The following is a 114064-nucleotide window of genomic DNA, read 5'->3' on the forward strand; positions in this document are numbered from 1 at the left end:
GGTGTCAAGCGGACGAAAAGCATGTCCGCTTGACACCCCCTCAGGCATGCAGCAAGAGCTATGGCGCGACTCGTGATGGGACCCCACCGCCCAGCCCTTATGGAAAGACTGCTCGCCTTCGGCATCGCTTGGGTGGGGTGGCGTTGTGATCGCGTAAAGATCACCCGCTCGTGCTCAGCGGTGTGGTGGGGGTGCGGTTATCTTGCGGGCAGCTGGCGGTCTAGGGGGTTGTTGTGGCTGGTTCGCAGGTTTCCTCGCCCTCTCGGGCTTCGCTTGCTGGTGATGGCGTTCGGCTTGCCGTTATCGTCGGGGCCCTTGGTGTCGTGTTCGGTGATATCGGGACCAGCCCCATTTATACGATCCAGACTGTCTTCAACCCCGCTGATCCTCATCCTGTGCCGGTCAGTGTGGACAACGTCTACGGCGTTGTTTCGTTGATCTTTTGGTCGGTCATGATCGTTGTGACCATCACCTACGTGTTGTTGGCCATGCGGGTCGACAACGATGGTGAGGGCGGGATCATGGCGCTGATCACCTTGTTGCGGCGGTGGAAGGACAAGCAGGGGCGCAAGGCTGCTGCGACTCTTGCTGCGTTGGGGATCTTCGGGGCCGCGTTGTTCTTCGGCGACAGCATGATCACGCCTGCCATCTCTGTGTTGTCCGCTGTTGAGGGGCTCAAGGTGGTCGAGCCTGAGCTCGAGCGGTTCGTCGTGCCGATCACTGCCGTGATCATCGTGGGGTTGTTCCTGGTGCAGCGGCGGGGGAGTGGGGTTGTCGGGCGGTTCTTCGGGCCCGTGATGATCCTGTGGTTCGGGGTCATCGGTGTGGCCGGGGTTGTGGGGATCGCCGGGCATCCGGAGATCCTGAGGGCGTTGTTGCCGACGTATGCCGTCGGGTTTTTGTTCGCGCACTTCGATATTGCGTTCTTCGCCTTGGCTGCTGTGGTGTTGGCGGTTACTGGTGCTGAGGCCCTGTACGCGGACATGGGGCACTTCGGGCGGCCCGCTATTGCTCGTGGGTGGTTGTTCCTCGTGTTTCCGGCCTGTGTGTTGAGCTACATGGGGCAAGGGGCCCTGGTGTTGGAGGATCCGGCCAACGTCAGCGGGCCCTTCTTCTTGCTCGTGCCCGAGTGGGGGCGGTGGCCGATGGTGGTTCTTGCCACTGCGGCCACGGTGATCGCTTCGCAGGCTGTGATCACCGGGGCGTATTCGGTGGCCTCGCAGGCTGCGCAGTTGGGGTACTTGCCTCGGTTGCGGATTGCGCACACGTCCGAGTCGACCATCGGGCAGATCTACGTGCCCTGGATCAACTGGGTGTTGATGATCTCGGTGCTGACGTTGGTGTTCGCGTTCCAGACGTCTGCTGCGCTGGCTTTCGCCTTCGGGATGGCTGTTACCGGGACCATCACGATCACCACGACGTTGTTCCTGTTCATCGCCCGCGTTCGGTTCAAGGCGCCTGTGTGGGCCATTGGGCTCGGGTGTGTCTTTCTGCTCGGCGTGGACCTGTTGTTCTTGGCTGCCAACATGACCAAGTTGTTGCACGGGGCGTGGTTGCCGTTGTTGATCGGGTTGACCGCGTTCACGGTGATGACCACCTGGCAGCGCGGGCGGGCGATCGTGACGAAGGCTCGGCGGGAGGCCGAGGGGTCGTTGCAGGCGTTCGTCGAGGAGCTGCACTCGGAGCGGCTCGTCCGGGTGCCCGGGTGTGCTGTGTTCTTGAACCGGGGCAAGGAGACCGCGCCGCTTGCGATGCGGGCCAACGTCGAGCACAACCACGTGTTGCACGAGCGGGTGGTGATCGTGTCCATCGAGACCGAGCCCGTGCCTCGGGTGGCCGAGGAGAGGCGGGTCGAGGTCGACGAGCTCGGGTACGGCGATGACGGGATCATCTTCGTGCGGGCTCGGTTCGGGTACATGGAGACGCCGGACGTGCCCGCTGCGCTGGCGCTGCTGGATCCTGCTCTCACGGAGGGCGGGCTGGACCTCGAGCAGGCTCGGTACTTCCTGTCGAAGATCGAGTTGCGGCGCGGGCGGTCGCGGACGATGGCCGGGTGGCGCAAGCGGTTGTTCGTGGCCACGTCCTACATCACGGCGGATGCCGCCGAGCACTTCGGATTGCCCCGAGAGCGAACAGTCATCATGGGCGCGCACATCGATGTTTAGGTGGCTGCATGATGGATCGCTACCTGGGGCTTGAGCCTTCTTCCGAGAGTTGTGTCGTGGTGCTGGTGTTCGGGAGTCCCGGTGCGGGCAAGAGCACGCTGGCCGAAGGGGTCGCCCGGCAGCTGCGGTCGCCGATCTTCTCGCTGGACTGGGTGATGGGGGCGCTGGTGCTGGCGCGCGCGATCACCGACGAGAACGCGGTGGAGACGGTCGATCTGCAGCTCACGGCCTTGGTCGCGCGGCACGTCCAGCTGGGGATCGACGTCGTTGTGGACGCCTCTGGGCACACGCGGGAGGAGCGGGCTCGGTGGCGTGAGCTCGTCGAGCGGCTCGGCGGTGTGGTCGTCGGGGTCGAGTGCGTGTGTTCGGACGAGGAGTTGCACCGGTCGCGGGTCGAGGGGCGTGACCGGGGGATTCCTGGTTGGCACGCAACGGTTCCGTGGGTGCACGTGCAGCGCATGCGCTCGTTGTGGGAGCCGTGGGAGGAGGAGCACCTGGTGCTCGACTCCGCCGTCGAGACGCCGGCCGGGTCGGTGAAGAAGGTGCTGGAGGTGGTGCGGGGTCTGCGGTCAACAGGGGAGACCGCAGACCCCGGGATCGTGGTCCGTTAGGCGCTTTCCGCCGCCGCCGCACGGCCTGCCGCGCGTCCGGAGAACAGGCAGCCGCCCAGGAACGTGCCCTCCAGCGCGCGGTAGCCGTGCACGCCGCCGCCACCGAAACCGGCCACCTCGCCCGCGGCGTACAGGCCCCGGATCGGCTGGCCGTTCGAGCCGAGGACCCGGCCCTGCAGGTCGGTCTGCAGGCCGCCCAGCGTCTTGCGGGTCAGGATGTTCATCCTGATCGCGATCAGCGGGCCGGAGCCGGTGTCGAGGAGCTTGTGCAGGCCGGCGGTGCGGGCGAGGCTGTCGCCGCTGTACGCCAGCGAGTTGCGGATGCCCATCACCTGGACGTCCTTGGAGAACGGGTTGTCGACCTGCTGGTCGCGGATGGTGATCTGGCGCCGGAGGTCGTCCAGGTTGATCAGGTTCTGGCCGGTCAGCGCGTTCATCCCGGCGACGAGGTCCGGCAGGTTGTTCTTGATGACGAAGTCGACGCCCTTGTCCATGAACGCCTTCACCGGCGGTGGCGTGCTGTTCAGCAGGCGCATCGCGAGGTAGGCGATGAGGTTCTTGGCGGTGATCTCCGGGTTCTGCTCGGAACCGGAGAGCACGAACTCCTTGTCGATGATCTTCTTGTTGAGCACGAACCACGAGTAGTCGTAGCCGGACTTGCCGATCAGCTCCAGGGTGCCGAGCGTGTCCAGTGACGGGATGCCGGGGTTCGGGAAGCGCTTGCCCCGCGCGTCGAGCCACAGCGACGACGGCGCGGCCAGCACGCGGATGCCGTGGTCCGGCCAGATCGGCGTGTGGTTGATCATGCCCTCGGTGTAGTGCCACATGCGGTCGCGGTTGACCAGGCGGCCGCCGGCGAGCTCGGTGATGGCCAGCATCCTGCCGTCGACGTGCGCGGGGACGCCGGTGACGAGCCGCTGGGGCGCGGGGCCGAGGCGGGCGGGCCAGTTGCGGCGCACCAGATCCTTGTTGGCACCGATGCCTCCGGAGGTGACGACCACCATCGGCGCGTACAGCTCGAAGTCGCCGACCTTCTTGCGGGAGCTGGGGGTGCCGCGGGCGGCGCTGCTGGCCTCCAGCAGGCTGCCGCGCACGCCGGTGACGGCGCCGTTGCTGGTGATCAGACCGTCGACCTGGTGGCGGAACCTGAAGGTGACCTTGCCGTCGCGGACGGCGTCGCGCACCTTCTTCTCGAACGGCTCCATGACGCCGGGGCCGGTGCCCAGGGTCATGTGGAAGCGCGGCACGGAGTTGCCCGGCCCGTCCGCGAGCTGCCCGCCGCGCTCGGCCCAGCCGACGATCGGCACCCAGCGCACGCCGAGCCCGTAGAGCCAGTCGCGCTTCTCGCCGGCGGCGAAGTTCAGGTAGGCCTCGGCCCACTTGGCGGCCCAGTGGTCCTCGCCGAGCGGGTCGTTCACGCCGCGGTCGAACCCGGCGGTGTTGAACCAGTCGGCGCGGGCCAGCTCCAGCGAGTCCTTGATGCCCGCGGTCCGCTGCTCCTGCGAGTTGACGAAGAAGAGGCCGCCGAGCGACCAGAAGGCCTGTCCACCCAGGCTGGCCTCGGGTTCCTGGTCCAGCAGCAGGACCTTGCGGCCCGACGCGGCGAGCTCCGAGGTCGCCACGAGCCCCGCCAGGCCGTGTCCGATGACGATCACGTCCGCGTCGACTCTCGGCGCCGCTCCGGCGACGGCCTGCCCCAGGGTCCCGCTCGCGGCGATCGCTCCGATCGCGCCGCTCGCGGCAAGGAGGTTGCGGCGGCTGAAGTTCCGGTCTGACATCCCAGGGCCTTCCTCGTTGAAGGGTGGTGCCAACGCGAATTACTCTCGCGTAAAGCAACTAACCAGTAACCGGAGAGCGGGGGATAGGGTCCCGCCACCAAACGGCGACGGCTGTGTTGTGGCCGTCACACAACGTGGGGTTTGCGGAGGCGACGTGCCGGGTATGTCCGCGATGGTCCGCCAGGTGCTCGAGGCCGTCGCCGCCGACGACAAGGTGGTCGAACGGGTCGTCGACGCGGCCAGGGGCCACTCGCCGGAGGTCGCCCGTCTGCCCGCGGAGGAGAACCGCCGGCACATCGCGTTCCTGCTGTCCGAGGGGATCGCGCACCTCGAACGCGGCGGCTCGCCCGACGACGGCGACTTCTCCGCCGCGCTGTCACTGGGTGCCGATCGTGCCGCTCAGGGCGTGTCGATGGCAGGGCTGCTGCGCGGCGTGCACGCCGGACGCACCGAGCTGATCAGGGCGGCCGTCGAGCTCGCGCGGTCGCTGGGCGTCGACGACGGCACGATCCTCGACTTCATGATCGACCTCGACCACTACGTCGGCGCCGTGGAGCGGCACATCGTCAGCGGCTACCACACCGCCGAGCTGCAGTTGTCCCGCACGGCCCGCGACCTCAACGCCCAGGTGCTGCGGCGGTTGCTGGTGACCGGTGACTTCCCGGACGCCTCCGAGCTGGCGCGCACCGGTCTGCGTCCCGACGGCCGGTACCACTGCGTGGTGTCCGGGGTGACCGACCCGAGCCACGCGCGGACGCTGGAGCAGCGGCTGCACACGTTCGGCGGGGTGTACGGGCTGGTCGAGGGACGGCTGGCGGGGCTCACGCACGTGCCGCCGTCGTGGTCGGACGACCTGCTCGTGGTGTCACCGGCGACCGCGCTGAAGTCGTTGCGCGGGACGTACTCGATGTGCACGCAGGCCCTGGCGGCGGCGGGAGCCTCCCTGGGCGTGCAGCGTCTCGTGGACCTCGCTGGTGAGACCGCTCTCGCGGCGTACCCCCGGCTGGCGGAGACACTCGCGGACTCGCTGCTCGGGCAGCTCGACCCGAAGAGCACGTTCCACCACGAGATGGTGGTGACGGCGTTGTGCTACCTCGACAACGGCGGCCGGCTCAGCGCGACGGCCACGGCGTTGCACATCCACGCGAACACCGTGCGGTACCGGCTCGACCGGCTGGTGGAGCTGACCGACGCCGACCTCGGCGAGAACCCGGACTCGGGGCGGTCGCACGTGCTGGCGACGCTGCACACCTGGTGGGCGCTGCGGTCGTGGATCGACCGCAGCACCCGGTGAGGCTCAGAGGCGGTAGAAGTTCTTGTAGTGGTCGGGCGAGAAGTAGACCGTGCCGGCCGTGCGGTCGACGATGATCCGGTACGCGTCCCAGGACGCGTTGCAGGCACGCGGGTAGACGTCGAACTCCAGGTAGCTGTGGCCGGCCGGGAGCTGGCCCTCGCGGTTCTGGTGCACGCCGCCCGCGTAGTTGCACTGGCCGTTCGGCCAGCTGTTCCAGCCCCGCGTGCTCGGGTAGCTCTTGGACTTCCACGTGGTGTTGGCGGACCGGGCCGCGTCGCAGCGCGACTGCGTGCAGGAGTTGTAGACGGCGGCGCCGGCCGCGGGAGCGACGGCCGTGGTCACGCCGAGAACGGACGCGACGACGGCGAGGGCGGCGAACAGGCGACGTGTCCGGTGCTGGTGCGGGGAGCGCACTTCAGACCTCCATCGGCAGGGAACGAGGTATGTCGTGATCCAATCGGTCGAGCACCACGAGCCGATGAACGGCAGGGAACCATCCGCGCAACTGTGGCCACCCCACGTTCGCACATCCGGAGGCGTCGCGCGGCCCACGACTCCGAAAGCCCGAGTTGATCAACTCCGAACAGCCGATTGCGGACGCTGCCTCCGGCGATAGATTTGTCCAATGGCAGCACGGAAGCACTTGTTGGTGCTGTTGACCTTGCTCGTGGCCGGGTGCACGGCCTCGCAGGACGGCAGGCCCGTCCCCGCACCGAACGCCTCTTCTCCTGACGTGACAGCGCAAGAGCCGTCCACAAAGGTGCGCACCGTTGTGGACGGCCGCACCGTCGAGCTGGCGAACGGCACGCGCGCTCGCATCTCGCTGCTGGCCGAACCCTCGGCGTGCACGGCGGCCGCCGCTCTCGACTTCGCCACGAAGACGTTGCTGGACAAGGAAGTCCGGGTGAGCAGCATCACGCCCGGCGAGGTGTCGCTGGCGCTGCCCGACGGCACCGACTACGCGTTGCTCGCGGTGCAGTACGGCTTCCTCCGCGTCTCCGGGGTGGACGGTGGCCCGCTGGTCGAGGCGGAGAGCAAGGCGTCGCAGGCGAAACTCGGCCTGTGGGCGCTGGGGGACTGTCCGGCGTCGACCGCGCCACCGCCCTCGTCGACGGCCACGCCCCCTGCTTCGACCTGCGTCGTGGTCTACCGGATCACCAACCAGTGGGCCGGCGCGTTCCAGGCCGACGTGACCGTGCGCAACGTCAGCGGCGCGCTGGTCGACGGCTGGACGGTGCGCTGGCGGTTCGCGGACGGCGAGACCGTGACGCAGCTGTGGAACGGGACGGTGTCCCAGTCCGGGGCCGAGGTGAGCGTCGCCAACGCGGGCTACAACGCCCTGATCGTCAAGGACGGCTCGGTGACCTTCGGCTTCAACGGCGCCACCACGAGTCCCACCTCGCCGCCCGACTCGTTCAGCGTGAACGGGGCTGCCTGCACCGCGGGTTAGTGCCGCTGCCACCAGGCCGTGACGACGCGGGCGTACTCGTCCGCGTTCTCCTCCCACACGAAGTGCCCGGCGTCCACGACGTCCAGCGCGCTGTTCGGCAACCGCTCGTGCAGGTGCTCCGCGTTGGACACCGGCACGACCGGGTCGCGCTTGCCGTTGATCAGCTGGACGGGCGTGGTGATGCTCGGCAGCAGTTCGTCCAGCTTCCGCAGCTCGGCCGGGTATGCGCGCACGTACGCCATCTGCTCGACGAACCGCTGGCCCTGATAGGCGGCCAGGTAGTCCTGCCGCACCACGTCCGGCAAGTCGTAGCCCTCGATGGCGTCCATCGCGATGGTCACCACGTCCTTCGGGCCCAGCGCCCGGTACGGCGCGAGGTCCTCGTCGTGGACCCACTCGTGCAGCGGTGAGCCCAGGTCGGTCGGAGAGAGCGCGCCGCCGCTGCCGACCACGATGCTGCGGAACCGGTCCGGCGCCTTCGCCGCGGCGAACAGGACCGCGCTCGTGCCGATGTCGGGGCCGACGACGTGCGGCCGGTCGAGCTCGAACGCGTCGGCGATGCGCACGACGAACTCGCCCATCCGGCTGGGGGACAACAGGTCCTCGCGCAGCTCGGAGTGCCCGAAGCCGGGCAGGTCGACCGCGATCAGGTTCGCGTGCGCGGCCAGCTCCGCCCACGTCGCGTCGTAGGCGTAGATGCTCTCGGGCCACGGGCTGAGCAGCAACGCGGTGGGCTTCGCGGCGCTGACGGCGTAGCGGATCGACAGGCCGTCGATGGTGTGGAACCGGGGGTGGATGTCGCTCATGAATCCAATATGACCGGTCGTCTTAGAATTCGTCAAGGGGTACCCCGGCGGCGGTGGAGCCGGGGCTCAGCGGAGGACGACCTCGAAGGCGACGGTGAAGAACGCGGCGAACGACGAGCCGTCCTTGGTGGCGCGTTCGCCGACGATGGCGCCCTCCCAGGAGTTGAGCAGGAACCTGGCCAGCGCGTCCGGGCTCTGGGTGACCGTCAGGGTGCCGTCCTCCTGGGCCTCGCGGAGGACCGCGGCGAGAGCGTTCGCCCAGAGGTCGAAGGCGGTCCGGACGCCGTCGCGGATCGCGGGGATGTGGTCGGCCGCCTCGGTGCTGAAGTTGCCGAAGACACAGCCGCGTTCGTAACCGAGGTCCACCACGTCCTGAGCCAGCGCCTCGAAGTGGCGTCGCAGCCGGGTCAGCGGGGCGGTCTCCGGCGTGCTGAGCTCGTCCAGGTGCCGTGTCTCGCCGTAGCGGTCCATCACGACGAGCGCGAGGGCTTCCTTGCTCTCGAAGTGGTTGTAGAACGAGCCTTTGGGCACCTTGGCGCTGTCGGTGATGAGCTTGACGCCGCACGCGTTGTAGCCGTGCCGGTGGAACTGCTCGAACGCAGCGTCGACGATCTGCTCTCGCACACTTGCCCTGGGCATTCCTCGAATATGAGCGGTCGTCTCAGGGGTGTCAAGTTAACGGGTGCCTTTCCGCTCAGCGGAAGGCGGCGGTCGACTCGCGCGAGACGTTTGCCTACCGTTCCTTCGCGTGACGACCAGCCAGCACGAGATCAGCGACGAGATCGCGAAGATCCAGGCCGACTCACCGAGAGGTGCGCCGCTGCTGGACTTCGCGCCGTACCGCAGCACGACGTTGCGCCACCCCACCAAGGAGCTGCAGCTCGTCGACCCCGAGGGCGCCGAGCTGCTCGCGCCCGTGTTCGGCCACTCCGACGTCGCCGCGGTCGAGGCCGATCTGACCCTGCAGCGCGGTGGCGAGCCGATCGGCGAACGCATCCGCGTGCACGGCCGCGTGCTCGACGGCGACGGACGCCCGGTGCGCCGCCAGCTCGTCGAGATCTGGCAGGCCAACGCCGCCGGCCGCTACTCGCACCAGGGCGACCAACACCCGGCGCCGCTCGACCCGAACTTCCACGGCGTCGGCCGGTGCCTGACCGACGACGACGGCTGGTACTCGTTCACGTCGATCAAGCCGGGCCCCTACCCGTGGCGCAACCACCACAACGCCTGGCGGCCCGCGCACATCCACTTCTCGTTGTTCGGCACCGACTTCACCCAGCGGCTGATCACGCAGATGTACTTCCCCGGCGACCAGCTGCTGGCGCTGGACCCGATCGCGCAGTCGATCACCGATCCCGCCGCACTGGCCCGGCTGATCGCGTCGTACGACCACTCGCAGTCGGAGCACGAGTGGCTGCTCGGCTACCGGTGGGACATCGTGTTGACCGGAAGCCACGCGACCTACCTGGAGCCGTCCGATGACTGACGCCACCCCCGGCCAGACCGTCGGCCCGTTCTTCCACCACGCGCTCGCGTTCCCCGGCGACTCCGAGCTCGTGCCGTTCGGCGCGGCCGGGTCCGTGGTGCTGCACGGCCACGTCTTCGACGGCGCGGGTGATCCCGTGCCGGACGCGATGATCGAGATCCGCCAGTCCGACGCCGCGGGGGTCGTGCCGCGGGCCGGCGGGTCGCTGCGGCGGCGCGGTGCCGGGTTCACGGGCTGGGGCCGGTCCTGCACCGACGGCGCCGGGCACTACTGGTTCAGCACCGTCGAGCCCGGGCTGCCGTTCTTCGCGGTGACGGTGTTCGCACGAGGGCTGCTCGACCGGTTGTTCACGCGCATCTACCTGCCCGACGCCTCGGACGCCGTGGACGGACTGCTCTCCTCACGCGAGGACGACGGGCGCCTGCGGTTCGACATCCACCTGCAGGGGCCGTCCGAGACCGTGTTCTTCAAGTTCCCGCGGACGTGATCGTGCTCCCTGGTTCTCATCGCGCGGCCGGCCTCGTCGACGACACCGCTCTCGTGCGGGCGATGCTGGAGGTGGAGGCCGCCTGGGCCCGTGTGCTCGGCGAGCCCCTGACCCTGGGCGACTGGGTCCCCTCGCTGGACCCCGTCGAGGTGGAGGCGGCGGGCAACCCGGTGCTGCCGCTGGTCTCGGCCCTGCGGGCGCGGGTCTCCTCGTCCGTCCACACCGGACTGACCAGCCAGGACGTGCTCGACTCCGCGTTGATGGTGCTGGCACGCGGGACCTTGCGGCAGGTCGCGGCGGATCTGGGACGGACCGCCGGCGCGCTGGCCGGGCTGGCTCGTGAGCACCGGACCAGCGTGATGGCGGGGCGGACGTTGACGCAGCACGCCGTGCCGATCACGTTCGGGCTCAAGGCCGCGCGGTGGCTCGTGGGGGTGCTCGACGCGCTCGACGAGCTGGAGTCCGTGGCCTCGGGCCTGCCGGTGCAGTGCGGGGGAGCGGCGGGGACGTTGTCGCGCGTCGAGGATCCCGTCGCGTCGGCCACGGCGTTCGCCGGGTACCTCGGGCTGGTCTGGCCGGGGATGCCCTGGCACACCTACCGCGCCCCGGTCACGCGGCTCGGTGACGCGGTGGTGCGGTGCTGCGACGCGCTCGGCGTGATGGCGGCGGACCTGCTGACGCTGGGGCGGCCGGAGATCGGCGAGGTCCGCGAGGGGTTCGTGGCCGGGCGTGGCGGGTCGTCGACCATGCCCCACAAGCGGAACCCGGTGCTGGCGGTGCTGGTGAACAGCGCGGCCCTGCGGGCTCCCGGGCTGGGCGCGCAGCTGCACCTGTGCGCCGCGCGGGCGGTGGACGAGCGGCCGGACGGAGCCTGGCACGCGGAGTGGCCCGCGCTGCGGGCGCTGCTGGAACTGGTGGTGGTGGCCGCTTCGCAGTCCGCGGAACTGGTGGAGGGACTCGAGGTGCGCGCGGACGTGATGGCGCGGCGCGCTGCCGAGGCCGCTCCAGATCTGCTGGCGGAGCGGGGCGGCGGGACGGATCCGGGCTCGTACCTGGGAGCGGCCGAGGTGTTCGTGGACGAGGCGGTGAACCGGTGGGAGACGCGGTGTCGTACGACGACGGAATGAAGGTCCGGCGTGAGGTTCTCGGCGACGCACATGTGGACAGGGCGGCGCCGGACGAGTTCACTCACGACTTTCAGGAGTTCATCACGAAGTACGCGTGGGGTGAGGTGTGGACGCGGCCCGGGCTCGACCGGCGCACGCGCAGCGCCATCACCCTGACGGCGTTGATCGCGCACGGGCATTGGGACGAGCTGAAACTGCACGTCGCCGCGGCGTTGCGGAACGGCCTGACTGAGGCGGAGATCGGTGAGGTGATCTTGCAGAGTGCCATCTACTGCGGGGTGCCCGCCGCGAACCACGCCTTCTCGGTGGCACGGCAGGTCCTGGAGGAGCGCCCGTGACCCTCGCACCCTTCCCGCTCACCAAGGAGCTTTCATGACGCGCACGCAGGTCGGCATCGTCGGTGCGGGGCCGGCGGGGCTGATGCTCTCGCACCTGTTGTCCCTCAACGGGATCGACAGCGTGGTGATCGACAACAGAACGCGCACGGAGATCGAGAACACCGTGCGCGCCGGCATTCTGGAAGCCGACAGCGCGCGGCTGCTCGCCGACACCGGGGTGTCGGACCGGGTGCTGCGCGAAGGACATCCGCACGAGGGCATCGACCTGCGGTTCAGCGGCGAGAGCCACCGCGTCGACTTCAAGGCCCTGGTGGGCGAGTCGGTCTGGCTCTACCCGCAGACCGACGTGTTCGTGGACCTGGCGAACGCCCGCGAACGCGACGGCGGCGACGTGCGGTTCGGCGTCAGCGACACGTCCGTCGACGTCACGGCGCCCGCGATCCGGTTCACCGACAGCGACGGGGTGGCCCAGGAGGTGCGCTGCGACCTGCTCGTCGGAGCGGACGGTTCCCGGTCGATCTGCCGCGCCGAGGTGCCGGAGGCGTTGCGCAGGCACAGTTCCCGCGAGTACCCGTTCGCCTGGTTCGGCATCATCACCGAGGCGCCGCGCAGCGCGCCCGAGCTGGTCTACGCGCACTCGCCGCGCGGGTTCGCCCTGATCAGCCAGCGCACCGAGACCCACCAGCGCATGTACTTCCAGTGCGACCCGGAGACCGACGCCGCCGCGTGGTCCGACGACCGGATCTGGGAGGAGCTGCAGTCGCGGGTCGCGGGCCCCGACGGGTTCGTGTTGAAGGAAGGCCCGATCACCGAGAAGACGGTGCTGCGCTTCCGGTCGTTCGTCGCGGAACCCATGCGCCACCGCAGTCTTCTGCTCGCCGGCGACGCCGCCCACACCGTGCCGCCGACCGGCGCCAAGGGCCTGAACCTGGCACTGGCCGACGTGAGCGTGCTCAGCGAGGTGATCGAACGCGCGTTGCTCAAGGGCGACCGCGACGCCCTCGACGAGTACGGCCCGCGCGCGCTCGACCGGGTGTGGAAGGCGCAGCACTTCTCGTACTGGATGACCACGATGCTGCACGCCCTGCCCGCCGCGACGGACTTCGACGTGCGCAGGCAGCTCGGCGAGCTGGCCTCGGTGGTCGGCTCGGAGTCGGGCTCGCGCTACCTGGCCGAGGGCTACACGGGCTGCTGGCCCGCTTGAGCGGGACTGGAGCGAGGTCGGTGAGACTGGCCCGATGGACATCGCGGCGCTGCGCCTCGGCAACATCGGGCGGCTCCGGTCGGCGGAGGACGTGGTCCGCTCGCTGGGAGCCATGCAGGGCCAGGACTACGGCCAGTCTCTCTGGGCGATCGGCCTGCGCACCGCCGACGCGCGCATAGCTGACGTCGAGTCGGCCCTGCAGTCCGGCCGTGTGGTCCGCACGTGGCTGATGCGAGGCACGATCCACTACGTCCTGGCCGAGGACGTCCGGTGGATGCTGGGCCTGTTCGGCGCCCGCGACCTGGCCAGGCTCACCCCGAAGGCCTGGGCGTACCACCACATGACGCCCGAGCTGATGTCGTTGGCGCGCAAGACGTTCGTCGAAGCCCTGACCGGCGGCGGCTGCCTCACCCGGCGCGAGATGATCTCTCTCATGGCGGGCGTCGGCATTCCGGACGACCGGCAGCAGAGTTACTTCACGTTCATCCACCTGGCCCAGGAGGGTCTGGTCGTGCCGGGCCCTCCCCGCGGCAAGGAGCAGACCTTCGTGCTGCTGGACGAATGGGCGCCACACCAACGTTCTTTGGACGCTGACGAGGCGATGGCCGTCCTGGCGTCGCGCTACTTCGGCAGCCACGGCCCGGCGACGCTGGCGGACTTCGCCAACTGGTGCGGGATCGGCGTTCGCGAGGCTTCCCGAGGGTTGGAAGCGGTGAAGTCGTCGCTGGTGCGCGAGACGTTCGACGGCAAGGAGTACTGGCTGCCGCCGGACCTGGCGCCGGGCTCGGGCGCGTTCGTGCTGCCCGCCTACGACGAGCTTCTGATCGGCTACAAGGACCGCGGCGCGTTCTTCACCCGGTACGACGAGATCCCGATCTCCACCTACAACGGCATGTTCCACGCGGCCCTGATCGAGGACGGGCAGATCGCCGGGCTTTGGCGTCGTGTCATGAAGAAGACCTCGGTCGACGTGGAGCTGCGGCCGCTGCCGGGGTTCGACGTCGACCGGCTCGTGGATCACATCGGGCGGTTCGGCGAGTTCCTCGGGTTGCCGGTGCGGACCGTGGTGAAGGACGCGCCCGAGGCGGGGTCTTCGAAGGTCAGCTGGCGTTCCCGCAAGTGAGCACCTCCACCTCGCCTCCCTCGTGCCTCGGCGGAACGATCGCCATCGCGTCCGCCAGCGCCGCGCCCCACAGGGAGCCCGGCCGGTCGTGGCCTACCGGGGTGGCGAGGGTGCCGGACCTGGTCACCGGGATCAGGCGGGTGTCCACGGGGTGGGCGTTCGTGTCGCCCAGCCAGGCGGTGACCGGTGGGGTGGCGGTGTGGCCGCCCAGGGTTCGCAGCAGTGGGTGGAGCAGGGTCAGGACCGCGGCGTAGGCGGCGACATCCGGACAAGGTGGCCTCGCGCAGCAGTGCGCCATCGACAGAACATCGCTCCACCGGTAGCACGAAATCCGCTCCGTCCGGCACCGGCGCCCCGGTGGCCACCCCGAACGCCTCCCCGCGCCCCAGTGCCAGACCTGGCATCGACCCGGCAGCTACCTGGCCGACGACGGTCCACGGCGCCGCACCCGCCACCGCGTACCCGTCCATGGCCGACGTGTCACAGGCCGGCTGACCGGCCAACGCCCGCACCGCCGACGCCAAGGCCAGCCCGAGGGCATCAGGCAGGGCGAGCTCGACGGCGTCCAAAGGCTTCACCGCATCGCGGGCCGTCTGGCGGGCCAGCGTCCAAGGCATGTTCATCAGGGCTCCCGTGGTATAGCCTACCGGATACTGTATGCAATCCTCGGGACGGAGTGAAGGGCATGCCAGTCGCGACTTACGTACGTGATCACGTCGGCAGGCTCTACCGGGTGGGGGAGACCGACGTCGAGGCGTCGGGGCGTTCGCGTCGCACGGTGCTGTGGGCCGCTTGGGCGGCGATGCTCGCGGCCGGCATCGGGCAGTACGGGTTCGGGGCGCTCATTCCTCAGTTGCAGGACCGGTGGAGTGTGCCGGAGTTGTTCTGGGCACTGGCTTTGTGGACGGTCTGTCAGGCCGGCACGGCGTTTCCGGCGGCCTGGCTGAGAGACCAGAAGCGCCTCACGTCGTCAGGTGCGATGTGGATCGGGGCTGCCCTGTGCGGCGCCGGGCTGATCACGCTCGGACAGGACCAGCTGGTCGGGTACGCGGTTCTCGGCGGCATCGGCGCGGGGCTCGTCTACGCGACCTGCGTGAGCACGGTCGTCCTCTGGTACCCGGAGCGGGTGACGCGGAAGGTCGCGTTCGTCAGCGGCGCGTTCGCGTACGGGTCGGTGCCGTTCGTGCTGGCCGCCGGGCTCTTCTTCGGTGGCGGGTTCCTGGTGCAGGCGGGGATCGCGATCGCTGCCGTCCTGGCGGTGGCGGGCGCGTTGATGAAGGACCCGCCCGGACACTGGTGGCCGCCGCACATCCCGCCGCGCGAGTGGGCGCTGGATCGTGCGCGGGTACCGAACCGTTCTGCGCTCAAGGAATTCAAGACGCACGAGGCCATGCGGTGCGGCACGTTCTGGTGGCTGTACGGCGGTGTGGCGTTCGCGGCGGCGGTATCTCTCTACGACCTGGCGTACCTGCCGTTGTTCGTCGGCGACAGGGTGCTCGGTGTTGTCGCACTGGCCACGCTGGCTGCGGCGACGGGTACCGGACGGGTGCTGGTCGGGTGGATCTCGGACCGGATCGGGCGCAGGAAGGCGCTGGTCTGGACGTTGGCGACGGGCGGGCTGGCGCAGTTCGTGTTGCTGTACAGCCAGAACGTGCCCGGGTTGCTCATCGGCGCCACGCTCGCGGGTCTTGGCACCGGGTGTTGTTACTCGTTGCTCGTCGGCGTGACGAGGGAGTACTTCGGCGAGACGAACGGTGCTCAGAACTTCGGCGTGCTCTACACGGCGAAGGCCGCGGGGGCGTTGATCGCCGCGATCGTCCTCGCCTCGCAGGGGCACACGTTCGCGTTCATCGCCGCGGGTGTGCTCGGGCTGGCGGGCGCGGTGCTCACCGGGCACCTGTCGCAGCCGGGAAGGCCTCGCCTGTGAGTCGGGTGCCGCGGCTCGCCAAGGGCTGGCACCGGACGCCGGCGGACGGCTGTTGCCTGATGGAACTGACGTCCGTGCTCGCGGGCGAGGTGTGGTCGGACCGGCCCGCGTGTGTGCATCCGGTGCTGGCGTGCGTGGCGCGGTGCGTCAACGACCAGTCCACTGAGGAGGGACGGCACAAGCTTCTTCCCTTCGCCACCAAGGTGATCGGTACGGAGAAAGCGCCCGCACGCCGCCTGGTCGCGCATTGCGCGTGGAGGGCCGGGATCGTCGTGCCCCGGTGGTGGCCGCGCGACTGGGTCGTGGCCAGGGCGGTCAGGGCGATGTCCGGGGACGAGGTGCTGCGGCGGCTGCTCGACGAGTGCGTCGCGATCTGCAGGGAGGCAGGCCATGGGACGAGTGACGAGCAGGCGGCGCGTGGTGCGGCTGGTGGACGACGCGGTCACCGTGCGGCCGGACACGCTGGCGGTCGAGGAGCCGCTGGAGATCCGCGTGCGGGGCAAGTCCCTCGCCGTGACCATGCGCACGCCGGGTGACGACTTCGACCTGGCCGCGGGGTTCCTGGTCAGCGAGGGAGTGGTGCGCTCGCCGTCGGACATCGTGTCGATCCGCTACTGCGCGGGCGCCACGGCCGACGGCGGCAACACCTACAACGTGCTCGACGTCGGACTCGCGGACGGCGTCGCGCCACCCGACCCGTCGATCGAGCGCAACTTCTACACCACCTCGTCCTGCGGCTTGTGCGGCAAGGCGAGCCTCGACGCCGTGCGCACGGTCGCGACCTGGCAGGTGGCGGCGGACCCGATCCGCCTCGACCCGAAGACGATCACGGAGTTCCCGGTGAAGCTCCGTGCCGCGCAACGGGTCTTCGACCGCACCGGTGGCCTGCACGCGGCCGGCCTGTTCGACGCGCAGGGCAACCTGCTGTGCCTGCGCGAGGACGTCGGCCGGCACAACGCGGTCGACAAGGTCGTCGGCTGGGCCACCCGCAAGGGGCGTCTGCCGCTGACGAGCACCGTGCTGCAGGTGAGCGGGCGGGCGTCGTTCGAACTGGTGCAGAAGGCGGTCATGGCGGGCATCCCGGTGCTCACCGCGGTCTCCGCGCCGTCGTCGCTCGCCGCCGACCTCGCGGAGGAGATGGGCGTGACGCTCGTCGGGTTCCTGCGCGGCACGTCGATGAACGTCTACACGGGCGGCCACCGGCTGGGAGTGACGGCGGGCGCGCGTTAGTGCTGGACCAGGCCGCCGACCGGGACCGCGGCGACGTGCCCGGTCGGCGGCTTCCCCCGCACGAGGGCCAGTCCGACGTCGACCAGTGAGGACCGGCGCAGCCCCGTCACGTCGGCGAGCGGTGTCCACACAGGATCGATGGTGGCCCCGTTCGGTTCCGGGCGCGGTTCGCCGGTGATCCGGACCTGGTAGAAGACGCCGATGTTCTGGTGCGGCCCCAGCTCGGACAGGTGGCGTTCGTCGGCGGGCACGACCCGGGAGTCCACGCCCAGCAGGCGCTCGACCTCGCCGGTGCAGCCCGTCTCCTCGGCGACCTCGCGGACCACCGCGTCGAACGGGTCCTCGCAGTGCTCCACCGCCCCGCCGGGCAACGACCAGTGGTCTTCTCCGTACGTCGACACACATCGGACGAGCAGCACGCGGTCGTTCTCGATGCTGACGGCGTACGCGGCCAAACGGAAGGTCATGCGGGCACGTTAGCCCGTAAGGGGTCCTCCGCGAGGATGATGCCGCGCGGCGGACGCGATCTTGATCGTCACGACCTACCGTTCTCCCCATGTTGACTGTCAGGGGGATCAGCCGGAGCTTCGGCGATCACAAGGTGCTCGACGAGGTGAGCTTCGACGTCCGGCCCGGCCGGATGACGGGCTTCCTGGGCGCCAACGGGTCGGGCAAGACGACCACGATGCGCATCGTGCTGGGGGTGCTCGCCGCGCACGGGGGCTCGGTGAGCTGGAAGGGGACCGAGGTCCGGTCGGACAACCGGCCGGACTTCGGTTACATGCCCGAGGAACGCGGGCTCTACCCGAAGATGAAGGTGCGCGACCAGATCACGTGGCTGGCGCGGTTGCACGGCGTCGACCGGGAGACCGCGCAGCGCAACACCGACGAGCTGCTCGAGGACCTGGAGCTGACCGGGCGGGCCGGCGACCGGCTGGAGGAGCTGTCGCTCGGCAACCAGCAGCGGGTGCAGATCGCGGCCGCGCTGGTGCACGACCCGGACGTGCTGATCCTCGACGAGCCGTTCTCCGGCCTCGACCCGATCGCCGTCGAGACCGTGCTGGACGTGCTGCGCAAGCGCGCCGCCAACGGCGTGCCGGTGCTGTTCTCGAGCCACCAGCTGGCCATCGTGGAACGGCTCTGCGACGACGTCGTGATCATCTCGAAGGGCCGGATCGCGGCGAACGGGTCCCGCGAGGAGCTGCGAGCCCGGCACGCCGGTGAGCGCTACGAGATCGTCGTCGAACAGGACGCGGGCTGGGTCCGCGACGTGCCCGGCGTGACGATCCTCGACCTCGACGGGCCGCGCGCGGTGTTCGAGGCGGAACCCCAGCAGGTGCTCAGGGCGGCGCTGGACCGCGGCGAGGTCCGCTCGTTCACGCCCGTCGTGCCCACGCTGGACGAGATCTTCAAGGAAGTGATCTGACATGGCCCGCGCGTCCTTCAGCCAGGCGACGTGGCTCGTCGCCGAACGCGAGATGAAGACCCTGGTCGGCACCAAGGGCTTCTGGATCGGCTTCCTCTTCACCGTCGCCGCGTTGTTCGCGCTCACGATCCTGCCCACGGTGTTCGGCGGCGACGACCCGAAGGTCGCCGTGGTCGGCTCGGCCTCGCAGGTGGTGCAGGGCAAGGCACTGGACGTTCGTGAGGTCGGCAGCGTGCAGGAGGCCTCCGACCTGGTCCGGGCCGACGACGTCGAGGCCGCGATCGTGCCGGACGGCGCCGGGATCAAGGTCCTCGCGCTCAACAGCCCGCCCAACGGCGTGATCCGCCAGCTCGTCGAGTCGCCCCCGGTGGAGCTGCTGGAGTCCTCGGCGGTGACCTCGGGCCAGCGGTCCGTCACGGTGATCGTGTTCGGGTTGGTGTTCCTCATGTTCGGCATGGGCGGCGCGGCCATCGCGCAGAGCACGGTGACCGAGAAGCAGACGCGGATCGTGGAGATCCTCGTGTCGACGGTGCCGGTGCGGGCGCTGCTCGCGGGCAAGATCCTCGGCCACACGATCCTCACCCTCGCCCAGGTCGTGGTGCTGGCGCTCGCGGCGCCGATCGCGTTGCGGGTGGCCGGACTCGGCGAGCTGCTGGGGGTGGTGGCGCCCGCACTCGGCTGGTTCATCCCGTTCCTGATGCTCGGGTTCGTGCTGATCTCGTCGATGTGGGCCGTGGCGGGCGCGCTCGTCAGCCGCCAGGAGGACCTCGGCTCGACGATGGGCCTGGTCATGATCGCGGTGATGGGACCGTACTTCGGGGTGCAGTTCTTCTACGAGAACCCGGTTGTGCTCAAGTGGATGTCGTTCGTGCCCTTCACCGCCGGCGTCGCGATGCCGGTGCGGCTGTTCTCCGAACAGGCCGCGGCGTGGGAGGCGGTCCTCTCGCTCGGCATCCTCGCGGTGACCGTCGTGACGATCCTGCTGGTCGCGTCGCGGCTCTACACCGGATCGCTGCTGCAGACCGGTGCACGGGTGAAGCTCTCCAAGGCCTGGGCACCTGCAGAATAAGGCCATGATCGCTGATCCGATTCGCCTCGCCGTCGTCGGCCTGGGAGCCATGGGCACCCGGATGCTGACGGCGGCGCGGTCACATCCCGGCTTCACCGTGGTCGCCGGCGTCGACGTCGCACCTCGCACGCTCGACGTCCCGGTCGTCACCTCGCTGGACGAGGTGCTGTCCGAAGTGGACGCGGTGTACGTCTCGACGCCGCCCGCGTCGCACGCCGAGCTCGTGCACAAGGCCTTCGCGGCCGGCAAGGCGGTGTTCTGCGAGAAGCCGCTGGCCGTCGACCTGGACGAGGCCCGCGCGATGGCCGAAGCCGCCGAAGGGCGCCCGAACGCGGTCAACTTCGCGCTCTCGGACATGGTGGCGACGATCGAGATCGAACGACGGCTGCCCGAGCTGGGTGAGCTGCGGGGCGTCGAGATCCGGTTGCAGTTCCCGAAGTGGCCCAGGGCGTTCCAGGCGGACGCGACCTGGCTGTCGCGCTCCGAGCAGGGCGGGTTCGTCCGCGAGGTGTTGTCGCACTTCGTCTACCTGACCGACCGGATGCTCGGGCCGCTCGCGGTCGAGTCCGTGTCGTCGGACTTCCCGGAGCCTGGCGCGGCAGAGGTCGCGGCCCGCGGTGTGCTGCGGGGCAGTGGCGTGCCGGTGCACGTGTCGGCGTTCTCCGGACTGGCCGGGCCCGAGATCTACGAGTGGACCGCGTGGGGCACGGAACGGTCGCTGCGCCTCGACCAGTGGGCGTTGCTGTCCACTTCGGACGGCGGTCCGTGGGAACCGGTGCCGCTGGAGCAGACGGGGTCGGACTACTCGCGGCTCACGCTGTTCGCGCAGGCCGTGCGCGGCGCGCACCCGCGTGACCTGGCCGACTTCGCGAGCGGGTGGCGCGTGGCCGAGGTGGTCGAGGCCTTCCTGCGGTAATCCGCTTGCGCGCGTTCGGCAGGATCGGCCCCATGGGGATCTTGTTCGTCACGCTCGCAGGCCACGGCCACGTCACGCCGACCCTCGCGGTCGTCGAGGAGCTGGTCGCACGCGGTGCCGAGGTCGGGTACGCGACCGGCGCCGAGCACGCCGAAGCGGTGACCGGAGCGGGCGCGCGGTGGGTGGAGCTCCCCGCGCTGCCCGCCTTCCGGCCCGTCACCGCCAACCCGATCGACGAGTGGTTTCCGCACTACTTCCGGGCGATGGCCGCTGCCTACCCGGTCCTGCTCGACCACTGCCGCACCGCGAAACCAAGTCTGATCTGCTACGACTCCACGAACTGGCCCGCGCGGATCGTCGCGCACACACTCCGTATACCGGCTGTGCGCACGGTGCCGCACACGGCATCCAACCCGCATCACACGCTCATGGACGCGAGCCTGGCGCGGTTCATCGCCGACGACCTGGCCCGCTTCGTCGCCGAGCACGACGTGGAGCTCGACATCCCGAGCACGATCGAGGCGCCGGAGGCGTGCAGCATCGTGTTCGTGCCGCGCGAGTTCCAGCCGCACGCGGAGACGTTCGACGACTCGTTCCACTTCGTCGGCCCGGTGCTGGGCAGCCGGCTCGACGAGGACTGGTCACCGCGCCGCGACGACCTGCCGCTGCTGTTCGTCTCGCTCGGCTCGGTGATGAGCGACGAGGGCTTCTACCGGGCCTGCCTCGACCAGTTCGACGACGGCGCCTGGCAGGTCGCGATGACCGCGCGTGACGTCGAAGGCACGGACCACGCAGACGTCCGGCCGTGGTTTCCGCAGCTCGCCGTCCTGAAGCACGCCAAGGCGTTCATCAGCCACGGCGGCATGAACTCCACGATGGAGGCGCTGCACCAGGGCGTGCCGCTGGTCGTCGTCCCGCAGACCCCGGAACAGGCCGCGAACGCCGACCGCGTCGCCGAACTGGGTCTGGGAGAACGCGTCGACGACCACGCGGGACTGCGCGCGGCCGTCGACCGGGTGGCGGCGAGCGGCACGATCCGGCGGAACCTCGACCGGATGCGTGCCGCTGTCACCGACGGAGGCGGTGCTCAGCGAGCCGCCGACGTCCTCCTCAGCCGAGCACCTCGCGGAGCTTGACGCCGAACTCCTCGGGCTTGCCCGCGTACCCGAACTCGCCGCCGATGAAGCCACCGTGGTGGCTGGGGAACACCACCGGCTCCTGGCCGAGCAACCGTGCCAAGTGGATGGCCGTGCGCGCGGTGAACGTGTCACCGGTCTCCTCGCCCACGGCGACCACGACGCGGGTGGGCGCGGCGGCGAGCTTCTGCACCTGCGGGTAGTAGTCCGTGATGGCGAGCGACGACGTCCCGAGCAACGGGTCGTCGCGCCTGCCGTCGTCCTCGGACGGCATCCCGAACTGGGCGGGGTCCGGTGCGGGCAGAGCGAAGTACTCGTCGGTGTACTCGCCCGGCCACGAGCTCATCTGGATGAACGCCGCCATGCCCGCGCCGCCGCCCTTGGCCTGGTAGACGTTCATGAAGTCGTCACGGGCCCGGCGTGCGGCGGCCGCGTCGGGCAGCACGTCGATGATCGGCGGCTCGTGCGCGACGAGCGTGACGACGTCGTCCGGGTAGGCCGCGACGAGCTCGAGGGCGGTGACCGCGCCACCGCTCGACGCGAACAGGTCGACCGGGCCGCCGACGGCCTGGATCACGGCGTGCACGTCCGCCGCCTGGGTCTCGGGCGTGTTGTCGGTGCGACCGTCCGAACGGGTGCTCCGGCCGAGCCCGCGCGGGTCATAGGTGATCACCTTGCGGTCGGGGAACTGCGCGCGCAGCGCGACGAAGCCGCTGGCGTCCATCGGCTGCCCGATCATCATCAGCGGCCGGCCGCCGGAACCGCTCACGTCGTAGGTGATGGCGGCGCCGTCTGTGTCGAGAACGCGGGTTTCCATGTGATTCTCCCCAGTGGAGTCGGGTCTGAGCAGCCTAGGCGCTGTCCTGCAAGTTCGTTCGGTGAGAGGCGCGGGCGAGAGACCCGGAGGCGGTGCTGCCGCCACGCCCTCATACCGGGCGTATTCGGGCGTTGCGGCGGTGCTGCCTCCGGGTCCCTCGGCCGCTACTGTCGCCCAACGAGACCTGCAGGACAGCGCCTAGTCACAGACGTGAACCCCGCTGGGCTGACAGGCCGATCGACCTGCGGGTACTCCGCTGTTATCAAGGGTCGTATGACACGCACAGCGGTGGTGACCGGCGGCGGCACGGGCATCGGCAAGGCAGTGGCGGCCCGGCTCGTGGAGCAGGGCCTGGACGTGGTGATCACGGGACGCCGGGAGGACGTCCTGAAGGCGGCGGCCGACGAGATCGGCGCGCGGGCGGTGGTGTTCGACGCGGCGGACCCGGAGTCGGTGGAGGCGGCGCTGAACGACCTCCCGTCCTCAGTGGACGTCCTGGTCAACAACGCGGGCGGCAACATGACCCGGCGCCTGCCCGCCCCGCGGAACCTGACCGACGTGAAGAACCTGTGGCTCGCGAACTACGAGTCCAACGTGGTCAGCGCCGTGCTCGTGACGACCGCGCTGGAGCCGCGGCTCGCGGACAACGCGCGGGTCGTGACGCTCGGCTCGATCGCGGGCCGGCGGGGTTCGGGTGCCTACGGCGCGGCCAAGTCCGCGGTCGAGGCGTGGACGGCGGACCTCGCGTTCGCCGTGGGAGCCAGGGGGATCACGGTCAACGTGGTGTCGCCGGGCGTCACCGAGGACACCGAGTTCTTCGGCGGCACCCTGAGCGAGGAACGGCGCAAGAAGCTCGTCGGCACCCCGGCGAACGGCCGCGCGGGCACCCCGGCGGACGTCGCCACCGCGGTCACGTTCCTGACCTCGCCGGAGGCCGGGCACATCACCGCCCAGGTCATCGGGGTGAACGGCGGAGCCGGGCTCGGACGCTGAGCCCCACGACCGCGAGCAGCACGACCACGAGCGCGATCCACGAGAACTCCGCGAGGTAGTGCTCGGCGGCCTCTCCGACGAAGTAGACGGCCGCCGTCGTGCCGCCGGCCCACGCGATGCCGCCCGCCGCGTTGGCCAGCAGGAACTTCCCGTAGTGCATGCCCATCGTGGCCGCGAGCGGACCGGACAGGATCCGCAGCAGCGCCACGAACCGGCCGAAGAAGACCGCCCAGGCGCCGAAGCGTTCGAACAGCGCCTGGGCGCGGCCGATCCTGTCCTGGCTGAAGTGGCGGGGGAACCTCTCACCCGCCCAGCCGAAGATCCGCGGCCCGAACCGCTTGCCCAGCGCGTACCCGGCGCTGTCGCCGATGATCGCTCCGGCGGAGGCGGCGACGCCGACCCAGACCGGCGAGATCCCGTCGTGGTGCGAGGCCATCAGGGCCGCCGCGACGAGCACGACCTCGCCCGGCAGCGGGATCCCCGTGCTCTCGACGCCGACCACCAGGCCCACGACGAGGTAGACCAGCAACGGTGGAACGGCGTGGAGCCACTCGGTCAGCACAACCGCGATCTTCCTCCAACCGGATGGGATCGGCCACGAGACAGGGCCGTCTCGGTAGTGTGCTGATCATCGGGACGAGGGGGCGGTTGTGGCGAGCCGGTTCGGCTTACTGCTGCGTCAATGGCGGCAGCGGGCGGGATTGAGTCAAGAGGCGCTCGCGGGACGCGCTGCCGTTGGCATCCGCACAGTACGAGGGTTGGAGACCGGCGAGCGGACCGATCCGCGCATGGGCACCGTGCGCGCGTTGGCCGACGCTCTGGAGCTCACCGGAGCGGAACGGGCCGAGCTGTTCTCCGCCGCCGGGCGCGATGAACCCGTGGCCGTGGCGGAGCCGGTCCGGTTCGACCCGCTGCACGAGGCCGTCGAGACGTTGAAGGTCGCCGTCGAGGGCCGGTGGCGGCGCGAGGAGGAGCAGCGGCAGATCCACGACCCGGTGCCGCTGCCCGTGCGGTGGGACGCGGCGCCCGCGACGTGGATGGACAGCTGGCGCAACATCGGCGGCGAGGCCCGGCTCGGGGGAAGTCTGGAGCAGGTCGTCGAGGTGTACCGCGGGATCGGGTCGCGGAGGCTGGTCGTGCTGGGGAGGGCGGGGTCCGGCAAGACGGTGCTGACCACGCGGTTCGTGCTGGACCTGCTGGACGCCCGTTCCCCGGCCGACCCGGTGCCGGTGATCTTCGGCCTCGGCGCGTGGCATCCCGGCCGGGTGGGGCTGCGCGACTGGCTGGCCGGCCAGCTGACGCGTGACCACCCGTTCCTCGCGGCTCCCGGGCCCGGCGGCGGCACGCTGGCGGCGGCGTTGGTCGACTCGCAGCGGGTGCTGCCCGTGCTGGACGGCTTCGACGAGATCGCCACCGGCTTGCATCGGTTGGCGCTCAACGCGTTGAACACCACCACTCTGCCGTTGCTGCTCACGAGCCGTGTGGACGAGTACCGCGACGCGGTCGAGGGCACGGACGTGCTGACGTCTGCCGCGGCTGTGGTGCTGGCCGACCTGGCCGTCGACGACCTGGCGGACTACCTGCCGCGCACCACCCGCAAGACCGGACCGGGCGGCAACGTCTGGAAGCCGGTGCTGGACGAGGTGCGGTGCGGCGGCCCGCTCGCCGAGGTGCTGACGACGCCGTTGATGGTGGCGCTCGCCCGGCGGATCTACAGCGACACCCCGGACCACGATCCGGCCGTGCTGCTGACCCTCCACGAGCCCGACGAGATCGAACGGCACCTGCTCGGCAGCTTCATACCGGCTGTGTACGGCTCGGACACCGAACGTGTACGGCCTTGGCTCGGGTACCTCGCGGACCACCTGACCAGGCTCGGGACCCACGACGTCGCGTGGTGGAGGTTCGGCGGCTCGTCGGTGGTGACCGGGCTGGGCGTCGGGGTGGCGGTCGGGCTCGCCGACCTGGCGCTCGAGACGGCGCTGGTGGGCGGGCTCGGTGTCAGAGGGCTGCTGTTCGCGGTGATGATCGGGCTGGTGACAGGGCTCCTGTTCGGGGTGGCGCACTGGTTCGTGGCGCGCCGGACGCCGATCGAGCCCGTGCGGACCCGGCTGCGGTTGCGTGGCCGCGTGGGGAAGCGGGTGTGGTCTCGCGGACTGCTCGGCTTGGCGTTCGGCGGGGCGGTCGGTGCCGCGTACGGGCTGGTGCGCGCGGTGGCGTTCTGGCTGGTCATGCCTTCTTTTGGGATGACGGCCGGGGTGCTGGTCGACGTCGGTGTGTTCTGCCTGGTGTTCGGGTTCGGCGCCGGACTGGTGTTCGCCGTGGTCGCCGCGATGGAGGCACCGCTCGACGTGCGTTCGGCGGGCAGCCCCGACGACCTGCTGGCGGCGAACCGGCGCGCGGTGATCGGCCTCGTCGCGGTGATGATGCCGCTGTTCGCGGTGTTCGTCGCGGGAGCCACCGGTGTCGTCACGAGCGGGCTGACCGCGCTGCGGTTCGAGGTGGTGTGGAGCCCGACGACGGCCCTGGCGCTCGGCCTCGTCGGCGGCGTCGGCGGAGGGCTGGCGTACGTGCTGAGCCTGACCGCGTGGGGCCAGTGGGTCGTGTTCGCGCGCGTCTGGCTACCGCTGACGGGGAAGCTGCCGTGGGGCCTGCCGGCGTTCCTCGACGACGCCTACCGTCGTGGCGTGCTGCGCCGAGCGGGTGCGGTGTACCAGTTCCGGCACGCGCGCCTGCAGGACCATCTCGCGCGTTCCCGCTGATCAGACCGACCGGCCACAAGTGGCCGGTCGTCTGGCCTGTCCCCGCCCGCCCCTGGCTGTGATCGTTCGCCGGGGACGAGGGAGGGATTCCAGGGGTGTCAGGCATCAACTGGGAGGCGTACAGCCATGAAGAGTTGCACCGCATGCTGTGGCAGGACGCTGATGTCGCCGACGTGAGCGCGGTGGCGGGGGAGTGGACGCGCCACCGGGCAGCGCTGGCCGCGCACGCCGAGGTGCTCCGGGACCAGCGGGCCGCGCTGACCGAGGGGTGGACCGGCGCGGCGGCCCAGGAGGCGGCCGCACGGCTGGGGGCGCTGGCGGAGCGGATCGAGAAGATCAGCGAGCTGGCGGTGGCAGGGCAGAAGGCGGCGCAGGACTCGGCCGACGCGCTGGCGTCGGCGCGGGCGGCGATGCCGCCGCCACCGGGGCCGGGGACGACCGTGCCGGCGTTCGCGGGGCTGCCGAGCACGCCGGCGCCTGGGGTCGCCGTGCCGCCGAGCGCGCCGGGGGCGTTGCCGGGCACACCAGGACCCTTCGCACTGCCGAGCGCGCCAGGGGTGCCGGCGTTGCCGGGCACGCTGGGGCCGTTCGCGCTGCCCGGCGCTGCGGGCCCGTTCGCGTTGCCGAGCGCGCCGGGGTCCTTGGCGTTGTCCAGCGCGCCGGCACCGTTCGCACTGCCGAGCGCACAGGCACCGTTCGCACTGCCGAGCGCGCCCACCATGCCCGCGGGAGCGTCCTCGGGCTTCTACTTCTACTTCGGCGCCGCGTCCGCCGACCAGCAGAAGGCCCAGGCAGTCCGCGCGATGCAGACCTACGAGTCGAGCCTCAACGGCAGCGGCCGCCTCATCGACGACGCCCGAGCCAGCGTTCCGCAAGCCGCCCGGACACCGCCCGGCGCCACCCCGCAAGCGGCCTCCACACCCCGTGCCACCTCGGCGACACCGGTGAGGACGCCCAGTTCGGGTGGCGTGCCCTGGCAGCGGCTGGTCGGCGGCACACCAGCCGCCACCTCGCCGGTCGGCCAGCAGCTCACGCCCGGCATGCGCGCCGGAGTGCTGCTCAGCCCCCACGGCGGCCTCACCGCGACCGGCACCCTCACCGCCGACGCCCGCCCGTCCGCCCAGAACAACGCGATGGGCGCACCCCCGGCGAGCGCGGCCCGCAAGGACGACGACCAGGAGCACGAGAACCAGATGCCGACGCTCGACCACGACCTGTTCGCGGTGACCGAGCGGGTGTCACCGGCCGTCATCGGGGAGGAGCAGTGAACGGCTACGAGGTGTCGCCCGACGACCTGCGGGAGCGGGTGCGGTCGTTGAGCAGGCTCGCCGAGCAGACCGCCGCCCTGGTAGCGACGGCGAGCAGGCTGGCCGAGCGGCAGCCGTTGCTCGGGACGGCTCCGCCCGCCCAGGACCTGTCGCGGCGGCTCAAGGACGCCGGTTCGGGGCTCGCCGGTGAGGTGGGTGCCGCGGAACGGGAGGTGCGCGAGTTCCGGCAGTTGCTCGCGGAGATCGAGTCCACCTACACCGTGACCGATGCCGAGCAGGCGCGGAAGGTGGCGCGGTGATCGCCTTCGACCTGGTGGAGATGGACCTGCTCGCCACGCACGCCGGCGTGCGCTGGCCGTTCCCGCTTCGGGTGCCGTCGTTCGGCAAGCTCGCGGACGAACGGGCGGCGCTGCTGTCCGAGGCGGGTCACGGGTTGCGGGCGCGGGGTCTCGCGGAGTCGCACGGTCCGACGGGCATGGCCGCCGCGCTCGTCACGGCGCTGCACGAGCACACCGCCGTGGTCGACCTCGTCGTGCCCGGCACGGGGGCGGTCGCGATGGTCTGCGGCGACGACGCGCTGGTGTGCACGCAGTCCGAGAGCACGGTCAGGGTCGCGCACGTCGAGGCGGAGACGCTCGGCGACGAACTGGCGGCGCTGGTGCCGCACGTCAGGGCCGCGCAGCTCATGCCCATCACCCTGCCGCCCGGCGCCGGGCTCGACCTCGAGGTCACCGGGCAGGGCCAGGCGGGTGTGGTCAGGGACGGGCGGCGGCAGGAAGTGTCCTGGTTGGACAGTGCGGGCGGACGGGTCAGGGTCGACGCCGGTGACGACGGCTGGGTGAGCGTCAACCCGCTGCGGCACCACGACCTCGTCCGCGCGATCGGTGAGCTCGCCGCAGTCGCGCGAGCCTGGAGGTAGGGGGAGAAGTGGATCCAGCACAGTGGCTGGCGGACTACCAGGAACGACTGGAGCGCGTCGTGTACAGCGCGCGGTCGGCGAGCGCGAGCCTGGCCGAGGTGGGCGCGAAGGCGACCTCGCCACGCGGCGAGGTGACCGTGACGGTGAACGCGGGCGGTGTGCTCGGTGACGTCGCGCTGACGCCGGCGGCGCGCAAGCTCGACGTCGACACGCTCGCGATGCTCATCGTGAGCACCGCGCGGGAGGCGCAACGGCTCGCGAGCGCCCGCATGACCGAGGTGATGGCCGACTACCTCGGCGAGAGCGACGCGTTGCACCAGATCACGAAGCACCTTCCGGAGGCCGTGCGATGAGCTTCACCGCCGACCACGAGCAGTTGCGCCGTCACGCGAGGACCCTGACCGGGTACGCCGACCGGTTGTCCGACACCGGCACCCGGCTGCCCGGACAGCTGGGCGAGGAGTCGCTCGGCTCGTTCGCCCAGTTCCTCAGCTCCGGCCTGAGCGGCCCGATGGGGGAGACGACGGGCGCGTTCGCCCAGATCGCGTCCACAATGGACAAAGTAGGCGAGGGCATGCGGCAGACCGCCGAGAACTACCAGCGCACCGACGAGCGCAACGCCGAGGCCGTCACGGGAGCGGGCCGATGACCGCCGCACTGCTCGACGAGCTCCGCGCCACCACGAACGCCATCACGACCGGCACGTGGCTGTCGCCGGACCTGGCACAGACCCCGAAGGCGCCGCTGAGCGAGCTGGGCTCGAACGGGAGACCGTTGCAGGCACTGGACAGCGCGGGCGTCGGCTTCCTCACGCCGATGATCTCGTTCCTCGAAGAGCCGCTGGACCAGCTCAAGGGCGACCCGGACGGCGTGCAGCGGGGTGCGGGGGAGTTCCAGGACGCCAGTACCGCCGCGACCACCCTCGCCGAGGAGTACGGCGCGAAGGCGGGCAGCGAGACCGACGGCTGGACCGGCGACAGCGCGGCCGAGTACGCCAAGACCGGCAAGGAGCTCGTCGACGGCGTGCTGTCCGTCGCCGAGACCGCCCTGACCAACGCCACCGCGCTGATCAAGGCGGGCGAGGTCGTCGCACAGGTGGTGGCCGAGGTGACGCGCCTGGTCACCGAGGCGGTCGGCAAGATCGTGCCGATCATGACCCAGGCGATCGCGACCGCGGCCGCCACGTTCGGGCAGAGCATCGCGCTGGCGATCCCGCAGTGCGTGCAGATCGCCGTCGAGTGCGGCGCGCAGGTCGCGGCCAAGCTCGGCGAGCTGCTGGCCAGCGGCGAGAACCTGATCAAGCTGGTCGAGGGTGCCCAGGCGGTGCTGAAGATCGTGAAGCAGGCGATGTCCGTGATCGGGGACAAGGCCGAGGGCAACGCCCAGCTGCCGACCGCCGAGGAGGTGACCGCGTGAAGCGGCTCGCTGTGCTCGTCTGCGCGCTGCTGCTCCTGGGCGCCGCGCCGGCGAAGGCCGATGACGCCGTGCAGACGGTGCTCGACCAGTACCTGGCGCAGGCGGGGCCGGGTGCCGCCGTGCACACCGGGTCCGGCACCCGGTCGACCGGTACGGGGAAGCTCCACGAGCGGCGCCCGATCACCGCGGCCGACCACTTCCGGATCGGTAGCCAGACCAAGACGTTCACGGCCGTGGTCGTCCTGCAACTCGTGGACGAGGGCCGCGCCGAACTGGACGCACCGATCTCGCGGTACCTGCCCGGCGTGGTCACCGGCAACTACGACGGTGACGTGATCACCGTTCGCCAGCTGCTGCAGCACACCAGCGGTCTCGTGCGCGACGTGCGCGACGCGAAGGCGGGCCCCGGCGGCACGTACGCGCTGGCCGAGCTCGTCCGCTCGGCGATGGACGAGCCCGCCCAGAACGCCCCCGGTGCCGCCCAGACCTACTCGAACGTCGGCTTCCTGGTGCTGGGCCTGCTGATCGAACGCCTCACCGGCAGGCAGGCCGGCGACGCGATCACCGAGCGGATCATCAGCCCGCTCGGCCTCGCCGGGACGCGCTTCCCCACACCCGGTGACCGTGCGCTGAAAACGCCGTTCCTCAACGGATACCTGGGCGGCCGCCTCGGCCAGCTGTTCTTCTGGACCGAGGCGACCACCACCGTCGAACTGTCGTTCTGGAGCACCGCCGGCGCCATGGAGTCCACTTTGGACGACCTCCAGCGGTTCTACCGCGCGGTGATCGGCGGCAGACTCGTCTCACCCGCGGCACTGGCCGAGATGAAGCGCACGTTCGGCCCGGCCGACCAGTACGGCCTGGCCCTGGTGAAGATGCCGCTGTCGTGCGGTGTGGTCGCGTGGGGCCACAACGGTGCCCTGACCACCGGGCACTACTCGTTCACCCTGACCACCGACGACGGCCGGTTCGCGTCGGTCGTGACCAACACGAACTGGCAGGGGTCCGGCAGGCCCTCGGCCGTCGACGTGGCGGACAGGGCGATCTGCTCTAGCTAGTCAGGATCGCGCGGGCCAGGGCGGCGGTCTCGGACGGCGTCCTGCCGACCCTGATCCCGGCCGCCTCCATGGCCAGCTTCTTGGCCTCCGCCGTGCCCGAGGACCCCGAGACGATGGCGCCCGCGTGGCCCATCGTCTTGCCCTCGGGCGCGGTGAACCCGGCGACGTAGCCGACCACGGGCTTGGACACGGTGTCCCGCACGAACTCCGCCGCGCGTTCCTCCGCGTCCCCGCCGATCTCGCCGATCATCACGATCAGCTCGGTCTCCGGGTCCGCCTCGAACGCCGCGATCGCGTCTATGTGCGTGGTGCCGACGATCGGGTCGCCGCCGATGCCGACGCACGTCGTGAAGCCGAAGTCCTTCAGCTCGTGCATCAGCTGGTACGTCAGCGTTCCCGACTTCGACACCAGGCCGATCGACCCCGGCTTGGTGATGTCCGCGGGGATGATGCCCGCGTTGGACTTGCCGGGACTGATGATGCCGGGGCAGTTCGGCCCGATGATCCTGGTCGACCCGCCCTGCGCGTGTGCCCAGAACCGGGCCGTGTCGTGGACCGGGACGCCCTCCGTGATCACCACGGCCAGGCCGATCGACGCGTCGATCGCCTCGATCACCGCGTCACCGGTGAAGGCGGGCGGGACGAAGAGCACCGACACGGTCGCGCCGGTCGCCTCCACCGCCTCGGCGACGGTGCCGAACACCGGCAGCGTCACGTCGTCGAAGTCCACGGACGTGCCCGCCTTGCGCGCGTTCACGCCGCCGACGACCTGCGTGCCGGCCGCGAGCATGCGACGGGTGTGCTTCACGCCCTCCGCGCCCGTCATGCCCTGCACGATCACGCGGCTGTTCTCGTCGAGGAAGATCGCCATCAGGACTCCTTGCCAGCGAGGGCGGCGGCACGGCCCGCCGCGTCGTCCATCGTGTGCGCCACGGTGATCAGCGGGTGTCGTGCCTCGTCGAGGATGCGGTGGCCCGCCTCGGCGCTGTTGCCGTCGAGCCGGACCACCAGCGGCTTGTCCGCGCGATCACCCAGGATGCCGAGGGCCTGCACGATTCCGTTGGCCACCGCGTCGCACGCGGTGATGCCGCCGAACACGTTCACGAACACGCTGCGGACCGACGGGTCCGACAGGACGACGTCGAGGCCGTCGGCCATCACCTGGGCCGAGGCGCCGCCGCCGATGTCGAGGAAGTTCGCGGGCGCGGCACCGGCCAGCGCCACGACGTCCAATGTGGACATGACGAGCCCCGCGCCGTTGCCGATGACACCGACGGTGCCGTCGAGCTTGACGTAGTTGAGGCCCTTCCCGGCCGCCCGCACCTCCAGCGGGTCGCCTTCCGCGTCGTTCGAAGGTCGAGAGTGCCGGAACGACGCGTTGTCGTCCAGCGTCACCTTGCCGTCCAGGGCGACGATCCGGCCGTCCTTGGTGCGTGCCAACGGGTTCACTTCGACCAAGGTCGCGTCCTCGGAGACGAAGACCTTCCACAGAGCGGAAGCAACCTCGTTCACTTCAGCGGCGATCTCCGGCGGGAACACCGCCGATGCGTCGAAGGCCGAAGCCGGCATTCGGGTGATGGAGTCCGCCATCTCCTCGATCTCCATGCCCCCGGTGGCCGAGGCCATGCCGATGAACGTCCTGTTGGCACGGTCGAGCAGGAACGACAGGTAGTACTCGTCGGCGATCTCGCTCGCCTCGGTGACGAGCACCTTGCGCACGGTGTGGCCCTTGATGTCCATCCCCAGGATGGCGGTGGCCGCTGCCGCTGCTTCGTCGGGCGTCGAAGCGAGCTTGATGCCGCCGGCCTTACCGCGTCCGCCGGTCTTCACCTGCGCCTTCACGACGACAGTGCCGCCGATTTCCGCGGCCGCCTCGCGCGCGGACTCAGGAGTGTCCGCCACGAGACCACGCGGAACGGGCACCCCGTACCGCTCGAAGAGGTCCCGCGCCTCGTGTTCGAAAAGATCCACCGTCTACGTCCTCTCGCCGAAAACTTGCGGCCATCTATGGACATCCGGTTGGTAGCGGAGTAACGATATGCCTACCTCATACGGTATGCAATCTACAGTCGAAGCGCCAAGGGGAGCTGATCGCCGATGACGAGTTCCGCGGAGCCGGAGTCGATTCCCGAGTCCATCTCTGGTGGCCACCTGGTGGCGAAGGCCCTCAAAGCAGAGGGTGTCGACACCATCTTCACGCTGTGCGGCGGGCACATCATCGACATCTACGACGGCTGCGTGGACGAGGGCATCGCCGTCATCGACGTCCGGCACGAACAGGTCGCGGCGCACGCGGCCGACGGCTACGCGAGGATCACCGGCAAACCCGGGTGTGCCGTCGTGACCGCGGGGCCGGGCACCACCGACGCCGTCACGGGCGTCGCGAACGCGTTCCGCGCGGAGAGCCCGATGCTGCTGATCGGCGGCCAGGGTGCGTTGAGCCAGCACAAGATGGGCTCGCTGCAGGACCTCCCGCACGTCGACATGATGACGCCGATCACGAAGTTCGCGGCGAACGTCCCGCACACCGCCCGCATCGCGGACATGGTGTCGATGGCGTTCCGCGAGGCCAACGCGGGCGCGCCGGGCCCGTCGTTCCTGGAGATCCCGCGCGACGTCCTCGACGCCAAGGTGCCGGTGTCGCAGGCGCGAGTACCGGAGGCGGGCCACTACCGCGCCTCCACACGCGCCCTCGGTGACCCGGCCGACATCGAGAAGCTCGCGGACCTCTTGGTGCACGCCAGGAAACCCGCGATCCTGCTGGGCAGCCAGGTGTGGACGACGCGCGCCACCGACTCCGCGATCGACCTCGTCCGCACCCTCAACATCCCGGCCTACATGAACGGCGCGGGTCGCGGCACCCTCCCGCCCGGCGACCCGCACCACTTCCAGCTGTCGCGGCGCTACGCCTTCGACAACGCCGACGTCATCGTCATCGTCGGCACACCGTTCGACTTCCGGATGGGCTACGGGCGCAGGCTCTCCGCGAACGCGACGGTCGTCCAGATCGACCTCGACTACCGCACGGTCGGCAAGAACCGCGACATCGACCTCGGCATCGTCGGAGACGCCGACCTGGTCCTGTCCGCCGTCGCCCAGGCCGCGTCGGGCCGGGAGGACAACGGCGCGATGGGCCGCAAGGTGTGGCTGGAGGAGCTGCAGGCGGTCGAGGAGAAGGCCCGGCTCAAGCGCGCCGAGCACCTGCTGTCGGAGGACATGCCGATCCACCCGTACCGGCTGGTGAGCGAGATCAACGACTTCCTCACCGAGGACTCGATCTACATCGGCGACGGCGGCGACGTCGTCACGTTCTCCGGCCAGGTCGTGCAGCCGAAGTCACCCGGCCACTGGATGGACCCCGGTCCACTCGGGACGCTCGGTGTCGGCATCCCGTTCGTGCTGGCGGCGAAACTGGCCAGGCCGGACAAGGAGGTCGTCGCCCTGTTCGGCGACGGCGCGTTCTCCCTCACCGGCTGGGACTTCGAGACGCTGGTCCGCTACGACCTCCCGTTCGTCGGCATCGTCGGCAACAACTCGTCGATGAACCAGATCCGCTACGGCCAGGCGGCCAAGTACGGGCTGGAGCGCGAACGCGTCGGCAACACGCTCGGCGATGTGCGCTACGACCAGTTCGCCAAGATGCTCGGCGGTTACGGCGAGGAGGTCCGCGACCCCAAGGACATCGGGCCGGCTCTGCGGCGCGCCCGCGAGTCCGGCAAGCCCTCGCTGATCAACGTGTGGATCGACCCCGACGTGTACGCGCCCGGAACCATGAACCAGACGATGTACAAGTAGGTGAGCTGAGATGGCCAAGGCCCTGGAGGGCGTCAAAGTCCTCGACATGACGCACGTGCAGTCCGGACCGTCGTCGACCCAGCTGCTCGCCTGGCTGGGCGCGGACGTCATCAAGCTGGAAACGCCGGGACGGGGCGACATCACCCGCGGCCAGCTGCGCGATCTGCCCGAAGTGGACAGTCTCTACTTCACGATGCTCAACTGCAACAAGCGGAGCATCACCCTCAACATGAAGGCCCCCGAGGGCAAGGAGGTCTTCGAGAAGCTCGTCGGCGACGTCGACGTCCTCGTCGAGAACTTCGGGCCCGGTGTGGTCGAGCGGTTCGGCTACCCGTGGGAGAAGCTGCAGGAGCTCAACGACAGGCTCATCTACGCGTCGATCAAGGGCTTCGGCCCCGGCCGCTACGCCGACTTCAAGGCGTACGAGGTGATCGCGCAGGCCATGGGCGGCTCGATGAGCACCACCGGGTTCGAGGAGGGTCCGCCGCTCGCCACGGGCGCGCAGATCGGCGACTCGGGCACCGGCATCCACCTGGTGGCCGCGATCCTGGCAGCGCTGTACCAACGGACCAACACCGGACGCGGCCAGCGCGTCCAGGTGGCGATGCAGGACGCCGTCCTGAACCTGTGCCGGGTGAAGCTGCGCGACCAGCAACGCCTCACCCACGGGCCGCTGGGGGAGTACCCGAACGAGCAGTTCGGGGACGAGGTGCCCCGCTCCGGCAACGCATCCGGTGGTGGCCAGCCCGGCTGGGCGGTGCGCTGTGCCCCCGGCGGCCCCAACGACTACATCTACGTGATCATCCAGCCCGTCGGCTGGGCCCCGCTGACCGAGCTGATCGGCAGGCCCGAGCTGGCGCAGGACCCGGCCTGGGCCACGCCCGAGGTGCGGCTCTCCAAGCTGGACAAGGCCTTCGCGCTGATCGAGGAGTGGACGGAGAAGCACACCAAGTGGGAGGTGATGGACAAGCTCAACGCCCACAACATCCCGTGCGGACCCATCCTGTCCACGAAGGAGATCATCGAGGACGAGACGCTCGCGGAGCTCGGCACCGTGGTCGAGGTCGAGCACCCGGAACGCGGCTCGTTCAAGACGGTCGGCAACCCGCTCAAGCTCTCCGACTCGTCCGTCGAGGTCCAGCGCCCGCCGTTGCTCGGTGAGCACAACGACGAGGTCCTCGGAGCACTCGGTTACAGCGCGGACCGCCTCGCGGGACTGCGCGCCGCCGGCGTCATCTAATCCTTTAGGGAGAAGAATCCTCATGCCGGACAACGGCTACGACCGCGCCGCGGTCGAGAACGTACTCGCGAAGGTGCGGGCCGAGGGACGGTCGTCCCTCACCGCACCGGAGGGCAAGCGGGTCTGCGACGCCTACGGGATCGCGACCCCGGCCGAGGCGCTGGCGAAGTCGTCGGAGGGCGCGGTCGCGTTCGCCGAGGAGATCGGCTACCCGGTCGTGCTCAAGATCGTCTCACCGGACATCCTGCACAAGACCGAGGCAGGCGGCGTGCTCGTCGGGCTCAAGTCGGCGAGTGAGGTCGCCGAGGGCTACCGCACGATCATCCACAACGCCAGGAACTACAAGGCGGACGCGGACGTCACCGGCGTCCAGGTCCAGCAGCAGCTGCCGACCGGGAAAGAGGTCCACGAGGTCATCGTGGGCGCCACCACCGACGAGACGTTCGGCAAGATCGTCGCGTTCGGTCTCGGTGGCATCCTGGTCGAGGTGCTCAAGGACGTCACGTTCCGGCTGGCGCCGACGAGCAACGCCGAGGCCCTCTCCATGGTCGACGGCATCGCGGCGGCGGAGATCCTCCGCGGTGTCCGCGGCGCCGAGGGCGTCGACGCGGGCAAGCTCGCCGACCTGATCCACCGCGTGTCGGACCTGGTCACGGACTTCCCGCAGCTCGCCGAGGTCGACCTGAATCCCGTGCTGGCGACACCACAAGGGGCCACCGCGGTCGACGTCCGCATCCTGGTGGACGAGGACGCGGCCAAGGAACCGCACCGGTTCACCCAGGACGAGATCCTCGCGTCGATGAACCGGATCATGCGGCCGAACGCCGTCGCCGTGATCGGTGCCTCGAACGAAGAGGGCAAGATCGGCAACTCGGTGATGAAGAACCTCGTCAACGGTGGCTACCAAGGCGAGATCTACCCGATCAACCCCAAGGCGGACGAGATCGGAGACCGCAAGGCGTTCGCGAGCATCGCCGACGTCCCAGGAGACATCGACGTCGCCGTGTTCGCCATCCCGGCCAAGTTCGTGCCGGCCGCGCTGGAGGAGGTCGGCAAGAAAGGCGTCGGCGGCGCGATCATGATCCCGTCCGGCTTCGGCGAGACGGGCAACATCGAGCTGCAGAACGAGATCGTGGCGATCGCGCGCAAGCACGGCGTCCGCATCCTCGGCCCGAACATCTACGGCTACTACTACACGCCGGAGAACCTCTCGGCGACGTTCTGCACGCCGTACGACGTCAAGGGCGGAGTGGCCCTCACGTCGCAAAGTGGCGGAATCGGCATGGCGATCCTCGGATTCAGCCGTTCCGCGGGCATGGGCGTCTCGTCCATCGTGGGTGTGGGCAACAAGGCCGACATCGACGAGGACGACCTGCTGACGTTCTTCGAGTCCGACCCGAACACCCAGCTCGTCGCGATGCACCTGGAAGACCTGAAGGACGGCCGTTCCTTCGCGGAAACGGCGAAACGCGTCTCGGAAAAGAAACCGGTCGTCGTGCTCAAGGCCGGCCGGACCGACCAGGGCGCCAAGGCCGCGAGCTCGCACACCGGCGCACTCGCGGGCAACGACCGGGTCTACGACGACATCCTGAAACAGAGCGGTGTGATCCGCGCACCCGGCCTGAACGACCTGCTGGAGTACGCGCGCGGAATCCCGTTGCTGGCCACGCCCAAGGGAGAGAACGTCGTCATCATCACCGGCGCGGGCGGCTCTGGTGTGCTGCTCTCGGACGCCTGTGTGGACAACGGACTTTCCCTGATGAGCATCCCGGACGACCTGGACGCGGCGTTCCGGAAGTTCATCCCGCCGTTCGGCGCGGCGGGCAACCCCGTCGACATCACCGGCGGCGAACCCCCTTCGACGTATCGGAACACCATCGCGCTCGGTCTCGCCGACGACCGCATCCACTCGTTGATCCTGGGCTACTGGCACACCATCGTCACGCCGCCGATGGTGTTCGCGAAGCTCGTGGTCGACGTCGTGGAGGAGTACCGGGCGAACGGAATCCACAAGCCCGTCGTCGCCTCGCTCGCGGGTGACGTCGAGGTCGAGGAAGCCAGCGAGTACCTGTACCGCAACGGAGTGGTTGCGTATCCGTACACAACGGAGAAGCCTGTCGCAGTACTGGGTGCCAAGTACCGGTGGGCCCGTGCTGCCGGCTTGCTGTAGTTAGTCGTCGGTGGTCGCCGGTCTTGGGAGAGACCGGCGACCACTGCGGCGTGCAAGGAGAGATGGCCCGTCCGCGACCGTGAACACGCCCACGGTCGCGAACCCGCCAGGGAGGTCAACGAAGACAGCCGGTCCTCTGGAGGTTGTTAACCGTGGATGATCCGAATCTGGCCGCTCGCACGGAGACCAGCTCGCCCCCCGACGGTGCCAAGGCATCGGGCGAAGAGCGCGTCTGGCCCGCGGGCAGGCTGGAAGCGATGCCCATCAGGAAACTCCCCGACGCACCACCGTCGATCCACCTGCTCGGTCCCACGGTGTTCCTGGTGGCTCTGGGCGTGGGCATGGGCGAGTCGTACATGTGGCCCCGTCTGGTGCTGGTCTTCGGACCGGACATCAGGTGGCTCTTCCTCATCGGCGTGACGCTGCAGGCCGTCGTCATGCTCGAGATGGCGCGGTACGCGATGGCGACGGGGGAGAGCATCTTCTTCGGCGCCGCACGCGTGTTCAAACCGATCATGTGGTTCTTCTTCGTGGTGGCGATGCTCGTCTACATCTGGCCAGGTCACCTCTCGGCCGGAGCGGCGGCCCTGGAGAAGATCACCGGCATACCCTGGACGGTGTCGGCCTGCGTGGGCCTGATCCTCGTCGGCGTGCTGTTCAGCCTCGCCAAGGTCATCTACAACCTGCTCGAGAACCTGCTGTCCATCCTCATCGGACTGCTGGTCGTCAGCACGGCCGTGGTGGCGGCGATGGTCGGCACGTGGGGCGACCTGACGAGCACGGTGTCCGGCATGTTCCAGTTCGGGTACTTCCCGGCGCAGGCCATGTCGCCGGAGTGGTTCCCGATCATCGTCGGCTCGATCGCGTTCGCCGGCCCGTCCGGCATGCAGCAGATGTGGTACACGCTGCACCTGCGCGACAGCGGTGCCGGCATGGGCGCGCACATCCCGAAGGTCCGCGGGCTGCGGCACGCGGGCGAGGAGGAGAAGATGCCGGCCCGCGGCTTCATGTTCGACACCGAGGACAAGGCGGAGCTCGCGAAGTGGAAGGGCTGGCGGCGCTGGGTCACGTTCGACGCGCTGCTGCTCTTCTGGGGCATCACGATGCTCGTCACGGTCTCCTTCACGGTCCTCGCGCAGTCCGCCAGCCGCACCAGCCCGGACGTCAAGGCGCTCATCGAGTCCGGTGAACGCGAGGCCGCGCTCAACGCCATGTCGGACGCCTTCGCCTCGGCGGGTGGTCCGGTGCTCGGCGGGGTGTTCCTCGGGTTCATCGCGCTGATCGGCCTCAACGCCACGCTGGGCCTGTTCGACTCGTTCTCCCGCGGCCAGGCCGACATGACGTACCACTTCGTGCCCGGCGCGAAGAAGTTCCGCATGTCGCACCTCTACGCGGGGTTCCTGTGGGGTGTCATCACGTTCGGCATCCTGATCCTGCTGTTCGGACCGGCCGACGGACCGGGCGCGATCCTCGACGTGCTCGCGTTCCTGTCGACGTTCGCCATGGGCGCCTACTGCGTGGTGCTCCTGCTGGTGAACAACCGGATGCTGCCCAAACCCATCCGCCCCAAGCTGATCACGAACATCATCATCGGCTTCGGCGCGGTGTTCTACCTGGGCATGCTGTTCTTCAGTCTCGTCAAGTTCGGCGTGGTGGTGGGCTGAGATGCGGATCCGCGAAGGGTTTCTGAAGGAAGCGGTCCCCGGCGCGTTCGTCGGACTGGCCGCCGGGCTCATCGCGGGAGGGCTGGCCGCGCTCGTGGGCCAGCCGCTCGGCTGGGCCCTCGTCACCACCGTGGCGCTCGGCCTCCCGCTGGGCGCGTTCGGCGGAGGGTTCAGCCTGCTGGTCGCGGCGGGCCGGCTCCCGGCCGGACGGTTCGCCCCCGTCGCCCTCTACTGGCTCGTGGCGTTCCCACTGGCCAGGCTCATCCACGAGACCACCGTGAGCCTCGTGCTCGCCGGTCAGGTCCGACTGCCCTCGGACCTGACCGGTTTCCTCGCCTACCAAGGAATCGTGAGCCTCGGCTGGGCCATCGGTTTCCTGTGGCTGCACGAACGCATCGCGCTGCGCCTGCGCCTGCGTGCGGAAGCCACCGCCTCCCGCTGACCTTCCCTTCCGCCGAAGGAGCCACGGATGTTGGATCTTCCCGTCTGGGTGTGGATCGCGACGATGGGCGGTATCGCCGCCATCATCGCGTTCGACTTCTACCTGGTGGTGCGCAAGCCGCACGAACCGTCGTTCCGCGAGTCGCTGTACTGGGTGCTCTTCTACGTCGGCCTGGCCGTCCTCTTCGGACTCGGCGTCACGGTGTTCGCCGGGCCCGGCCACGGAGGTGAGTTCTTCGCCGGCTGGATCACCGAGTACTCGCTGAGCGTCGACAACCTGTTCGTGTTCGTGATCATCATGGCCCGGTTCGCGGTGCCGAGGGAGTACCGGCAGAAGGTGCTCATCGTCGGCATCGTCCTGGCCCTGTTGCTGCGCGCCGTGTTCATCGCGGCCGGGGCGCAGGCGATCGCGCGCTTCGACTGGCTGTTCTACTTCTTCGGTGCCTTCCTGATCTTCACGGCGTGGAAGCTGGTGAAGCAGGACGAGACCGAGGAGGCCGACGTCCCGGAGAACGCCGCCCTGCGCGCGGTGAAGAGGTTCCTGCCGGCGACGAACGTCTACCACGGTGCGTCGCTGACGACGCGCGTCGACGGCAAGCGAGTGGTCACGCCGATGCTGATCGTCATGGTCGCGGTGGGCACCACGGACCTGCTGTTCGCCGTCGACTCGATCCCGGCGATCTTCGGACTCACCAAGGAGCCTTACCTGGTGCTGACCGCCAACGCGTTCGCGTTGATGGGCCTGCGCCAGCTCTTCTTCCTGGTGGGAGGTCTTCTCGACCGCCTGGTCCACCTGAGCAAGGGCCTCGCGGTGGTGCTCGCGTTCATCGGGTTCAAGCTCATCTTCGAGGCGATGCACCACCACGGTGTCTCGTGGGCCCCGGAGATCCCGATCTTGGTGTCCCTCGGGGTCATCGTCGTGACGCTCGCCGTCACGACGGTCTGGAGCCTGCACACCTCACGACGGGCTGCCCTGTCCGCCGTGGAGGATGCCGAGAGTGCGCGCCGGAGCGAGGAAGACGCTCCGGTGAAGGACTCTCAGCCGTGAATCGTGTGGCCTTCGGCGTCCTTGCGGAGCGTCTTGGCCACGGCCGCCTGGGCCTCGGCGTCCTTGCGCTGTTCCGTCAGCGCGGTGGACAGTCCGAGGCCCAGCGCGCGGCCGTCCGCGGAGAAACCCTCACGCGGCTGGGTGAGCGAGCGCGCGAAGTCCTTGAAGCGGGACATGACTTTCCTTCTTTCGCGGTCGATGGTGTCTCCCGGGGCGCGCAGGAGCCCGGCAGGCTCTGTCGCACGGGAGGAACAGGGTGCGGCCGGGGTCGTGTCCGGCGGATACCCATCAGGGCACCCACCGGGAAACCTCTCGCGGGTCTCCGTCGACCCCGTCCTGTCGCGATTCAGCATACTGCGTTTTGTATGCAATCGGCCGCCATCGTGGCGCGGATCACCCGTACGGTACCAAATGACCGATTTGGGTGATCTGGTCGTGCGGGATCAGTCGCTGTCCGTGGTGCTCTCGGGCGTCTTGCGGTCGTGGTAGGTCTGGCGGGTCTGTTCCGCGTGGTTGTGCATGACCTCGCCGGCCCGCTCCACGTCGCCCTCGGCGATCGCCGTGACCAGCTCGGCGTGCTCGTTCCACGAGTCGCGGCTGCGCGGGCGGGCGATCGGGGTGTAGTACCAGCGCACCCGGCGGTCGACCAGGCCGATCATCTCGGACAGGACCTTGTTGCGGCCGATCGTCGCGACGGCCGCGTGCAGGTCGGCGTTCGCCTTGACCAGGCGGTCGACGTTCGCGGTGACCAGGGCCTCCTCGCCCGCCTTCTGGAGCTTCCTGAGAAGCTTCACGTCGGACGGGGTGGCGTGTTCGGCGGCGAGCTTGGCCGAGTAGGTCTCCAGCACGCTGCGCACGGCGAGCAGCTGGTCGGCCTCCTCCTCGGTCGGGGTGTGCACGAAGGCACCCTGGGCGGGGCGCAGGTCCACCCAGCCGTCGGTCTGGAGTCGTTGCAGGGCCTCGCGCACCGGCTGCCTGCTCACGCCCAGGTACTCGGCGAGCTCGGCCTCGACCAGGTGCTGGCCGGGGGCGAGGGTGCGGTTGACGATCAGCTCGAGCAGGGCGTCGTAGACGGCCTGTCGCAGCGGCGCGGGGCGTTCGACCCGGCGGCTCGCCGCGGCACTGAGTGAGCCGCGGGGCGCCCGGCGGCCACTGGGCGAAGTGGTCATGCCGGACAGAATACAGCTTTTCGTATGCAAAAAGCACTTCTGGTGAAATAACCGTGTTGTCCGTATACTGTATGCAATCTCTCCTCGGAGAGCGGCAGAGCGGGGCGTGCTATGAAGATCGCTGTTCTCGGAGCCGGGGCGATCGGTGCCTACGTCGGTGCGGCTTTGCATCGTGCGGGCGTGGAAGTCCACCTGATCGCGCGTGGAGCCCATCTCGCCGCCATGCGCGAGCACGGCGTGCGGGTGCTGAGCCCTCGTGGTGACTTCACCGCGCGTCCACATGCGACCTCCGATCCCGCCGAGGTGGGCGAGGTCGACTACGTCTTCCTCGGTCTGAAGGCGTACTCCTACGCGTCGTCAGGCGATCTGCTGGCACCTCTGATGGGCCCGGACACCGCCGTGATCGCGGCGCAGAACGGGATCCCGTGGTGGTACTTCCACGGCATGACCGGGCATCCCCTTGAGGGACAACGGATCGAGGCCGTGGATCCTGGCGGGTCGGTCACCGCCGTGCTGCCCATGGAACGGGCGATCGGCTGCGTCGTCTACTGCTCTACCGAGATCGAGGCGCCGGGTGTGATCCGGCACCTGGAGGGCACGCGGTTCTCTATCGGCGAGCCGGACAGGTCGATCTCCCCGCGTTGTGTCGCGCTCAGCGAGGCGATGATCGCGGGCGGGCTGAAGTGCCCGGTGGAGTCCGACGTCCGCGAGGACATCTGGATCAAGCTCATGGGCAACGTCGCGTTCAACCCGTTGAGCGCTCTGACCCGCGCGACCATGGTCGAGATCTGCGACCACGAGGACAGCCGCGACCTGGTGGCCCAGATGATGGCGGAGACCCTGACCATCGCACGGGCGGCGGGCTGCGACCCGCGGATCTCCATCGACAAGCGCATCGACGGCGCCCGCCGCGTCGGGCACCACAAGACGTCGATGCTGCAGGACCTGGAGGCCGGCAAGAGGCTTGAGATCGACGCGATCATCGGCGCGGTGGTGGAGATCGCCGAGCTGACCCGCGTGCCGGCACCGACGTTGCGGCACGTCTACGCGGCGATCGACCTGCTCTCGCGCACGTCGCTGGTGTCCTGAGTTGCTGCTGCGACAGCTGGAGTACCTGGTCGCCCTGGCCCGTGAACGCCACTTCGCGCGCGCCGCGGAGGCCTGTCACGTGTCCCAGCCGTCGCTGTCGGCGGCGATCAGCAAGCTCGAACGCGAGCTCGGGGTGCCGATCGTGTCCCGCGGCCGCCGGTTCGAGGCGCTGACGCCGGAGGGGGAACGGGTCCTGCTGTGGGCGCACCGCATGCTCGCCGACCGCGACGCGCTGCGGCAGGACCTCTCCCGCATGCGGGAGTCGCTGTCGGGGGTGCTCCGGATCGGGGCGATCCCGACGGCGCTCCCGGTGGCGCCGCTGCTGACGACGCCGTTCTGCGAGCGCTACCCGCACGTGCGCGTGACGCTGGAGTCGTTGTCCTCCGCCGAGATCACCCGCGGGCTGGAGGAGTTCGAGCTCGACATCGCGATGACCTACGTGGACGGTTCGGAGCGCGCGATGCCGTTGTACGAGGAGCGGTACGTGCTCCTGACGCCGGCGGACGAGGAGATCGCGGACCGTCCGGAGGCGCGGTGGGCGACGTGGCCGCGCTGCCGTTGTGCTTGCTGACCTCCAAGATGCGCAACCGGAGGATCCTCGACGGGGTCTTCGCCGACGCGGGCGTGCAGCCCGTGCCGGTGATCGAGGCCGACACCGTGGCGACGCTGTGGGCGCACGTGGCGACGCGGAAGTGGTCGAGCGTCATCGCGCACGCGTGGTTGCAGATGTTCGGCACACCGGAAGGGATGCGGGTCGTGCGCATCGAGGATCCCCTGCGGGTGCCCCGGATCGGGCTCGTGGTGGGGGAGCAGACCTCGATCCTGGCGCGGGCGATGCTGGGGCTGACGCGCGGACTGGACCTCCGCGGGGAGCTGGACCGCCTGCTGCACAAGCACCTCGACCGCCGGGACCTGTGACCGGTGTGCTTCACTTCCCGCGAGCCCGCTTCCGGGCGTGATTCTGGGGGAATCAGTTGAACACGAGGATTTGTGCTGCCGTCATGGCCGTGGTCGCGCTGACGGCCGGGTGTGCGGGCGAACCCGCGGCCGCACCGCCGACCACCACGACGACCACCACGACGGCCCCGCCGACCCCGGCCGCGCTGAACGAGCGGGCCAAGGCGGCCATCGCGCCGCCCGAGGCCTTCGCCGCGGTCGGTGGCCAGGTCAGGACGAGCGTGCCGGCGACCGACGCCGAGATCGGTGCGGACGGCGAGATCGTCACCACCCTCTGCGGGACGTCCGAGATGCGCGTCGACGGCACCTCGGTCGCCCGCACCCGCGTCTGGTCGGGACGGGTGAGCCTGTTCCAGCGGGTCCACGCCATGTCCGACCGCACGGCGTCCGCGCTGATGGGGGCCGTGCAGACGAGGCTCACCGGCTGCGCCAAGGACCGCGCCGCCGAGGAGACCAAGGCGGTCACCAAGCCGGAGGGCGTCGAGGACTTCTTCGCGCACTGCGAGACGAACAAGGACCCGGAACTGGTTCCGTGGTCGTGCCACGCGCTGATGGGGCGCGGCACGCTCATCACCGACGTGGTGGCGTCCGGCCAGACGAAGGCGGCGGCCGAAGCCCAGCTGACGTCCGTGCTGCCGATCTTCGCGCAGACGTTCGCCAAGGCCTGACCGTCGGCCGGCCGGGCTCACGGCCCGGCCGATCATCAGTTCGCGCCGAGGAACTCCAGCGCCTGCTCGACGAACAGCTCGTGGTGCTGGAACAACGCGCCGTGGCCCGCGTCCGGGTAGATGCTGAGCTGCGCGTTGGGCAGGTACTGCGCCAAGTTGAACGAGCTGATCGTCGGGGTCATGATGTCGTTGTCCCCGTTGACGACCAGCACCGGCTGACGCACCGAGGCGAGGCCGGCGGACGAGCCCTGCTCCCACTTGGCCAGCGCGGCCGCCTGCGCGCCGATCGTCTCGTTCGTCACCTCGGCGTCGCGGTCCTGCGTCCGCCCGCCCAGCCGCGCGAGGAACCGGTCCGCGGCTGCCTGGCTGGTCGCGGTGGGGGAGAAGAACAACACGTGCTTCGGGTGCTTGCCCGCGGCCGCCGACTCGTGCAAAGCGCCCTGCAGCAACGACATCGCGTTGGCGGGGCCCGCGTCCCCAGCGGGTGAGGTGCCGGCGAGGATCATCCGCCGCACCAGTCCGGGCTCCCGTTGCGCGAGCACCTGGGCGATCATGCCGCCCATCGACACCCCGAGCAGGTCGACCTCGGCGAAGCCCAGTGCCCGCACGAAACCGGCCAGGTCGGCGGCCATCGCCTCCACGCTGTCCGGCGTCGTGCCGCCCGAGCCGCCCACCCCGCGCAGGTCGACCAGGACGACCCGGTGCCGCGCGGCCAGCCCGTCCACGACGGCCGGGTCCCAGTCGTCGAGCACCGCCGTGAAGTGGTGCAGCAGCACCAGCGGCACTCCCTCGGTGAGCCCGACCTCGCGGTAGGCGAACGGCGTGCCCTCGACGTCGACGGTGCGTGTGACAGCGGTGTTCGCGGTCATGGTCCCCTCACGGATTCATAGAATAACGATCGCTATGTAACGAGCGTTATCGTATGATCATGGCCCCAGCGGAAGTCAAGTCGGGAGTTCGGCGTGCGGTACGCGAAGGACCACAAAGAGCAGGCCAGGGCAGCGATCCTGGCCGCGGCGGCGCGTCCGTTGAAGGAGAAGGGCTTCCACGGCGTGGGCGTCGACGCGCTCGCCGCGGCGGCCGAGGTTACCTCCGGCGCGATCTACTCCCACTTCGGCAGCAAGGAAGGGTTCCTGGAGCAGGTGATCCGCGAGTACACGAGCCCGGAGTTCGAGGCGCTGCGCGACGATGACGTGCGGGAACGGCGGCGCAGGCTCGTCGCGCTCATGTACAGCTACCTGAGCGAGGAGCACTGCGAGGGCGTCTCCGACGGCTGTGCGCTGTCGGCGCTCACGGCGGACGTGGCCAGGGCGAGCGACTCGGTGCGTCAGGTCTACCAGCTGCAGATCTCGAAGATGGTCGCGCTCGTCGTGCCCGCGATGCCGGGGGACGAGGAGGAGCGGAGGCGGCGGGCGTGGGCGCTCGTGGCGTCCATCATCGGTGCGGTGTCGGTCGGGCGGGCGCTACCGCCGGGGGTGCATCGCGACGCCGTGCTGCAGGCGACGCTGCGGTCGATCGAGGAGTCGATCGAGGGCTAGGTGCCGTCCTGCGAGTTCGTCAGGTGAGAGACGCGGGCGAGAGTCCCGGAAACGGCACCGCCCGGGCGTGTTCGGGCGTCGCGGCGGTGCCGTTTCCGGGGCCCTCGGCCGCCGCTCTCGCCCGCCGAGACTCGCAGGACAGCGCTAGGGGCGCGGCCACACGCGCACGGCCAGGACCACCGAGCTGCTCGCGTCGAACGACGCCGCGGAGGAACTCTTCACGCGCAGCCAGCCGACCTGGCCGTCGGACGTGGCGAAGCACAGTTGCTGCCCGAGGGTCGTCGGGATGGTCGGGCCGTCGATGTTCTTCCTGCCGGCGACGGCTTTGGTGCACCGCTCCTGAGCCTTGTCCTCGTGGCCGCTGTCCGCGGCGAACCCGCTTCCGCTCGGGTACAGGAGGTTGAACCGGGTCATGTGAAGGTCGATGTCGCCGGTGGCCCCCTCGGCCTCCCTGGCTTCGACGTCGTTGCCGTCGACGTCCACGCCGGTGCCGCGGGTCAGGGTGACCTCCTTCGTCCTGATGCCGTCCGGCGGGGTCTTCGTGCCGCTCGCGGTGGGCGTCGCTGCCGCGCCCTGCTGCTCGTCCGTCGCGACGAGCTTCCACACGGCGAACCCGACGACCAGGGTCATCACCACGCCGAGGACCACGCCGAACGCGGGCAGGCTGATCGTGGTGGTGCGCGTGGTGTTGCCCATGTGGGCGTCGCCGTGGATCTGGCCCGCCTGGTACGCGGTTCCGGAGCCCCGGACGTGCGCCTCGTTGTCGGACTGCGTGCCGTCTGGTCCGGTCATGTGCCGCCTCGTCCTCGCTCTTGCCGATCAGAGTAACGATCGAGGTTCGGGCCCGAAGCGTTTCAGCGACCTTCGGAAGATCCCGCAAGAGGGGCTAGCGCATACCGCAGATTGCATACAGTATGTACGGAGGAGGTGCAGACGATGAGCAGGCGGAAGAAGACCGAGCCCTACGTGCGGCTGACCCGGCCACTGGTGCGTGACGCGGGTGTCCTGCGTCCGGCCACCTGGGAGGAGGCGCTGGACACGGCCGCAGAGGGCTTCCGCAGGAACGTCGCGAACGGGGGCCCGGACGCGTTCGGCATGTTCTCCTGTGCGCGGGCCACCAACGAGATGAACTACATGGCCCAGAAGTTCACCAGGGCCGTGATCGGGACGAACAACGTCGACAGCTGCAACCGCACCTGTCACGCGCCGAGCGTCGCGGGACTCGCGAAGGTGTTCGGCAGCGGCGGCGGCACCTCCTCCTACCAGGAGATCGAGGACGCCGACCTGATCGTCCTGTGGGGCTCGAACGCGCGGGAGGCGCACCCGATCTTCTTCCAGCACGTGCTGAAGGCGGTCAACAAGGGCGCGAAGCTGTACGTGGTCGACCCGCGGCTGACCAGCACCGGCAAGTGGGCGCACAGGTGGTTGCGGCTCGAGGTCGGCACGGACATCCCGCTGGCGCACGCCATCGCGCGGGAGATCATCGCGTCGAACCTGACGAACATGTCGTTCGTCGAGCGCGCCACCGAGGGCTTCCAGGAGTTCGTGAAGGCCGTCGAGCCGTGGACGCTGCCGGTCGCCGAACTGGAGACCGGGGTGCCGGCCGAGCTGATCCGCGAGCTCGCGCACGCCTACGCCAAGGCCGACCGCGGTCAGCTCAGCTGGACGCTCGGCATCACCGAGCACCACAACGGCACGAACAACGTGCTGAGCCTCATCAACCTGGCGCTGCTGACCGGGCAGGTCGGTCGGTACGGGGCGGGGCTGAACCCGTTGCGCGGGCAGAACAACGTGCAGGGCGGTGGCGACATGGGCGCCATCCCCGACCGGCTGCCCGGGTTCCAGGACATCACGGACCCCGGCGTCGCCAAGAAGTTCAACGACGCGTGGGGTTCGAACTTCAAGGCCGCCAAGGGCTGGAACCTCACCCAGATGCTGGAGGCGATGGAACGCGGTGACATGACCACCGTGTACATCATCGGCGAGAACCCGGTGCAGTCCGAGGCCGACTGCGAGCACACGGTCAAACGACTGTCCAACTTGGACCACGTCGTGGTGCAGGACATCTTCCTCACCAAGACCGCGCAGCTCGCGCACGTCGTGCTGCCCGCCGCCGCAGCCTGGTGCGAGACCGAGGGCACGTTCACGAACAGCGAGCGCCGGGTTCAGCGGGTGAGAAAAGCCCTGACGCCTCCGGAAGGCGCGCGGGACGACATCGAGATCATGGGTGAGATCGCGACACGGCTCGGGGCGGACTGGGAGCACAAGACGGGCCAGGACGTGTGGGACGAGCTGCGCAGCCTGTCGCCGATCCACACCGGCATGACCTACGACCGGCTCGAGGCGCTCGGCGGCATCCAGTGGCCGTGCCCGAGCGAGGACTCCCTCGAACCCAGCTTCCTGCACGGCAGGCTGTGGGAGGACGACCCGGTCAAGCGCGGTATGCCCGCGACGTTCTCGCCGGTGCCGCACAGCCCGCCCGTCGACGAGCTGACCGACGAGTTCCCGTTCCGGCTCACCACCGGGCGGCGGCTCGACTCCTACAACACCGGTGTGCAGTCCCACGGCTTCGAGTCGCCGTTGCGCGTCGGCGAGACGCTCGACCTCTGCCCGGAGGACGCCGCGTCGCTCGGGGTGGAGGCCGGTGAGGAGGTGTCGATCACGAGCAGGCGCGGGCAGATCGTGGCGCCGGTGCGGATCGACGACGGACTGACGCCGGGCCTGGTGTTCATGACGTTCCACTTCCCGGACGAGATCGACGTCAACGTCCTCACGATCGAGGCGACCTGCCCGATCGCGGGCACCGCCGAGTACAAGGCCGCTGCTATCCGCATCGAGAAGCTTCCGGTGAAGGTGGGCTGAGTGGATCTCAAACTGCTCGACGTCGAACCGTCCGAGGCCGAACGCGTCGTCGTCGACCTGTTCGCGGGGAGGGGCCGGGACCAGCTCCTGCCCGCCCTGCACGCGGTCAACGACAGGGTCGGCTGGATCAGCCAGGGCGCGCTGAACCACATCTGCCGCGTCCTGCACGTCCCGCCCGCCGAGGCGTACGGGGTGGCGAGCTTCTACTCGCTGTTCTCGTTGTCCGAGAGGCCTGCGAAGGTCGTGCACGTCTGCGTCGACCTGGCCTGCCAGGTCAACGGCGCGAAGTCGTTGTGCGACAGGCTGACCAGCGAGCTCGGTCCGGCGGGGGCGAAGAGCGGGTGGTTGCGCAGCCCGTGTCTCGGGGTGTGCGAGAAGGCTCCGGTCGCGCTCGCGTTCGAGGCAGGGGAGGTGGCGGCAGAGCAGCTCCTGGCGCCTGCCACCGCCGACGAGGTGATCGCGGTGGCGGCCGCCGGTCCCTCTCGTGTGGACGGTGAGCGCGCGGAGGTGCCGCAGGCCGGATCCCCTGGCCTGCGGTTGTTGAAACGAGTTGGCGTCGTCGATCCGGAGTCGCTCGACGACTACCGGGCGACGGGCGGCTACGCGGCGTTGCGGTCGGCACTCCTCCTGGGGCCGGCCGGGGTGATCCGCGAGGTCACCGACGCCAAGCTGATGGGCCGCGGCGGTGCGGCGTTCCCGACGGGACGCAAGTGGGACGCGACCGCCCGCCAGCCCGTTCGACCGCACTACCTGGTGTGCAACGCGGACGAGAGCGAGCCCGGCACGTTCAAGGACCGCCTGCTGATGGAGGGCGACCCCTACGCGGTGATCGAGTCGATGACGATCGCCGGGTACGCGGCCGGCTGCTCGCGCGGCTACCTCTACCTGCGCGGCGAGTATCCGAGGGCGCTGCACCTGCTGCGCAACGCCATCGCCCGCGCGAAGGAGCGCAACTTCCTCGGCGAGAACATCATGGGCCACGAAGGGTTCTCGTTCGACATCGAGATCCGGCGCGGCGCGGGTGCCTACATCTGCGGCGAGGAGACCGCGATCTTCAACTCGATCGAGGGCTTCCGCGGCGAGCCGCGCTCGAAGCCGCCGTTCCCGGTCGAGTCGGGGCTCTTCGGCAAACCGACGGTGGTCAACAACGTGGAGACGCTGGTCAACGTGCCGGTGATCCTCACGGAGGGATGCGAGGCCTACACCCGCATCGGCACCTCCGGCTCGGCGGGCCCGAAGCTCTTCTGCCTGTCGGGCAACGTGAGTCGTCCGGGCGTGTACGAGGTGCCGTTCGGCACCACGCTCGGAGAACTCCTCGATCTGGCGGGTGGCGTGCCGCCAGGCCGGGAGCTGCGAGCGGTACTGCTCGGCGGGGCGGCAGGCGGGTTCGTCCGCCCGGACGAGCTCGACCTGCCGCTCACCATGGAGGACGCGCGGGCGGCGAACACCACGCTCGGCTCCGGTGTGGTCCTGGTGCTCGACGACACGGCCGATCTGGGCGCGTTCCTGTTGCGCATCGCCGCGTTCTTCCGCGACGAGTCGTGCGGTCAGTGCGTGCCGTGCCGGATCGGCACCGTGCGCCAGGAGGAGGCGATGGCCCGCCTGGTGGGCAAGCGCCCGCTGAGCACGTCGGCCGAGGACCTCCAGCTGCTGAAGGAGGTCGGGCAGGTCATGCGCGACTCGTCCATCTGCGGTCTGGGTCAGACGGCCTGGAACGCCATCGAGTCAGCCCTGTACCGGCTCGGCTACGCGGAGGAGGCGGCGTCATGACCATCGTCGAGATCGGGTTGCCGAAGCGTCTGGTCGAGCTGACGCTGGACGGCGAGTCCGTGCGCGTTCCGGAGGGCGCCACGATCCTGGACGCCTGTACGGCACAAGGGAAATCCATCCCGACGCTCTGCTACGGCGACACGCTGAGGCCCGCAAACGCTTGCCGCGTCTGCATGGTCGAGGTCGAGGGGTCGCGCACGCTCGTGCCGTCCTGCTCGCGCAAGGTCGAGCCGGGCATGGTCGTGAAGACGGACTCCGAGCGCACGAACCACAGTCGCAAGCTGGTACTGGAACTACTCGGGTCCGCCACGGACCTCTCCACCACGCCGCACGTGGACGAGTGGATGTCCGCGTGCGGCGCCGACCCCTCCCGCTTCGGCCCGCCGGCACCGCCGTCGGCCGACCGGGACGACCGCCATCCCGGCGAGCACGAGGAACCGGACGGCCGGACCGCCGCCACCGTGCGACAACCGACCAAAGTGGACAATCCGCTGTACGTCCGTGATCTCGGCAAGTGCATCCTGTGCTACAAGTGCGTCGACGCGTGCGGCGACCAGTGGCAGAACACCTTCGCGATCTCGGTGGCCGGCCGCGGCTTCGACTCGCGGATCTCCACGGAGTTCTCCACGCCGTTGCCCGAAAGCGCTTGCGTCTACTGCGGCAACTGCATCGAGGTCTGTCCGACGGGTGCGCTGAGCTTCAAGCGCGAGCACGACAAGCGCGAGGACGGCACCTGGGACGAAGAGGCCCAGACGCGAACCACGACCATCTGCACGTTCTGCGGCGTCGGGTGCAACCTCACCCTGCACGTGCAGGACAACGAGATCGTGAAGGTCACGTCTCCGCACGAAAGCACGGTCACGCACGGAAACCTGTGCATCAAGGGCCGCTTCGGCTGGCAGCACGTGCAGAACCGCTGATCGACAGGGAAGGGCGCTGGAGATGTCGTTGATCCTCAAGCCCGGCACGTCGTGGCACGACGTGTACTCGCAGTGCGTGAAGGTCGCACCTGAAGCGTTCCACGACGACCGGCTGCTCAACCACTTCGGCGGCGAGTGGAGCCGTTCCGGCGAGCCGATGCCCGCCACCAGCCCGGTCGACGGCTCCACCATCGCGGGCCCGCCCTTCCTCGACTTCGACGTCGCGGGACGGGCGGTGGTCGCGGCCGTCGACCAGCACATCGAGTGGGGCAACGTGCCCTTGGCGGACCGCAAGGCGCGCGTGTCCGAGGCCTCGGACGCGCTGGTCGAGCACCGCGACCTGTTGTCGTTGCTGCTGGTGTGGGAGATCGGCAAGCCGTGGCGCCTGGCCACGGCCGACGTCGACCGCTGCATCGAGGGCGTGCGCTGGTACGTCGAGGAGATCGACTCGATGCTGGCCGGCCGCACGCCGCTGAACGGCCCGGTCAGCAACATCGCGTCGTGGAACTACCCGATGAGCGTGCTGATGCACGCGATGCTGGTGCAGGCGCTGGCGGGCAACGCCGTCATCGCCAAGGCACCGACCGACGGGGGCGTGAGCTGCCTGACGCTGGCGACCGCGCTGGCCGTGCGGTCGGGACTGCCGTTGACGCTCGTGTCCGGAAGCGGGAGCGAGCTCGCTCCGGTGCTGGTCGGGTCGTCCTTCCTGGGCTGTGTGTCCTTTGTGGGCGGTCGTGACGTCGGCAGTTCCATCGCGACGCGCCTGGTCGACTCGAACCGCCGGCACGTCCTGGAGCAGGAGGGCCTGAACTGCTGGGGCGTCTGGGAGACCGACTCCTGGGACATGCTCGGCACGCAGATCCGCAAGGCGTTCGACTACGGCAAGCAGCGCTGCACCGCCTACCCCCGGTACGTCGTGCAGCGGTCGTTGTTCGACAAGTTCCTCAGCGTCTACCTGCCCGCGGTGCGCGAGGTGAGGTTCGGGCACCCGCTCGCCGTCGCCTCACCCGGCGACGACCTGCCGGAGCTCGACTTCGGGCCGTTGATCAACGACGCGAAGGCCAAGGAGCTCGACGACGTCGTGGAGGAGGCCGTGCGTCTCGGCGGCGTGCCGCTGTACCGGGGATCGGCCGCCTCCGGGCGGTTCCTGCCGGGCCAGCAGACCGCCGCGTACCTGGCGCCGGTCGCGATCCTCGACCCGCCGCGCTCGTCGGTGCTGCACCACGCCGAGCCGTTCGGGCCGGTCGACACGATCGTCCTGGTCGACACGGAGGCCGAGCTGCTGGCCGCGATGAACGCGTCGAACGGTGCCCTGGTCGCCTCCCTGGCGTGCGACGACGAGGCGACCGCGCGGAGGCTGAGCGAGGACGTGCAGGCGTTCAAGGTCGGCATCAACAAGCCCCGGTCGCGCGGTGACCGGGACGAGGTGTTCGGTGGCCGCGGCGCCTCGTGGCGCGGCGCGTTCGTGGGAGGCTCGTTGCTGGTGCACGCCGTCACCGAGGGCCCGCCGGACGAGCGCCCGTACGGCAACTTCCCCTCCTACTCGCTCTACCCGCCGACGTGACGTACCGGGCGGACCTGCTCCGCATCGTGCAGACCGTGGTGGCGCCGAACGCCGCGGACGTCGACCAGCACTCCAGATTCCCGCGCGCCGCCCTGAACGCCCTGGGGGCGCGCGGCCTGCTGGGCATGACGATCTCCCGCACGGTCGGCGGGGGAGGCCAGGACGTCCGGTCGGCCGGACGGGTGGTCGAGCAGGTGGCTCGTGTCTGCGCCGCAACGGCTTCCGTGCTGCGGTCGCACTACGCCGCGGCCGCCGTGCTGGACCGCTCGGGCCCGCACTGGCTGCGGACCGAGATCGCGGCGGGCCGGCACCTGTCGACGCTGGCGGCCTTCGGGGCGTCCGGCGAGATGTCGACGCACGGCGACGTGGTGCAGGTGCGGGCGCGCAAGCGTTGGGTGATCGCGGCGGGCGAGGCGGACAGCTACGTCTGGTCGTGCGGCCCGGCGCTGTGGCTCGTTCCCGCCGAGGCGCCGGGGATCCTGGTGCCGGCCGACCACGCCGGGATGGGCCTGCGGGGGACCGTCGCCACGTGCGTGGAGGCTGATCCCGTGCGGGTGCCGGCGTCGAACCGGCTGTGGTCGGACGAGCTCGCGTTCCCGTGGTTCATGGTGCTGGGGGCCGCGGTGTCGCTGGGGCTGATGGAGGGGGCGGTCGCCGCGGCCGTCGGGCATCTCGGTGGCGGCGATCCGCGCACCCGGTCCGACCTGGCCCGGATGAGGCTGCGCACGGATGCGGTCAGGGTGCTGTACAACGACACGCTGTCCGCGGTGACGTGGCATCCGGAACGGTCCGCCGACCGGGTGCGGCTGCTCGCGGTCACCGCGACCGAGGCCGCCGTCGTGGTGACGGACCTGGCGATGAAGGTGTGCGGGGACGCGGCGTTCCGGCGTGATCTCGGGATCGAGCGGCGGTTCCGGGACGCGCGGGCGGCGGCGGCGATCTCACCCACGGTCGAGGAGATGCTGGACTCGGTGGAGATCTGATCTTGTCGGGGGTCCCCGCTACCGTGGTCGTCATGACTCCGGGGGAGCCGAACGGTTCGGCGAAGTTGTTCTACGTGGACGAGATCATCCGGCTCGTCGGGCAGGACGCCGGTGACTTCCGGCCCGAGCTGGACTGGAAGCGCGTCGAACGCGAGTTCGGCGTGCGGTTCCCGTCGGACTACCGGGCGCTGATGGAACGGTTCCCCTCCGGCTGCTTCCGCGAGAGCGTGGAGGTGCAGAACCCGGTGGAGAACGCCGAGGAACTCGCGCACTACAGGGACCGCAACGCCTGGCAGACGGAGACCTACGCCGACGAGTCCAACGGCTACCTCGACGAGGTGCCCTACCGGATGTTCCCCGAACCCGGTGGGCTGTTCCTGTGGGGGCACAACGACGCGGCCGGCACGTTCTGGTGGATCACCGACTCGGACGACCCGGACACGTGGCGGGTCGCCCACTGCAACAGGGACGACTGGTGGGAGCACCCGGGCCCGATGTCGAGGGTGCTGCACGAGATCCTGGTGAGCACGGGTGTGGACAACCTGGTGAGGTGGGACATGTCGCAGGTGCCGGTCCGGTTCGAGAAGTACTTGAGGATCTAGGTGGCCAGCGGCAGGAAGTAGACGAGAGCGTCGTCCACGCCGTCGAGCCCGATGACGTCGTGGGCGATGTCGTCGTAGAACCCGCCGACCAGGCCGGTGCGGATGCCCAGGTTCGCCGCCGTGACGGTGAGGTTCTGGGCGAGGTGCCCTGCCTCGGTGAACGCGAACCGGAGCGCGCGCAGGCCGTAGGTCTGCCGCAGTGAGCCGAGCCTGATGTAGAGGGCCAGGACGGCGGGGGTGCCGGAGAGTTCGGTGGTACCCGGGCCGAACCACATCGAGGTCGCCTCCAGGTCCTCGATCGGCGGCGCCTCGCCGAACCAGGTGAGGGCGCGCTCGACCTCGTTGACCTCGTACCGGCCTCTCGCCAGGCCGTCGACGTTCAGCGCGATGAGCCTGATCCTGGCGCAGTACTGGGCTCCGGCGCTGGGGTAGGGCCACCTGCCGTCCTTGGGGGACATGGAATTCCACAGCAGGGTGCCGAGCTGCTCGGCGTTCAGGTCGCCGGTGAGGTCGCGGCTCGTCTTGCGTGCCCTGAGAGTGTCGGTGTCCACTGTGGAGGGCAGCGAGGTCGTGGCGGGCCAGTGCTGTCTGGCCGGTACGTTCTTGCGGGGGAGCTGGTCGTTGAAGCCCGGCAGGAACTTGCTCGCTTCGAGGTAACGGCGGTCCGGTGCCGTTTCGCTGTCGTCGTGGAAGTCCGTCAGGCCGTTGGGGGACATGGCCGCCGCGGCGGTGGTCCAGCAGATCATGCGCTCTTCGTTGGGGGTGATGCCCATGCGGTTGAGCAGCATGTGCAGCTGGGAGGCCCAGACGTACGGGAGCCAGGCTTCGAGGTGTTGTTTGGCCTCGTTGATCGTGGTGCGCCAGTGGGCGACGGCGCCTCGTGGCTCGCGGTGCCAGCGTGCGGCCAGGTCGCGGCCGCGTTTGGCGAGCAGCTGGTTGGCGGCGTGCTGGGAACCGATGGTGGGGACGGGTGCCTGTTCCTGGACGTTGCGCCAGCCGGAGCCGAGGCTGCGCAGCCAGCTCGCGGCCTGCGGCAGCGTGAGGTCGAGCGCCTTCGCCGTGGCGATCGTGAGGTCGATGGCGGCGGTGAGCCTCGCGCTGTCCGTGCGAGCCGCCTTGAGCACGGCGACCGCCACTTCGGTGCTGTGGCAGAAGACCTCCTCGGCGACGGGGAGCGCTCGGGGGCCGCCGTACCGTTCTGTCTCCGGGACGTACTCCACCTCGCGGACGTCGCCGTGCGGGAGCCAGTCCGGGTCGCCTTCCTCGTGCTCGAAGTCCTGGGCCGCGATCAGCTCTCGCAGCCGCACTTCGAGTTTGTCGACGTTCTGCGCGTTCCTGATCCTCACCCTCAGGTGCGGACCGGTCTCCCAGTAGCGCAGGAAGTACCACTCCTGGCCCGCCATCGCGGGGGCCAGGGTCTCGGCGATGAACGTGTCGAGGTCCGCTCGGTTCCAGTTCACCCTGCAGTGCAGGCCGGTCCAGGTCACAGCTGCTCCAACGGTGGTTCAGGGGAACGGGTGGGGGTGCCCGGCCCGGAGGTCCAGCCGGGGCAGGCCTGTCCGGCGGTGCAGGTGGCCGAACGTCATCGGCAGCGTGCCCGGCACGAGGACCTTGGCGGAGTGCAGGCCGAGGGTGTTCACCGTGTGCGGGTCGGACTGGTCGACGGCGATGAGCTCCAGGCCCTTCGCGTGGAGCTCCTGTGTGCAGCGGTCGAGCAGCTCGCGCAGGTCGGTGTGGGTGCGCTGGTCCGGCAGGGCTCGGGGTGGTCCTTCGCTGACGAGGTTCGCGTACCGCTCTCGTGCCTCCGGCAGGGTGTTGACCGCGACGTGGTCGTCCATGCTCCTGACCTGTGCCGGGTCCTCCAGGAGCCGGAGGAGGCGTTCCCTGCTGTAGTTCTCGGGGTTCTGCCTCGCGCGGTCGGCGAAGGCCTCGACGTCGACCGCCACCTCGACTGCGGCCGACCGCAGGGCCTTCACCGGGTCCGGGCTGGCGCCGGCGGCGAAGAACGCCTGCGGCAGGCCGGTTCTGGTGGTCCTGGCCAGGGTGAGCACGGCCGGGATGCCCAGGTCGTTGGTGGCGTCGAGGAACAGCAGCTCGTAGCCGAGCTCCGCCAGCCGGTCGGTGAGGTGGTGCAGCAGCGGGTCCGGCGGGAGCTTGATCCGCGTCAGCGGTGTCTGGGCGTACCAGGCCATCAGGAACGCGTCGCGTTCGGCCACTTCGAACAGGCCGTGCAGCACTGCCTCCGTCAGGCTGTTGCCGAGCCCGCAGCCGTTGGACGTTTCGTGGACGAACCGTTGTGTCGGCGGTGTGTACGCGGCCCAGTACGCGACCTGCTCCGGCACCAGGACCGGCTTCCCGCGGGTGTACGACCAGCCTTCCGCCCACCGCATCCTGAGGTCTGGGTGGTAGGTGTTGCCGAAGTCGTTGAGGCCCAGGCGTTCGGGGTCGAGGGCGGTGTCCGGTCCCAGCTCGGCGAACGAGACCTCGCGCGGGTCCGGGTGACGTGGGCGCATGCCGTTGAGGCGTTCGATCGCCTCGAAGACGGCCACGCGTTCGGCCTGCTCGAACGACGTGGTGCGGCCGTAGCCCGCGGTGTGGGAGTCGAGTTCGGCGGTCACCGTGGCCAGTGGCAGGTTCCCGGTGCGGTACAGGGCGGTGACCGGGCCGTGCCGGAAGTCGACCACGGCGTCCTTCACCGCGGTGGTCTTGTTCGGCGTGCGGAGTTCGCCGTTGGGGGTGCTGGTGTTCTCGTGCGGTTCGGCGGGCGGGGCGCAGCAGGTGCCGGGCTTGACCCGGTGGGTGGACACCAGACCCAGGTCGGTGCGGATCGCGATCACGGTGTCGTGCTCCTGGTCCTCGAGCGCGGCCACCAAGGGCTGGAACGCCGGTGCGACAAAGCCTTTCACCAGCGCGTTGGGTGGCGCCTTGGCCGTGGCGAGCCGGGCGGTCTCCGCACAGCCGACGCAGACGTTCGTCGTGGGGCCGATGAGGGTGAGCCCGCCGTCCTCGCGGATCATCGGTACGCCCTGAGGCCGGCGGCGCGGAGTTCGGGATCGAGTTCGGCCGGCCGGACCCGGACGCCCGGCACCCTCGCGATCGCCTGCTGGAACCGGTCTTCACGGTCTCGCACGTCGGCGGGCCAGTGCCATTGCCTGGTGACCCAGTCCGGCTGGTCGGTTCTCCGGTGCGGGACGGCGCCGTTGAGGTGCGCGGTGCCGGTGCGGCCTGCCTGGGCGTACCCGGTGGCGGCGAGGGCGGCGAACGCCACGGCGTCGGCCGCCGTCGCCTCGACCGCCCACGCGAGGACGCTGCGGCCGTTGCTGATCTCCGCCTTGTAGACGCCCTGGGCCAGGCGCTCGGTCCGGACCACCGCCGGGACCTCGAAGCGTGCGGTGAGCGCCTTCCACCACCGGTGGGCCGTCGGATCGCTCGTCCACTCGTGTGCGTCGGCCGGTTCGCCCCGGTGATGCCGCGCGGCCAGACGCAGGGCGGCGCCGCGCGCGTGGGTGTCGTCGATGCCGATCACGCAGTCGGACTTGAGGGCGTTCAGCGCTGCGTTCAGACGGGCGGTGTCGGCTGTGGTGCCGATGCCCAGCGCGTCACCGGCGGTGGCGAGGCTGGCCGGGACCTGGGGGAGGGAACCGAACCGCGGGGTGTCGACCGGGCCGAGTTCGGCGTCGGTGAGGGCGTCGAGGGCTTGCCACGGGTCCGCGGCCGGCTCGCCCCGCAGGAGTGGGTGGTAGGTGGCGCTCAACGGGGTGGCGCGGGCTACCAGAGCCATCGGGTAGGTGGTGTCGGTGGCCGGGTCCGGCAGACCTGCGACGGCGCAGACGAGGCGGTGGACCGCCGCGGAACCTATGAGCGTCGCCAGGACTTCGGACGGTTCGCCGGTGAGGCCGATCCTTGCGGCGGTTCGCATAGTGACTTCAGTGTGGACCGAAATGAGCGCTTCTGCGGTGGGAGGGAGCACGTAGCCGACTTCGGCTCCGCAGCCAGCCAGGACGAGGAGATCGCCCGCGGAGAGGACGAGATCCCGGTTGCCGGGTGGGACGGTCGCAGCCGGGGCGCGGTGAGTGCGGGGGAGGGTCGTGTCGCCTGCCTCCGGCCGTCGCACCGCCACCCCCACAGCCTCCGCCGACCGGACAGCCGCGTCCTCCAGCATTCCGCGCCCCGACACCACGACCGTGGCCGCACGCAGCCGCCGCCACGCCTCCACCGGTTCCGCCGCCGCCGACTCCAGCCAGGTGGCCACCTCCGGTGCGGGCGCGTCCTCACCCCACTCCGCCCGCTCCACCAGCATGTCGTGCTCCCACAACTGCTCCAGGATCAACTCGACGGCCGACCGCACCGCGTCCGGTGTCCCGTCCGGCACCTCCAGCGCGGCACGGGGAATCCCCGCCTCCAGCTGCGGTGCCAGCCGTTGCCACACCTTCCACAGGCCGGAGCCGCCGGAGAGCGTGCAACTCGAGGCCCAGCCGCGCAGGTGCAGGCCGTCGGCGGTCCGGGTGGCCTGGACGACCGGGCGCAGCCGCACGAGCACGCGCGTCACCCGACCTTCGGCAGAGCCGCGAACTGGTCGGCCCACGTGGTGCCCAGGACCTCTTGTGCGGCGTTGGCGAGGAGATGGGCCGCGGCGTAGCGCTCCATCGGGGTGACGTCGCAGATCGCGAGGAGCTGGTAGAGGACGTTGGTGCCGACGCGGTAGACGGCCATGGCCCTTGCGATGGCCGGGTCGGAGAGGTCGACGGTCCACATGGCGTTGTGGAAGTCGGAGAACTTCGTGCGTTCGCCGTAGTTGTAGCGGCGGATGGCGGCCTCGTCGCCGATCTCGTAGGCGCGCTCGCCGTGGCGGGGGTTGGGGTCCGCGGTGAGCAGGCCCGCGTCGTACCGTTCCTGGGTGGTGAGGCGCAGGGCGATGGTCCAGGTCTGCCAGGCCGCTTCGAGGTGCGTGGTGGGGTGGCCCTGGGCCACCTGTTCGACGAGAGTGCAGGCGGCGGAGGCGTTTGCGCTCCAGATCGAGTCCAGTGTGGACCGGACTGCGCCGTCGCGGTCGCTGGCCAGCAGGAAGTCTTCCACGTGCGAGACGAACGAGTGGTAGCCGTACTGCAGGCCACCTGGATAGCGGCTGGCGTGGACGGCCATCGCGGTCAGGGCGAGGGTCGCGCGCGGCACGGAGAAGGAGTGCCGCAACGCCGCGACGCCCAGGCGGAGGCCCTCGGCGCGCACGGCGATGTGCGCCTCGGACAGCAGGCCGCTCAGACGTGTGTCGTCGGTCGGTTCGATGCGCACGGAGTTGTTGGGGTGGAAAGGGGTGAAGGGCGGTAGGAGCAGCTCGGCGACAGACGCGGACTCGGCGTGACTCAGCAGTTCGGCGTCGGAGAGTTCCACTGTGGACGGGTGGGCGGCGACGTAGGAGCGGAGCAGGGTCGCCACCAGGAGTGCCGCTGTCGGGGAGGACGCGCCGGCCAGCACGACCCGGACGTGCGGGCCGTGCAGCCAGTGGCGTTCGACGTGGCCCACCACGTCGGGGAACGCGGCTTCGGCGGCGGCCAGTGCCGGGAGCACGCCGGCGCGCAGCAGTGGGGCCTTGATCGGGTCGTGGTAGTAGCAGACGACGTCGGTCATCCGGCCCTCCGGTAGGTCTCCGCGACGATCTCCAGCACCTGCCCGGACGGCACCGGCAGCGCCTCGGTGAGCCGGACGTGGTCGCCGTAGCGGGACGTCAGGCGCGGCAGGCAGCGCAGGTGCAGCGCGTTGGTGAGGTCGGCGTACTGCGGTTTCGGGCCGTTCACGCGCGCCTCGAAGTCCTCGCGGGACGTGATGACGCCGCCCATGCCCGCGAACAGCTCCGCCGGCAGGCCGTACCGGGCGCGCAGCGCGGTCGCACCGCCCACCGAGGCGAACGCCTCCTCCAAGGTGGCCGAGGGGAAGTCCCAGTAACGCCGGCCGAGCACGACGTCGCGGTAGCGCAGCCGGTCCGCCACCCGCACGTCTCCGACCACCGAGACGGGTTGCAGCGGCGAGAGATCGGCCGCACCGCACGAGAGGTCGGCGTGCAGGGCCGCGGCGCGGTCGGGCAGCGAGATCGGCATGAGGTAACCGAGGTACAGCACGTCGAGCACCGCGCCGCTGTCCCGGCGCCGCAGCCGGAGCTCGTCGTTCTCCTGGTCGTGGAAGATCTCCAGGGCGTCCGGCGTGTGGTCGGCCCAGCGCGGGTCCTCGCCGATCTCCGCGCGTCCGAGCAGCGGGTGCAGGTTCGGGTTGAAGCCCTGCACCGGCCGGTACTCCGCGAACCCGCGCGGGAACACACCGTCCAAAGTGGCCCGGACGGTCGCGTAGGCCTCGGGCGGCAGCAGGTCGAGGAACCGGCCGGGGAAACGCCCGAACCCGTCGTAGACGTGGTTCACCACGAGGCCGTCGGGGGACGGCTGGGCGAAGAACGAGTACGAGACCGGCCTGGTCTTCATCCACGAGGGCAGCAGGTCCGCGGCGGCGGAGACCACGTCGTCGGTGATCACGCCGTCCCGCACCAGATCGGCGACCTGGGCGCGGCTCGCCCCGAGACCACCGGTCGGCGCGCCGGACATCGCCTCGTGCATCAGCGGCGCGCACTCGGCGAGGCGGGCGGTGCCGCCGCGGCCGAACGCCGTGACGAACAGGTCGCGCGAGTGCCGCCGGATCGCGAGGTGCCGGTCGAACAGCATCAGCAACGGGGTCAGCCCGGCCAGCGACCGCACACCGTCGTACCCGTGCGCCCGGCCGAGCCGCACCGGCAAGGGCAGCACGACGTCCTCGCTCAACGGCGTCAGCCCGCCCAGGTCGACCCCGACGGCGGAGCCCAGCTCCTCCCACGCCGCGAACAGGGCGGCGAGTGCGGCGGGACGGCCCGCCGCGTCGATCTCCGCGAACGCCGCGGTGTCGCGGTGGATCGCGACGACCCGGTCGGCGAGCTCGGCCCGTCCGGTGTCGCGCAGCCACGAGGCCAGTGCGGGACAGGCGGCGGGATCCTGCGGGTCGACCGGCAGCACCGGCACGAGCAGCTTGATGTCGAGCAGCAACGCGACGTAGTGCTGCGCGCGGTCGGACTCGCCGTCGGGCAGCCTGGTCGCGAGCGCGCTGGCGAGCTCGGCGGGGCTGATGCCCTTGGGGTTGGCGCCGGTGAGGCCGACCAGGAACTGCAGTGGCGCGCTCGACGCCAGCTCCACGTCCTCCTGGATGCCGACGTACGCGCGCAACGGGCCGCGCGCGGGTACGTCGCGGCGGAACTTCATCTGGCCGCCGTCGAGGTGCACGTCGGGGGCGAGGCGGTGCGGGTGGTCGAAGAGGTGCGTGCGATCGGCGAGCAGGGCCGCGGTCAGCCGCGACAGCAACACCTGGTTGACCCGCGTGACGGCGACCGGCGTGCCCCAGTCGGGTGCGGGCGCGTCGGGGGACCAGGTGGCCCAGCCGACCGCCGCGTACCAGGACAGGGGACTGGTCTTCGACGTCGCGCGCAGGGCGTAGCGCAGCACGGTCGGCTCGGCCTTGCGGGACCGCTTGTCCCCGGCGCCCGCCCGCGCGAGGCCCTGCCACAGGTCGCGGCCGCTGAACACGGCCGCCTTCCGCACGGACTCGGTGCCGCACAACGACGCGAGCACCTCGCGTTCGGCGGCCAGCGCGTCCGGCAGGAGCCGTTCGACCTCGGCGGACAGGGCCGCCCGCTCGTCCATCGCGGACAGCCACTCGCCGAGCTGCGGGAACCGCGAGACCAGCGAGTCGGCCTCAGCGCGCAGAGAAGGGCGCGGTGACCGTCCGTTGTGGACGTCACGGCGCAACGGCAGGACGACAGAGCGGTGGTACGACTCGGGGTGCGTGCCCGCGCTGTCGTGCAGCAGGTCCGCCACCGGGCCGGTCAACGCCACCAGGGCGGCCTCGACCTGCGCGAGCGCCTCCACCGCCCGCCGGAACGGCGCTGCCGCCGCAGCGCCGTCCGGGTGCGGCAGGGCCGCCAGGCGCACGAGTGCGTATGGCGCGGTCTCTCCCTGCACGCGATCGCTCATGCCTGCTGGACGGGAGGCTGGGTACAGCTGCTGCACGACGAGCTGCCGCACGAGCACGAAGAGGCGCCACCGGAGGCTCCGGACTCCGGCAACGCGACCGAGTCGCGCAGGGAGGTGACCGCCAGGTCGCCGAGCTCCAGGTCGTCAGGGTCGAACGAGAGATCCTTCATGCCGTATCCTCACGTCTTCAGTTGTCGTGAACTCGCCCGTGGGCTGTTCGAAACAGACTGAACAAGCGCGATACGGCACGGATCGCGCTTTGCTTGATCGCACGTTCAGAGTCGTGAACGGACCTCGTCGGCCTTGGGTTCGCCCAGTTCCTCGAACAGCGTCACCGACTCCAGCCAGCACTTCTCGGCGCCTCGGCGGTCACCGAGCCCGTCCAGCGCCAGCCCGAGGTTGTCGAGCGACTCGGCCTGCCCGTAGAGGTCGCCGATCGCCCGGAACGTCTCCAGCGCCCGGTCGATGAACGACACGGCCTCGGGGAAGTCGAGCAACCCCCGGTACACCTCGCCGATGTTGTTGAGCAGGATCGCCTCGCTGTACGGGTCCTTGATGTCCTGGCGGATCTCCAGCGACCGCAGGTACCGCGCGAGCGCGACGTCGAACCGGCCTGCATCGGCGTGCAGCAGGGCGACGTTGTTCAGCGTCACCGCTTCCGTGTGCAGATCTCCCAGCTCCCGTGCGAGCTCGGCACACTGCTCGTAGCACGCCAGCGCGTCCTCGGGCCGCCCCTGCGTCATGTGGACGATGCCGAGGTTGTTGAGCGCGGGGACCTGGCGCGACTTGTCACCGGTCGCGCGGAAGATCGCGAGCGCCTGCCGGTTGCACTCGACGGACTCGTCGTGCCGCCGGACCTCGCGCAGCGCGATGCCCAGCGTGATCAGCATCCGGCCCTCGGCGCTGCGGTCACCGACCGAACGTGCGGCGGCCAGCGCGACGCCGTGCGTGTCGATCCAGTCCGCCCAGTGCTTGCGCAGGTTGAAGAAGTCCCACAGGCATTGGGCGAGGCTCCAGGACTGCTCCGGCAGGTCGTGCTCGGCGGCGTCGCGGACCGCGGCGACCAGGTTCGCGCGTTCGGTGTCGCACCACAGCAGCGCCGCGTCCCGGTCCGCGAACTCGCGCGGGTGCACGGCCGGGTCCGCCGGGCTGATCTCCAGCTTCCGTTGCGGGTTGAGCTGCTGCGCGCCGCGCCACGACGTGTGCACGTACCAGTCGAGGACGCGGCGGCGTGCCAACGCGCGGGCCGGCGGTGGCTCGGCGGCCATGACCTGCTCGACGGCGTACGCGCGCAGCAGGTCGTGCAGGCTGTAGCGGCCGGGGGTGTGCTGCTGCAGCAGGTGTTCGTCGAGCAGCGTCTCCAGCAGGTCGCCCGCCTCGTACGCGGTCAGCCCGGCGAGCGCGGCGGCCGAGTCGGCGGTGACGTCCTCCCCGGGGTGGAGTCCCAGGAGTCGAAACAGACGCCTCTGGTTGTCGGGCAACGCCTGGTACGAGAGGTCGAACACGCCCCGGGTACCGAGGCCGCCTCCCCGTTCGAGCCGGTCCACCAGGTCCCGCGTCGTCCACTGTGGACGGCGGGCCAGGCGTTTAGCGGCGAGCGCGACGGCGATCGGCAGGTGCCCGCACAGCTCCGCGACCCGTTCCGCGGCCTCACGATCGGCCCTCACCCGGTCCTCGCCGGCGATGCGGGCGAGCAGCGCCAGCGCCTCGTCCGGTGTGAAGACGTCGAGGAAGACCGACCGCACGCCGTCGAGCCGCAGCAGCGTGCGACGGCTCGTGATCAGCACCATGCACGTGGGACTGCCGGGCAGCAACGGCAGCACCTGGTCCTCACCGGCGGCGTTGTCGAGCAGCACCAACGCCTTCTTGCCAGTCAGCCGGTCGCGGTAGAGCGCCGCCCGTTCCTCCAGCGACTCCGGGATCTGCGCGCCGGGCACGCCGAGCAGCCGCAGGAAGCTCTCCAGCACCGCGGACGGCTCCGCCGGCAGCTCCTCGGTGTCGAAGCCGTGCAAATCGGCCCACAGTTGCACATCCGGGTAACGCTGAACGAGCCGATGGGCCGCTCTCACGGCCAGCTTCGTCTTGCCGACCCCGGCCATGCCTTCGATCGCGGAGATCACGACGGTGGTCTGCGGTCCCGGCTCGCACAGCTTGCGCAGCTCGGACTCGCGCCCGGTGAACTCGGCGATGTCCATCGGCAGCTGGCGGTGCGCGTTCAAAGCCGCGGGCGAGGGCACCCGGCTTTCGAGGATCACCTGCTGCAGCTGGCGCAACCGCGCTCCGGGCTCGACTCCGACCTGCTCGATCATGTGCCTGCGGGCCGCCGCGTAGGTCTCCAGGGCCTCGCCGCGCCGGCCGGAGCGGTCGAGCGCCAGCATCAGCTGCGCCCAGAGCTCCTCGCGCAACGGGTGCAGTGCCGTCTCCCGCCGCAGCCGGTCGATCACGTCGTCGAACCGGCCCAGCTCGAGCGAGGCCTTGGCGAACCGCTCGACGGCCGTGAGCCTGCGTTCCTGGATGCGGGTGAACTCCGCGCGCAGCAACGGTCCCGCGTTCAGCTCGGCCGTCGGGATGCCGTGCCACCAGGCCAGCGCCTGGCCGAACAGGTCGGCCGCGGCCTCCGTGTCCCCGTCCGACAGCGCGGCCTCGCCGTCGCGCACGAGCTGGTCGAACGAGTCCAGGTCCAGCTCACCCGGTTCGACCACGAGCTGGTAGCCGTGGCCCGCACGGGTCTTGAGCCGGTCACCGAGCACCTTGCGCAGCCCCGCGACGTACGTGCGGAGGTTCGACTCGGGTGACACCGGAGGCGAGTCCCACACCGCCTCCGTCAGCTGTGCGACGCTGACCGCCTCGTTGGCGTGCAACAACAGCATGGTGAGCACCGCGCGTTGCCGGGGTCCGCCCAGGTCCAGCAATGTGCCCGTCCGCCGTACCGCCAGCGAGCCGAGCAGCAGGAACTCCACAGGTTGATCGCTCCTCGATGATCCAGGCATTGGGTGCACAGCCATACTCGCGCACTTCCCGACGGTCTGTGCGCGCCCTGGGCGAAATCTGTGCACGCCCCCTGTCATCTTTGTGTCCAGATCCGGTACCTGCGCCGCAGGCCCGAGAAACTCACCGGGAGTGGGGGTCGGCGCAGTTGCCGGATCTGGTTCCCCCAGAACCCGGCCGGCGTGTGAAAGTCACCGCGCACGTCGGCCACCTTTCGCAAGACCGGTGGCCCGGACGGGTCCCCCAGACTGATTTCCGGGCCACCACCTTGCGACCTCAGCGCCCCCAGCGGGCGCGCAGAACCTGGGCGTACACCTCGAACTCGGCCGTCATCGAGACCGCGTCCGGTTGGAGCAGCCACTGCTGCTGCAACCCGTCGATCACCGCGATCGTCGTGCGCACCACCGAGTCGACCGGGGCGTCCCCGGCGATCTCCCCTCGTTCCTGACCTTCGCGCACCGCTTCGGTCAGCCACCGCCTCAGCCCGCGGTAGTGCTCGTGCACCCACGCGTGCGCGGGGTGGTCCGGTTCGGTGGCCTCGGCGGCCAGTCGTACGAACAGGCCGACCAGGTGCGGGCGGGTCGAGTTGCGCGCGATCAGGGCGGCCAGCGCGTCGAACGCGGCCCAGCCCAGCGGCGGACCGCCGCTGCCGGCCAGGAAGTCGCCGTCCTGCCGGTCGCGTTCCTCCAGCACGGCCGTCAGCAGGGCCGCCTTGCTGGGGAAGTGGTGCAGCAGCCCGGACTGCGAGAGCCCGGTCCTCGCCGCCACCGCCGCGACCGACGTCCCCTTGAAGCCCGTCAGCGCGAACAGCTCCGTCGCGACGGCCACCGCTCTGGCCCGCGACTCCTCACCGGAGACGTCCACCCGCGACCTGGTCCTATACCTCGGCGGGACCGACACCGCGTCACCTCACTCCTGATCAGCGGGCAGGGTAACGCGGACGTCGCCGAGCCCGCGGGCGATCAGCACGTCACCGGTGACCGGGTGCCAGCCGTCCGACCACGCCCGCTGCGCTCGCGGGTCGCACTCGACCTCGACGCGCACGGTCTCGCCCGCGGGGACCTCGACGGTCGACCAGCCGATGAGACGGACCGTCTCGTCTCGCGGCCGCAGGTAGACCTGGACGACCTCCTTGCCGGCCCGGTCGCCGGTGTTGGTGATCTCGACCGACACCGTGTCGGAGGTCCGCGTGGCCGTGCCGTACTCCCAGGTCGTGTAGCCGAGGCCGTGGCCGAACCAGAACAACGGCTCGGTCTCCGCCCGGTAGCCGAAAGCGCTTCCCTCGGCGTACACCAGTTCGCCGTCTGCCGGGATCAGGGGCAACGCGTCGGCGTCGGCGCGCGGGAAGGTCGTGACCAGGCGCCCGGCCGGTTCGACGTCCCCGAGCAACGCGGCGGCCACGGCGTCGCCCGCCTCCTGGCCGGGCAGTCCCGCCCACAGCACGGCGTCGACCTGCGCGAGCCACGGCATGAGCACCGGTGTCGCGGCGTTCACCACGACGACGGTGCGTTTCGCGGCCGCTGCGACTGCCGCGACCAGTGCGTCCTGCTCGCCGGGCAACGCGAGCGTGGTCTTGTCGAAGCCCTCGGTCTCCTGCTCCTCGGTGAGCCCGACGACCACGACCGCCACGTCCGCCTCGCGGGCGGCCCGCACCGCGGCACCGATCGCGTCGGCGGGAGCGCGGGGGACCGGCCGGGTGATCAGGCCGACCAGCGCGCTGGCCTCGCGCACGCGCGCCGTGATCCGGTCACCCGGCGACAGCAGCACCTCGGCCGTCCAGTGCGGCGGCTTGAGCAGCGCCTCCTCGACAATGCCGTCGGCCCAGGCCAGAAGCGCGGCGTGCTGCCGTCCGGCGACGTCGATCGTCCAGTCGCCGAACCCGCGCACGCCGACGAGCACGCGCGTCGGCTCGTCCAGCACGACCTCGCCGGAGACCTCGATCGACGCGGCACCCTGCGCCCAGCCGCCGTACGCCGCGAGCTCGGCGATCTCCATGTCCCGCGACGCGAGCACCTCACCGTCCGCGTCGTACGTCGTGGCGCGGATGTTCGTCAGCACGCCGGGTCCGGGGGCGGCGTACCGGAGCCGGACCTCCACACCGTCCACAACGGACACCACATCGCCCAGGCGCGAGGTCAGGCCGTCCGCGATGCTGACGACGTGCGGTGGCCGCACACCCGCCGAACCGCCGCCCTGCGCCACCGTGTCGATCGCGTGGCGACCGATCAGGGCGACGCCGGAAGGCCGCAGGGGGAGGACCCCGGAGTTCTTCAGCACGGCCATGCCGCCCGCCGCGAACCTCCGCAGCTGCTCGCGTCGCGCCGGGCTGTCGGGTGCGGGCACGTCCTGCGGCCAGGTCCGCTCGGGGAACGCTCCCGTCCGGGACGCGAGGAGCAGCAACCGGGCCAGGTGGTCGTCGATGGTGGACTCGGCGACCTCGCCCGCCTGGACGGCCGCGACCAGCTTGTCCTCCCAGGGGCCGCCAGGTCCGGGCATCGCGAGGTCGAGGCCGCCGTTCGCGCTCTCGGCGGTGGACTTCGTGGCGAACCAGTCCGACATGACGAGCCCGTCGAACCCCCACTCGCCCTTCAGCACGCCCTCGACCAGCTCGGTGTGCTCGGTCGCCGGAACGCCGTTGACGTTGTTGTAGGCGGCCATGATCGCCCACGGTGCCGAGTCCTCGACCACGATCTCGAACGGCAGCAGGTAGACCTCGCGCAAGGTCTTCTCGTCGACCACCATGCTCGCGGTGCGTCGTTCGGTCTCGGACTCGTTGGCGACGTAGTGCTTCGGCGTCGCCGCGATCCCCTTGTCCTGCAGGCCCCGCACGTAGGCGGCCGCGATCAGTCCGGTGAGCAGCGGATCCTCGCTGTAGGCCTCGAACAGCCGGCCGCCGAGCGCCGTGCGGTGCAGGTTGATCGTCGGGCCGAGCACGACGTGGACCTGCTGCGCCGCCGCCTCGTCCGCCAGCACCTCGCCGACCTCGCGCGCCAGTGCCGTGTCCCAGTGCTGGGCGAGCAGCGTCGCGTTCGGCAGCACGCACGCGATCGTGCCGCCCCGCAGCTCGGCACCGCGGACACCGGTCGGGCCGTCGGACAGCTTCAGCGACGCCAGCCCGATCTCCGGCTCGGGGTGCAGCGCGAACAGCGCGGACCCGGTCAGCAGCCGGACCTTCCGGGCCAGGTCCAGCCGGGCGATCGCCGTGTCGATGTCCATGCCTTCGAGGACACCAGCTGTGCCGACCAAGTGGTCGGTCGGTATGTCGTTCTGTTTCCGTTCGGTTACCTCGGCGTTATGTGACGCCGCGCGGCACACCCGTGGCACGCCTCTACTTGTGTCCAAGGGGAGGGGAATGGTGATGAAGATCGAGGTGCGGCTCCTCGGGCCGCTGGAAGTGCGCGGACCGAACGGGCCGGTGCACTTCACCGGGGCGCGGCGGAGGGCCGTGTTCGCGTTGCTGGCGTTGAGAACCGGCCGTCTGGTGTCGAGATCGGCGCTGGTCGACGGCCTGTGGGGCGAGGAAGTGCCGCCCACGGGCACCAAGACGCTGCAGGGGCACGTGGCGAAGGTCCGCCGGGCGCTGGAGCTGGCCGGCGCGGACGGCGTGGTGCTGACCCGCGAACCCGGCTACCTGCTCGACGTCACACAGGTCGTCGTCGACGTCGAGGAGTTCGACGAACACCTGCGGTGCGGCCGACATGCGGAGGCGCTGGCGCTGCACCGCGGTGATCCGCTGGCGGACTGCCCGGTGCAGGGGTGGGCGGGCGCGGAGATCGCGCGGCTGCGGGAGGCGCTGGCGTTCGCGGAGGAGAACCACGCGGCCGGGCTGTGCCTGGACGGGCGGTTCGCCGAGGCGATCGCACAGCTGGAGCGGCTGGTGGCGCTGTACCCGTTGCGGGAGTCGTTGTGGGAGTTGCTGATGGAGGCTCAGCAGCGGGCGGGGCGGGCCGGCGACGCCTTGCGGACGTATCGGCGGGTGCGGGCTCTGCTGGTGGAGGAGTTCGGGATGGAGCCCGGGTCCGGGTTGCGCCGGAGGGAGGCGGCTGTGCTGGCGGGGTAGGGGAGCGGCGGTGCCGGCTTGCCGGCCCCGCGAGCCGCGGCAGCGGTACCCGCCCGACGGGGAACGCCGCGACCCGTGTCGGGGGTGCGAGCCGCGGCGCTTCCCGTTGTCCGGTCAGTGCGTCCCCCTCGGGCGCACTCACCAGGGGCGGGTCGTGGCTCGCCCTGGGGGGTGCGTGCCACGACCCGGTCCGAACCGGATCTCCCCTGGCCGCGACTCTGCCGGTCCGCGGTGGCGAACCGGCGGCCGTGCGGTGGTCAAGATCAGCCGGGCTTGTACGAACAGCGGTAGCCCGTCGTCACGGCGTCGCGCAACGCGTCCGCGGTGGGCTGCTCGGTCGCGGCGATGGTGTCGATGGCTCGGCGGATCGCCTTGCGCACCGCGGTCCTGGCCCGTTCGGCCGGGCCGGCGAAGTTGCGCGCCCGGCCGCCCATGCCGGTCTCGCGTTCCAGGTGGCCGAGCAGCGCTTCGAGCTCGGCTTCCAGGCGTGGTGTGGGGTTGTCGTCGAGTTGGGCGCGGAGGTCGCGGATGCGGGTCAGGTAGGCGGCGCGGGCGACGGGGTCGAGCACCGGCTGGTTGCCGCTGTCCTCGCCGCCCACCAGTTCCAGCGCGGGGATCTCGGTGCCGGGATCGGCCACCAGCCGGGCCAGGTAGCGCATGCCCACCAGGTCCTCGACGCGCGTCTCCCTGCCGTGGTGGGAGACGACCCACCACACGTTCTCCCTGCGGATCAGGATGCGGCCCGCCAGGCCGTCGCGGGCCTGTGCCCACGTCGCGGCGCGGGCGGTCATGCCGATCGCGTTCGCGTCGTTGATCGCGACGTCGAACAACGCCCTGCCCCGTTCGCCACCGACGGTCTGGGCGAGGGTGGCACGGGCGTAGGCGGTCATCGGCAGGTTGCCGAGGCGGATGTTCGTGGTGACGGCGCGTTCGAGATGGTCGGTGGCCAGGACGGGGTCGCCGAACGTCGTGGCGGCGATGCCCAGCAGGAGTTCCGCCGAGCCGAAGCAGACGATCGCGGTCGCCGGCACGACGGGCAGCGCGGCGAACGGTTCGAGCAGGCGGTAGGCCTCGCGGGCGATGTCCGCCTCGCCCAGCGCCGCGGCCACGTGCACCACGCAGAACATGCACGTTATCCAGGTGCTCGACAGCGGGACGGCCGTGAGGCCGTTGATGGTCATCCGGTGCAACGCCGACCGTGCGCGATCCCGTTGGCCTGCTTCGATTGCCAGCAACGCCAGTGCCGCCTCGAAGCTGAACTCCAGGTCCGGCAGCGTGGGGGAGTGCGTCACCTGCTCGGCGAGGTCGACCAGCTCACCGCCGCGCCCCTGCAGCCACCGGATCGCGAACAGGTGCGTGCTGTGGAACGTCTCCGCGTCCACGTCGCCCGCCTCCATCCCGATCCGCAGGCAGGCCAGGGACTTCTGCTCGGCCTCCTCGAACCGTCCCGCGCGGATCGTGCGCATCACGTCCATCGCGGCGTGGAAGAACAGCAGGGCCGGATAGCCGGACGCGCGCCGGGCCAGCTCGGCCTGCGACCGTTCCGCGTGCGGGTCGCCCAGGCAGAACAGGTCCATCGTGCGGCGGCCGACCCCGCTGAGCGCGAGCAGGTCCAGGCCCGCCGCGGACGCCACGGAGATCAGCTCCTCGGCCAGCACCAGCCGGAAGGCGGTGTGCTCAGGAGACCACAACGCGTGGTGCGCCAGCGAGAGGGCCTCGGCCAGGGTCAGCTGGTCGCCCGTGTTCCTGGCCTGCGCCAACGCCTCCAGCACGCTCTCGGTCTCGCGCCGGTCGTAGGCGTGCTCGGCCACGAGCCGAGTGGCGAGCCTGGTGCGCAACGGTTCGGGCGGGGCGGTGGCGAGGGCCTCGCGGATCCGGGCGATCGCCAGCGCCCGGTCGGCCCTGCCGCGGTACTTGTTGACCCACATGCCCGGCAGACCGAGCGCCGCCTCCGGATCGCCCTCGCGCGCAGCCTGGTCCAGCAGGTCGCGCGCCTCGGTGATCCGGCCCTCGGCCAGGACGGCGTGCGCCCGCGAGACGAGGCGTCCCGGCTCGGCGCCGTCGAACGGGACGAGACGCCTCGTCTCGCCGGGATCGCCGCACGTGACGACGAGGACCACGGGCAACTCGTGGACGCGTGCGGCCACCGACCGGGTGAGCTCGAACGCGTCCTCGCCGGCCAGCTCGACGTCGTCGATCAGGATCAGCGCGGGGATCTCCGCGAGAGCGTCCACGATCTCCTGCGCGCACACGTCGGGCTCGCCGTCGAGCGCCGACGCGTCCCCGCCCAGTCCGGCGAGGATCGCGTGCCACGGCCAGTACGGCGGGGCGTCCGCGCGGCACCCGACCCACGTGACGGCGAACCCGTGCGCGCGGGCCAGTTCCGTCGCCCGGACCAGCTGCCGCGTCCGTTCGGCGCCCGGTGGCCGGGTGACCGCGAAGATCTGCCCAGACCCCAGTCTCGCCTGTTCGAACGCCGACTCCGGCAACCGCACAGCTTCACCCTCGAATGCACTTTCCCAGCCAGGACTGGGGAAACCTAGCGGAGGGCGCCGACCGCCACATACGCGGTCGACACGCATTTATGCGTGCAGGCGTGCGGATCGGTGTGGTCCGTGATGAGAGCGTGTTCACGCGCGATCGCCTCGGACACCTCGGTGTCGGCGGACGGCGTGAAGACGTCGGCGGTGGCGACCACGGCCTTGACCGCGCTGTCCCAGCCGGGGTGCACGCCGCTGCCGACCGCCGCGCAGCTCGACGAGCTGGGGCGGATCGTGGCCGGTGCGGCGCGGGACCTCTCGGCCGCGCGGGGCCATCAGGCCTGACGCGGAAACATGGCGTACGACAGGTCGTCCGTCAGCGGTGCCGACAGGTGACCTTCGCCTGTCGTGTCCTCGAAGGACGGCAGCGAACCCGGCCCGAACTCCCGCCGTTCGCCGCCGGGCACCGTGACGGCGGCCCGCCCGGACAGCATGATCAGCCGCTGTTCTACTCGCGGTCCTCCAGGTAACGGGTGTGGTCGGACTGCCGTTGCGCGTCGCCCGCGTGGAACCGTTCGGCGGTCCGGACGGCGTCGGCGTGCAGCAGGTCCAGCTGTCGCACCAGTTCCGCGCCCGAACCCCGTGCTGCGGCGTACCACCACGGCAGGTTGAGGTAGGTCTGGACGGACAGCGGCAGGTCCGTGCCGACGAGCCTCGTGACGGCGTGCAGGGTGTCGGGGTCGGCGCGCAGCTCGCGGGGGCGGTCCAGCATGCCGCGCAGGACCTCGGCGATCTCCGCGATCCTCGGCGCCACCTCGTCGGGCACCTTCAGGCCCCGCACCCGTCCGACCAGCGCGTCCAGTTCCGACCGCAGTGCGCCGGCCTCCTCCTCGGGGTCGGTCACCAGCGTGATCCGCTCGGGCGGCGCGGCCAGTGCGCCCACGCCGTAGAGGCCGATCACGACGGCGACCCAGTACGACCCGGCGAGCCCGGCGAAGTGCAGCCCCAGGCCGGCCAGGCCGCCGACGCACCCCGCCAGGTTCCTCCACGAGCCCAGGTACCTACTGATAGCCACGGATCTCCTTGAAGGCGGCCGAAAGCGAACGGCCGCGGGCGTCGAACACCTTGCCGCCGCTCATCTTCGCCACCTGTTCCATCTCGGCCGTGGCGCTCTCGCCGAACAGCACCGGGAAGATCGGGACGCCCCTCAGGTTCGGCGGGAGACCCTGGTGGAACAGCTGGAAGTCGGTCACGTCCTCGCTGCCGGTGTTCTCGCCGTCGGTCATCAGCACGATCGACGTGAACCGGTCGGGATCGGCGTCGATCTGCCGGCGCAGCACGTCGTAACCACCGCGCAGGCTGCTGTAGATCGCCGTGCCACCGGCCGCGTCGAGGGACGTGGCGGTGGTGCGGATCTGGTCGAGCACGGCCTGCGCGTTGTCCTGCGGCACCTCGTACTGCAACGGTGGTCGCGCGCTGCTGCTGAACGGCAGCAACGTGACCTGCTCGCGGCCGTGGAACCGGCTGAACCTGCCCGCGAGCGAGGAGTCGGCGCCGGTCAGCCCCGTCAGGGCCTGGCGCAGGCCGTCGATGCGGTCGCCCTGCATCGAGCCGGACGTGTCGAGCACGTAGAGCGTGCGGGACGGGCGGCGCAGCCGGTCGAAGTACGTGGTGATCAGACCGTCCACAGCGGACTGGCTGCCGGGGAACGGGAGCTCCACCAGGTCCTTGGTGGCGAACTCGCCGTCCAGCTGCACCTGGGGCAAGGCGGGACGACGGCGCGTGGTCTCCATGATCTTGCGCTGGACGTCCGCGCTCCGGAGGTGGTCGGAGAGCTTCTGGTGCGCCTCACGGGCTTCCGGGGACGCCGACGTGAGCAGCGTGAGCGGGTAGTCCGCGGTCACCACGCCATCGCTCGGGTAGACCAGCGTCAGCGGTTCGGGCGATGACAGCAGCACCGACTCGTAGTTGATCAGACCGTCCACGGTGGCGCCGGGGTCCTCTCCCTTGGCGCGCCGGGTGTAGGCCTCCGAGAGCCAGCCGGACGAGCCGGCGGACAGGGTCTGGGCCGAGAAGAACTTCTCGAGCTGCGGCGCGACCGCGTTGATGCTGCCCGCGTCGAGGGCCGAGCCCGACCCGGACAGCGCCGCCGCGACGCCGACCAGCGCGGAGAAGCCGGAGTTGGAGGCGGACGGGTCTGTCATGCCGTAGGTGAACTTCCGCGCGCCCGCGGCCTCGGCGATCTCCGCCCAGCCCACGCGCTTGCCGTCCCAGCCCAGTTCCCGCACCTTCGCGGCGGGCAACCCGAGCACGACGGGGGAGGACATCACCTTCGTCGGCGTGCCGAGGCGCTTCTGGGCCTCCGGCACGAGTTCGAGGTAGCGGTTGGAGGAGAACCAGACGGCGTCGAAACCCTGTTCGGCGGCACCGCTCGCGACCTTCTCGGCGCCCTCGACGGTGCCGGTGAAGCTGAACTTCACGGAGACACCGGTGGCACGGGCGGCCTCGTCGAGGATCGGCTGGAGGTCGGCCAGTTCGCTGCCCGCGAGGACGCGGAGGGTGCCGGGGGTGGCGTCGCCGACGGGTCTGTCCGGGTCGGCGGAGTCGGAACATCCCGCCAGCAGCGCCAGGACGGCGGCCGCGGGGACGAGACGGCGGATCATGCGGGCTCCTCGGTGCGGCAGCGGTGCCGGGCGGCTCACGCCTGGTCCCCGGTCTCGCGCACGCGGCTCAGGTGGTCGTGGGCGCGGCGGATCTCGGCGTCCAGCGCGGACACCGTGCTCGACATCGAGTCGGCCGCGCGCGCCTTGAACGTGTCGATCGCGTCGATCGCCGCGTAGATCTGGTCGAACGAGGTCCGCACCGCCTCGACCCCGACGGCCGGGGTGGACGCGATGCGGTGGACGTCCTGGCCCTGCAACGACATCAGCGCCGCGGTGGACTTCAGGACCGAGTCGGTCAGGCCGCGCACGGCGTCGACCTGGTCGATCACCTCGCGCTGCCCGGCCAGTGCCGCCGCGACCACCACGCCGATCCGCAACGCCGTGACGGTCGTGCTGACCGCCCGTTCGATGCCCTTGATCAGCTCGTCGTTGTTGCGGCGCACCACGTCCAGCGCCAGGTACCCCTGCGCGCACACGGCGAGCTGGGTCAGCAGGTCCTGATGCCGTTGCCGCAGCCCGAAGAGCACGTCGGCGCGCAACGCCTGGGCGCGGGCGGGTTCGGCCAGGTCCAGGATCGCGACCTGGCGTGCGACGGCCTCGTCCATCTCGGCGGCGAGGGCGGCGTCCCGCGAGAGCCGGGACATCAGGTCCCACAACCGCTGCCGCTCGCCCTTGATGGCGGCGTTGTCGCGTTTCAGGGCGTCCTGGCCGGACCGCAGCCTGAGCACGATCCGGTTGACCGGCTCGTCGGCGGCGCGCAACCTGGCCAGGAGTCCGCGAGCCGCGTTGCCGCCGGGGAGGAACCCGAGGATCTTGCGGCCGGTGAGCTTGCTCAGGTCCTGCGGATCGAGCTCGCGCACGGACCGCCGCAGGTCACTCAGGCTCGTCGAGACCTGCGCCCCGTGCGGTGACGAGACGGACGCGAGCGTGCGGTCGAGCAACCGGCCCGCGATCTGCGCGGCCACCCGCATCTCGGCCTCGCCGAGCACCAGCGCGTCGTCGACGATCCGGCTGAAGTCCGGCGACTGCGGGTCGACGGCACCCAATGCCGCGACGAACTCCTCAGCGCGTGCGGACAGCTCCGCTCTGTCCGCGACGGGGATGAGCCCGGCGGCGCGGTCGACCGGCACGGGCTCGACGGGATCCGGTGGCGTGAGCACGAAGTCGGTCATGTCAGTACTGCTTCGCGATCGCCTCGAGCATCCGCTCCAGCGTCTCGTGCGCGGGCGGTTCGACGACGTCCACGATCGTCCGCGGCACGGTCAGGTTCTTCTCCTCGACTATGTCGTCGAAGTACTTGGGGTCGGCGGTGCGGAAGCCGAACGTCGCCGCGAGCCTGCCGAGCTCGGCGTCGCTCTGCAGCAGCTGCCCGACCTGGTCGCCGGCTTCGCGCAACGGCACCAGCGTGTGCTTGGACAGCACGGTCGGCGCGGGGTAGAGCAGCTTCATGTCGGGCCGCACCGACGAGTCGCCCCGCACCACCCGGTCCACGAACTGCGCCTCGTACGCCAGCACCAGCGGCGTCTTGCCCATGCCCGCGGACAGGTAGTCCTCGAACGGCCCCTCGGTGCTGCTCTGCGTGTATCCCTGGTCCAGGAACAACCTCGAGACCGCCGGCAGCACCTTCGCCTCGGCGTCCGGCGTGGTGACGACCCCGTCGCCCGCGACGAACGACGTGATCGCCAGGTACATCGCCGCCGAGTTCGAGTCACGCGGATCGGTGGTGGTGACGAGCAGGTTCTTGCGCGCGGGATAGGCCGTGTTGCCCGGCAGCTGGTCCCACCGCGTGCCCTTGGCCGCGAGCTCCAGGTAAACCTGCACGTCGAACGTCGGGTAGCCCGGCCCGGACTTGACCACGCCCGCCTTCGTCAGCAGGTCGAGGATCGGGTCGAACGTGGCGATCACCATCGGCGACGAGAACGGCGCGTACGTCCGCGCGGCCTTGCGGTCGCGCTGGATCTTCTCCGCCGCCGGTGCGCTGGACGGGAACGCGAAGTCGTACGGGGTCAGGTCGGTGGCCGTCGCGATCTGCCGCGAACCGGCCGGGTCCACCTCGACCTTCAGCCCGTGCCGCGCGAACACGTCCTTCACCCGCTGGTCGGCGAAGAAGGCGAGCTTCTCCGAGCCGATCACCCCGCGCACGGTCCGGAGCTGAGCCGGTCCGTCGCCCTGCCCCAGGACGATCGCGGTCACCACACCTGCCAGGAGCACCACCGCGAGCCCGATGCCGAGCGTTCTCTTCACTGTCCACCTCTGCCGAAAACCCTGTCGAGGACCAGATCCTTCGTCACTTCGACGTGTTTTCCAGGCGCGTGGAAGCGAGCGCGAGGTGAACTCTCGGTGAACGCGCCGATGAGTTTCGGACGAATCGAGAGTCGGTATGGCTGAAGGAACCGACAGAGGAGGTTCGAGATGAAGTTCGTGACGATCGGCTACGGAGAGCGTGCGGGTTACGACGCCACGGATCAGGCCGTCCGCGACGAGGCGCACGCCCACGACGCACGGCTGCGGGCAGCCGGGGTGGAGATGGGCGTCGCCGGGGCGCCTGTGCGGGTGCGCAACACGGGCGGTGCCGGCACGACCGTGGAGGAAGGGGCGTTTCTCCGGTCCGACCTGCCGGTCGCGGGGTTCGCGATCATCGAGGCGGAGTCGGTGGAGGAGGCTGTGCGCATGGTGGCCGGGACGCCGTGCGCGGTGGCGCACGGGGTGGTCGAGGTGTGGCCGCTCGAGTCAGCCGAGGGGTGACCGGTCGCCCACGGACCACTTGTGCCCGAACGGATCGGTGAAGCCACCCTGCCGGTGCGTGCCCCACGGCATCTCGTGGCTCACCACGTCGGACCCGGACGCACCCGCGGCCACGGCACGGGCTACAACGCCGTCGGGGTCGTCGGTGAACAGCTCGACCCGCACGCTGGTGACGCCACCAGGGCTGGACTCCGCCGGGTTGTCGGGATTGACCTCGTGGACGAAGAACGCGGCGCCACCGATCTCCAGACCGGCGACGCCACCGAGGTTCCACAGCGTCGTGGCACCCAGAGCGGTCTCGTACCAGGCGACCGCCGCTGCGGCGTCCGGAACGATCAGCATCACCGAGATCACCGGAGGTGTGGGCATGGCGCCCAGCCTGCCGGACCGGCTGGCCGACCGCCAGGCGATCACCTCCGCCGCCACCGCTCGTCCTGGATGACCGGCGTCAGGATGAAGGCGTCGTTCTGCCGCACGTCGGTACCGGGCGGAACGATCTCGTCGATCCGGTCGAGCAGGTCGTCGCCGGCCCGGAAGTGCGGGTGGGCGAGCAGGTCGGTCAGGTGGTGCGGCTTGCTCGCGCCGATGACCACCGACTTCCGCGGGGTGCGCGGGCACGAACGCCGTCGCGAGTGTCGGCAGCGGGGCACCTGCCTCGGCCGCCGGCTTCGAGAACTGCTCCACAGCAGCGAGTTTCGCGTGGTTCGCGGGATCGGACATGTCGATCGCGCTGCACACGGTCGAGCCGGGGTCGCCGTCCGAGCGGAACCTGCGCCTGCTGGCCAGCTGGAACCTGACCCGGCAGCGCAGCGACGTCGCGCACTAGCGCGTGCCGCCGGCCCGCCGCCACCCGGACATCGTCATCGGGCCACCGCCAGCTGGTAGGAGGAGTCACGCCCGAGCAGGTCGCGATGCGTGCCCTCGGAGGTGACCGCGCCGCCGTCCAGCACGATCACCCGGTCGGCCACGTCGAGCAGCGCCGGGCTGCTGGTGATCACGATCGTCGTCCGGCCGCGCCGCAACGTGGTGATGTTGCGGGCGATGAGCTGCTCGGTCACCGCGTCGACGGCCGTCGTCGGGTCGTGCAGCACCAGGATCTCCGGGTTCGCGGCCAGCGCCCGTGCCAGCGACAACCGCTGCCGCTGCCCGCCTGACAGGTTCGCGCCGCGGTCGCGCACGGCGTAGTCGAGGCCGTCGGAGTGCAGCGCCACCACGTCGGTCAGCATCGCGGCGGACACGGCCTCGTCCACCAGCGTGCTGGTACCCGACGGATCGACGTTGTCCCGCAACGTTCCCGCGAACACCTCGTGGTGCGACGGGTTGACCAGCAGGTGGGTGCGCACGCTCTCGATCGTCAGCGACGCGACCTCCTGCTCGCCCACCCGGACGACGCCCGAGTACGAGGCCGGTGGTACCTCGACGGACAGCACCGCGACCAGTTCGGCGGCGGCCTGGGGTTGATACGCGGCAACGGCCACGAGCTCACCCGGCCGCACCGAGAACGTCAGGTCCCGCAACGTTCCGTGCGTGACACCGGCGACCTCGAGCCCGCTCTTCGCCACGACCTCCTCCACACCCGGCGTCATCCGCGGGGGCGCGGCCAGCACCAGCGCCATCCGTTCGGCGGAGGCCCGCGCGATCATCACGTACTTGGGCATCTCCGAGAACAGCTTCAGCGGCTCGATCAGGAACTGCGCGAGCCCGACCACCATCACGAGCTGACCGAGGGTGATCTCGCCCCGGAACGTCAGCAAGCCCGCCCACAACGTCACCGCGGCCGCCAGCACGGAGTTCAGCGCCAGCCCCAGGCCCGCGTAGACGCCGTTCACCCGCGCCACGACGATCGACTGCTGCCTCGCCTCCGTGCTCACCCGGCGGTAGGCCTGGAAGGCCGCGTAGCTGCCGCCGAACCCGTGCAGCGGCCGCAGTCCCGCGATCAGGTCGGACACCTTCGCCCCGGCCCGCGCGACCTTCTCCTGCTGCGCCCGGGTGTTCGCGCCGATCCGCCGCGACATCAGGCTCAGCACGCTGAGGATCGCCGCCGTGCCGACGAACACCAGCACACCCAGGGGCACGCTGATCACCGCCAGCACGACACCCGTGATCACCACCGAGACCAGCGAGCTGATCAGCAGCGGCACCACCTCGATGATGTCCGAGGTCTGGTCGGCGTCCTCGGTGGCGATGGTGAGCACCTCGCCGGACTTCAGGTCGACCTCGCGCGCCACCGGCTGCAGGCCGCGGTCCGCGACCTCGACCCGCCACCGGTGCGCCTCGGTCGTGTTCGCCTTCTGCAGGATCCGCATGCCGAACCGCCACGAGTACGACACCGTGGCCATGACCAGTCCGAGCGCGAGCAACGCGAGCCCGAGTGAGCTGAGCCGCCCGCCGCGCAACGCGTACTCGACGATCACGCCGAGCAGGATCGGCACGGCTGTCTCGGCGGCCTGGTAGCACCCCAGCAGCAGGGTGCCGGCCGTCATGGCGCCTCGGTTGCGGCGCAAGGTGATCCGCAGGATCTCCTTGCCGGTGCGGACTTCGGTGTTCGTCAACGTGGCGCGCAATCGGTTCGGTGGTGGAGAGGGACGGCAGGTCGGGGTGGCCGGCTAAGTGTTCGCGGTTCCGAAGCGCCAAGCGGCCCACAGGGCGGCATAACGGCCGTCACGCGCCACGAGTTCTTCGTGAGTGCCCTGTTCCAGCACCCTGCCCGCGTCCAGCACGGCGATCCGGTCCGCGGCGATGGCCTGCGTCAGGCGGTGCGCGACCAGCAACGTGGTGCGGCCCCGGCAGGCCGCGAGCGCGGCTCGTTCCAGCGCGGCGGCTCCCTGGCTGCCCGCCTCGGCCGTCGACTCGTCCAGCACGACGACGGGGGAGCGGCCGAGCACCAGCCGGGCCAGCGCGATCTGGGCGATCTTGGTCGCGTCGAGTCGTTCGCCACCTTCGCCGACCTCGGTCCGCAGGCCCCGCGGCAGCGCCTCGACCCAGGAGGCCGCGCCGACGGTCCGCAACGCGTCCATCAGCTCGTCGTCGGTCGCGTCCGGTGCGGCGAGGCGGAGGTCCTCGGCCAGCGGGCCGGCGAACACGTGCGCCTCCTGGGTCAGGATGCTGACCAGCGCGCGGGCACCTGCCTCGTCCAGTTCGGCGAGGTCGGTGTCGCCAACGTGCACGGATCCGGTCAGCGGCGTGCCGGTCCCGGCGACCAGCGCCGCCAGCGTCGTCTTGCCCGCGCCGGTCGCGCCGACCAGAGCCAGCGACGTCCCGGCGGGGATCTCCAGGTCGACGTCGCGCAGCACGTCGTGCTCGGACTCGGGGTAGCGGAAGGAGAGCCCGCGCACCGACACCGGGAGCGGCCGGGCGTCCGCGTCGACGGCCACCGCGCTACGCACGAGCTCGTCGCCGCCGGACTCCGTCGTGACGCCGACCAGTCGCGTCAGCCCGGCACCGGATTTCTGCGCCTCGTCGAAGAACGCCATGATCAGGCCGAGCGGCACGAACAACTTGTGGAACAGCAACGCCGCGACGGAAACCTGGCCCAGCGAGGATTGTCCGTTGGTCACCAGGAAGTAGCCGACGACGATGATGAGGCCGAGTCCGATGAACTCGGCGCGGTTCTCACGGCCGATGAACCGGCCGAAGAAGTGGAACACGTCAATGCCGATGTTGCGCACTCGCCAGGATTCCGCGGTCACCTTGTCGCGAAAGGCGTTTTCGAGCCGATAGGCGCGCACGGTCGCAATTCCGTCGAGGCCGCTGATCAACGCCTGCGCGCGGTCGGCCTGGGCTTCGGAACGGGCGCGGTAGAGCGGTTGCGAGCGCGGCAGGTACCACCGCAGCGCGAACCAGTAGGCGGGCAGCGCGCACGCACCGGCGAGACCGAGCCGCCAGTCGAGCCCGAACATGCCCGCCGTGGCGATGACCACCAGCACCGCTGCCGAGAAGATCGTCGGGATCGCCGTGCGGAAACCCTGGGAGATGACGGCCACGTCGTCGCCGACGCGCGAGAGCACGTCGCCGCGGCCGACCTCCTCGATGCGCGCGCTCGGCATCCCGAGGACCGCGCGGACCGCGCCTTCCCGCAGGCGCGCCAGCACGTCCGCGCCCACCCGGCCGACGAGGTAGGTCGAGACCGCGGTCATGGCCGCCCCGGCCAGCGCCGAGACGACCGTCGCGATGCCGATCGACCAGAGGATCGACGCGTCGCGCCCCTGCACGACCCCGTCCACGACGGTGCCGAGCAGGAACACGGGGACGATCTGCAGCACCGCCCCCGCCACCGTCGCCACCACGGTGGCGATCGGCAGAGCGGGAGCGGTGCGGCAGTGGTCGAGCAGCCAGCGCGAGGCCTCCCGCCCGGACGCCGTGCGCAGGATCTTCGACGGCGCGCCGGACACGCTCGTGGTCACGAGGGAGGCCTTTCGCTGAACCTCGATGCAGTGCCTGGACGATCAGCCGACGGACTCTGCAGCGTCCACCCCTGCCACACCTCGGCCAGGGACAGCGACCGCGTGCCGATCACCAGTGACGCCGCCACCACCAGCAGTCCCGCCGGCCCGAATCCGCGCCGCCGTCGCGGATCCAGCCCGGGCGGTGCGGACTCGAGCCCGCGTTGCTCCACGACCATGCTCACGTGGGGCAACGTTAGCTCCCGGCCGCCGCGCCAGGTCAGGGCACCCTTACCTGGACCGCGCCTCGATGGCCCGGACGGTCTTCTCCAGGGCTCCGCCGAGCACCTTCGGCCCGAGCAGGCCGAGCGAGAGCCCGAGCAGCTTGCCCTTGAAGTTCTTGCCCTCCCGCACCACGCGGGCGTGCACGAGCGTCGTCCCGTCGGCCTGCTTCGTGAACGTGTAGGTGTGACCGGAGCCCCCGCCCCACACGTTGGAGTCGACGGTCCGCAGCACGACCCGGTCGAGGTCGGACCAGTCGTAGTGCAGACGTTCCCAGATGCCGCCGGACCCCTCGGTGACGTCGGCGAACGTGTCGCCCCGGTCGTGCACCCGCAGGTCGGCGTCGGCGCTGTTGGGGAAGAGGTCCGCGCGGCCCGGGCCGAAGTCGGTGAGGCCGGCGACGAACTCCTCGGGCGTCGCGGTGGTCTGCTGGGTCAGGGTGATGGTGGGCATGTTCTCGGCTCCTCGTGGTTCCTGTGTGCGGGAACCACGTTGCCGGGACCAGGGGGTCGCTCGCGCCCGTGAGACTCCCTGGTCCCGTGCCGGATCAGGCCGAGGTAGGCGGCGTTCCGGCGATCACGGCCGGGGAGTCTGGTCTTCGAGCCGTTCGCGCAGCTCGTCCGCCTCCTCGCCCCGCCCCTGCTGCTCGAGCAGCGCGAGGGCGTGCCGCCACACCTCCGCCGCCCGCCCCGGCTGCCCCGCCGCCACGTGCGTGCGGCCGAGCCTGATCAACGTGTTCGCGGTGGCGTAGTCGTCGTCCTCGGCCCGGTACAGCTCGACGGCGCGGTCGAAGTGGACGATCGCGGCCGCGTGGTTGCCGCTCTGGTGCTCGACGTGGGCGAGGGTGTCGAGGACGGACGCCTCGCCGTGCCGGTCGCCCAGGTCGTGCAGCAGTTCGAGGGCGGTCGCCGCGGCCAGGCGGCCCTGCTCGGTGTCGCCGACCTCCGCCGCGCAGTGCCCGATGTTGCTGTGCGCCATGGCGATCAGCATCTTGTTGCCGGTCTTCTCGTAGTGCGGCAACGCGGCCTTGGCGTGCTCGAACGCCCGCCCGTAGTTCGACCGGTTGGCCCACAGCCACGCGGCCGTGCCGTGCGCGGTGGCGAGCGGCAACGCCTCGCCGGCCTGTTCGGCCAGCGCCAGGGCCTGGGCCAGGTGGTGCTGGGCTTCGTCGTAGCGCTGGACCTGGCCGAGGCTGCTGCCCATGATCCGGTGCGCGAGCGTCAGGTCCGCCGGGTCCTCCGCCGCGTCGAGGGCGGTCTGCCACATGGCCAGCTCGTCGTCGAGGTGGCCGCGTTGCTGGTGGTAGGCGTGCGACACCCTGGCCAGCAGCACGACCTCGTCGTTCCAGCCGAGTGCGGCCGCCGCCTGCTGCACGGCCGGGCGCGTGCCCCGTTCCGCGTCGAACCACGCCCGTGCGCCCGCCTTGTCGGCGGCGGGAGTGACGTGGGTGCCTTCGGCGGCCGTGCTCAGCGTGATCAACGGGCGGTGCGGGTCGATCAGGCGGTCGTTGGCGTGCGCGGTGTGGACGTGGTGGTCGACCAGGCGCCGCAACGCCTCGTCGCGCGCCGCGGGCTCCGCGCGTCCGGCCGCGTAGGCCCGGACCAGGTCGTGCATCCTCGCCCGCAGCCCGCTGCCGAGCGAGATCAGCGACGCCTGTTCCAGCTCCCGCAACGTCGTCCGCGCGTCCTCGGCGGACAGGTTCGCGAGGCTCGCCGCCGCGTTCGGGTCGACGTCCTCGCCGGGCGCGATCCCCAGCAGAGCGAACAGGTCCCGCTGCCGGCCGGTCAGCGCGCGGTACGACCACGACAGCACGACCGGGACGCTGACGCTCGGGTCCGCGTCGAGTGCGCCGAGCCCCAGTTCCTCGAGCTGCCGGGCGATGGCGGCGAGCGACAGGTCGGGTTCGGTCAGGACGCGGGCGCCCACGATGCTCAGGGCGAGCGGGAGGCCGCCGCACAGGTCGATCAGCCTGGCCACGGCGCGGGGTTCGCCGCTCAGCCTGGTCTCGCCGATGCGGGCCGCCAGCAACGAGCTCGCGTCGTGGTCGGCCAGCACGTCCAGGCCGACGGCGTGCGTGGTGGCGAGGCCCCGGACCCTGTTCCGGCTGGTCACGAGCACACGGCAGGTGTCGCCGCCGGGCAGCAGCGGGGTGACCTGGGAGGCGTCGGCGGCGTTGTCGGCGATCACGAGCATCCGCCGGCGCGCGGTCAGGGTGCGGAACAACGCCGCCCGTGCCGCGGGATCACCCGGGACGGCGGCGGCGTCGACGCCGAGCGCGTGCAGGAACCCGCGGACGGCGACGTCCGGTTCCATCGGGCGTTCGTCGGGGCTGAACCCGCGCAGGTCGACGAACAGCTGGCCGTCGGGGAAGCGGTGCAGGTTGCGGTGTGCCCACTGCAGCGCGAGCCACGTCTTGCCCATGCCGCCCGCGCCCGCGATCGTCGCCACGCCGGCCGTGCGCATCGCGTCGTCCAGCTCGGTCAGGTCCTGGTCGCGGCCGATGAACTGCGCCGGCGCGGACGGCAGCTGCCGCGGCACGACGCGTACCGGTGCGGGTTCGCCGAGCAGCAGTTCCTCGTGCAGGTCACGGACCTCGCGGCTCGGTTCGGTGCCGAGCTCTCCGACCAGCCGGGTGCGGAGGGCGCGGAACTCCCCGAGAGCCTCGGGGATGCGCCCGGCCTGCGCGAGGGCCCGCATGTGCTGCGCGGCGACCCGTTCGTCGAACGGCCTGAGCGCGGCGCAGGCGGAGACCGCGGCGAGCAGCTCGGGGCCCTGGCCGAGCCGCAGCCGGGCGTCGACCAGGTCGAGCTCGGCGTCGAGGCGTTCCGCCGTGAGCAGGTCGCGGGTGAGGTCGGCCCAGTCACCGCCGACGCCGGTCAGCGGTTCGCCCCGCCACAGCGCCGAGGCCTCGTGCAGGACGCGGATCACGGCTTCGTCGTCACCGAGGCGGCGGGCCTCGTCGCGCAACGCCCGGAACCGCATGAGGTCCACAGAGGACTCTTCGGCGACGAGCACGTACCCGTGGTGGCGGCTCGCGAACGTGACCGCATCGCCGAAGGCGTGCCGCAACCGGGAGAGGTAGCTCTGCAACGTCGCGCGCGACCGCGGGGGCGGGGTGGCGCCCCAGACGCGTTCGGTCAGCTGGGTCACGGTGACGAGCTCGCCGACGTCGACCGCCAGCGCGGCCAGCACGCACCGCTGCCGCGCGGGTCCGAGCGCGACCGGGCGGCCGCCGACGTGGGCGCTCACCTCGCCGAGCAGGGCGATCTCGACCGTCACGGCCGCGCTCCGCTCAGCTGTCCTTCTCGGCGGCGAGCAGCGACACGACCGCCAGCCCGGTGTTGACGGCGGAGATGATCGTGGTGAGCTTCGCCGCCTTGGCGGGCAGCTCGCCGCGCCTGCCCGCGTAGACGGCGGCGGCGGTGTCGGTGGCGTGGATGAGCACGGCCTGCCGCAGGACGCGCCGGGCGTGGGCGTCACCGCTCTTGAGCGTCAGCAGGTCGACGCCCAGCACGAGCGTGCGGATGCCGAACATGCGGGCCGGGTAGACGAACCTCCTGTCGTCACCCAGCTCGTCGCCCAGGCTCTTCGCCATCCTGTCCGCGGCGACGAGGCCCAGCGCGCCGTTGAAGATCCGGACGCAGGCCAGAGTGGTCCGCGTGACATCGCCCAGCTTCATGCCGCCACCTCGTGTTGATCTCCGTTGCGCGAGAGCCTAGTGCCGTCCCGGGAGAGGCGGGACCTGAGCCATTGCTCGACGTCGTGCCGCGCGGGCAGGCGAGGACGGGGGAGTCCTATCGTGTGCGCATGAGCCGAGGCAGGGCGGCAGAGGTGCTGCGCAGGAAGTTCGACAGCACCTTCAGCTGGGTCGTGACGCTGGCAGCACTGGGCACGACCGCGTACGTGCTGCTCAACCCGTTCCCGGGCAACGGGTTCGGGCATCAGCTGGAGTTCATCGCGATCATGGCGCCGCTCACGTGGTTCATGTGGATGGTCGGCGCGCACTCGGTGGTGAAGGTCTACGACTCGGGCGTGCTGGTCGTGAACTGGTTCCGCCGGTACTGGGTGCCGTGGGCCGACCTCGCGAAGGTCGAGGCGACGCGCGAGGTCGCCCTCGTCACCACCGCGGGCGAGCGGATCAACGTCGCCGTCGGGGCGTTCTCGGCGGCGAGCTCGTTGCGCGGCAGCCGGGTGCAGGCGTCCATCCGCGAGGCGATCGAGCGGCACCGGCCGGCGTCGGCTCCGGCCGGCGGGGGCGGGGTGCGCAAGGGGCTCGACCTGGCGCCGTGGCACTTCGCGGGGATGGTGGCTTTCCTGCTCGTGGTGGCGTGGCTCGGTCTGTGGCTCAACGGCGGATGACCACGATGACGTCCCTGAGTGAGCGGGTCAGGTCGGATCTGTAACGAAGAAGTGCCCAGCTCAGACAAAGCCGGTCATGACAACTGGGCAGGAAAGTGGCGCAGGTCACCATCGCGGGAGATGGGTCGCGGGCGCGGCCGCGCTGGTGATCGTGCTGGTCGTCGGGACCACTGTGCTCGTCAGCGGGGTGCTGGACGGCGACGAGCCCGCTGCCGCTCTCGTCACGTCGCCCGCGCTGGCCGCGCCGCCGTCGCCCGTCGAGGACTGGTACGACCTCACCACCCACGCGACGGTCGAGGCCGGTACCGGGCACGAGGTCGTGCCGTCGGTCAGCATCGGCATCGGCAAGGAGCCGTTCGCCCACGGCCTGCGGGGGACGTCGACCTCGTCTCCGGCCCAGCCGAACAACTCCCGCACCTGGCTCACCGCGGGCAGGTGCACGCGCCTGTCGGTGTGGGTCGGGAAGGACGCGGCGTCGGCCCAGCAGGACGGCGTCGGCCAGTTCGTGATCAAGGCCGACGAGACCGAGGCCGCGACCCGGCAGGCGAGCATCGGTGACGCGCCCCAGCACGTCGAGGTCGACCTCTCGGACGTCGACCGGCTGACGTTGCTGGACGTGCGCGCGAGCCGGGACGCCGTCAACGCCTGGGGCGCCCCGCGGGTGTTCTGCGCGGCGCCGCCCGGCAGGACCGTCGATCCCGCCGTAACGCGCTGATCACCTCGGCCGACAGTCCAGCAGCGAGCTCGCGCCGCCGTCCACAACGGACGGTGACGGGAGCGTCGCTCTCGGGTGGACGGTCGGGGGAGTGATGGTGGTGCGCGGGCACTTGCTGGTGATCTTGTTGCTGCTCACCGCGTGCTCGGCGGAACCGGTCACACCGGTGCCGCCGCCGGCGCCGCGGACGTCGCTGCAGGCTCCGACGCTGGTCAACGAGGTGGTGCCGCCCCAGAACGTGCTCACCGTCGTGCGGGACGTGGTGGACGGGCGGACCGTCGAGTTCGTCGACGGCACGAAGGTGCGCGTCGCCTCGCTCGCCGAGCCGAAGGAGTGCTTCGCGCAGGCCGCGCTCACGTTCGCCAGGTCGACGCTGGTCGCGACGTCCGTCCGGTACACCGTGCTCTCGATCGGTGTGGTCGACCTGGAGCTGGAGGACGGCACCGACTACGCCGTCCTCGCCGTGCAGAACGGGGCGCTGCGGCCGGAAGGCGTCGACAGCGGCCCCCTGATCAACGCGAGGGACGAGGCGTCCGCGGCCGGGCGAGGCCTGTGGGGACCGCCGTGCAAGGGCTCGGACACGTCCCCGCCGCCTCCCACCACCACGACCACGACGCCGCCACCGCCGCCACCCACGACCACGACCCCGCCCCGTCCGGCGAAGGCCTGCGCGGTCGCCTACCGGATCACCGGACAGTGGTCCGGCGGGTTCCAGGCGAGCGTGACCGTGCGCAACACCGGCACCGCGGCGGTCAACGGCTGGTCGTTGCTCTGGACCCTCGCGGACGGGGAGAGCGTCCGCGACATGTGGGACGCCTCGGCACGGCAGTACGGACGGATCGTGAGCGCGGCGAACGCGAGCTACAACCGGCAGGTCCCGGCGGGCGGGTCGGTGCAGTTCGGGTTCAACGGCAGCTCCCGCCGCAGTCACACCGCGCCGGCCGCGTTCACGTTCAACGGCGTGAAGTGCACGGTCGAATGATGTGTCTCTTTCGCGGAAGCTATTGCACACCAGCGCAATAGCTTCTTCGAGCACGGGTGGTGGCTGTTAACTGCCGCCATGGTTTCGAGAACCTTCAGCAAGATCGCCGGCCGGGTGGCGGCCGCCGCCGTGGTCGCTCTCTCGGCCGTCGTCGTGACCGCGCCGCCGGCCGGTGCCGCCGACCAGGAGTTCATCTACTCGGGGCAGGACTACGGGTACGCCGGGGCGACGTTCGACTGGGCGGGACGCAGCTCGGTCCGCAACATCGACCTGCTCGTGTCCGACTGGGGCTGTGACGCCAAGCCGGTCTACGCCTACTTCCTGTTCTACAACGGCTCGCTGCACCCCGACACGACGCCGACGCGCCGGTACGACTACTCCGGCTGCGACAAGGGGGACTACTCGTCGTACAACGACCTGACGTGGTCGATCAGCGGCGACTCGATCACCTACATGGGCGTCGTGGTCTGCCGTGACGCGGCCAACGGCCCGTGCAAGGTGGGCGGACTCTCCGGGCGCAACCCCTACGCGTAGGGACGGCCGAGAGAATCGGAGGGCGGCGGTCTCCTGCCCGGGGCCGCCGCTCTCACGTCCGATCGACAGTCCACAAAGGAACAGCGTCGAAACGGCAAACGCTCGTTCGACGGGGTGTTTCGACGGTATTCGACGGGTTGCTTGACGCTCACAGGGCACCGATGCAGACTCCGGAAAGCGTTTTCCGGACGACGGGGTCGGGGGTCGATGAGCGCTCTAGACGAACTGCGGCAGCTGCGCCGGGGTGGCGTCCAGGTCCGGAAAAGCGACAACAGGGCCGCGTTCTGGTTCCTGGCGCCCTGGTTCGCCGGACTGCTCTTCATCACGGTCGGCCCGGTGATCGCCTCCTTCGCGCTGGGGTTCACGAAGTACAACCTGATCCAGCCGCCGAAGCTCATCGGATTCGACAACTTCGCGCGCATCCTCAGCGACTCCCGTCTGCACAACGCGTTGCGGGTCACGTTCACCTACGTGCTCGTGTCCGTGCCGCTGCAGCTGGCATGCGCGCTGGGCGTCGCGCTGCTGCTCAACCGCGGGCTGCGCGGGCTCGCCTTCTACCGCTCGGCGTTCTACCTGCCGTCGCTGCTCGGCTCGAGCGTGGCGATCGCGGTGCTGTGGACGCAGGTCTTCGGCACCGACGGGCTGGTGAACCGCGTGCTGGGGTTCTTCGGCGTCGAGGGCAGGGGCTGGATCTCCGACCCCGACACGGCGTTGTCGACGCTGATCGTGCTGAATGTGTGGACGTTCGGCTCACCGATGATCATCTTCCTGGCGGGACTGAGACAGATCCCCGAGGTCTACTACGAGGCCGCCGCGATCGACGGGGCGAGCTGGTGGGACCGGTTCCGGCGGATCACGCTGCCGCTGCTCTCGCCGATCCTGTTCTTCAACCTGGTGCTGCAGATCATCCACGCGTTCCAGTCGTTCACGCAGGCGTTCGTGGTCTCCGGCGGCACCGGCGGGCCGTCCGACTCGACCATGTTCTACACGCTCTACCTGTACCAGCAGGGTTTCAGCCGGTTCGACATGGGTTACGCGTCGGCCCTCGCGTGGTTCCTGCTGCTGATCATCGCCGCGTTCACCGCGATCAACTTCTGGGCGGCGAAGTACTGGGTGTTCTATGACGACTAGACTGTTGTCCGCTCCCCTCAAGCACATCGGGCTCGTGCTGATCGGGTTCGTGATGCTGTACCCGGTGCTGTGGATGGTCGCGAGCTCGCTGCGGCCCGGCGACGAGATCTTCCGCAGCCCCGGCCTGATCCTCGACAGCTTCCAGACCGAGAACTACTCCGAGGGCTGGAACGCGCTCACGCCGTCGTTCGGCACCTACCTGCTGAACTCGGCGCTGCTGGTGCTCGGCTGCATCGTCGGCAACCTCGTCTCGTGCTCGATGGCCGCGTACGCCTTCGCGCGGCTGCAGTTCACCGGCAAGCGGTGGTGGTTCGGGATCATGCTCGGCACGATCATGCTGCCGATCCACGTGATCATCGTGCCGCAGTACGTGCTGTTCTCGAACATCGGCTGGGTCAACACTTTCCTACCGCTGATCGTGCCGAAGATCCTCGCCACCGACGCGTTCTTCGTCTTCCTGATGGTGCAGTTCATCCGGGGCCTGCCGCGCGAGCTCGACGAGGCGGCGCGCATCGACGGCTGCGGGCATCCGCGGATCTTCCTGCAGATCGTCCTGCCGCTCATGACCCCGGCGCTCGCGACCACCACGATCTTCACGTTCATCTGGACCTGGAACGACTTCTTCAGCCAGCTGATCTACCTGACGGACCCGGACATGTACACGGTGCCCGTCGCCCTGCGGTCGTTCGTCGACTCGACGGTCGCCACGTCGTGGGGCTCGCAGTTCGCGATGAGCGTGGTGTCGCTCGTCCCGATCTTCCTCGCCTTCCTCGTCGGTCAGCGGTACCTCGTCAAGGGGATCGCCACGACCGGGGGCAAGTAGCCGAAAGGACAGCTCATGCTCAGAGGTGTTCGCCGCGGGACCGCGTGGGCGGTCCTGCTGTCGCTGACCGCGTCCCTGCTCGCGGCGTGCGGGTCCGGATCGGACGCGGGTGGTGACCTGACGACGGAGAAGGTCACGCTGCGCTTCACCTGGTGGGGCGCCGACGACCGGCACAAGCGCACCCAGCAGGTCATCGACATGTTCCAGCGCAAGCACCCGAACATCACCGTCAAAGGTGAGTTCAAGGAGTGGAACGGCTACTGGGACAGCCTCGCCACCACCATGGCGGCCAACGACGCGCCGGACATCATGCAGATGGACGAGCTCTACATCGCGTCCTACGCGGAACGCGGCGCGTTGCTCGACCTCAACGAGGCCAAGAAGCACCTCGACACCGCCGACTTCGACCAGAAGGCGCTCGCCACCGGCGCCATCGCCGGCAAGCAGTACGGGCTGCCGGTCGGCCTCGGCATGTACTCGATCATGGTCAACCTCGACCTGCTGGCGAAGTACAGCATCCCTGTGCCCGACGACACCAAGTGGTCGTGGGACGACCTGCGCAGGATCGGCGACCAGGTCTCGAAGGCCGGTGGTGGCGCGGTGTTCGGCGTGCAGTCGCCGGGCATCAACGACGCGGCCGGGCTGAGCATCCGGGCCCGCCAGCAGGGCAAGGCGATGTTCGACGCCGACGCCAAGGTCGTGCTGCCACCGGAGATCGCCCGCGACTACTGGCAGTACATCCTGGACCTGTCGAAGTCCGGTGTCGCGGCACCGCCGTCCGTGACGATCGAGAAGGCGTCCGCGGGCCTGAACCAGTCGGCCACCGCGACCGGCACCGCCGCGTTCGGGCTGTGGTGGAACACGCAGCTGACCGCGCTGACCGCCGCCAGCGGCGCGAAGCTGAAGCTGTTGCGGCTGCCCGGGGAGACCCAGGGCACGGCTCCCGGCGCCTACTACAAGCCCTCCATGTTCTGGTCTGTGTCCGCGCGGTCGAAGTACCCGGCCGAGGCCGCGGCGTTCGTGAGTTTCCTCGCCAACGACGAGGAGGCGGCGAAGGTCCTGCTGACCGAACGCGGCGTGCCCGCGAACCAGAAGATCCGGGAGGCGATCGCCGGGCAGCTCAAGGACACCGACAAGGCCGCCAAGGAGTACCTCGACACCGTCCCGGTCAGCGACCCGCCCAGGATCACGCCGAACGGCGCCAGCACCCTCGACACGATCCTCAAGCGGCACACCGAGGACGTGCTGTTCGGACGGACCACACCGGACGCCGCGGCGGCGTCGTTCATCAAGGAAGTCCAGTCCGAAGTGGACGCCGCGAGGTGAGGCGCGCCGCCATCGTCGGCACGGGCGCCATCGCCGCGGCTCACGCCGAGGCGGTGCGCGCGATGGGGGACCGCGTCGAACTGGTGGCGGTGGCGGACGTGGACGTCGAGCGCGCCTCGGCGTTCGCCGAGGAGTGGGGTGTGCCGCACGCACACCCCACTTCGGCGGCCCTGCTGGACGCGGAGGAGCTCGACGTGGTGCACGTGTGCACACCGCCGCGCCACCACGTGCCGCTCGCCCTCGAGTGCCTGGCCGCGAACGTCAACGTGCTGGTGGAGAAGCCCCCGGCGATGTCGCTGGGCGAGATCGACACCCTGATCGAGGCCGAACGCGCCTCGTCCGGCCGCGTCGCGACGGTGTTCCAGCACCGCTTCGGGCCCGCCGCGATCCGGTTGCGGCGCCTGGTCTCCGAGGGCGTGTTCGGCCGGTCGTTCGTCGCCAAGTGCGACACCCTCTGGTACCGCGGCGACGCGTACTTCGACGTGCCCTGGCGTGGCACGTGGGCGAGCGAGGGCGGCGGTCCGACGATGGGCCACGGCATCCACCAGTTCGACCTGCTGATGTCCGTTCTCGGGCCGTGGCGGGAGATCCGGGCCGTGGCGGTGCGGCAGGCGCGGGACGTGCAGACCGAGGACGTCTCGATGGCGCTGGTGACCTTCGCCGACGGCACGGTCGCCTCGGTCGTGAACTCCCTGCTGTCCCCCAGGGAGACCTCGCAGCTGAGGTTCGACTTCGAACGCGCCACTGTCGAGGTCGAGCACCTCTACGGCTACACCGACGCGCACTGGACGGTGACGCCCGCTCCGGGGCACGAGGACGTGCTCACGCGCTGGCGTGCCGAGCCGTCGGAGATCGTCAGCGGCCACCGGTGCCAGCTCGCGGCGTTCCTGGACGCGCTGGACAGCGGCGAGACGCCCCCGGTGACCCTCGCGGACACCCGGCAGACGATGGAGTTCATCGCGGCGCTGTACGCCTCCGCGTTCACCGGGACCGTCGTCGAGGCCGGTCAGCTGGGTCCGGACAGCCCGTTCTACGCGACCATGGAAGGGATCGGTGCCCCGTGGGCGAAAGCCCGGTGATCACGCGGCAGGACGACGAGGTGCTCGCCGTCTCGGTGGGCGACGTCGAGCTCTTCCGGTACGTCCACAGTCCGTCGACGCCCGCGTTCGAGGGGCCGAAGCCCTACCTGCACCCGGTGCGCACGCTCGCCGGCGACGTGGTGACGGCGTTCCGGCCGCACGACCACCGCTGGCACAAGGGCGTGCAGATGACGGCGACCGACGTGTCGGGCGAGAACTTCTGGGGCGGCGTCACGTACGTGCGCGACCAGGGTTACGTGGTGCTGCCGAACGTCGGCACCATGCGGCACGAGGAGTTCGAGGTCGACGGAGCCCGGATCGGCGAGCGGCTGTCGTGGTTCACCGAGGCGGGCGAACGCTGGGTCGGCGAGTCCCGCTCGTTCACCGTGCGCGACGTGGAGGACGACTCGTGGACGCTGGAGTTCGCCACGACGCTGACGAACCTGCGCCTGGAACCACTGGTCTTCGGCAGCCCGACCACGAACGGGCGTGAGCTCGCGGGCTACACCGGGTTCTTCTGGCGCGGTCCGCGCTCGTTCACCGACGGCGTCGTGATCGCCGCGGACGGGGGCGCGGGGCAGGAGATGATGGGGGAGGCCGCGCGGTGGCTCGCGTTCGTCGGCCGGCACGACGAGGTCGACCGGTCGTCGACCTTGCTGTTCGTGGACCACCCCGAGAACAAGGGCACGCACTGGTTCGTGCGCAGCACGCCGTTCGCGGCGGTCAACCCGTCGTTCGCCTTCCACGACACGGTGAAGGTCGATCCGGGTGACGCGCTGACCCTGCGCTACCGGCTCGTCGTCGGCAACGGCGAGTGGGAGCGAGACCGACTGGAATCCCATGTGGAGGAACATCCGTGGTGACGCCGTTTCCCGGCGGGGTGGGCATCTCCGGCCTGCGGGTCTACGACTGGCCGGCGGTGGACGGGGTGTGCGGTGGCTCTCCGCACGTCCACCTCGCGTGCTCGGAGTGCTACTACGTGATCGGCGGGCGGGGCAGCGTGCAGACGTTGACCAGGCGCGGGTTCGCCGAGACACCGTTGCGCGAGGGCACCGTCGCCTGGTTCACGCCCGGCACGATCCACCGCCTGGTCAACGAGGACGATCTGCGGATCATCGTGCTCATGCAGAACAGCGGCCTGCCCGAGGCGGGCGACGCCGTGTTCACCTTTCCCGCCGGGGTGCTGGCGGATTCGGAGATCTATTCCGCGCGGGCCTCGGCCGGTGACGAGGAATCGGCCAGGCGGCGGCGAGATCTCGCCCTCGAAGGGTTTCTGGAGCTGCGCGACGGCACCTCCGCCGACCTGGAGGACTTCTACCGCGCCGCCGTGCGGTTGAAGCAGGGAGCGCTGGACGCCTGGGAGAAGCGCTGGCGGGAAGGGGCGCTGACGTCCGCCGAACGCACCGGAGAGCAGCTGGAACGGTTGCGCGACGGGGACATCGGGCACCTGGCCGAGGCGGACGTCCACGTGACGCGGGCGCAGACTCCGCAGCGTTTCGGCATGTGCGGCTGGCTCGACGCCTTCTGATCGAATTCGAGTCGAAAGAATTCTTCTTCCCGGCATTCGACTTGTTCGACGCTAACGTCCTGCATATGAAACGTTTCAATTCTTTGTGGATCTCTGTGCTGCTCGGGGTGACGTTCACCGCGGGCAGCGTGCCGGCGTTCGCGGACGAGGCACCCGAGCGCGGGCTCGTCAGCATCCGGTCGGCGCAGGGCAACTTCGTGTCGTGGCAGCTGCTCGGCTCCGACGCCGCCGACGTGGCGTTCAACGTCTACCGGGACGGCGTGAGGGTCAACCGCTCCCCGCTGACGACGGCCACGAGCTACCTCGACGCGGGCGCGCCCCCGACGGCGTCCTACTCGGTGCGACCGGTGAGCGGAGGCGTGGAACCGGCGGCGGCCACGCGGTCCGTCGGCACCCTCGCGACGAGCAGGGACGTCCCGCTGCAGATCCCCTCCGGCGGAACGACCCCGTCCGGTGAGTCGTACACCTACGTGGCGAACGACGTGTCGGCCGGCGACCTGGACGGCGACGGCGAGCAGGACCTCGTGCTCAAGTGGGATCCCACCAACGCCAAGGACAACTCGCAGTCCGGCTACACGGGCAACGTGTACCTCGACGCGTACAAGTTGAACGGCACCAGGTTGTGGCGGATCGACCTCGGCCGCAACATCCGGGCGGGCGCGCACTACACCCAGTTCCAGGTGTTCGACTACGACGGCGACGGCCGCGCCGAGGTCTCCGTCAAGACCGCCGACGGCACGAGGTCGGGCACCGGCCAGGTGATCGGCAACGCGAGCGCGGACCACCGCAACAGCAGCGGGTACGTCCTCGCCGGACCCGAGTACCTGTCGGTGTTCCGCGGCACGGACGGCGCGGTGCTCGACACCGAGAACTACTTGCCACCACGCGGAACCGTGTCGTCGTGGGGCGACAACTACGGCAACCGGGTCGACCGGTTCCTGGCAGGAACGGCCTATGTGGACGGTTCCCGGCCGAGCATCGTCATGGCGCGCGGCTACTACACCCGCAGCGTGATCTCCGTGTGGGACTTCCGCAACGGTCAGCTCACGCAGCGCTGGACGTTCGACTCGGCCTCCCAGTCGAACCGCTCCGCCTGGGAGGGCAAGGGCAACCATCAGCTGTCGGTCGCCGACGTGGACGCCGACGGCCGTGACGAGATCATCTACGGCTCGATGGCGATCGACGACAACGGCCGCGGCCTGTGGCAGAACGGCACCCGCCACGGCGACGCGCTGCACGTGGGCGACTTCATCCCGTCCAGGGCGGGCCTCGAGGTGTTCAAGCCGTCGGAGTCGACCACCGACCTCACCCACTGGATGGGTGACGCGCGCACCGGTCAGATCATCTGGAGCGCGCCGTCGTGCGGCTGCGACAACGGCAGGGGAGTGGCCGCCGACATCTGGGCCGGCAACCCCGGCGCCGAGGCGTGGTCGGCCTCGGTCGGCGGACTGCGCAGCGGTACCACCGGCGCCCAGGTGGCCGCGCGCAAACCGGGGTCGATCAACTTCGTGATCTGGTGGGACGGCGACGCCCAGCGCGAGCTGCTGAACGGCACCACCATCGACAAGTACGGCCCCGACGGCGACACGCGGCTGCTCACCGGATCCGGTGTGGCGTCCAACAACGGCACCAAGTCCACGCCCGCGCTGGCCGCGGACATCCTCGGTGACTGGCGCGAGGAGGTCATCTGGCGGACCTCGGACAACCGGGCGCTGCGCATCTACTCGACGACCGAGCCGACGTCGATCCGGCGGGTGTCGCTGTTGCAGGACCGGCAGTACCGGGTGGCGGTGGCGTTCCAGAACACCGCGTACAACCAGCCCGCGCATCCGAGTTTCGCCTCACCCTGAACGGAACGGCCCCGCGCTCGGCCGAGCGCGGGGCCACGTCCTCAGGCCGGCACGAAGATCGCGCCGAGCCGGTCGACCTCCTCACCCGAGCGGCCGGTGAACCCGGCGATCCGCCATCCCGCCGGCGCGCTGACGGTGGTCGTCTCGCCGGTCTCCTGCCCGGCGGAGAGCACCCGTCCCCGGTTCGTGGTGAGAGCGGCGGAGAACACCCTGGTCCGCCCGTTGTGCTTGCCCTGGCTCAGCTTCGCCGACACGAAGTGCTCGCCGACGTCGAGCGTGAGCGTGCGAGCGGTGCCGCCGCTTCCGCCGTGGGCGCGCGTCGTGCCGTCCGCGAAGGTGGCCGAGATCCCGTCCAACCGGTTGCCGCCGCGCAGGGTCAGCGCTCTGATCGGCCCGAGGTCGACGGCGCTCAGGTCGGTGAACGGCGTGCCGTGCGGCCCGCCGGCCTCGGCGGAGAGCCGGATGCCGTCGTCCGCACTCCAGTCGAACCTCGTCGCGATCGGGTAGTGGTCGGACAGCGGCTTGCCCTGGGGGTCGAGGAAGGCCGCGTTGTCGTTGCGGTAGTCCCGCGCGGTCAGGGTGATCTGGCGGTTGCCGCGGTAGAGGACCTTGTCGACCACCTCGCAGGAGTCGGTGACCGCGGCCGGGTCGCACACGAGCGCCGGGCTGCCCGCCGCCGGTGCCTGGCCGCCGCGTTCGAGCTGGACCCACGCGTCGGTGAGGCCGTTGGTGGTGACGAGCTCGCGGATGTTGTCGGCCTCGCGGGTGTAGCGGGTGTTGGTGTCGCCCAGGACGATGACCGCGTTGCCCGCCGAGTTCGCCGCGATGTGGCGGGAGAGCTGGGTGATGTTCGCCCGGCGGGCGGCCAGGTCCGCGGTCTCGGTGCCCGCGTTGGGGTGCAGGTTGTACAGGTCGATGCTCACGCCGTCCGCCAGCGTGATCCGTTGGTAGGTGAACCCCTTCGGCGTGAGGCAGTCGGTGCCGTTGCAGGACGACCACTTCGTGCGTTCCAGGTCGCTGTACGGCCTGTGCGACAGCGTGTTCAGGCCGCTGCCGAACGGCACGCCACCGCTCGTGGGTGTGCGATGGGCGTGGTTGTCGCCCGCGTACAGGGCGGCGTGGTAGTTGAAGTCCTCCTGGACCGCGACGACGTCGTAGGGCGCCAGACGCGGGCTGATCAACGGCGTGTTCACGGCGGGGTTGCCGGACGAGAGGGGTTCCGGCAGGCCAGCGACGTTGTACGTCAGCACCTCGAAGCTGCCACCCGCGGCGGCCGGGGTGATGGGCTGGTTCCACTTCTGGTTGGCGGCCCCGGTGCACGTCCACAGCACAAGGGGAGTGCCGTTGGCCGTCCCGGCGTTGTAGGCGTCGAGGCACAGGCCGGACTGCACGCCCGTGATCGAGCCGTCGGGGTTGAGGTTCCACTGCTGGTTGGTGCCGCCCGTGCAGTCGTAGAGAGCGACCTTCGTGCCGTTGGTGGTGCCGTGGTTCCACGCGTCGAGGCACTTGTTGCCGTAGACCACGAGCTCCCTGCGTGTGGTGTGCGCGAACGTTTGCTGCTCACCGCCGTTGCAGTCCCACAGTTGGGCTTGCGTGCCGTTCGCCGTCGTGTTGCGGTTGATGTCGGCACAACGGCCGGACGTGCCGGTGATCTGAGTTCCCGCTGTGCCGGGGAGCTCGCGCACCTCGACCGCCGTGACGCCGGTTCCCTGCAGCGTCAGGGAGTTGGTGCCCTTCGCCAGCGACACGATCGCGGAGACCGTGCCCCGCGGGGTGGGCGGGAGAGCGAGAACCGTGGGCATCTGGCTGCCGTTGACCTGCAAGGTGGTCTGCCGGGCCGTGTGATCGGTGTTGGTGTAGTCGAACGTCGCCACGGCCAGCCCGGACGAGGTGGCGGTGATGCCGGAGGCCCGCGAGCTCTCGACGGGGTAGGTGGTCGCGCTGGTCTCGGTGCCCGTGATCGTCAGCATCACGGCGTCGCCCGCCGGAACCGTGACGCGATGGCTGCCGGTGGTGATCGGCGTGGCGGTGCCGGTCCACAGGTCACGCGCCGCCGCCGTCCGGCCGGACAGACCGAGATCCGCCAGCCTGACCGTCATCGTGGCCGCTGACGACGTGCGGTTGAGCAGCGCCACAGCCCTGCGTCCGTCGCCGGACAGCACCTTCGAGTAGACCTGCTGGTCGCGAACGTCCTCCGCGACCTCGACGGCGGGCAGACCTCGTGGGTCCTGGCCGACGGTGAGCACCTCGCGGTTGGTGAGCGTCGAGATCGCCTGGGCGTCGACCTCGGTCAGGTCGTTGCCGAGCAGCATCGGCGACCCACCGACCGCCCACAGGCTCATGTGCACCCGGCTCGCCGCGGCGGACAGGCCGGGCATGCCGATCATCATCATGTCCGGGTCGTTGTAGAAACCGGTGTGCTGCGCCGTGGGCCGCTGGTTCTTGTCGAAGTTCTCGTGGACCATGCTGATCGACGGCGTCTCGTGCGAGAAGATGATGTCCGTTCCGGTGCGCCACAACGGGGCCATGCCCGGCGCCCAGTTCCACGGGTCGTTCTTGCCCCACTCGCAGATCGACAGCACCAGCTCGCGGCCGGTGGTGGCGCTCGCCTCGCTGACGGCGTCGCTGAGCGCGCGATAGGTGCTCGGGGCGTCGAGCTTCTCGACGTCGGCGCCGCACCAGTCGACCTTGACGTAGTCGAAGCCCCAGCGCGAGAACTTCAGCATGTCCTGCTCGTAGTGGCCCTCGCTGCCGGTGCCGGCGTGCGGCGGTCCGGGGGTGGGGAAGTAGTAGCCGCAGCCGTTCTTGCCGGCGTCGGTGTAGATGCCGGCCTTGAGCCCCTTGCCGTGGATGTAGTCCGCGATCGCCTTCATGCCGCCGGGCCACTGGGCCTCGTCGACGGTGATGTCACCCGCGCTGTCCCGGGTTCCCTTCCACCAGCCCGAGTCGATGTTGACGTACCGGTAGCCGGCGGCCGCGAGACCGGACGACACCAGCGCGTCGGCCTGGGCCTTGATCACGTTGTGGTCGATGTTCTCGAAGAAGGTGTTCCAGGAGGCCCAGCCCATCGGCGCGGCGGGCACGCGGACCTGGTTCTGGCTGAGGACGGGGGCCGCGGAGGCCGGCGGCGTGCCGATCGCGGTGACGGTGCTCAGGAAGACCGCCGCTACGAGCAATCGTGTGAACGTTAACATCGTTGTTGTCGGCTCACTTTCCAGATGGCAGGGGAATTGTGGGGAAAGAGCGTTCAAGTGATGTGAGCGTTGACATCTTGGGATGACGGCAGGGGCCCGTCAATGACCTGAAAGAGATTCACAATCGTTCGACTGGGCGTTCGACCTGGCGTTCGACGGTAGGTTGCGAACTTGTCCGCCTGGACAATCCGAGGTGGGCAGGGGCGTCTGCGCCGGACAGGCGAGGGTGGTGGGCCAAGCGGCGGTGGCGTGGTGTGTCCGGCTGACTAGGGTCCGTTTCTGGGAGCGCTCCCAGAATCCGTGAGAACCAGCCGACGATTCCCTGGAGGTCGTTGTGACCTTGAGACTTCTCCGAGCGGTGGTGACGGGCCTGCTGCTGGCGGCCTGCGTGGTCATCGCTCCCACCGCCACGGCGAACGCCGCCGCGCCCACCCGGATCATGGCGCTCGGCGACTCCATCACCGGCTCTCCGGGCTGCTGGCGGGCACTGCTCTGGAAGCACCTGCAGGACACCGGGTACACCAACGTCGACTTCGTGGGCTCGTTGCCACCGCAGGGGTGCGGCTTCACCCACGACGGCGAGAACGAGGGCCACGGCGGGTACCTCGCGACGAACATCGCCAGGGACAACCTCCTTCCCGGCTGGCTCTCCTCGGCGCGGCCGGACGTCGTGCTCATGCACCTGGGCACCAACGACGTGTGGAGCAACATCCCCGCGAGCACGATCCTGAGCGCCTTCAGCACTTTGCTCGGCCAGATGCGGGCGAGCAACCCGGCGATCAAGCTCGTGGTGGCCCAGATCATCCCGATGAACCCGTCGAACTGCTCCGCCTGCGGGCAGCGGGTCGTCGACCTGAACAACGCGATCCCCGGCTGGGCGCGGGCCAACAGCACGGCGACGTCCCCGGTCACCGTGGTGGACCAGTGGACCGGGTTCGACACCGCCGCCGACACCGGCGACGGCGTGCACCCCAACTCCTCCACGGGCATCCAGAAGATCGAGAGCCGCTGGTACCCGGCGGTCGTGGCCGCCCTGGGCGCCGAACCCCCGGCCGCGGCGGGCCTGCGCGTCGACGGCACGCGGGTCGTCGAGGCGAACGGCACGCCGTTCGTGATGCGCGGCGTGAACCACGCCCACGTCTGGTACCAGTCGCAGACGAGGGCGTTCGCGGACATCAAGTCCTTCGGTGCCAACACGGTGCGCGTCGTGCTCGGCAGCGGTCAGCGGTGGGGCCCGACCCCGGCGGCGGAGGTCGGGACCGTCATCGGGCTGTGCAAGCAGTCGAAGCTGATCTGCGTGCTGGAGGTCCACGACACCACCGGTTACGGCGAGCAGAGCGGGGCGGCGACCCTCGACCAGGCGGCGAGCTACTGGATCAGCGTGGCCAGCGCGTTGAAGGGCCAGGAGAACTACGTCGTCATCAACCTGGGCAACGAGCCGTTCGGCAACAACGCCCAGGTCAGTGCCACGTGGGCGAGCGCGACGAGCAGCGCGATCAGCCGCCTGCGCGGGGCAGGGCTGCAGCACCTGCTGATGGCCGACGCCCCGATGTGGGGCCAGGACTGGGGCAACATCATGCGCGACAACGCGGCCTCGGTGCTGAACGCCGATCCGCAGCGCAACACCGTGTTCTCCATCCACATGTACGGCGTCTACAACACCGCAGACAAGGTCAACGCCTACTTCGACTCGTTCCGGACGGCGGGACTTCCGCTGGTGGTCGGGGAGTTCGGGCACAACCACAGCGACGGGGACCCGGACGAGTCCACGATCCTGGCCCAGGCGCAGGCCCGTGGACTCGGCTACCTCGGCTGGTCGTGGAGCGGCAACAGCAGCGACGTCGCGTACCTCGACATGGTCAACTCGTTCAACCCGGCGAGCCTCACGTCGTGGGGTGAGCGGATCCTCAACGGCGCCAACGGGATCCGGCAGACCTCGAAGGAGGCGACGATCTACGGCGGTGGCGACCCAGGCGACACCCAGCCGCCGTCCACGCCGGGCACCCCGGTCGCGTCCGGTGTGACGTCCAGCGGCCTCACGCTGACCTGGACGGCGTCGACGGACAACGTCGGCGTCACCGGCTACGACGTGCTCCGCGCGGTGGGCAGCGGCTCGTTCGCGGTGGTCGGCTCGTCGGCCGGCGCCTCGTTCGCGGACAGCGGCCTGACGGCGTCGACCACCTACCGCTACCAGGTGCGGGCCAAGGACGCCGCCGGCAACGCGTCGGCGAACTCCGGCATCGTCTCGGCGACGACCGCCGCAGGTGGTGGCACCGGGGCCTGCAAGGTCGGCTACTCCGGCCAGAACTGGGGCGGTGGCAACGGTTTCACCGCGAGCGTGACCATCACGAACACGGGCACGAGCACCGTCAACGGCTGGACCCTGGCGTTCAGCTTCCCGAACGGCCAGCGCGTGACGCTGCCGGGGTGGGGTGCGACGTTCGCCCAGTCCGGGGCGGCCGTGACCGCGACCAACCTGAGCTGGAACGGCAGTCTCGCGCCGAACGCGTCGACGAACATCGGGTTCAACGGCACGTTCAGCGGGTCCAACCCGGCGCCCTCGTCGTTCACCCTCAACGGGAGCACCTGCACGATCGCCTGACCTCACGTTTAAACGATTCAACAGGCTGTCCGTTAGCGGACAGCCTGTTGTCGTGTTCCTTGACACAGTTACCTCCACCCAACACGCTGGTGCCGCCGCCGTGATTGAAACGTTTCATTCCAGCGACGAAGGTGGAGGCGACGTGCGCAGACGGGTGTTCCTCAGGACGTCGGCGGTCGGGCTGACCGCCACCGCACTGCCGGTCGGGGTGGCGCACGCCGCGCCGGAGGAGCGTGCCGGCGGAGTGCGCGTGGTGCGCACGACCGTCGAGTACGCGGAGACGTTGCTGGGCACGGACGTCACCGCGCCCCGGCTGGCCTGGGTGCTCGCGGCCGGCGGCACGGGCGCCCGGCAGACCGCCTACCAGGTCGAGGTCGGTACCCGGCCCGGACGCGCGGACGTCTGGCAGTCCGGCAAGGTCACCTCCGACCGCACCACCGGGATCGCGTTCGGCGGCGAGGAGCTGAAGCCGCGCACCCGCTACCACTGGCGGGTCCGGGTGTGGGACGGTGCCGGACGGCCGTCGGCGTGGAGCACGACGAACTGGTGGGAGACGGCGCTGCTCGGCACGCCGTGGCAGGCCCGCTGGATCGGCGCAGCGGACACCTCGATCGGCTTCACCGGCGCACGCTGGATCTGGTCGGAGACGACGCCGGTCGGGAGCCGGTGGTTCCGCACAGCGGTCGACCTGCCGGCGGACGCCGTCCGCGTTCGGCTCGTCGCGACCGCCGATGACGACTTCACGTTGTACGTCAACGGTTCCGAGGTTCTGCACGTGCCGGAGCAGGTCGACGTGTGGAAGGTCGGGCAGCGCGCCGACGTGACTCGCCTGGCGGGCAGGCGGATCGTGCTGGCGGCCCGCGCGACGAACCGTTCCGAAGGACCCGCCGGACTGCTGCTGCGGCTGGTCGCCGACTTTCCCGACGGTCAGCGCGAGATCGTCACCGGACCCGGCTGGAAGGTCGCGGCGAACGAACAACCCGGCTGGCAGGCACCGGACTTCGACGACTCGGCGTGGGCTCCGGCGACCGTGCTCGACCCGTACGGCAGCGGTCCGTGGGGAGCGAACGTCACCGTGAAGGAACAGCCCGCGCCGTTGCTGCGCCGGGAGTTCGCACTGGGCAAGCCGGTGAAGCGCGCCCGGCTGTACGTCAGCGGCCTCGCCTACCACGAGACGGAGATCAACGGCCGTCGTGTCGGCGACCAGGTGCTCGATCCCGGCTTCACCGACTACGACAACACCGTCCTGTACGCGACGCACGACGTCACGAACCTCGTCCGCAAGGGCGCCAACGCGATCGGCGTCACGCTGGGCCGCGGTTTCTACGGCATGAAGACCCCGAACGTCTGGCGGTGGGAGCGCCCGCCGTGGCACGACGAGCCGAAACTGCTGGCACAGCTGGAGATCGACCACCCCGACGGCACCCGCACGACCATCGCGTCGGACGAGCAGTGGCGCCTGACCGACGGCCCCACGGTGTCGAACTCGCTCTACACCGGCGAGACCTACGACGCCCGCCTCGCCCCGCGGGACTGGACGCGTCCGGGCTTCGACGACAGCGCGTGGCAACGCACCTCCGTGCGCCCGGCACCTCGGGGTGTGGTGAAAGCCCAGGAGCACGAACCGATCCGCGTGATCGAGTCCGTGAAGCCGACTGTGAGCGTGCTCAAGCCCGGGGTGTTCGTGGCCGACATGGGCCGCACGATGTCGGGCTGGACGAAGCTCACGGTGAACGCCCCGCCGGGCACGGTGGTGCGGCTCGAGCACGGCGAGACGCTGAACTCCGATGGCAGCGTTCACATGGAGAACGGCCACGTCAGCGGCGGCCGCATCCAGCTCGACGAGTACATCTGCGCCGAGGGCACGGGCACGTGGGAACCGAAGTTCTCCTACAAGGGCTTCCGCTACGTCGAGGTGACCGGCCTGACCGCCGCCCCCGAGCTCGTCGGCCGCCTCGTGCACTCCGACGTGCCGAAGGCCAGCACGTTCCGTTGCTCCGAGCCGCTGTTCGAGCAGTACGACGCCGCGATGCGCCGCACCGTCGCGAACAACCTGCACGGCATCCCCACCGACACCCCGACCTACGAGAAGAACGGCTGGACGGGCGACGCCCAGGTCGGCGCGCCGTCGATGCTGGCCGAGTTCGGCATGGCGAGGTTCTTCACCAAGTGGCTCGGCGACCTCGCGGACAGCCAGGACGCGGCGGGCCAGATCCCGGTCATCGTGCCGAGCGGAGGCTGGGGCTACCGCGAACTCGCGCCCGCGCCCGAGTGGACGACCGTGTTCCCGTTCGTGCTGCGGGAGATGTACCGGACCTACGGCGACCCGAGGCCGGCCGAACAGCACTGGCCGGTGCTCACCCGCTACCTGGACTGGGAGATCGGCAGGCTCCGCGACGGCCTCGCCGTCACCGCGCTCGGCGACTTCCTCCCGCCGGACTCCGGCGGCATCCCGCCCGAGGACACCCGCCTCACCGCGACCGCGTACCTCTACCGAGCCCTGCTGCACACCGCCGAACTGGGTGACGTGATCGGCACGCCCGTGCCCCGCTATCGCGAGGTGGCCGCCGGGTTGCTGGCAGCGTTCAACAACGCCTTCCTGGACGGCTACTACCGGACCGCGCGCGACCCCGGCTACCGGCAGACGTCCAACGCGATCCCGCTCGCCTTCGGCATGGTGCCCGCGGGTTCCGTCCAGACCGTCGCGGACAAGCTCGCCGCGGAGGTGCGGGCCAACGGCAACCACGTCAACGTCGGCTGTCTCGGCGCCAGCGTGCTGCTGCAGGCGTTGAGCGACAACGGACACGCGGACGTCGCCCACGCCATGGCCACCGAGCGTTCGTACCCGAGCTGGGGTCACTGGTTCTCGAACGGCGCCGACACCATGTGGGAGATGTGGGACACCGGCACCCGGTCGCGCAACCACTACTTCAAGGGCACGCTCGTGCAGTGGCTGTACGAGCACGTCGCCGGGCTGCGGCCGGGAGATGACGGCTACCGGACGTTCGTGGTCCGGCCCACCGTCACCGCGCTCTCGTGGGCGCGGTTCGAGTTCGAGAGCGTGCGCGGCCGGATCGTCGTGGCCTGGGCGAAGGTCGACGGCGTGGTGCGGTTGACCGTCGAGGTGCCGGTGGGGGCCACCGCGGAGGTGCACGTGCCTGGTGCCACCGTGGTGAAGGTGCCGCACGGCCGGTGGACCTTCGACAGGCGGGGGAAGGCCCTACCGGCCTCGTGATGAGCGGCGGGGTGGGTTGCCCACCCCGCCACCCGTCTACCGATCGCGTGTGCCGACGCTCAGCAGAGTGCCGGTGATGACAGCCACCGTCGCCACGGTGAACAGGTTCGAGATGTCCACGGTGAGCTCGTCCGCTCTCAGGCTCGGCACCAGCACGCCGGACACGAGCAGCGCGAGCACGACCGCGACGGCGAACCACGCCTGCTTGCGGTTCATCGTTCCCCCGGGGTTCGGTGCTTCGGACATGACGTCCTTACCCCGGAAGTGGCCCGCCTGAACGGGTCACCGGTGGGAGACCGCGAAGTCGTCGAAGCTCGCGCCGGTGTTGAAGACGCGCACCCCGTTGGCCCCGCTGGAGAAGCTGGTGTCGGTCACGCTGATCTTCGGTGTGGCCATGTCGCCGACGTAGACCTTGATGGCCGAGCCGATCGCCTCCACCCGCAGGTGGTGGCGGACGTTCGGCCGGACGCTCACCGGGGCCGACGCGAGCTGCGTCCAGTTGTTGTCGGCCTTGCCGAGCACGACCCGTCCGTTGCCGGTGATCCCGGCGTAGTAGCCGCGGTAGGCGTCGGTGCCGGTGGTCGCCTGGGTCGCGCGGAACACGACCCCGCTGTCACCGGAGGCGGACGACGGCGTGATGCCGGCGTCCTGCACGAAGTTCGAGAAGTTCGTGTCCAGCAACGACTTCCCGCCGAACGACGCGCCGGTCTGGTACCTGCCGCCGCTCGCAGACCACGTGCCGCCGTACGTGGTCCAGCCGATGGCGTTGTTGTCGTCGAAGTTGTCCTTCACCCGCATGGTCACCGGCTGGATGGTGCCGTCGGCGTTGAAGTTCATCCGGTCGTAGGCGAGCTGCCGGTCGTTGGCGCCGGTGCGGCTGAGCGGGCGCCGATGGTAGGCGATGTACCAGATGTCCGTGCCGGGCACGTTGATCACCGAGTTGTGGCCGGATCCCCTTGCCACGGCGGCATCTTGGGCGAGGACGCGGCTGAGCTTGGTGAACGGCCCGGTGGGGGAGTCGGAGATCGCGTAGGAGACGGCGTAGTTCGGGCCGGTCCAGCCGTCCTCGGACCACATGAAGTAGTACTTGCCGTTGCGCTTGAACATCTGCGAACCCTCGGTGAAGTTCGCCGGGGTGATCTCCTTGTACGTGCTGCCGTCCGGGAACTGGCCGAGGCTCGTCATGTCCGCGTTCAGCTTCACGACGTTCGCGTGGCCCCAGCCGCCGTAGTACATGTACGCCTGACCGTCGGTGTCGACGAAGACGTCCTGGTCGATGGGCTGCGCGCCGTTGACGAACTGGCTGATCAACGGCTTGCCGATCGCGTCCCGGTACGGGCCCTCCGGCCTGTCCGCCACGGCGACGCCGATGCCGCCCAGCTCGGAGTTGCTCTGGATGTCGTTCGCGCCGAAGTACAGGTAGTACTTGCCGTTGCGCTGCACGGGAGCGGGTGCCCAGACCGCCCGGCGCGCCCAGGAGACGTTCGCGGTGGTGAGGACGTCGGGGTGCTTGGTCCAGTTGACCAGGTCGGTCGAGGAGAAGGCGTCGAGGTAGGTCTGCTGGTCGTACGGCCGCGACGAGGTGGGGAAGACCCAGTACCTGTTGTCGTAGACCGCGACGTCCGGGTCCGCGTACCACCCGTCCACGAAGGGGTTGCCGGCCTCGGCCGTCGAGAAGTCGGGCGCGGCGGACGAGGCCACAGCGGGCACGCCGCCGAGCAGGGAGAGGGCCAAGGCCGTCACGACGATCTTTGACGTCACGTCTCGTCCAATCTGCAGGGGATCTTTACAACGTTGTAAACACGTGCTGCATCGATCCAAACACTCCCCGTGCGCGGCTGTCCAGGGCTGCCGTGGTCAGCGGGTGCCGCCGACCACGGCGCAGGGTGTCAGCGAAGGTGGTGCGCCAGCCACCCCGCGACGTCGGCGAGCAGCCCGGCGTCGACGGGTTCGCGCAGCAGGCGGCCGTACGACGTCAGTGCGGGAGGCCGGGGATCGCGCCGCAGGAGGTGCGTCAGGTCCGGTACGCGCCGGACCTCGGCGCCGGGCACGAGCGAGGCGACGACGTCGAGGTCCGCGGGATCGACCTGGAGGTCCTTCTCGCCGGTGATCGCGAGGACCGGGGCCGTGATGCCGGGCAGGTCGGCGCGAGGGTCGTACGCCAGCTGTTCGCGCCACCACCGGGCGTTGAGCCGCGTCCCGGCGACCCGCGTGACGTCGGTGGTCGTGGCCTCCACCGCGGCGAGCTGCTTCGAGCCGATCCGGCCCAGGAGGGGGAGCAACGGCCGGACGAGGCGGGGCACCGTGCCCGCGACCCGTCGGGCCTGCCACAGCAGGGCTTCCTTGCCGGGACGCGCGTAGCCCGCGAGCAGGACGACGGCCGCGGGTTCTTCGTGGGCGCCGAGCCACATCGCGTGGACGGCGCCTTCGCTGTGCCCGACGACGCCGGTCGCCTCGTACCTGATCTCCGGGCGGGCGCGCAGCGTCCGCAGTGCCAGCGCCGCATCGGCGCGGTTGTCCGTGAACCCCGCGGCACGCCAGTCGCCGGGGGAGTCGCCCACGCCGCGCCGGTCGTAGCGCAGTGACGCGATGCCCTGCTGTGCAAGGGCTTGCGCCAGCGGGGCACCGAGCTCCATCCGCAGCCTGCCCGCGTTGGAGTCGCGGTCCACCCGCCCCGAGCCGGGTAAGCACAGCACTGCCGGGTGCGGGCCCGGTCCTGGGGGCAGGGTGAGGGTGCCGGGCAGGGTGTGGCCGTCCGGGGTGAGGGTGATCTCGACGGTGCGGCCGGCGTGGGTGGCGCCGTTCATGGGCGAACCTCCGTTATCAGTTTTGAGAACAGTATCAGCAATGAGATCGTGGCGGACATGGCGAACTTGGACCTCCTGCTGCACCCGGTCCGGATGCGCGTCGTGCAGGCGCTGCTGGACGGGCGTCCCAGCACGACCACGCAGCTGCGCAAGCGGATGCCGGAGGTCCCGCCCGCGACGATGTACCGGCACGTGGCCGTCCTCGCCGACGCCGGGGTCCTCGAGGTGCTGGAGGAGAAGCGGGTGCGGGGGATCATGGAACGCACCTACCGGCTGCGGGCGGACCGCGTGCAGATCGCCGACCGCGAGGCCATGACGCTCGACGACCACCGCCGCGCTTTCACGGCGTTCGCCGGCAGCCTGCTGGCGGACTTCGGCCGGTACCTGGGCCGCGAACCGGCTGATCCCGCGGCCGACGGCGTGACCTACCAGCAGGCCGCACTGTGGCTGACCGACGAGGAACACGCCTCGTTGCTGGCCGAGGTGCGTGCGGCGGTCGCGGCCCGGGCCGGCGGTGAGGCGGGGAACGGGCGCACGCGCCGGATGGTGAGCCTGGTGGCGATGCCGGTCGGCGAGGAGTGACGCTGTCCCCCGCGAGAGCTACCCGAGGCTGTCCTCCCCGGTGGGATTCGGCTGACTCCAGAGCTGCCTAGCGTTCGTGGTGTCCCGCAGACGAGTCAGGAAGCCGGAGCCATGAAGCCACGTTCGTCCGTCGAGTCCCTGGGCCGGTTCAGGTTCCCGGTCCTCTTCGTCTCGTTGTTCGCCGTGATGCTCGCGGTGGTCGGCGTCGACACCCTCGTCGCACCGCTTCCGCTGCTCGCGCTGCCCGTCGGGGTCGGGCTGGCCGTCGCCGGGATCGCCTGCTACCGCTGGCTTTCCCGCAAGGTCGAGCAGCGCGAGGAGCTGCCCGAGCTCGAGGCCCGGGACCGGTGGCCGGGGCTGGGCAGGGGTGCCTTGCTCGGGTTCGGGCTGTTCTGCGCCCTGATGCTGTTGATCGTGGTGTTCGGCGGGCTGGACGGGCTGTCGTGGGGTTCGTTCCTCGGTGGTGTGGGGGTCGCCGGGATGATGATCAGCGTCGCGACCATGGAGGAGGTGCTGTTCCGCGGGGTGCTGTTCCGCATCCTGGAGGAGCGGGCCGGGACGGTGGTCTCGTTGGCCGTGTCGTCGTTGCTGTTCGGCGCCACGCATCTGGTCAACGTCCACGCGACGCTGTGGGGAGCTTTGGCCATCGGGCTGACCGGTGGGGCCATGCTGGCTGCGGCTTACGTGCTCACGCGGTCGTTGTGGTTCCCGATCGGGCTGCACTTCGCGTGGAACTTCACCCATGCCGGGATCTTCGGCATCGCTGTGTCCGGGTCCGACGACGTTCCCGATGGGGTGCTGCGGACCACCTTGTCCGGCCCGACTGTGCTCACCGGGGGCACGTTCGGGCCGGAGGCCAGCCTGCTGGCGCTGGTGGTCTGCTCGGCCGCCACCGTGGTGATGCTGCGTCGGGCGGCTCGTGCCGGCCAGATCCGGGCCGGGGTTCAGCGGGGCAGGTAACGCCGCAACGGCTGCGACTCCCGCACCAACCGCCGCAGATCGGCGAGCGTGCCGTGGGCCGCCCCCACGGCACGAGCCTGCACCAGCACGTTGCCCAGCGCGGTCGCCTCGGCCGGACCGGCCACGACGGGCAGCCCGCACGCGTCGGCGGTCAGCTGGCAGAGCAGCTCGTTGCGCGAGCCGCCTCCGACGATGTGCACGACCTCGACCTCCTTGCCCGACAACCGTTGCGCGTCCACGACGGCATCGCGGTGGGCGAGGGCGAGACTGTCCAGGACGGACCGGACGATCTCGGGCCGGGTCAGGGACCTCCCGCACCACCGCTCGATCCGCGCGGGCATGTCGCCCGGCGGGAGGAACACCGGGTCGTTGGGGTCGAACACCGAACCGGTCGCGGTCGCGGCCTCGCGCAGCAACGGCTCCAGCGGGGCGTTCCAGGTTCTCAGGCACTCCTGCAGCAGCCACAGGCCCATCACGTTGCGCAGGTAGCGGATCGTACCGTCGACGCCGCCCTCGTTGGTGAAGTTGGCGGCCCGGCTCTCGGCGGAGAGGACCGGGAAGTCGAGCTCGACGCCGACCAGGGACCAGGTGCCGCACGAGATGTAGGCGAACCGGTCGTTCGACGCGGGCACGGCCACGACGGCGGAGGCGGTGTCGTGCGAGCCCACGGCGGTGACGGGGGTGCCCTTGAAGGTGCCCGCGAGGTCGCCGGGGTGGCGGAGGTCCGGCAGCAGGCCGCGTGGGAGGTCCTGGGTGAGCTCAGCCGACCACCGTCCCGTCCGGACGTCGATCAGGCCGGTCGTGGTGGCGTTGGTGTACTCGGCACCGCACTGCCCGGTCAGCCAGTAGGACAGCAGGTCCGGGACGAGCAGGAGCCGGGAGGCCTGGGGGAGCAGGGGTTCGGCCATCAGCTGGAACATCGTGTTGAACGGCTGGAACTGCAGGCCGTTCAGCTCGTACAGGCCGTCCTGGGGCTTGATGCCGTCGGTGCGGGAGTCGCGGTAGTGCACCGGGTTGCCCAGCAGTTCGCCGGACGCGTCGAGCAGGCCGTAGTCGACCGCCCAGCTGTCGATGCCGATGCTGGACACGCTTCCGGCGAGCCTCAGCCCGGCGAGCACCTCGTGGTAGAGCGCGGGCAGGTCCCAGTGCAGCGAACCGTGCTGGTGCACCGGGCCGTTCGCGAACCGGTGCACCTCCTCGACGCGCACGGTGCCGTCGGTGACGACCCCGCGCATCACCCGGCCGCTGGACGCTCCGAGGTCTACCGCCGCTACGGCGGTCATCGCAGGAACGCCGCTGCCACACCGGCGTCCACCGGCACGTGCAGGCCGGTCGTCAGCGACAGGTCGCCCGCTGTCAGCGCGAACACCGCCGCTGCCACGTGTTCGGGCAGCACCTCGCGCTTGAGCAGCGTGCGCTGGGCGTAGAACTCGCCCAGCTTCTCCTCGGGCACGCCGTAGACGGCGGCGCGCTGGGCGCCCCAGCCTCCCGCGAAGATCCCGGAGCCGCGGACCACGCCGTCCGGGTTGATGCCGTTGACGCGGATGCCGTCCGGGCCCAGTTCGGCCGCCAGGAGCCGGACCTGGTGCGCCTGGTCCGCCTTGGCGGCCCCGTACGCGACGTTGTTCGGGCCGGCGAAGACCGCGTTCTTGCTCGAGATGTAGACGATGTCGCCGCCCATGCCCTGCGCGCGCATGACCCTGGCCGCCTGTTGTGAGACCAGGAACGAGCCCTTGGCCATCACGTCGTGCTGCAGGTCCCAGTCGGCCTCGGTGGTGTCCTCCAGGGGCTTGGAGATCGACAACCCGGCGTTGTTGACCACCAGGTCCACGCCGCCGAACGCGAGCACCGCCGCGCGGAACGCCTCGGCGATGCCCGGCCCGTCCGTCACGTCGACGGTCACCGGCACCGCCACGTCCGGCGAACCGATGCCCTCGGCGACCGCACGCGCCGCGTCACCGTCGCGGTCGGCGACCACCACGCACGCGCCTTCGGCGGCCAGGCGTTCGGCGACCGCCCGGCCGATGCCCGACCCGCCACCGGTGACGAGTGCGACGCGGGTCGCCAGCGGCTTGGGCTTCGGCATCCGTCGCAGCTTGGCTTCTTCCAAAGCCCAGTACTCGATGCGGAACTTCTCGCGCTCGTCGATCGGTGCGTACCGCGACACGGACTCGGCGCCCCGCATCACGTTGATGGCGTTCACGTAGAACTCGCCGGCCACGCGCGCGGTCTGCTTGTCGCGGCCGAAGCTGAACATGCCGACGCCCGGCACGAGGACGATCGCCGGGTCCGCACCGCGCATCGCAGGGCTGTCCGGGGAAGCGTGCCGCTCGTAGTAGGCGCGGTAGTCCTCGCGGTAGGCCTCGTGCAGTTGCTTCAGCCGCGCCACGACGTCCTCGAACGGAGCGGTGGCGGGCAGGTCGAGCACGAGCGGCCGGACCTTCGTGCGCAGGAAGTGGTCGGGACACGACGTTCCCAGCGCCGCCAGTTCCGGATGCCGTTCCCGCGCGAGGAAGTCGAGCACGACGTCGGAGTCGGTGAAGTGCCCGACCTGCGGGCTGTCGGTCGAGGCCAGGCCGCGGATCACCGGTGCGAGCTCGGCGGCCCTCATGCGACGGTCCTCAGTGGACGAAGGAGGGTGCACCACCGGTCCGAACGGCTCGGCGCGGCCGTGCTCGTCGAGGTAGCGCTGCGCGGTCTGGATGATCTCCAGCGAGTGCGCCTCGCACTCGTCGCTCGTCGCACCCCACGCCGTGATGCCGTGCCCGCCCAGGATCACGCCGATGGCCTGCGGGTTGTTCCGCTTCACCGCGGCGATGTCCAGTCCCAGCTGGAAACCGGGCCGCCGCCACGGCACCCACACCACCCGGTCGCCGAAGCACGCCTTGACCAGCGCCTCGCCGTCCGCCGCCGTGGCGAACGCGATGCCGGCGTCCGGGTGCAGGTGGTCGACGTGGTCGGCGTCGACCAGCCCGTGCATGGCGGTGTCGATCGACGGCGCCGCGCCACCCCTGCCGTGCAGGCAGAAGTCGAACGCGGCGACCATCTCGTCCTCGCGCTCGACCCCCGGGTACACCTCGGTCAGCGCGTGCAGCCGGTCCAGGCGCAGCACCGCGAGCCCGGCCTCCCGCAACGTGCCCAGGTCACCACCGGATCCCTTGACCCACAGGACGTCCGCGGGCCGCCCGGTGGCCGGGTCCGTCACGGACCCCTTGGCTGAGGTGTTGCCGCCCGCGTAGTTCGTGTTGCGCGGATCGGCGCCGAGCCGGTTGCTCCGGCCCAGCAGCGCGTCGACCTGGCTCATCACGCACCCCACCCGGCGGCCTCGCCACCGACTCGTTCCACGACGATCCGCTCCGCGTACCCGGAGCGCCGGTACGCGGCCATCGGATCGGGATCCAGCCCCATGTCCTCGCGCAGCTCCCGCAGAAG

Annotated in this window: 104 protein-coding genes and 1 pseudogene (1 of these 105 cut by a window edge); 60 read left to right on the forward strand and 45 right to left on the reverse strand. The window is 70.4% G+C overall.

What is annotated here, in order from left to right:
* Positions 1-233 precede the first annotated feature (233 nt).
* A complete protein-coding gene (locus tag ACWF7A_RS07320) occupies positions 234-2165 on the forward strand; it encodes a potassium transporter Kup (RefSeq protein WP_452249571.1) in 1932 nt (643 codons plus the stop codon).
* A gap of 8 nt (positions 2166-2173) precedes the next feature.
* The gene (locus tag ACWF7A_RS07325) at positions 2174-2776 is read left to right on the forward strand and encodes an AAA family ATPase (RefSeq protein ID WP_452249572.1); all 603 of its coding nucleotides are present in this window, start codon (positions 2174-2176) and stop codon (positions 2774-2776) included.
* Here the strand turns inward: ACWF7A_RS07325 and ACWF7A_RS07330 are convergent.
* Entirely contained in the window at positions 2773-4554 is a 1782-nt protein-coding gene (locus tag ACWF7A_RS07330; RefSeq protein WP_452249573.1) for an FAD-binding dehydrogenase, read from the reverse strand. The two genes, ACWF7A_RS07325 and ACWF7A_RS07330, sit on opposite strands and share 4 nt — an antisense overlap.
* Before the next feature lie 163 nt (positions 4555-4717).
* Here ACWF7A_RS07330 and ACWF7A_RS07335 point away from each other — a divergent pair, with 163 nt between their 5' ends.
* Complete coding sequence (locus ACWF7A_RS07335; protein ID WP_452249574.1) at positions 4718-5848, forward strand: helix-turn-helix domain-containing protein; 1131 nt, start codon at positions 4718-4720, stop codon at positions 5846-5848.
* 3 nt (positions 5849-5851) lie between these two features.
* Here the strand turns inward: ACWF7A_RS07335 and ACWF7A_RS07340 are convergent, their stop codons facing one another.
* Positions 5852-6262, reverse strand: a complete 411-nt coding sequence (locus tag ACWF7A_RS07340; protein ID WP_452249575.1) for a ribonuclease domain-containing protein — start codon at positions 6260-6262, stop codon at positions 5852-5854.
* A 211-nt stretch (positions 6263-6473) separates the two neighbouring features.
* Here ACWF7A_RS07340 and ACWF7A_RS07345 point away from each other — a divergent pair, with 211 nt between their 5' ends.
* The gene (locus tag ACWF7A_RS07345) at positions 6474-7298 is read left to right on the forward strand and encodes a cellulose binding domain-containing protein (protein WP_452249576.1); all 825 of its coding nucleotides are present in this window, start codon (positions 6474-6476) and stop codon (positions 7296-7298) included.
* Here the strand turns inward: ACWF7A_RS07345 and ACWF7A_RS07350 are convergent.
* Both ACWF7A_RS07350 and ACWF7A_RS07355 read right to left on the reverse strand, forming a co-directional pair.
* Positions 7295-8104 carry an alpha/beta fold hydrolase gene (locus tag ACWF7A_RS07350; RefSeq protein ID WP_452249577.1) on the reverse strand — a complete coding sequence of 270 codons (810 nt, stop codon included), beginning with the start codon at positions 8102-8104 and terminating at the stop codon, positions 7295-7297. The two genes, ACWF7A_RS07345 and ACWF7A_RS07350, sit on opposite strands and share 4 nt — an antisense overlap.
* Positions 8105-8170: 66 nt before the next feature.
* A complete protein-coding gene (locus ACWF7A_RS07355) occupies positions 8171-8743 on the reverse strand; it encodes a TetR/AcrR family transcriptional regulator (protein ID WP_452249578.1) in 573 nt (190 codons plus the stop codon).
* Between the two features lie 109 nt (positions 8744-8852).
* Here ACWF7A_RS07355 and pcaH point away from each other — a divergent pair, with 109 nt between their 5' ends.
* The 6 genes from pcaH to ACWF7A_RS07385 are packed head-to-tail and all read left to right on the forward strand — an operon-like array spanning position 8853 to position 13869.
* Entirely contained in the window at positions 8853-9590 is a 738-nt protein-coding gene (pcaH, locus tag ACWF7A_RS07360; protein WP_452249579.1) for a protocatechuate 3,4-dioxygenase subunit beta, read from the forward strand.
* Positions 9583-10077 carry a protocatechuate 3,4-dioxygenase subunit alpha gene (pcaG, locus tag ACWF7A_RS07365; RefSeq protein WP_452249580.1) on the forward strand — a complete coding sequence of 165 codons (495 nt, stop codon included), beginning with the start codon at positions 9583-9585 and terminating at the stop codon, positions 10075-10077. The genes pcaH and pcaG overlap by 8 nt, the downstream gene beginning before the upstream one ends.
* Positions 10074-11204: a lyase family protein gene (locus tag ACWF7A_RS07370; protein WP_452249581.1), complete on the forward strand. Its 1131-nt coding sequence runs from the start codon at positions 10074-10076 to the stop codon at positions 11202-11204. The genes pcaG and ACWF7A_RS07370 overlap by 4 nt, the downstream gene beginning before the upstream one ends.
* Positions 11201-11542 (forward strand): 4-carboxymuconolactone decarboxylase, encoded by a 342-nt coding sequence (gene pcaC / locus ACWF7A_RS07375; protein WP_452250144.1) that lies wholly within the window; start codon positions 11201-11203, stop codon positions 11540-11542. The genes ACWF7A_RS07370 and pcaC overlap by 4 nt, the downstream gene beginning before the upstream one ends.
* Positions 11543-11576: 34 nt before the next feature.
* The gene (locus ACWF7A_RS07380; protein WP_452249582.1) at positions 11577-12746 is read left to right on the forward strand and encodes a 4-hydroxybenzoate 3-monooxygenase; all 1170 of its coding nucleotides are present in this window, start codon (positions 11577-11579) and stop codon (positions 12744-12746) included.
* A 34-nt stretch (positions 12747-12780) separates the two neighbouring features.
* Positions 12781-13869, forward strand: a complete 1089-nt coding sequence (locus ACWF7A_RS07385) for a winged helix DNA-binding domain-containing protein (protein WP_452249583.1) — start codon at positions 12781-12783, stop codon at positions 13867-13869.
* On the opposite strand, the gene ACWF7A_RS07390 is transcribed toward ACWF7A_RS07385, so the two are convergent.
* On the reverse strand, positions 13847-14167 hold the full coding sequence (locus ACWF7A_RS07390) for a hypothetical protein (protein WP_452250163.1): 321 nt from the start codon (positions 14165-14167) through the stop codon (positions 13847-13849). The two genes, ACWF7A_RS07385 and ACWF7A_RS07390, sit on opposite strands and share 23 nt — an antisense overlap.
* A 58-nt stretch (positions 14168-14225) precedes the next feature.
* Positions 14226-14492, reverse strand: a pseudogene (locus ACWF7A_RS07395) (hypothetical protein); the annotation flags it as partial.
* 62 nt (positions 14493-14554) lie between these two features.
* Here ACWF7A_RS07395 and ACWF7A_RS07400 point away from each other — a divergent pair.
* Together ACWF7A_RS07400 and fdhD are read left to right on the forward strand one after the other, a co-directional pair.
* Entirely contained in the window at positions 14555-15796 is a 1242-nt protein-coding gene (locus tag ACWF7A_RS07400) for an MFS transporter (RefSeq protein ID WP_452249584.1), read from the forward strand.
* A 390-nt stretch (positions 15797-16186) separates the two neighbouring features.
* Entirely contained in the window at positions 16187-17026 is an 840-nt protein-coding gene (gene fdhD, locus ACWF7A_RS07405) for a formate dehydrogenase accessory sulfurtransferase FdhD (RefSeq protein WP_452249585.1), read from the forward strand.
* Here fdhD and ACWF7A_RS07410 read toward each other — a convergent pair.
* Entirely contained in the window at positions 17023-17493 is a 471-nt protein-coding gene (locus tag ACWF7A_RS07410; protein ID WP_452249586.1) for an NUDIX hydrolase, read from the reverse strand. The genes fdhD and ACWF7A_RS07410 overlap by 4 nt on opposite strands.
* A gap of 89 nt (positions 17494-17582) precedes the next feature.
* Between ACWF7A_RS07410 and ACWF7A_RS07415 the strand changes: the two genes are divergently transcribed.
* From ACWF7A_RS07415 to ACWF7A_RS07430, 4 genes are read left to right on the forward strand one after another with little or no spacing between them, the layout of a single operon-like run.
* Positions 17583-18452, forward strand: a complete 870-nt coding sequence (locus tag ACWF7A_RS07415; RefSeq protein WP_452249587.1) for an ABC transporter ATP-binding protein — start codon at positions 17583-17585, stop codon at positions 18450-18452.
* A 1-nt stretch (position 18453) separates the two neighbouring features.
* On the forward strand, positions 18454-19521 hold the full coding sequence (locus tag ACWF7A_RS07420) for an ABC transporter permease (RefSeq protein ID WP_452249588.1): 1068 nt from the start codon (positions 18454-18456) through the stop codon (positions 19519-19521).
* A 4-nt stretch (positions 19522-19525) separates the two neighbouring features.
* Positions 19526-20437, forward strand: a complete 912-nt coding sequence (locus ACWF7A_RS07425; RefSeq protein ID WP_452249589.1) for a Gfo/Idh/MocA family protein — start codon at positions 19526-19528, stop codon at positions 20435-20437.
* Positions 20438-20469: 32 nt separating this feature from the next.
* Positions 20470-21573, forward strand: a complete 1104-nt coding sequence (locus ACWF7A_RS07430) for a macrolide family glycosyltransferase (RefSeq protein ID WP_452249590.1) — start codon at positions 20470-20472, stop codon at positions 21571-21573.
* Here ACWF7A_RS07430 and ACWF7A_RS07435 read toward each other — a convergent pair.
* Positions 21548-22390, reverse strand: coding sequence for an alpha/beta fold hydrolase (locus tag ACWF7A_RS07435; protein WP_452249591.1), 843 nt, complete (start codon positions 22388-22390; stop codon positions 21548-21550). The genes ACWF7A_RS07430 and ACWF7A_RS07435 overlap by 26 nt on opposite strands.
* A 273-nt stretch (positions 22391-22663) precedes the next feature.
* Between ACWF7A_RS07435 and ACWF7A_RS07440 the strand changes: the two genes are divergently transcribed.
* The gene (locus ACWF7A_RS07440; RefSeq protein WP_452249592.1) at positions 22664-23383 is read left to right on the forward strand and encodes an SDR family NAD(P)-dependent oxidoreductase; all 720 of its coding nucleotides are present in this window, start codon (positions 22664-22666) and stop codon (positions 23381-23383) included.
* On the opposite strand, the gene ACWF7A_RS07445 is transcribed toward ACWF7A_RS07440, so the two are convergent.
* On the reverse strand, positions 23346-23945 hold the full coding sequence (locus ACWF7A_RS07445; protein WP_452249593.1) for a DedA family protein: 600 nt from the start codon (positions 23943-23945) through the stop codon (positions 23346-23348). The genes ACWF7A_RS07440 and ACWF7A_RS07445 overlap by 38 nt on opposite strands.
* Positions 23946-24033: 88 nt before the next feature.
* Between ACWF7A_RS07445 and ACWF7A_RS07450 the strand changes: the two genes are divergently transcribed.
* The 8 genes from ACWF7A_RS07450 to ACWF7A_RS07485 all read left to right on the forward strand — a co-directional run bounded on the left by ACWF7A_RS07450 (position 24034) and on the right by ACWF7A_RS07485 (position 30806).
* Positions 24034-26145 carry a helix-turn-helix domain-containing protein gene (locus ACWF7A_RS07450; protein ID WP_452249594.1) on the forward strand — a complete coding sequence of 704 codons (2112 nt, stop codon included), beginning with the start codon at positions 24034-24036 and terminating at the stop codon, positions 26143-26145.
* Between the two features lie 95 nt (positions 26146-26240).
* A complete protein-coding gene (locus tag ACWF7A_RS07455; protein ID WP_452249595.1) occupies positions 26241-27413 on the forward strand; it encodes a hypothetical protein in 1173 nt (390 codons plus the stop codon).
* The gene (locus tag ACWF7A_RS07460) at positions 27410-27712 is read left to right on the forward strand and encodes a hypothetical protein (RefSeq protein ID WP_452249596.1); all 303 of its coding nucleotides are present in this window, start codon (positions 27410-27412) and stop codon (positions 27710-27712) included. Before ACWF7A_RS07455 ends, ACWF7A_RS07460 begins: the two co-directional genes overlap by 4 nt.
* Positions 27709-28332 carry an ESX secretion-associated protein EspG gene (locus ACWF7A_RS07465; protein WP_452249597.1) on the forward strand — a complete coding sequence of 208 codons (624 nt, stop codon included), beginning with the start codon at positions 27709-27711 and terminating at the stop codon, positions 28330-28332. Before ACWF7A_RS07460 ends, ACWF7A_RS07465 begins: the two co-directional genes overlap by 4 nt.
* Positions 28333-28340: 8 nt before the next feature.
* The gene (locus ACWF7A_RS07470; RefSeq protein ID WP_452249598.1) at positions 28341-28685 is read left to right on the forward strand and encodes a YbaB/EbfC family nucleoid-associated protein; all 345 of its coding nucleotides are present in this window, start codon (positions 28341-28343) and stop codon (positions 28683-28685) included.
* On the forward strand, positions 28682-28981 hold the full coding sequence (locus tag ACWF7A_RS07475; protein ID WP_452249599.1) for a type VII secretion target: 300 nt from the start codon (positions 28682-28684) through the stop codon (positions 28979-28981). Before ACWF7A_RS07470 ends, ACWF7A_RS07475 begins: the two co-directional genes overlap by 4 nt.
* Positions 28978-29748, forward strand: a complete 771-nt coding sequence (locus ACWF7A_RS07480) for a hypothetical protein (protein ID WP_452249600.1) — start codon at positions 28978-28980, stop codon at positions 29746-29748. Before ACWF7A_RS07475 ends, ACWF7A_RS07480 begins: the two co-directional genes overlap by 4 nt.
* Complete coding sequence (locus ACWF7A_RS07485) at positions 29745-30806, forward strand: serine hydrolase domain-containing protein (RefSeq protein WP_452249601.1); 1062 nt, start codon at positions 29745-29747, stop codon at positions 30804-30806. The genes ACWF7A_RS07480 and ACWF7A_RS07485 overlap by 4 nt, the downstream gene beginning before the upstream one ends.
* On the opposite strand, the gene sucD is transcribed toward ACWF7A_RS07485, so the two are convergent.
* Together sucD and sucC are read right to left on the reverse strand one after the other, a co-directional pair.
* Positions 30799-31677 (reverse strand): succinate--CoA ligase subunit alpha, encoded by an 879-nt coding sequence (gene sucD, locus ACWF7A_RS07490; RefSeq protein WP_452249602.1) that lies wholly within the window; start codon positions 31675-31677, stop codon positions 30799-30801. The two genes, ACWF7A_RS07485 and sucD, sit on opposite strands and share 8 nt — an antisense overlap.
* Positions 31677-32777, reverse strand: coding sequence for an ADP-forming succinate--CoA ligase subunit beta (sucC, locus tag ACWF7A_RS07495; protein ID WP_452249603.1), 1101 nt, complete (start codon positions 32775-32777; stop codon positions 31677-31679). Before sucC ends, sucD begins: the two co-directional genes overlap by 1 nt.
* A 126-nt stretch (positions 32778-32903) precedes the next feature.
* Here sucC and ACWF7A_RS07500 point away from each other — a divergent pair, with 126 nt between their 5' ends.
* The 6 genes from ACWF7A_RS07500 to ACWF7A_RS07525 all read left to right on the forward strand — a co-directional run bounded on the left by ACWF7A_RS07500 (position 32904) and on the right by ACWF7A_RS07525 (position 41164).
* The gene (locus ACWF7A_RS07500) at positions 32904-34601 is read left to right on the forward strand and encodes a thiamine pyrophosphate-binding protein (protein WP_452249604.1); all 1698 of its coding nucleotides are present in this window, start codon (positions 32904-32906) and stop codon (positions 34599-34601) included.
* A 10-nt stretch (positions 34602-34611) separates the two neighbouring features.
* Positions 34612-35841, forward strand: coding sequence for a formyl-CoA transferase (frc, locus tag ACWF7A_RS07505; protein WP_452249605.1), 1230 nt, complete (start codon positions 34612-34614; stop codon positions 35839-35841).
* Between the two features lie 22 nt (positions 35842-35863).
* A complete protein-coding gene (locus ACWF7A_RS07510; protein ID WP_452249606.1) occupies positions 35864-38011 on the forward strand; it encodes an acetate--CoA ligase family protein in 2148 nt (715 codons plus the stop codon).
* Between the two features lie 152 nt (positions 38012-38163).
* Positions 38164-39675 carry an Nramp family divalent metal transporter gene (locus tag ACWF7A_RS07515; RefSeq protein WP_452249607.1) on the forward strand — a complete coding sequence of 504 codons (1512 nt, stop codon included), beginning with the start codon at positions 38164-38166 and terminating at the stop codon, positions 39673-39675.
* Between the two features lies 1 nt (position 39676).
* Positions 39677-40117: a hypothetical protein gene (locus tag ACWF7A_RS07520; protein ID WP_452249608.1), complete on the forward strand. Its 441-nt coding sequence runs from the start codon at positions 39677-39679 to the stop codon at positions 40115-40117.
* A gap of 30 nt (positions 40118-40147) precedes the next feature.
* Positions 40148-41164, forward strand: a complete 1017-nt coding sequence (locus tag ACWF7A_RS07525; RefSeq protein ID WP_452250145.1) for a TerC family protein — start codon at positions 40148-40150, stop codon at positions 41162-41164.
* On the opposite strand, the gene ACWF7A_RS07530 is transcribed toward ACWF7A_RS07525, so the two are convergent.
* Together ACWF7A_RS07530 and ACWF7A_RS07535 are read right to left on the reverse strand one after the other, a co-directional pair.
* Positions 41155-41340: a hypothetical protein gene (locus ACWF7A_RS07530; RefSeq protein ID WP_189157726.1), complete on the reverse strand. Its 186-nt coding sequence runs from the start codon at positions 41338-41340 to the stop codon at positions 41155-41157. The two genes, ACWF7A_RS07525 and ACWF7A_RS07530, sit on opposite strands and share 10 nt — an antisense overlap.
* Before the next feature lie 267 nt (positions 41341-41607).
* Positions 41608-42333, reverse strand: coding sequence for a GntR family transcriptional regulator (locus tag ACWF7A_RS07535; RefSeq protein WP_452249609.1), 726 nt, complete (start codon positions 42331-42333; stop codon positions 41608-41610).
* 111 nt (positions 42334-42444) lie between these two features.
* On the opposite strand from ACWF7A_RS07535, the gene ACWF7A_RS07540 reads away from it, so the two are divergent.
* The 4 genes from ACWF7A_RS07540 (at position 42445) to ACWF7A_RS07555 (ending at position 45047) form a co-directional block, all read left to right on the forward strand.
* A complete protein-coding gene (locus ACWF7A_RS07540; RefSeq protein WP_452249610.1) occupies positions 42445-43422 on the forward strand; it encodes a 2-dehydropantoate 2-reductase in 978 nt (325 codons plus the stop codon).
* A 1-nt stretch (position 43423) separates the two neighbouring features.
* A complete protein-coding gene (locus ACWF7A_RS07545) occupies positions 43424-43993 on the forward strand; it encodes a LysR family transcriptional regulator (protein ID WP_452249611.1) in 570 nt (189 codons plus the stop codon).
* Positions 43957-44340 carry a LysR family transcriptional regulator substrate-binding protein gene (locus tag ACWF7A_RS07550; protein ID WP_452249612.1) on the forward strand — a complete coding sequence of 128 codons (384 nt, stop codon included), beginning with the start codon at positions 43957-43959 and terminating at the stop codon, positions 44338-44340. The genes ACWF7A_RS07545 and ACWF7A_RS07550 overlap by 37 nt, the downstream gene beginning before the upstream one ends.
* Before the next feature lie 83 nt (positions 44341-44423).
* Positions 44424-45047 carry a hypothetical protein gene (locus ACWF7A_RS07555; RefSeq protein WP_452249613.1) on the forward strand — a complete coding sequence of 208 codons (624 nt, stop codon included), beginning with the start codon at positions 44424-44426 and terminating at the stop codon, positions 45045-45047.
* Between the two features lie 35 nt (positions 45048-45082).
* Here ACWF7A_RS07555 and ACWF7A_RS07560 read toward each other — a convergent pair whose 3' ends face one another.
* Positions 45083-45916: an alpha/beta fold hydrolase gene (locus tag ACWF7A_RS07560; RefSeq protein WP_452249614.1), complete on the reverse strand. Its 834-nt coding sequence runs from the start codon at positions 45914-45916 to the stop codon at positions 45083-45085.
* 93 nt (positions 45917-46009) lie between these two features.
* Here ACWF7A_RS07560 and ACWF7A_RS07565 point away from each other — a divergent pair, with 93 nt between their 5' ends.
* Positions 46010-46585: a TetR/AcrR family transcriptional regulator gene (locus tag ACWF7A_RS07565; RefSeq protein ID WP_452249615.1), complete on the forward strand. Its 576-nt coding sequence runs from the start codon at positions 46010-46012 to the stop codon at positions 46583-46585.
* A 144-nt stretch (positions 46586-46729) separates the two neighbouring features.
* Here the strand turns inward: ACWF7A_RS07565 and ACWF7A_RS07570 are convergent, their stop codons facing one another.
* Positions 46730-47377 carry a hypothetical protein gene (locus ACWF7A_RS07570; protein ID WP_452249616.1) on the reverse strand — a complete coding sequence of 216 codons (648 nt, stop codon included), beginning with the start codon at positions 47375-47377 and terminating at the stop codon, positions 46730-46732.
* A gap of 144 nt (positions 47378-47521) precedes the next feature.
* Between ACWF7A_RS07570 and ACWF7A_RS07575 the strand changes: the two genes are divergently transcribed.
* The 6 genes from ACWF7A_RS07575 to ACWF7A_RS07600 are packed head-to-tail and all read left to right on the forward strand — an operon-like array spanning position 47522 to position 55286.
* The gene (locus tag ACWF7A_RS07575; protein WP_452249617.1) at positions 47522-49447 is read left to right on the forward strand and encodes a molybdopterin oxidoreductase family protein; all 1926 of its coding nucleotides are present in this window, start codon (positions 47522-47524) and stop codon (positions 49445-49447) included.
* Positions 49448-51217 (forward strand): NAD(P)H-dependent oxidoreductase subunit E, encoded by a 1770-nt coding sequence (locus ACWF7A_RS07580; protein ID WP_452249618.1) that lies wholly within the window; start codon positions 49448-49450, stop codon positions 51215-51217.
* Positions 51214-52137: a 2Fe-2S iron-sulfur cluster-binding protein gene (locus tag ACWF7A_RS07585; protein ID WP_452249619.1), complete on the forward strand. Its 924-nt coding sequence runs from the start codon at positions 51214-51216 to the stop codon at positions 52135-52137. The genes ACWF7A_RS07580 and ACWF7A_RS07585 overlap by 4 nt, the downstream gene beginning before the upstream one ends.
* A 22-nt stretch (positions 52138-52159) precedes the next feature.
* Complete coding sequence (locus ACWF7A_RS07590; RefSeq protein WP_452249620.1) at positions 52160-53701, forward strand: aldehyde dehydrogenase family protein; 1542 nt, start codon at positions 52160-52162, stop codon at positions 53699-53701.
* Positions 53698-54684 carry an acyl-CoA dehydrogenase family protein gene (locus ACWF7A_RS07595; protein ID WP_452249621.1) on the forward strand — a complete coding sequence of 329 codons (987 nt, stop codon included), beginning with the start codon at positions 53698-53700 and terminating at the stop codon, positions 54682-54684. Before ACWF7A_RS07590 ends, ACWF7A_RS07595 begins: the two co-directional genes overlap by 4 nt.
* A gap of 32 nt (positions 54685-54716) precedes the next feature.
* Complete coding sequence (locus ACWF7A_RS07600; RefSeq protein ID WP_452249622.1) at positions 54717-55286, forward strand: SMI1/KNR4 family protein; 570 nt, start codon at positions 54717-54719, stop codon at positions 55284-55286.
* On the opposite strand, the gene ACWF7A_RS07605 is transcribed toward ACWF7A_RS07600, so the two are convergent.
* From ACWF7A_RS07605 to ACWF7A_RS07645, 9 genes are all read right to left on the reverse strand, one after another.
* Positions 55283-56773 (reverse strand): thiopeptide-type bacteriocin biosynthesis protein, encoded by a 1491-nt coding sequence (locus ACWF7A_RS07605; protein ID WP_452249623.1) that lies wholly within the window; start codon positions 56771-56773, stop codon positions 55283-55285. The genes ACWF7A_RS07600 and ACWF7A_RS07605 overlap by 4 nt on opposite strands.
* Positions 56774-56791: 18 nt before the next feature.
* Positions 56792-58303, reverse strand: coding sequence for a YcaO-like family protein (locus ACWF7A_RS07610; RefSeq protein WP_452249624.1), 1512 nt, complete (start codon positions 58301-58303; stop codon positions 56792-56794).
* The gene (locus tag ACWF7A_RS07615) at positions 58300-59835 is read right to left on the reverse strand and encodes a hypothetical protein (protein ID WP_452249625.1); all 1536 of its coding nucleotides are present in this window, start codon (positions 59833-59835) and stop codon (positions 58300-58302) included. Before ACWF7A_RS07615 ends, ACWF7A_RS07610 begins: the two co-directional genes overlap by 4 nt.
* Positions 59832-60911 carry a hypothetical protein gene (locus tag ACWF7A_RS07620; protein WP_452249626.1) on the reverse strand — a complete coding sequence of 360 codons (1080 nt, stop codon included), beginning with the start codon at positions 60909-60911 and terminating at the stop codon, positions 59832-59834. Before ACWF7A_RS07620 ends, ACWF7A_RS07615 begins: the two co-directional genes overlap by 4 nt.
* Entirely contained in the window at positions 60908-63325 is a 2418-nt protein-coding gene (locus ACWF7A_RS07625) for a lantibiotic dehydratase (protein WP_452249627.1), read from the reverse strand. The genes ACWF7A_RS07620 and ACWF7A_RS07625 overlap by 4 nt, the downstream gene beginning before the upstream one ends.
* The gene (locus tag ACWF7A_RS07630; protein WP_189157712.1) at positions 63322-63495 is read right to left on the reverse strand and encodes a thiazolylpeptide-type bacteriocin; all 174 of its coding nucleotides are present in this window, start codon (positions 63493-63495) and stop codon (positions 63322-63324) included. The genes ACWF7A_RS07625 and ACWF7A_RS07630 overlap by 4 nt, the downstream gene beginning before the upstream one ends.
* A 105-nt stretch (positions 63496-63600) precedes the next feature.
* Positions 63601-66285 carry a BTAD domain-containing putative transcriptional regulator gene (locus ACWF7A_RS07635; RefSeq protein ID WP_452249628.1) on the reverse strand — a complete coding sequence of 895 codons (2685 nt, stop codon included), beginning with the start codon at positions 66283-66285 and terminating at the stop codon, positions 63601-63603.
* 304 nt (positions 66286-66589) lie between these two features.
* Positions 66590-67177 (reverse strand): TetR/AcrR family transcriptional regulator, encoded by a 588-nt coding sequence (locus tag ACWF7A_RS07640; RefSeq protein WP_452249629.1) that lies wholly within the window; start codon positions 67175-67177, stop codon positions 66590-66592.
* Positions 67178-67222: 45 nt separating this feature from the next.
* The gene (locus ACWF7A_RS07645) at positions 67223-69529 is read right to left on the reverse strand and encodes a glycoside hydrolase family 3 C-terminal domain-containing protein (RefSeq protein ID WP_452249630.1); all 2307 of its coding nucleotides are present in this window, start codon (positions 69527-69529) and stop codon (positions 67223-67225) included.
* A gap of 142 nt (positions 69530-69671) precedes the next feature.
* Between ACWF7A_RS07645 and ACWF7A_RS07650 the strand changes: the two genes are divergently transcribed.
* Positions 69672-70373: an AfsR/SARP family transcriptional regulator gene (locus ACWF7A_RS07650; RefSeq protein ID WP_452249631.1), complete on the forward strand. Its 702-nt coding sequence runs from the start codon at positions 69672-69674 to the stop codon at positions 70371-70373.
* Between the two features lie 263 nt (positions 70374-70636).
* Here the strand turns inward: ACWF7A_RS07650 and ACWF7A_RS07655 are convergent, their stop codons facing one another.
* A complete protein-coding gene (locus tag ACWF7A_RS07655; protein ID WP_452249632.1) occupies positions 70637-72868 on the reverse strand; it encodes a hypothetical protein in 2232 nt (743 codons plus the stop codon).
* Positions 72869-72991: 123 nt separating this feature from the next.
* Between ACWF7A_RS07655 and ACWF7A_RS07660 the strand changes: the two genes are divergently transcribed.
* Positions 72992-73198: a hypothetical protein gene (locus ACWF7A_RS07660; RefSeq protein WP_452249633.1), complete on the forward strand. Its 207-nt coding sequence runs from the start codon at positions 72992-72994 to the stop codon at positions 73196-73198.
* Here the strand turns inward: ACWF7A_RS07660 and ACWF7A_RS07665 are convergent.
* From ACWF7A_RS07665 to ACWF7A_RS07685, 5 genes are read right to left on the reverse strand one after another with little or no spacing between them, the layout of a single operon-like run.
* Complete coding sequence (locus ACWF7A_RS07665) at positions 73189-73347, reverse strand: hypothetical protein (protein WP_452249634.1); 159 nt, start codon at positions 73345-73347, stop codon at positions 73189-73191. The two genes, ACWF7A_RS07660 and ACWF7A_RS07665, sit on opposite strands and share 10 nt — an antisense overlap.
* Before the next feature lie 14 nt (positions 73348-73361).
* Entirely contained in the window at positions 73362-73928 is a 567-nt protein-coding gene (locus ACWF7A_RS07670) for a hypothetical protein (protein ID WP_452249635.1), read from the reverse strand.
* Entirely contained in the window at positions 73915-75516 is a 1602-nt protein-coding gene (locus tag ACWF7A_RS07675) for a substrate-binding domain-containing protein (RefSeq protein ID WP_452249636.1), read from the reverse strand. The genes ACWF7A_RS07670 and ACWF7A_RS07675 overlap by 14 nt, the downstream gene beginning before the upstream one ends.
* A 35-nt stretch (positions 75517-75551) precedes the next feature.
* The gene (locus tag ACWF7A_RS07680; protein WP_452249637.1) at positions 75552-76688 is read right to left on the reverse strand and encodes a toxic anion resistance protein; all 1137 of its coding nucleotides are present in this window, start codon (positions 76686-76688) and stop codon (positions 75552-75554) included.
* Between the two features lies 1 nt (position 76689).
* Entirely contained in the window at positions 76690-77760 is a 1071-nt protein-coding gene (locus ACWF7A_RS07685; protein WP_452249638.1) for a hypothetical protein, read from the reverse strand.
* 168 nt (positions 77761-77928) lie between these two features.
* Here ACWF7A_RS07685 and ACWF7A_RS07690 point away from each other — a divergent pair, with 168 nt between their 5' ends.
* Positions 77929-78261, forward strand: coding sequence for a YciI family protein (locus ACWF7A_RS07690; protein ID WP_452249639.1), 333 nt, complete (start codon positions 77929-77931; stop codon positions 78259-78261).
* Here the strand turns inward: ACWF7A_RS07690 and ACWF7A_RS07695 are convergent.
* From ACWF7A_RS07695 to ACWF7A_RS07730, 8 genes are all read right to left on the reverse strand, one after another.
* Positions 78247-78687, reverse strand: a complete 441-nt coding sequence (locus tag ACWF7A_RS07695; RefSeq protein ID WP_452249640.1) for a VOC family protein — start codon at positions 78685-78687, stop codon at positions 78247-78249. The two genes, ACWF7A_RS07690 and ACWF7A_RS07695, sit on opposite strands and share 15 nt — an antisense overlap.
* A complete protein-coding gene (locus tag ACWF7A_RS07700) occupies positions 78672-78854 on the reverse strand; it encodes a hypothetical protein (RefSeq protein WP_452249641.1) in 183 nt (60 codons plus the stop codon). The genes ACWF7A_RS07695 and ACWF7A_RS07700 overlap by 16 nt, the downstream gene beginning before the upstream one ends.
* Positions 78855-79121: 267 nt before the next feature.
* Complete coding sequence (locus tag ACWF7A_RS07705; RefSeq protein ID WP_452249642.1) at positions 79122-80813, reverse strand: ABC transporter ATP-binding protein; 1692 nt, start codon at positions 80811-80813, stop codon at positions 79122-79124.
* 54 nt (positions 80814-80867) lie between these two features.
* The gene (locus tag ACWF7A_RS07710; protein ID WP_452249643.1) at positions 80868-82664 is read right to left on the reverse strand and encodes an ABC transporter ATP-binding protein; all 1797 of its coding nucleotides are present in this window, start codon (positions 82662-82664) and stop codon (positions 80868-80870) included.
* On the reverse strand, positions 82661-82888 hold the full coding sequence (locus ACWF7A_RS07715; protein ID WP_452249644.1) for a hypothetical protein: 228 nt from the start codon (positions 82886-82888) through the stop codon (positions 82661-82663). The genes ACWF7A_RS07710 and ACWF7A_RS07715 overlap by 4 nt, the downstream gene beginning before the upstream one ends.
* Before the next feature lie 46 nt (positions 82889-82934).
* The gene (locus ACWF7A_RS07720; RefSeq protein ID WP_452249645.1) at positions 82935-83378 is read right to left on the reverse strand and encodes a hypothetical protein; all 444 of its coding nucleotides are present in this window, start codon (positions 83376-83378) and stop codon (positions 82935-82937) included.
* Between the two features lie 123 nt (positions 83379-83501).
* On the reverse strand, positions 83502-86204 hold the full coding sequence (locus tag ACWF7A_RS07725; protein WP_452249646.1) for a BTAD domain-containing putative transcriptional regulator: 2703 nt from the start codon (positions 86202-86204) through the stop codon (positions 83502-83504).
* Between the two features lie 13 nt (positions 86205-86217).
* Positions 86218-86604 carry a hypothetical protein gene (locus ACWF7A_RS07730; RefSeq protein ID WP_452249647.1) on the reverse strand — a complete coding sequence of 129 codons (387 nt, stop codon included), beginning with the start codon at positions 86602-86604 and terminating at the stop codon, positions 86218-86220.
* A 128-nt stretch (positions 86605-86732) separates the two neighbouring features.
* Between ACWF7A_RS07730 and ACWF7A_RS07735 the strand changes: the two genes are divergently transcribed.
* The 11 genes from ACWF7A_RS07735 to ACWF7A_RS07785 all read left to right on the forward strand — a co-directional run bounded on the left by ACWF7A_RS07735 (position 86733) and on the right by ACWF7A_RS07785 (position 97252).
* Positions 86733-87284 carry a PH domain-containing protein gene (locus ACWF7A_RS07735; protein ID WP_452249648.1) on the forward strand — a complete coding sequence of 184 codons (552 nt, stop codon included), beginning with the start codon at positions 86733-86735 and terminating at the stop codon, positions 87282-87284.
* A gap of 76 nt (positions 87285-87360) precedes the next feature.
* Complete coding sequence (locus tag ACWF7A_RS07740; RefSeq protein ID WP_452249649.1) at positions 87361-87999, forward strand: NPCBM/NEW2 domain-containing protein; 639 nt, start codon at positions 87361-87363, stop codon at positions 87997-87999.
* A 97-nt stretch (positions 88000-88096) separates the two neighbouring features.
* The gene (locus ACWF7A_RS07745; protein ID WP_452249650.1) at positions 88097-88981 is read left to right on the forward strand and encodes a cellulose binding domain-containing protein; all 885 of its coding nucleotides are present in this window, start codon (positions 88097-88099) and stop codon (positions 88979-88981) included.
* Between the two features lie 78 nt (positions 88982-89059).
* On the forward strand, positions 89060-89515 hold the full coding sequence (locus tag ACWF7A_RS07750; RefSeq protein WP_452249651.1) for a hypothetical protein: 456 nt from the start codon (positions 89060-89062) through the stop codon (positions 89513-89515).
* A gap of 207 nt (positions 89516-89722) precedes the next feature.
* Positions 89723-90646: a carbohydrate ABC transporter permease gene (locus tag ACWF7A_RS07755; RefSeq protein WP_452249652.1), complete on the forward strand. Its 924-nt coding sequence runs from the start codon at positions 89723-89725 to the stop codon at positions 90644-90646.
* Complete coding sequence (locus ACWF7A_RS07760) at positions 90636-91469, forward strand: carbohydrate ABC transporter permease (RefSeq protein ID WP_452249653.1); 834 nt, start codon at positions 90636-90638, stop codon at positions 91467-91469. The genes ACWF7A_RS07755 and ACWF7A_RS07760 overlap by 11 nt, the downstream gene beginning before the upstream one ends.
* Positions 91470-91484: 15 nt before the next feature.
* Positions 91485-92795, forward strand: a complete 1311-nt coding sequence (locus ACWF7A_RS07765; protein WP_452249654.1) for an ABC transporter substrate-binding protein — start codon at positions 91485-91487, stop codon at positions 92793-92795.
* Entirely contained in the window at positions 92792-93874 is a 1083-nt protein-coding gene (locus ACWF7A_RS07770) for a Gfo/Idh/MocA family protein (RefSeq protein WP_452249655.1), read from the forward strand. The genes ACWF7A_RS07765 and ACWF7A_RS07770 overlap by 4 nt, the downstream gene beginning before the upstream one ends.
* Entirely contained in the window at positions 93856-94737 is an 882-nt protein-coding gene (locus tag ACWF7A_RS07775; RefSeq protein ID WP_452249656.1) for a DUF6807 domain-containing protein, read from the forward strand. Before ACWF7A_RS07770 ends, ACWF7A_RS07775 begins: the two co-directional genes overlap by 19 nt.
* A complete protein-coding gene (locus ACWF7A_RS07780; RefSeq protein WP_452249657.1) occupies positions 94731-95402 on the forward strand; it encodes a cupin domain-containing protein in 672 nt (223 codons plus the stop codon). The genes ACWF7A_RS07775 and ACWF7A_RS07780 overlap by 7 nt, the downstream gene beginning before the upstream one ends.
* 65 nt (positions 95403-95467) lie before the next feature.
* Positions 95468-97252, forward strand: coding sequence for a rhamnogalacturonan lyase (locus ACWF7A_RS07785; protein ID WP_452249658.1), 1785 nt, complete (start codon positions 95468-95470; stop codon positions 97250-97252).
* 41 nt (positions 97253-97293) lie between these two features.
* Here ACWF7A_RS07785 and ACWF7A_RS07790 read toward each other — a convergent pair whose 3' ends face one another.
* Positions 97294-100428 (reverse strand): RICIN domain-containing protein, encoded by a 3135-nt coding sequence (locus ACWF7A_RS07790; RefSeq protein WP_452249659.1) that lies wholly within the window; start codon positions 100426-100428, stop codon positions 97294-97296.
* A 352-nt stretch (positions 100429-100780) separates the two neighbouring features.
* On the opposite strand from ACWF7A_RS07790, the gene ACWF7A_RS07795 reads away from it, so the two are divergent.
* Both ACWF7A_RS07795 and ACWF7A_RS07800 read left to right on the forward strand, forming a co-directional pair.
* Positions 100781-103048, forward strand: coding sequence for a cellulase family glycosylhydrolase (locus tag ACWF7A_RS07795; RefSeq protein WP_452249660.1), 2268 nt, complete (start codon positions 100781-100783; stop codon positions 103046-103048).
* A 142-nt stretch (positions 103049-103190) separates the two neighbouring features.
* Positions 103191-106283 carry a family 78 glycoside hydrolase catalytic domain gene (locus ACWF7A_RS07800; protein ID WP_452249661.1) on the forward strand — a complete coding sequence of 1031 codons (3093 nt, stop codon included), beginning with the start codon at positions 103191-103193 and terminating at the stop codon, positions 106281-106283.
* 36 nt (positions 106284-106319) lie between these two features.
* Here the strand turns inward: ACWF7A_RS07800 and ACWF7A_RS07805 are convergent, their stop codons facing one another.
* The 3 genes from ACWF7A_RS07805 to ACWF7A_RS07815 form a co-directional block, all read right to left on the reverse strand.
* Positions 106320-106529, reverse strand: coding sequence for a hypothetical protein (locus ACWF7A_RS07805; RefSeq protein ID WP_452249662.1), 210 nt, complete (start codon positions 106527-106529; stop codon positions 106320-106322).
* 36 nt (positions 106530-106565) lie between these two features.
* Positions 106566-108044 carry a family 43 glycosylhydrolase gene (locus tag ACWF7A_RS07810; RefSeq protein WP_452249663.1) on the reverse strand — a complete coding sequence of 493 codons (1479 nt, stop codon included), beginning with the start codon at positions 108042-108044 and terminating at the stop codon, positions 106566-106568.
* A 128-nt stretch (positions 108045-108172) separates the two neighbouring features.
* Entirely contained in the window at positions 108173-109090 is a 918-nt protein-coding gene (locus ACWF7A_RS07815; protein WP_452249664.1) for an alpha/beta hydrolase family protein, read from the reverse strand.
* A 57-nt stretch (positions 109091-109147) separates the two neighbouring features.
* Between ACWF7A_RS07815 and ACWF7A_RS07820 the strand changes: the two genes are divergently transcribed.
* Entirely contained in the window at positions 109148-109672 is a 525-nt protein-coding gene (locus ACWF7A_RS07820; protein ID WP_452249665.1) for a helix-turn-helix domain-containing protein, read from the forward strand.
* A 111-nt stretch (positions 109673-109783) separates the two neighbouring features.
* Positions 109784-110632, forward strand: coding sequence for a CPBP family intramembrane glutamic endopeptidase (locus tag ACWF7A_RS07825; RefSeq protein ID WP_452249666.1), 849 nt, complete (start codon positions 109784-109786; stop codon positions 110630-110632).
* Here ACWF7A_RS07825 and ACWF7A_RS07830 read toward each other — a convergent pair.
* The 3 genes in view from ACWF7A_RS07830 to rhaI are tightly spaced (each overlapping or abutting the next) and all read right to left on the reverse strand, a layout consistent with a single transcriptional unit that may run on beyond the window.
* Complete coding sequence (locus tag ACWF7A_RS07830) at positions 110617-111915, reverse strand: rhamnulokinase (protein WP_452249667.1); 1299 nt, start codon at positions 111913-111915, stop codon at positions 110617-110619. The two genes, ACWF7A_RS07825 and ACWF7A_RS07830, sit on opposite strands and share 16 nt — an antisense overlap.
* Positions 111912-113936 (reverse strand): bifunctional aldolase/short-chain dehydrogenase, encoded by a 2025-nt coding sequence (locus tag ACWF7A_RS07835; RefSeq protein WP_452249668.1) that lies wholly within the window; start codon positions 113934-113936, stop codon positions 111912-111914. The genes ACWF7A_RS07830 and ACWF7A_RS07835 overlap by 4 nt, the downstream gene beginning before the upstream one ends.
* Positions 113936-114064, reverse strand: partial view of an L-rhamnose isomerase gene (rhaI, locus tag ACWF7A_RS07840; protein ID WP_452249669.1) — the final stretch only. 1026 nt of this gene lie beyond the right edge of the window; 129 of the gene's 1155 nt are visible here — the last part of the coding sequence; its start codon lies beyond the right edge, outside the window; the stop codon is at positions 113936-113938. Before rhaI ends, ACWF7A_RS07835 begins: the two co-directional genes overlap by 1 nt.

Source organism: Lentzea sp. NPDC055074, assembly GCF_053608005.1.

Coding starts and splice junctions, on each gene's coding strand:
- ACWF7A_RS07380 (WP_452249582.1), top strand. CDS start 11,577: ATGACGCGCACGCAGGTCGGCATCGTCGGTGCGGGGCCGGCGGGGCTG.
- ACWF7A_RS07560 (WP_452249614.1), bottom strand. CDS start 45,916: ATGACCGCGAACACCGCTGTCACACGCACCGTCGACGTCGAGGGCACG.
- ACWF7A_RS07805 (WP_452249662.1), bottom strand. CDS start 106,529: ATGTCCGAAGCACCGAACCCCGGGGGAACGATGAACCGCAAGCAGGCG.
- ACWF7A_RS07720 (WP_452249645.1), bottom strand. CDS start 83,378: ATGCCCACCATCACCCTGACCCAGCAGACCACCGCGACGCCCGAGGAG.
- ACWF7A_RS07480 (WP_452249600.1), top strand. CDS start 28,978: ATGACCGCCGCACTGCTCGACGAGCTCCGCGCCACCACGAACGCCATC.
- ACWF7A_RS07600 (WP_452249622.1), top strand. CDS start 54,717: ATGACTCCGGGGGAGCCGAACGGTTCGGCGAAGTTGTTCTACGTGGAC.
- ACWF7A_RS07435 (WP_452249591.1), bottom strand. CDS start 22,390: ATGGAAACCCGCGTTCTCGACACAGACGGCGCCGCCATCACCTACGAC.
- ACWF7A_RS07825 (WP_452249666.1), top strand. CDS start 109,784: ATGAAGCCACGTTCGTCCGTCGAGTCCCTGGGCCGGTTCAGGTTCCCG.
- ACWF7A_RS07835 (WP_452249668.1), bottom strand. CDS start 113,936: ATGAGCCAGGTCGACGCGCTGCTGGGCCGGAGCAACCGGCTCGGCGCC.
- ACWF7A_RS07765 (WP_452249654.1), top strand. CDS start 91,485: ATGCTCAGAGGTGTTCGCCGCGGGACCGCGTGGGCGGTCCTGCTGTCG.
- ACWF7A_RS07620 (WP_452249626.1), bottom strand. CDS start 60,911: ATGACCGACGTCGTCTGCTACTACCACGACCCGATCAAGGCCCCACTG.
- ACWF7A_RS07420 (WP_452249588.1), top strand. CDS start 18,454: ATGGCCCGCGCGTCCTTCAGCCAGGCGACGTGGCTCGTCGCCGAACGC.
- ACWF7A_RS07760 (WP_452249653.1), top strand. CDS start 90,636: ATGACGACTAGACTGTTGTCCGCTCCCCTCAAGCACATCGGGCTCGTG.
- ACWF7A_RS07530 (WP_189157726.1), bottom strand. CDS start 41,340: ATGTCCCGCTTCAAGGACTTCGCGCGCTCGCTCACCCAGCCGCGTGAG.
- ACWF7A_RS07815 (WP_452249664.1), bottom strand. CDS start 109,090: ATGAACGGCGCCACCCACGCCGGCCGCACCGTCGAGATCACCCTCACC.
- ACWF7A_RS07520 (WP_452249608.1), top strand. CDS start 39,677: ATGCGGATCCGCGAAGGGTTTCTGAAGGAAGCGGTCCCCGGCGCGTTC.
- ACWF7A_RS07785 (WP_452249658.1), top strand. CDS start 95,468: ATGAAACGTTTCAATTCTTTGTGGATCTCTGTGCTGCTCGGGGTGACG.
- ACWF7A_RS07675 (WP_452249636.1), bottom strand. CDS start 75,516: ATGATCCGCCGTCTCGTCCCCGCGGCCGCCGTCCTGGCGCTGCTGGCG.
- ACWF7A_RS07335 (WP_452249574.1), top strand. CDS start 4,718: ATGTCCGCGATGGTCCGCCAGGTGCTCGAGGCCGTCGCCGCCGACGAC.
- ACWF7A_RS07430 (WP_452249590.1), top strand. CDS start 20,470: ATGGGGATCTTGTTCGTCACGCTCGCAGGCCACGGCCACGTCACGCCG.
- ACWF7A_RS07735 (WP_452249648.1), top strand. CDS start 86,733: ATGAGCCGAGGCAGGGCGGCAGAGGTGCTGCGCAGGAAGTTCGACAGC.
- ACWF7A_RS07750 (WP_452249651.1), top strand. CDS start 89,060: ATGGTTTCGAGAACCTTCAGCAAGATCGCCGGCCGGGTGGCGGCCGCC.
- sucD (WP_452249602.1), bottom strand. CDS start 31,677: ATGGCGATCTTCCTCGACGAGAACAGCCGCGTGATCGTGCAGGGCATG.
- fdhD (WP_452249585.1), top strand. CDS start 16,187: ATGGGACGAGTGACGAGCAGGCGGCGCGTGGTGCGGCTGGTGGACGAC.
- ACWF7A_RS07500 (WP_452249604.1), top strand. CDS start 32,904: ATGACGAGTTCCGCGGAGCCGGAGTCGATTCCCGAGTCCATCTCTGGT.
- ACWF7A_RS07610 (WP_452249624.1), bottom strand. CDS start 58,303: ATGATCCGCGAGGACGGCGGGCTCACCCTCATCGGCCCCACGACGAAC.
- ACWF7A_RS07570 (WP_452249616.1), bottom strand. CDS start 47,377: ATGACCGGACCAGACGGCACGCAGTCCGACAACGAGGCGCACGTCCGG.
- ACWF7A_RS07355 (WP_452249578.1), bottom strand. CDS start 8,743: ATGCCCAGGGCAAGTGTGCGAGAGCAGATCGTCGACGCTGCGTTCGAG.
- ACWF7A_RS07680 (WP_452249637.1), bottom strand. CDS start 76,688: ATGACCGACTTCGTGCTCACGCCACCGGATCCCGTCGAGCCCGTGCCG.
- ACWF7A_RS07540 (WP_452249610.1), top strand. CDS start 42,445: ATGAAGATCGCTGTTCTCGGAGCCGGGGCGATCGGTGCCTACGTCGGT.
- frc (WP_452249605.1), top strand. CDS start 34,612: ATGGCCAAGGCCCTGGAGGGCGTCAAAGTCCTCGACATGACGCACGTG.
- ACWF7A_RS07535 (WP_452249609.1), bottom strand. CDS start 42,333: ATGACCACTTCGCCCAGTGGCCGCCGGGCGCCCCGCGGCTCACTCAGT.
- ACWF7A_RS07590 (WP_452249620.1), top strand. CDS start 52,160: ATGTCGTTGATCCTCAAGCCCGGCACGTCGTGGCACGACGTGTACTCG.
- ACWF7A_RS07730 (WP_452249647.1), bottom strand. CDS start 86,604: ATGAAGCTGGGCGATGTCACGCGGACCACTCTGGCCTGCGTCCGGATC.
- ACWF7A_RS07650 (WP_452249631.1), top strand. CDS start 69,672: ATGAAGATCGAGGTGCGGCTCCTCGGGCCGCTGGAAGTGCGCGGACCG.
- ACWF7A_RS07350 (WP_452249577.1), bottom strand. CDS start 8,104: ATGAGCGACATCCACCCCCGGTTCCACACCATCGACGGCCTGTCGATC.
- ACWF7A_RS07630 (WP_189157712.1), bottom strand. CDS start 63,495: ATGAAGGATCTCTCGTTCGACCCTGACGACCTGGAGCTCGGCGACCTG.
- ACWF7A_RS07585 (WP_452249619.1), top strand. CDS start 51,214: ATGACCATCGTCGAGATCGGGTTGCCGAAGCGTCTGGTCGAGCTGACG.
- ACWF7A_RS07555 (WP_452249613.1), top strand. CDS start 44,424: ATGGCCGTGGTCGCGCTGACGGCCGGGTGTGCGGGCGAACCCGCGGCC.
- ACWF7A_RS07475 (WP_452249599.1), top strand. CDS start 28,682: ATGAGCTTCACCGCCGACCACGAGCAGTTGCGCCGTCACGCGAGGACC.
- ACWF7A_RS07325 (WP_452249572.1), top strand. CDS start 2,174: ATGATGGATCGCTACCTGGGGCTTGAGCCTTCTTCCGAGAGTTGTGTC.
- ACWF7A_RS07820 (WP_452249665.1), top strand. CDS start 109,148: ATGGCGAACTTGGACCTCCTGCTGCACCCGGTCCGGATGCGCGTCGTG.
- ACWF7A_RS07345 (WP_452249576.1), top strand. CDS start 6,474: ATGGCAGCACGGAAGCACTTGTTGGTGCTGTTGACCTTGCTCGTGGCC.
- ACWF7A_RS07400 (WP_452249584.1), top strand. CDS start 14,555: ATGCCAGTCGCGACTTACGTACGTGATCACGTCGGCAGGCTCTACCGG.
- ACWF7A_RS07330 (WP_452249573.1), bottom strand. CDS start 4,554: ATGTCAGACCGGAACTTCAGCCGCCGCAACCTCCTTGCCGCGAGCGGC.
- ACWF7A_RS07425 (WP_452249589.1), top strand. CDS start 19,526: ATGATCGCTGATCCGATTCGCCTCGCCGTCGTCGGCCTGGGAGCCATG.
- ACWF7A_RS07645 (WP_452249630.1), bottom strand. CDS start 69,529: ATGGACATCGACACGGCGATCGCCCGGCTGGACCTGGCCCGGAAGGTC.
- ACWF7A_RS07410 (WP_452249586.1), bottom strand. CDS start 17,493: ATGACCTTCCGTTTGGCCGCGTACGCCGTCAGCATCGAGAACGACCGC.
- ACWF7A_RS07510 (WP_452249606.1), top strand. CDS start 35,864: ATGCCGGACAACGGCTACGACCGCGCCGCGGTCGAGAACGTACTCGCG.
- pcaG (WP_452249580.1), top strand. CDS start 9,583: ATGACTGACGCCACCCCCGGCCAGACCGTCGGCCCGTTCTTCCACCAC.
- ACWF7A_RS07740 (WP_452249649.1), top strand. CDS start 87,361: ATGACAACTGGGCAGGAAAGTGGCGCAGGTCACCATCGCGGGAGATGG.
- ACWF7A_RS07440 (WP_452249592.1), top strand. CDS start 22,664: ATGACACGCACAGCGGTGGTGACCGGCGGCGGCACGGGCATCGGCAAG.
- ACWF7A_RS07755 (WP_452249652.1), top strand. CDS start 89,723: ATGAGCGCTCTAGACGAACTGCGGCAGCTGCGCCGGGGTGGCGTCCAG.
- ACWF7A_RS07660 (WP_452249633.1), top strand. CDS start 72,992: ATGAGAGCGTGTTCACGCGCGATCGCCTCGGACACCTCGGTGTCGGCG.
- pcaC (WP_452250144.1), top strand. CDS start 11,201: ATGAAGGTCCGGCGTGAGGTTCTCGGCGACGCACATGTGGACAGGGCG.
- ACWF7A_RS07385 (WP_452249583.1), top strand. CDS start 12,781: ATGGACATCGCGGCGCTGCGCCTCGGCAACATCGGGCGGCTCCGGTCG.
- ACWF7A_RS07575 (WP_452249617.1), top strand. CDS start 47,522: ATGAGCAGGCGGAAGAAGACCGAGCCCTACGTGCGGCTGACCCGGCCA.
- ACWF7A_RS07830 (WP_452249667.1), bottom strand. CDS start 111,915: ATGACCGCCGTAGCGGCGGTAGACCTCGGAGCGTCCAGCGGCCGGGTG.
- ACWF7A_RS07415 (WP_452249587.1), top strand. CDS start 17,583: ATGTTGACTGTCAGGGGGATCAGCCGGAGCTTCGGCGATCACAAGGTG.
- ACWF7A_RS07625 (WP_452249627.1), bottom strand. CDS start 63,325: ATGAGCGATCGCGTGCAGGGAGAGACCGCGCCATACGCACTCGTGCGC.
- ACWF7A_RS07390 (WP_452250163.1), bottom strand. CDS start 14,167: ATGGCGCACTGCTGCGCGAGGCCACCTTGTCCGGATGTCGCCGCCTAC.
- ACWF7A_RS07665 (WP_452249634.1), bottom strand. CDS start 73,347: ATGCTGTCCGGGCGGGCCGCCGTCACGGTGCCCGGCGGCGAACGGCGG.
- ACWF7A_RS07690 (WP_452249639.1), top strand. CDS start 77,929: ATGAAGTTCGTGACGATCGGCTACGGAGAGCGTGCGGGTTACGACGCC.